Consider the following 114,359-nt stretch of genomic DNA (forward strand, 5'->3'; position numbering starts at 1 on the left):
CGGACCTCATCGCGCCCAAGCTGGTCGGACTGGTCGCCTATCTCAAGCGCAGCGCCATGCTCTCCTGCCAGCGGATGCACGGCCTGTCGAACTTTCAGGGCCAGGTTCTCGCGCTCATCGGCTTGTACGCGCCGCTGCCAATGGCGCAGCTGATCAAGGCGATGGGGCGGGACAAGAGCCAGATCGGGCGGACGGTCTCGGCGCTGGAAGAGAACGGGCTGATCGAGCGATTCAGGCCGACCCGTCGCCGCGATATCGTCCTGCAACCGACCGAGGCCGGTGCCCTGGTGTACAAGGCGCTCCATCGCGAGGCCTCGGTACGGGATGCCAGCCTCTGGAGTGAGGCGAGCGCTGAGGATCGGGCATTCTATCAGGCCATTGTGAGCCGTCTCATGCTCCGCGCCCGGGCCTTGAGCGGTGAAGGTTCTGCGGCGGCGTGAACGCCGGTCTGCTATCCCAAAATCTCGAGCGAGGCCTGTTCCTGATCGAGATATAATCCGAACGGGTCGAGGCACGGGACGCCGAGCGCGGCCTCGAACTCATCCTGCGATGAGGCACCGGCGCGCGATCCAGGCTCTGCATCGGCGAGATTGGAGCGAAAGATGCCGGCGGCACTGACCGGCAGGAAGTCCTCATAGGTGATCGGGCTCGCTTCCAGCCATCCATCTGCAACCAGCTCGTCTGGGGCGCCGGATGGCAGCTGGCGTCCTGCAGGAAGCATAGCGGCCTTGGGCGTCGGCGTATAAGTGAAATAGGCCAGCCCCTGTTCGCGGATCGCATCCAGATCGTCGGGAAAGCGCTGGAAGATCTCCGTCAGGCGCGCTTCATAACCTTCGCCGCCCAGGCTGCGGGCCTGCTCGGCTTTTGCGAGGATTTCATCGTAAAGCGCGCGGCCATGTGGCGTCAGCGCAATCCCGCGCTGCTCGATCTCGCCGAAGCGCGCGGTGTGGACGCCGGCCACGCGCTCGTCGCCATCGCGGAACAGGATCGCCTCCTCCAGCGCCTGAAAACTCGTCTGGCGCAGCAGGATCGGGACAGACCGGCGTGGCGGGCCTTCGATCACGGCCTTGGCCTTGATGCCGCGCGCGATCATCTCGGCCTGAACCGCGTCGATATCGAGCGCGCGGGGCGTCAGGTGATTGATGTGCGGACCACGGAAGCACACAATATCGGCGATCAGCCGGTGTGCGCGACTGAACGCTTCATAGGTCGCATGATCCACCAGCGCTTCGCCATGCCAGCGGAAGGTTTCCAACGCCTCCAGCACGAAGGCTTCTGCCTCTTCGGTCCCCAGACCGCCCTCCCGCTCGAAGCGGTCGATCAGCGCCAGCGCGCCGTCGGTGACGATGCTGCGTCGGGCGAGCAGCGCCTGGGCCTGCTTGCGCAACGCAACATCCTCGATCAGCTCAAGCCGCAGCAGCGAGCAGAAGATACGGAAGGCGCAGCGGTTCAGCGATGCCGTGTCGATCGGCCGAAACGCTGTCGAATGCACCGGCAGGCCGGCTACGCCCAGATCATAATGGCCCACCGGCACCATGCCCATCACGGCGAACAATCGCCGCATGAGGTGCAGTTCTTCTGGCGTGCCGACCCGGATGGCGCCGTGGCGCTCGGCACTGAGCCGGTCGAGTTCGCCCTGCGCTGCGAGCCGTTCGTTCAGCGCGGGATTGTCCTGCAGCACGCGGGCATTGCTCGTGGCGACGATCTCCAGCAGCGTGCCGTAAAGCGGCACCTCGGCCCGGTACATCGCGGACATCGCCTCCGAAAAGGCGAGGCGAATGTCAGCAGGATCGACGAAGCGGGTCATGGCAGGGCTTGCTCCAATGCATGGCGCAAGGCCGTCCGCGCCGCCTGTGCCTGCGCCCAGAGGTCGGGCAGGCCGAGATCGGACGGGGCGAGGCGCTCGGGCCAGTGATTGCCGACAATGGTCTCCAGGCGGTCCAGTCCGCGCTCGTCGAGCAGATGGGCAGGGTGAACCGCCTGTTCCGCCTCACGTGAGAGCAGCACGCGCAGGCGCAGGCAGGCAGGGCCGCCGCCATTGTGCATGGATTCGCGCACATCGACGAAATGGGCGGTGTGGATCGGGCCGTTGGCGCCGACATTGCTGTCTAGCCAGGCTTTGACGGCCGGCGTTTCCCGGCACTCCATTGGGAGAATCAGCGTTCGCTGGCCATCCGGCAGCGTTACCAATTGGGAATTGAACAGATAGGAAGCGATGGCGGCTTCAAGCGAAACCTCGCTGGCCGGCACCTCCAGGATGATCAGGTCCGGGCAGCGCTGCGTCAGCGCGGCATAAAAGGCCGCCTTGTCCGCAAAAGCCTGCTCATGGGCGAAGAGGATGTTCTCGTGCGCGACGGCGACGACATCATTGTGGAACGCGCCTGCCGCGATGGCCTCGGCGGATTGCTGCACGGTCAGGCCGTCCTCAATGCCGTGGCGGCGGAAGACTGCGCGGCAGGCTTCGGCCGATTGGCGAGCCGGAAAGCGCCCGCCCGGTTCGCCATAGACCATGATCTCGACGCCGGGGCCGTTCACGGGGGAGGCCAGCCGCATGAAGTTCGCGGCACCTTCATCGCCGAAGCGAGCCGGGACCGGACCGTGCACAGCGAAATAGCGTTCGTCCGCGAAGATGTGCCGCAATTGCCGCAGCGTCTCGGGCCATTCATGGCTGCGGTGCGCCATGGTCGCGAGATTGGCGACGGTGAAGTGCGTGCGCCCGTCCGCCGTGTCCGGGGCAGGGGAGACGGTCGCCGCATTGGCGCACCACATCGCCGATGCGCTGGTGGCTTGAGCGAACAGCAGCGGTTCTTCCGTCCATGCGCGAGCATAGACCTGCGCATCCGACCCGTCGAAGCCGAATTGGCGCAGCCAGTCCGCGTTGGGTCGATCGTGCGGCAGGAAGAAGCCCTGTCCCAGCCCCAGCTCGTGCAGCGTGCGCATCTTGGCGATGCCTTGCAAGGCCGCCTTGCGGGGCTGGGAGACCTCGCCGGCATGGAGGGTGGCGGCCAGGTTGCCGAGGCTGAGGCCCGCATAATTGTGGGTCGGGCCGATCAGCCCATCGAAATTGACCTCGCGAAAGGCGGGCGCTGTGCTCATGCGCGCAGTCCGGTGGAAAGCGCGCCCTCCAGCGCCGGGGCCTCCATACCCGCGACCGGGAAGGCACAATAATCGGCGGCATAATAAGCGCTGGGGCGCAGGTTGCCGCTGTCGCCCACGCCGCCAAAGGGCATGGCGGAGCTTGCGCCGTTGGTGGGCCGGTTCCAGTTGACGACGCCGGCGCGCGTGGCTGCGCGAAACTGCTCGAACTGCGCCCGGCTCCCGCCCAGCATAGCGGCGGACAAACCAAAGCGTGTGGCATTGGCGCGTGCGATGGCGCGGTCGAAATGCGTCTCGCGCCAGAGCTGGACCACCGGGCCGAAAATCTCCTCGTCAGGGGCAGTCTCGATGCCGGTCATGTCGATCAGGGCCGGTGAGAGGAAGGGCAAACCGGGGTCTCTTCGGACCAGCGGACGGATTGGGCGCCCGCCGAGCGCATGCAGATCGGCAACGCACGCCTCCACCAGATCGGCGGCGCGATTATCCACCACCGGCCCCATGAAGGGCTGCGGATCGTCGAAGGGCGCGCCGACGATCAGCCTGTCCAGTGTTGTCGTGACCCGCTCGGTGAGCGCGTCGGCGATCTCGTCCTGCACGATCAGTCGGCGCGCGCAGGTGCAGCGTTGCCCGGCGGAAAGCCAGCCGGACTGGACGATAAGCGCAACGGCAGCGTCCATGTCCGCCTCAGCTATCTCCCAGGCGAGCAGCGGATTGTTGCCGCCCATTTCCAGCGCGAGAATACGCCCCGGCGTATCGGCGAATGCGCGGGCGAGGAGTTTGCCGGTGGTGGAACTGCCGGTAAACAGCAGGCCATCCGTGCCGGGATGCGCAGCCACTGCCTTGCCGGTTTCGCCACCGCCCTGCACGATCTGCAGCACGCCGTTGGGCAGGCCAGCTTCCCGCCAAAGCTGGCCCATCAGTTCCGCCGTGGCCGGCGCCAGTTCGCTGGGCTTGAAGACGACGGCATTGCCCGCCAGCAGCGCCGGAACGATGTGCCCGTTGGGCAGATGCGCCGGGAAATTATAAGGCCCGAGCACCGCCAGCACGCCATGGGGCCGGTGACGCAACGCCAGAGCGAACCCGTCTCCATCCCGCAGCGTCTCGCCCGCCCGCTCGGGCTGCGCAGCGATGGAAATCTCCACCTTGGCAGCGACGCTGGCCGCTTCGGTCCTGGTCTCCCAGAAAGGCTTTCCCGTCTCGCGCGAGATCACCCGCGCGACGTCATCGGCATGGGCCTTCACCCCGCTGGCATAGGCGCGCAGAATGGCGATGCGCTCTTCCAGCGCCGTGCGTTCCCAGCCGGGCTGGGCGGCGCGGGCCTGCGCGACGGCGGCATCGACGGCAGCGGCATCCGCGGCAACGCCCCGCCAGACGACGTCTCCCGTGCACGGGTCGGTGGAAATCAGGTCGGTCATGGCTTGTCCGCTCGTTTCGTCTCTGGTCTGTTCGGTCAGTCGGTCGTCAGATAACGGGCCGTTGCGCCCTCGTTCAGGCGGCCGAGCGCCATCGCATCCGCTGGTAGGGTCAGGCGCTCTGCTTCAGCATCGATCTGTCCGGCGGCGCGCCAGGCGCGAAAATCGAGCAAATCTCCGGCGGCCAGCAACATCGGGCGGGCCTGGGTCTGAGATGGAGGTGCATCGCTGAAGGCAGCCGCCTCGCGGCTTTCTTTCACCGCCCGCAAATCATCGACATCGGCCTGCATGGTTGGCCCGGCGTCGAACAGGTCGACATAGCCATCATAGCGGAAGCCCTCGGCCGCGAGCAGCTTCATGGCCGCAGCGCCGCTGGCGTGCGGCTTGCCGATGGCTGCCTGCGCCTCGGGTGGCAGCAGGGTGGTGTAAATCGGGTGCTTGGGCATCAGATCGGCGATGAACTGGTTGCCGTTGAGGGCGTGGAAGCGGTCGGCATCGGCGAACTCCAGGTCGAAGAAGCGCCGGGTCAGCCCTTCCCAAAATGGCGAGACGCCTTCGGGCTCCTGCCAGCCCCGCAATTCGGTGAGCACCTGCTGGCCGAAGCGAGCACGGTGCATCGCCATGAACAGATAGCGGCTGCGCGCGAGCAGCACACCAAGCCCGCTGCGTCGCAGTTCGGGCACCAGAAACAGGCCGCCGACCTCGCTCGCGCCGGCAAAGTCGTTGACCAGATTGAGCACATTCGTCGTGACGATCCGGTCCAGTTGGCGCGAGTGCTGCGAGAGGCGGGTGAGCTTATAGGAATAAAAGGGCTTCTTGGTGCCGACGCTGGAGAAGATGAGCGCCGTCCCGCCGATCCGCCCGGTGCCGGCTTCTTCCAGCGCGAACATGTAAAGCTCGTCATCGGGCTGGCTCAACTGCGCCTCAAAGCTGCGCTGGGATCGTTCGAGGCGTGCGAACAGGGCCTCGCGATCATGGGGCAGATTGGTGAAGCCCGGCCCGGTCTGGCCGGCCAGCGTGTAGATGGCGTCGATATCCGCGGTCGTTGCAGGGCGGACGAACCAGTTGTTGAAAGAGCCGTCAGTCATGGGCGACCCCTGCCATATCCGGCGCGGAATTGAGGGCGTGGTCGAGCCGTCCTTGTGCGATCCGCAGCATGGTGATGGCAGCCAGCGCGGCGCGTTCGCTCAGTGAACTCAGAATCATGAACTCCTCATCGGTATGGATGGCACCCCCGCGCACGCCCATCGTGTCCACCACCGCAACGTTCTGGGCGGCGATGTTGTTGCCATCGCAAACGCCGCCGCTGGACTGCCAGTCGATGGCAAGGCCGAGGTCCGCGCCGGTTTCCCGGACCAGCCCGAACAGCGCCTGATGCTTCGTGTCGAAGGGCTTGGGCGGTCGCGCAAAACTGCCCGAGAGTGCAATCGTCACCGCATGATCCGCGCTGACCTGCGCAATTATCCGGGTGATAGCCTGCTCGGCGGCCTGCTGGCCGACCAGGTCCACGGGCCGCATGTTCCAGCTCAGCAGCGCCCGATCGGGCACAACATTGTTGGCGCCGCCGCCGGACAGGCGCGCGACATTGACGGAAAGCCCCTCGATCTCATGCTTAAGTGCGTCCAGCCGCACCGCGAGATCGGCTGCGGCCACCACGGCATTGCGGCCATCCAGTGGATTGCGACCAGCATGGGCGGATCGGCCAGTCACAGCGACGGTGAAATTGCCGCTGCCCCGCCGGGCGCTCGCCAGCGTGCCATCCACCGTGACGGAAGGCTCGAAAGTCATGCCGGTCTGGCAGCGCCGCGCCGTCTCGCGCAGCAGCGCTGCAGACCCCAGCGAGGACACTTCCTCATCGGCATTGACCACCACATCCCAGCCGAAATCGGGAATGGCATTCGCTGCCTCCAGCGCAGCCAGCGCCTCGATCATTACGAGCAACCCGCCTTTCATATCGGCGGTGCCGGGGCCGTTGAGGCGGTCGTCATCGATCGGGCGGCAGGTCTGGAACGGGTGATCGGGCGGGAAGACCGTATCCATATGCCCGGTGAGGATCATGCGGCGGGCGCAGGCGACACGCTTGCGGGCGAGTAGATTGGCGCCATGGGCGAGTGCAACGGTGCGGCCTGCCTCATCCAGCGTTTCAGCGGGCTCTGGCGCAACGGTTGCGACCGTATCGGCAATCTCCGTCAGTCGAGCCGCGAGATGCTGGCGCATCTGCTCCAGCCCGGCGAGATTGCGGCTGCCTGAGTTGACCTGCGCCCAGTCGACGACTTGCGCCGCCATGTCCGCCTGTCGTCTCCTAAGATGCTCCACGATCCCGATTTCGGTCGGTGAGAGTCCTGTCATGGCCCGATGCTAGACCAACTGGCCGCCCGGGGCTAGGGGCGCACCGGATCGATGGTCAGAGGACGTCGCCGAACATCAGCCAAAGCATGACCAGCCAGGCGATCAGACCGCCCGTGCCGATGACGATATGCAGCCGTTCGCGCAGCCAGTGGAGAAGGCCGCCGGGATTCTCGTCGTCATCATGTTTCATGCCGCGAAAACCACAGCTCAGCGCCCCTCAGGCCGATCGACGCCGAAAGTCGCCCATTCGGTATCGCCGCCCGGCTCAGGCAAGGCATCCCGCACACCGTCCATTGGCTGCACGTCGGTATTGGTGCGCTGCCGGTGCAGATGCGCCTTGGCAATGAGGTTGGCGGACACCGGCGCCGTGATGAACAGGAACAGAGTGATGAGCAGTTCGTGGGCGGACCAGGTGCCGTCCCGGAACGGAAAGTAGACCATGGATGCGACGAGGCAGCTTCCGACGCCGAGGGTGGTTGCCTTGGTCGGGCCATGCAGCCGCGTCATCAGGCTGGGCAACCGGGCAAGGCCCCAGCTGCCGATCAGCGCGAAGGCGCCACCGAGGACGATGAGAGCGGCGATCAGGATTTCTGCGATCACTGCCATGGCCTACTCCACAATGTCGCCGCGCAGGAGGAACTTGCAGTAAGCCACCGTGCCGACGAAGCCGACCATTGCGAGGAGCAGCGCCGCCTCGAAATAGGTGGTGCTGGTTTCGTAGATGCCGAACAGCACGATCAGCGCGATGGCGTTGATGACCATGGTATCCAGCGCCAATATCCGGTCGCACCGCGTCGGGCCGCGCAGCAGCCGGTAGAGGTTGAGCAGCACGGCCAGTGCAATGGAGGCGAAAGCGAAGGTCAGCGCGAGCGCGATCATCGGAAAATCCTCTGCAGCCGGGCCTCATAGCGCGCCTTGATATGGGCAATCTCGTGCGCGACATCGCCCGTGTCGAGCGTGTGGACGAGCAGATAGCGCCCGTCCGCCGACACGTCGGCAGAGACGGTGCCGGGCGTGAGGCTGATGGTGCCGGCCAGCACGGTGATGGCTTCTGCCGAATGCAGGTCGAGCGGGATGGTCATCCAGCGGGAATTCAGATCACGGTTGCGCCGGAACAGGATGAGCTTGGCGACATGGAAGTTCGCCACGACAATATCGTAGAGCACGATCCCGAGATAATCGAGCATCGCCCAGCCGAAGCGCAGGCGCGGGCGATTGGGCCAGAATGGCGCGGTAAAGACCGGAATGACGGTCGCCAGGAGGAGGCCGAGGAGAAAGCCGCCGGCCGTCAGGCTGTTCTGGATCAGGATCCAGACGATGAGCAGCATCACCGTCAGACCGGGATGGGGGAAGAGCTTGGTCAGCATTGCCTCACCCTCCAGCTGCCGGGCCGAGAACGGCCTCGATCGTGTGCGTCGGCGCGAAAAGCTGCTGGGCCGTTGCGTCCATGTAGCGCGTGACCGGCCCCGCCGCGACGGTGAGCACGACCAGCGTTGCGAGCAAGGCGCAGGCGGGTAGCAATTCGACCAGACGGGCATCGGGCTTTGCTGTCGCGGCATCTTCCCGGGGATTGTCGGGGTGCGCGGCGCTCTTCCAGAAGATGGCGCTGCCGGCGCGGGCGAGGCCGAGAATGGCGAGGAGCGTGGTGCCGAGAATGACTGCCCAGATCCATGCCACCCAAGGGTCCGGCAATGTCGCCTGCAGGATCAGCAATTTGCCGATGAAGCCGGAGAGCGGCGGCAGGCCGGCAAGGGCCATCGCCGCCAGCAGGTAGAGCGCTGACAGCGGCTCGATGCCGGCAAAGCGCGGGGAGGGGATGATCGTGTCGCCGTAGCGACCGCGCCGCAGCCGGATGAGATCGACGACGAGGAAGAGCAAGGCCGCGGCCAATGTGGTGTGCGCCAGATAATAGAGTCCCGCCGTCAGCACCGTGCGGTCGAACGCCGCAATGGCGACCAGCAATGTGGCGGTGGAGCCGAGCAGGCCGAATGCGGCAAGATCGCGCAGGGAGCGCGCTGCCAGCAGGCCCGCAAAACCGATCACCATCGTCGCCAGTGCGGCCGGCATCATCCACACCTCCGGTGCCCATGCCGCCGCGCCGGCCTGATCGCCGAAGATCAGAGAGGATGTGCGGATGATCGCATAAGCGCCGACCTTGGTCATGATTGCGAACAAAGCCGCCACGGGCGCGGAGGTGCCGGCATAGGTGCGCGGCAGCCAGAGTTGCAGCGGCAGCAGCGCGGCCTTGAGCGCAAAGACCAGCGTCAGCAGATGCGCGCCGGCCCGCAGCAGGCCCTGATCGGCCGCCGGCAGGCCCGGGATACGCGCAGCCATGTCGGCCATGTTGAGCGTGCCAGTGATGCCGTAGAGCAGCCCGATGGCGAAGAGGAACAGCGTCGAGCCGATGAGGTTGACGATCACATATTGCACGCCGGCCTTCAGGCGCTCTGCGCCCTGGCCGTGGAGCATCAGGCCGTAGGAGGCGATCAGCAAGACCTCAAAAAAGACGAAGAGGTTGAACAGGTCGCCTGTCAGGAACGCGCCGTTGATGCCGAGCAACTGGAACTGGAACAGCGGGTGGAAATGCCAGCCCTTGCGGTCCAGCCCGGTCAGCACCGCGTGGCACAAGACGGGCAGGGCGAGCAGGGCGGTAATCAGCAGCATCATCGCCGAGAGCCGATCCAGCACCAGCACGATGCCGAAGGGCGCGGCCCAGTCACCCAGCGCGTAGACGGAGATCGTGCCGCTGCTGGCGACGCTCAGCAGATACACAGCGAGGGCCAGAAGGCCGGTCGCGCCGGCAATGGAAATAGCGGCGCCGATCCAGCGGTGGCGGCGCATGAAGATCAGCGTGGCTGCGGCCATGAGCGCGGGCAACAGCAGGGGCGCGGCGATCAGCGCGGTCATGGCACGATGTCCTCCGGCTCGTCATCCGGTTTGCCGTCGACCTGGTCGGTGCCCGTCTCGAGGAAGCTGCGCAGGGAAAGGACCACCACCAGCGCCGTCATGCCAAAGGCGATAACGATGGCGGTGAGGACCAGCGCCTGCGGCAGCGGGTCCGTATAATCCGTAATGCCTTTCTCATAGATCGGCGGGCGGTCCACGACCAGCCGCCCCATCGCGAATAGAAACACGTTGATGGCGTAGGACAGCATGGCGAGGCCGAGCACCACCGGAAAAGTGCGGCCGCGCAGGCACAGGTAGATGCCGGCCGCCGTGAGGATGCCGATGGCGCTGGCGACGAGCATTTCCATGCTGATCATGCCTTCGCCTCCCGGTTGCGCGCGGGGTCGACATCCATGGGCGCGTCGTCGCTATGATCTTCCTTGTCGGCGCGCTGGGCGATGTGGCTGAGTTCGGCCAGCGCGAGCATGACCGCGCCGATCACGGTCATCGCCACGCCGATGTCGAACAGCATGGCGGTCGCCAGCTCGAAGGTGCCGATGACGGGCAGGGTGACATAGCCAAAGGCACTGGTGAACAACGGCGCGCCGAAGACGAGCGAGCCAATGCCCGTGAGCGCGGCGATGATCACGCCAAGGCCGATCATCAGATGCTCGTCGAACTTGCGGCGCTGTTCGGCCCATTCGAAGCCCGACGCCATATATTGCATCAGCACGGCAATGGAGATGATCAGCCCAGCGATGAAACCGCCGCCCGGCAGATTATGCCCGCGCAGGAAGATGTAGATGCCGACCATCATCGCAAGCGGCAGCAGGAGGCGCGTGGCGACGACGAACATCATCGGGTGCCGTTCGGGCGAGCGAATGAGGTCCGGGAGCCAGGCCCGCAACCGCGCGCCGGCCGCGCCGCGCGTCGCCGGTTGTAGCAGGGCAAAGATGGTGAGCGCCGCAATGCCCAGCACGATGATCTCGCCGAAGGTATCGAAAGCGCGGAAATCCACCAGCGTCACGTTCACGACATTGGTACCGCCCCCGCCCGAATAGCTGTTCTCCCAGTGGAAGGTCGAGATGGGCTGGTTCGGCTCGCGGGTGAGCACGGCCCACGCCCCGAGCCCGGCCACGGTGCCGCCCACCAGGCCGAGCAAGCCGTCACGCAGGCGCAGTCCATTGCTGGAGAGGCGGGCAGGCTTCTTGGGCAACAGGTTGAGCGCCAGCAGCAGCAGCAGGATCGTGACCGTCTCGACCGAAATCTGCGTCAGGGCCAGATCGGGCGCGGAGAGATAGACGAAGCCGAGCGAGACGATGAGCCCGATCACGCTGATGAAGACGAGCGTCAGGTACCGCTCGCGCTGCGAGACCACCACCGCCAGCGTGGCGCCGACAAGCAGCAGCCAGCCGATGATAGCGAGCGGCGAGGCTGGCAGCGTCGCGCGCGGACCGGTGCCGCTGCCGCCGCCGACCAGCACGCCCTCGATCGCCAGCGCAATGGCAAGCACGAAGATCAGCGCGAGCTGCCGCTGCAGTGAACCGTTATGAACGGCATGGGTGAAGCCGCGGGCGGCATCCACCAGCGTCGCGATCCCGCTGTCGAACAGGCGCTTGGCTTCCGGCAAGGGGAGCGCTTGCCAGATGCGCTGGGCGAGGCCGAACCTCCAGAGCATCAGCGCGCCGACCGCCACGGCAAACAGGCTCATCAGCAGCGCGGTGTTCACACCATGCCAGAGGGCGGGCGCGAATGTCCCGGCGGTGCCTGCGGTGACGGTATCGGCCACCGGTTGCACAAGCCATGTCGTCAGCGTCGCGGGGAACAGGCCGACAAGGATGACCAGAAGGACAAGCAGCCCAGAGGGCGCCCAAACGCCGAAGGGCGGATCGTGCGGCGCATGGGGATAGTCATCGCGCTGGCGGCCCAGATAGACCTGGAAAGCGTAGCGCAGCGCATAAGCGACCGAGAGCGTCGCGGCGACCACCGCGATGGCTGGCACCAGCCAGCCCATCCCCAGCCAGGCGGTATGCGCCGCCTCGTCGAGCATCATTTCCTTGGATAGGAAGCCGTTGAAGGGAGGCAGGCCGGCCATCGATCCCGCCGCGATCATGCCCAGCGTCGCGGTGATCGGCATCAGCGTGGCGAGGCCGCCCAGCCGGCGGATATCCCGCGTGCCAGCCTCATGGTCGACAATGCCGGCATTCATGAACAGCGCCGCCTTGAAGATGGCGTGGTTCAGGATGTGGAAGACGCCGACCATCGCCGCCGTGCCGGTGCCAAAGCCGAAGAGCATGGTCAGCAGCCCGAGATGGCTGACGGTCGAATAAGCGAGGATGGCCTTGAGGTCGGTCTTGAACAGCGCGATGGCGGCGCCGATCAGCATGGTGACGAGGCCGGTCGTCGCGACGAGATAGAACCACAGATCCGTACCCGCCAGCGCCGGCCATAGGCGCGCGATCAGGAAAATGCCGGCCTTCACCATCGTCGCGGAATGGAGATAGGCGCTGACCGGCGTGGGCGCGGCCATGGCGTGCGGCAGCCAGAAGTGGAAGGGGAATTGCGCCGACTTGGTGAAGCAGCCGAGCAGGATCAGCACCAGCGCGGCCGGATAGAGCGGCGAGGCCTGAATCAGGTCGCTGCTGGCCATTATGGTGCGAATATCGGTGGAGCCGGTAATGCTGCCCAGCAGCAACAGCCCGGCGATGAGCGCCAGCCCACCGCCGCCCGTCACCACCAGCGCCATGCGGGCGCCCTGCCGGGCCTCGGCTCTATCGCGCCAGAAGCCAATCAGCAGGAAGGAGGAAAGGCTAGTCATCTCCCAGAAGACGAGCAGCAGCAGCACATTGTCGGAGAGGGCGATCCCCAGCATGGCGCCCTGAAACAGCAGCAGAAAGGCCAGAAAGCGCCCCATGGGGTCTTCTGCGGCCAGATAGAAACGGGCGTAGATGATGATGAGCAGGCCGATGCCCAGGATCAGCCCCGCGAACATCGCGCCCAACGGATCGAGGAAGAACCCCAAGGACAGGCCGAGGGCCGGCACCCAGTCGATCTGCATCGCAGGGGTCTGCCCGGCGAGAGCGGCCGGCATGAGCGCGATGAGGATCGCGAGCGCCGCGCCGGTCGTGCCGGCAGCAATCCACGCCTGAAGGTTTCGGCTGGTGCCGCTGAGTATCGCCAACAGCAACGCGCCAACAAATGGCAGCAAGGCGAGTATCAGCAACAAAAATCCGCAGCTCCCGTGATGCGTAGACAGGTGATGGACGATCGGATGGCGATCAGGATCTGGCGATCCTCAAAAGGTCTGCTCACCTTATCCAGACAATGCGGCATGAGGACAACCCGAAAGCGCCGAATTTTCGGCCTTCGCTGCCGATTTATAGCTGTCGGGGCGCGGCGCTGACCGTCGGTCGGAGCATCTTCAGTCAGGCGCCGTAGCCATTAAAAAGGCGCCAGCCCGTGCGAGAGCTGGCGCCTGTGATGAGGGTCCGTGATGAGGATATGTGTGGCTTAGCGCTCGACGCACATGGCGATGCCCATGCCGCCACCGATGCAGAGCGTCGCCAGACCCTTCTTCCCGTCGCGGCGGGCGAGTTCGTAGAGCAGCGTGGTGAGCACCCGCGCGCCCGAGGCGCCGATGGGGTGGCCAAGCGCGATCGCGCCGCCGTTCACGTTCACGATGTCCGGGTTCCAGCCCAGTTCCTTGCCGACCGAGAGCGCCTGCGCCGCAAAGGCTTCGTTCGCCTCGATCAGATCGAGGTCGGCGAGCGACCAGCCGGCCTTGTCCAGCGCGATGCGGCTGGCCGGGGCCGGGCCGATGCCCATGATCGAGGGATCGACACCGCAGGTCGCCCAGCTGGCGATGCGCGCCAGCACCGGCGCGCCGCGACGGGCGGCCTCTTCGGCGGTCATCAGCACCAGCGCCGCGGCACCATCGTTCACGCCGCTGGCATTGCCGGCGGTGACCGTGCCGTCCTTCTTGAACGCAGCGCGCAGTCCCGCCATCGCCTCGACGGTGGCGCCGGCGCGGATATACTCGTCGGCATCGACGATGGTGTCACCCTTGCGGCCCTTGACCGTGACAGGCGCGATCTCATCGACAAAGCGCCCGGCCGCGCGGGCGGCTTCCGCCTTGTTCTGGCTCCCCGCCGCGAAGGCGTCCTGCTCTTCGCGGGTGATGCCGTACTTTTCGGCAAGATTCTCCGCCGTGATGCCCATGTGGTAGCCGTTGAAGGCATCGGTCAGGCCATCGTTCACCATGGTGTCGATCAGCGTGATCGACCCCATCTTGGTGCCCGCGCGCATCATCTGGGCGTGGGGCGAGAGCGACATATTCTCCTGTCCGCCGGCCACCATGATGCTGGCATCGCCGCAGCGGATCGCCTGCGCGGCGAGCGCGACGGCGCGCAGGCCCGAGCCGCAGACCTGATTGATGGTGATCGCTGTGCGGTCGATCGGGATGCCGGCGTTCACCGCTGCCTGCCGTGCCGGGTTCTGGCCCTGCGCCGTGGTGAGCACCTGGCCGAAGATCAGCTCGTTCACCTCATCGGGGGAAACGCCGGCCTGCTCTAGTGCCGCGACGATGGCAACGCGACCGAGTTCATGGGCGGGGGTGTTGGCGAAGCTGCCCAGAAAGCTGCCGACCGGCGTGCGCTTGGCGGCGGTGATGACGATATCGGTCATGGATTGGCAAGTCCCTCGATTGCGGCGCCAGGGGCGCAGGTTGCTCTCTCGTGCCGGGCCTCTAGCATCAGCCGCTACAGCGCGAAAGCCAGTCGCTCAATCCTCTCCACAGTTGCGCTTTCGCCCGGCTGCCGATCATCATGCCGACATGGCCGAGCGCAAGGTCGATCCGCTCCGCCGCAGGCGGCACGGCAGCGGCGGGCACGATCCGGTCCGTGGTCGAGGCGATGGCGAGCGTCGGACAATCGAGCGCTCGCGGGTCCGCGACGGTGCCATGGATGGACCATTGGCCGCTCGCTGTCATATTGGCGCCATAGCAGCGCTCGGCAAGGTCTCGCCCGCTCGCCAACGTCAGCGGCGCGCCCTCATTGGCCCAATCTTCCAGCGCGATGAAGGCATGGAAGACTGGGCTGTCGGCCTCCATCCCGGCGAAGGCGGCATATTTACGAATGGTGCGATCCGGGTCGAGCGACCAGAAGCCGGTCTGGAAGACTTCCATCGGAACAAGGCCCAGCGCCTCGCAACCGGGCTTGGCCTTGGCCCAGATTTCGGCAAGCTGGGACTGAAAGGGCGCGTCATAGGCCGAGAAGTCCCAGGGCGCCGCGATGGTCGCGACGCCGGCGATCGGCTTGCCCAGCGCCTGCAGTCGCGCCGCCGCGCCGATGGCAAGCGTCCCGCCCAGGCAATAGCCGACGAGCAGGGGCGGGCGATCCAGTTGCTGCAACAGGGGTAGCAGCAGGCGCTCGACATGATCGGCCAGATCGACGTCGCGCTCGCCTTCATCCGGCGTCCCCCAGTCCAGCAGCAGGGCATTATGGCCCTGCTGTCCAAGATAGCGCAGCAACGAGCGTTGTTCGGAGAGGTCGAGGACGTGGGGCGGGTTGATCAGCGACGGGATGAGGATGACCGGCGCCCGGTCTCCGCCGGCGCCCCTCATGCTGCGTTGTGCGTTGCCGTTTCGCGTGAGCAAAGCCGCACGGCCATTTTGCGCAGCAATTTCCGGCAGGTCACTCGGCGCAGGTCGCGATGCTGTCTGAAAACGGCGCAATCCTGCCAATGCCTTGCGCCGTAATTGGGCATCTTGTGCCGTAACCTGCCACAATATGGAAAGAAACAGCGGCAGCGGACGCGGCCCATGTTGCGGTGCAGAAAGAAACGATGCTATGTTGCGCCCAACGGAGGGTGGAGCATCATCTATGGCACGATCGAAATCAGGTGGCGAATCAGGGACCATTGTCATCAAGAAGTACGCCAATCGGCGTCTCTATGACACGGAAACCTCCAGCTATATCACACTTGAATTGCTCTCGCAGATGACGCGCGAGGGGCGCGATTTCGTGGTGGTCGATGCCAAGTCCGGCGAGGATATCACGCACAATGTCCTCACCCAGATCATCATGGAAGAAGAGCAGCGCGGCGAGAACATGCTGCCGGTCAGCTTCCTTCGCCAGCTCATTTCGCTCTACGGCGACTCGATGCAGTCCATGGTGCCGCAATATCTTGAGGCGAGCATGGAAGCGTTCCGCAAGAACCAGCAGCAATTCCAGGAAGCCATGCAGGGCGCATTCGCCGGCGGACCCTTTGCCGAGATCGCCAAGCGCAACATGGAAATGCTGAACGCCGCAGCAAACGCCTTCAAGCCCGCTGCACCTGCCGCACCCGCGAAGGCTGGCGACTCTGCCGATGAAGTGTCCGAGCTGAAAGCGCAGCTTGCCGCGCTCAACGCCAAGATCGACAAGCTGGGCGGCTGAGCCGCGCAAGAGTGACGCGCGCGTCTGGGCTCCGGCCTTATATGATAAAGGGGCGGGCCTCCAGCTGGAGGCCCGCCCCTTTAGTAACGTGATTGCGCGGTCAGGCGAACTGGACGCCTGTGGTCCGACGGCGCATTCCGGCGCCGATCATCGCAAAGCCGACGATCAGCATGGCCCATGTCGCAGGCTCCGGAACGGCAGCTGGCAATTCGAAATTATAGGTCGTGCTGCCGCTGGTCGTGCTCAACGTGACATTGTCGGCGAAGGCATGATAGCCGGTGCCGACCCCGCTGCCGGCACCGACACTGATGCCCGCAACGAACGACCCCTGCGCCAGCTCCGATGCCCAGTCCGCAATGGACTTGCCGGCAAGCTCGCTTCCTCCGGAAATGTAGAATTTGTCGGTCGCCGACGTACTGTACCACTCACCCTTCACGGTGTTGCCATAGGTATCGTTATAGGCGCCTTCCCAGATCAGCTCCTTGCGGGCGCCAGCGCCGTTGTTCGCGCCCGCGTCCCAGATGTGGAGGCGGAGCGCTGGCGTGTAGTCCGCGCTGTAGTTGCTCAGCGAGTCGACCGCGATGCTCCAGTCGAAGGTGAGGGCCGTGACGTCCGCGAGGGATGCAATGGACGTCGTTGCTGCGTCGGGATAGATTTCGCCCGTGGCAAATCGCAGCCGATCACCGATCAGTTCCAGCGAGCCGTTGCCCGAACGGGGCGCCGTATCGGTAATTGCAGCCGTCGCGCCCAACCTGGCTTCGCCCGGCAAATTCTGCCAATTCATGTCGGTCGGATAGACGTCCACAACAGCGGCAACAGCCGGTGTGGCACTTGCGAACCAAATTGCCGCCGACAGTGTAAGTGCTTTGAAATGCATTGATGTTCTCCCCACTTGAACCATGGGGATTAGTTACTGAATGGATGTTTTGGTCAACAAAAGATTAACCATCTATAATCATCTGCCAGCGCAATTGTCCCGAAATGACACAGGCCGCTATTGTCCCACCGCCCGAGCGATTAGCGCCGCGCAATTGGCATCCGGTGCGGTTTCTGCGCGACCACCGATCGCTCGACCGACTGCCTTCAGGATATTGCCGACCGAGCGCGTGTTTTCCGGCACCACCAGATTGGGATTGCGCAAGGTGCCGCGCAGATGGGCATTGCCGGGAAGCTGCAGCGCATGTTCGTTCTTGGCGAGGCCCTTGAGGGTCAGCTCGAGACGTTCGGCGGGGAAGCTGACTGTGCCGGTGCCACGTGACTGGCTGACCGGCGTGTCGACGACCAAGGTGCGCACCACGCCGCGTCCGCCCCGCATATCGAGCTGGACCACGCCGCAGCGCAGCGCTTCCCGCCTATCCTCATCCGCAAACAGGCCCTTGCCGATGTCGAAGCCGAGCAGGCCGGCCAACCGCGCCGGCATCGATCCGCCGCGGGTGACCGCGCCTACGGTTCCGTTCGATTGCCCGACCGCCTCGCGGATTGTGTCGCCCACGCCGGTCAGCCGCGCGCGCGCATCCACGCGGCCCTGCACGTCGCCCTCGCTGTTGCCGTCCCCGCCCGCCAGCGCCGCGATGCTGCTGTTGCGCATGTCGAGCGCCAGCGTGACCGTCGGCTTGGGCTGGCCCTCCCGCTGATTGACTACGGCCCGCCCGGTCATCACGCCTTGCGTCAGGCCGATGCGCAGCGGATCGACGGTGAGGATGCGGTTATCAAGATTCAGCACCGCGCTGGCATTGGTGAGGGAGGAGGGGCGCCGCCCGCCCAAAATCCGGTCGACGCGCACCGATATGCGCCCGTCCGTCTTGTCGATCTTGCGGATATTGATCCGCGTGTTGGGCACCAGCCGCTGCCCCTGTGCCCGCTCCAGCGCGACCGCCTGCGCATTGCCCTTGTCGTCGGCCAGATCCTCGAAATCGAGATGGCTGAAGCGCGCCTCGCCATCCAGCTTGGTGCGGCCGTCCACCTTGCGGACCGTGAGCGCGCCCGTGAACCGGCTACGGCCGACGGTGCCGCCCAGATCGGCCACGCTCCACACGCCATCGCGCCGTTGGACATTGGCAGCGATATCGACCGGCTGCGTGCCGAACAGCCCGGCCTCGATGATCCGGTCCACCAGCTTGAGCGTGCTGGCGCGAGCGGAGACCTTGAACGTCATGTCGTCCGTGCGCATCGGGCCCGCCATCGTGCCGCGCGCGTGCATGGTGAGGGCGTCACCCATGATGCGCGCATCAAAGGGCCAGCTTTGCCCAGCGCGCATCGGCGCGCCGGTGAGCCGCAATGTGACCGGTTCCCCTTCGACGGTGCCGGTCCCGGTGCCGCGCAAGCCCTGCTGCGGATCGACCGACAGGCTGACCTTGAACTGCCGCTTCTGAAAGGCATCGCGATAATCGATCACGGCGTCATCGACACGGACCAAAGGCGTTTCCGAGCTGCCCTGGTCGTCCTTGTTGGAGTTGCTGCCGAGCGCGTCCCAGCTCTTGCGGCGATTCTCGTCGCGCACCAGCGTCAGCCGCACGCCACGGGCGGAGAGCAACTGCGGCCCGCCGCGCCCGAGCAGCAGTCCGATCACGGGGAGACGCAACCGCAACGCCTCGATCCGCGCCAGATCGCCTTCGCCGGCCCAGGCCGGCTGGGGCACACGGATATCCCGCACCTGAATCGCGGGGCTGAACGAAAATGCGCTTTCCCGCGTCATCGATCCGATGGTGGCTTTGGTGCCGATCTGGTCGGACAGGCGCCGCTCGGCGGCATCCTTGAACCAGGAAGCGGGGAAGGTTGCAGCCAGTACCAACAGGGCCAGAAGCAGAACCAGCAGCGCGGCCGCGATCATCGCGATGATCCGGGTGCGGCGGGGCGTAGTGCGAATCATCGACGAGAAGTGGGCCATTGGAGACGGGACGAGTGAGGTCAGGGAAAGTTCCCGTTCGTCTCCCAGCGTCAGCGCGCGAACGTCTTGGTATTTTTCCGCGCGGCCACTAAAGACCGCTGCAATCCCCAATCCAGATCCCGGAAGCCAGACATTGTCCAACATCAAGCACGCGTTGCCCGTCACCCGAGCCAAGGATTTCGCTGCCTGGTATCAGGCCGTGATCAGCGAGGCCGATCTGGCCGAGGAAAGCGGCGTGCGCGGGTGCATGGTCATCCGTCCGTGGGGCTATGGCATCTGGGAGCGCATCCAGAAGCTGATGGATGCGCGCATCAAGGCAGCTGGGGTGGAGAACTGCTATTTCCCGCTGTTCATCCCGCTCTCCTTCTTCGCCGAGGAAGCGGACCATGTCGAAGGCTTCGCCAAGGAAATGGCGGTGGTCACCCATCATCGCCTCAAGAATATCGACGGGAAGCTGCAGACCGATCCGGATAGCAAGCTGGAGGAGCCCCTAGTCGTGCGCCCCACGTCCGAGACGGTGATCGGTAAGGCGATGGCGCGTTGGGTGCAGAGCTGGCGCGATCTGCCGCTGCTCACCAACCAGTGGGCCAATGTCGTGCGCTGGGAGATGCGCACCCGCATGTTCCTGCGCACCAGCGAGTTCCTCTGGCAGGAAGGGCATACCGCCCATGCCGACGAAGCCGATGCACGGACCGAGACGATGCGTGCGCTCGAAATGTACCGTGACTTTGCGGAAACCGAGCTGGCTATGCCGGTGGTCGCAGGCGAAAAGCCGGAGAATGAGCGCTTCCCCGGCGCGGTCGCGACCTATTCCATTGAGGCGATGATGCAGGATGGCAAGGCGCTGCAGGCCGGCACCTCGCATTATCTGGGCACGGGCTTCGCCAAGGCGGCGGGCATCCAGTACCAGAATCAGGATGGCCAGCAGGCCCTGTGCCACACGACAAGCTGGGGCGTTTCGACCCGCATGATCGGCGGCGTCATCATGGTCCATGGCGATGACGACGGGCTGCGCTGCCCGCCGATGATCGCCCCGCATCAGGTGGTGATCGTGCCGATGCTGCGCGATACGGACGAGGATGCGGCGGTCATCGATTATTGCGACGCGCTGGCCAGGGAACTGGGCGCAGTCGACGTGTTCCGCGAGCCGCTCCGGGTGCTGTTCGACAAGAAGCCGATCAAGGCCGCCCCCAAGCGCTGGGGCTGGGTGAAGAAGGGCGCGCCGATCATCGTCGAGGTCGGCGGGCGCGATGTCGCGGGCGGCAATGTTTCGGTCGTGCGGCGGGACCGGCTCTATAATGAGGCGGGCAAGCTGGCGAGCGAGGTCATGGCGCGGGATGCTTTCGTGACTGCGGTCGGGGACATGCTGCGCGGGGTTCAGGACACGCTGCACAGCGAGGCGCGCGCGCGGCTGGATGCGAACATCCGCCGCGACGTGAGCGAACTGACCGCGCTGGCCGGCGCGTTCGGCGGCGACAAGCCCGGCTGGGTCGAAGTCGAATGGAGCAAGCCCACGGGACCCGCGCTGGACAAGGTGGTCGCTTGGCTGAAGGGCGAGAAGCTGACGCTGCGCAACGTGCCGATGGATGCGACGCCGGCGAGCGGGACGTGCATCTTCACCGGCGAGAAGGCTGTGCAGCGGGTTCTGGTCGGCCGCGCTTATTGAGGCGTAGGGGCGGTGGCACTTGAGCGCCCCTAAGTTCCCCCGTTCGTGTCGAGCGAAGTCGAGACACGGCCAGCACTGTCCTCGCGTGTCTCGACTTCAGCCTTTGGCTGAAGTTTATCCTGAGCGCCCGCCCTGCGGGCAGTCGAAGGGCTCGACACGAACGGTTCTGTGGATTTCCTGAGCCTACTTCTCCAACAGCCGCGGCATCAATTCCACGAAGTTGCACGGCCGAAAGCGGCTATCGAGCTGGTGGACCAGAATCTGATCCCACCCATCCTTCACCGCGCCGGTCGAGCCGGGCAGGGCGAAGATATAAGTCCCTCGCGCCACGCAGGCGCAGGCGCGGGATTGGATGGTCGAGGTGCCGATCGACTGGAAGCTGAGCCAGCGGAATAGCTCGCCAAAGCCCGGAATGGCCTTGTCCTGCACCTTTTCGAGCGCTTCAGGTGTCACGTCCCGCCCCGTCACCCCGGTGCCGCCTGTGGTGAGGATGACATCGATCTGCGGGTCGTCGATCCAGCGGTGCAGATGGCCAAGGATGGTCTCGACCGAATCCTTGCTGATCTCGCGGGCCTTCAGCACATGGCCGGCAGCGGTCACCCGCTCGGCCATTGTATCGCCGGATCGGTCGTCCGCCAGCGTCCGCGTGTCGGAGATTGTGAGCAGGGCGATCTGAACCGGGATGAAGACGCGGCTCTCGTCAATAGGCACCGGCAGCGGTCCCATGCGGGGTGACACGGACGGCGACGTCCTTGCTGCCATCCGGGAAACGGACCCACAGGCCCTGCGCCATGGCCGAGAGTGCCGGGGAGCGGCCGCCTTGCTCGTCCATCTGGTAGATCCAGTAATTGCGCAGCACGGCGTTCAGATAGGCGCGGGTCTCGTAATAAGGCACGGATTCGATGAAGAGCAGCGGATCGCCCTCATCGCGGATCTGCACGTTCCAGCGCTCGATGGGGGTTGGGCCGGCATTATAGGCCGCGACGACCTTGGGCAGCAGTCCGCCCGTGGCCGGCATCTGGCTGAGCTTGCGCAGATAGGCCTGGCCGAGCGCGAGGCTGACGGCCGGATCGTAAAGCTGATCGGGCGTAACGGCCATGCCGCTGGAGCGGGCAAGCTGCGCACCGGTGCCCGGGAGCACCTGCATCAGGCCGCGTGCATCGGCCGGGCTGCGTGCATCGGTCTGGAAGCGGGATTCCTGCAGGGCATGGGCGAAGACCAGCGCGCGCTCGACTTGCCAGCCATTGCTCGGCGACCATTCCGGGCGGGGATAGCGCGCATAGGCCGCCGACTTGCGCCCGCTTGGCGAGCGTTGCGCCAGCCAGAGCTGGGTGGTCGGCAGCGAAAGGTCGCTGGCGAGATGCACGAGGGCGCTATAGCGCGTGTCGTCGCTCAGCGCCGCTTCGTGGCGCAGCACCGCATCGGCCTGCGCGCTCCGGCCCAGCGTGGCGAGGATCACGGCGTTGCGGACATTGCCGCTGCCCGCGAGCAGTGACCAATCCTGCGACGACACATTCTCCCGCTTGAGCGCGGTGCTGAAGCCGAGGCCGAGCGTTTCGCGGGCCAGCAGGCCGTAGAAGCTCTCTTCATCGCGCGCCGCGCTGCGCAGCAGGGCATTGACTCGCTCGGGCTTCCGGTCGGCCATCATGGCGCGCGCGGCCCAGAAATAGCTGCGGCTGCGCAGGTCCGCATCGGACGTGCTCATCGCGGCATGATAGAAAGAGTCGGCGGCGGCGGCCCATTGCTTCTCGCGCCAGGCGGCGAGGCCCATCACCCAGTAAGACGGTGCCACGAACTCGCCGGTGCCGCCATCGACGGCCAGCGCGCCCATGCGGCGGGCATTGGCGGTATCGCCGCAGATGAAATAGGACCAGGCGAGGCGCTGACGCAATTCGGTGCGGCCATCCATGCCGAGCCCGGCCTCGGCGGAGGCGAGCAGGGCCTCGCCCTGATTGGGTTGATCGTCCTTGATATACTGGAGCAGCGTGCCGCGCAGCTGATCGGCTGCGGCATCGCCCTTCACGGAGCGGAGCATCTGCCGCTGGGGAGAGGTGCCGGTCCACATGAGCTGGCGCGTGGCCGGCCGGTCCGGCAGCGTCTGCGCGCCCCGCTTGCGGGCCAGCGAGGCGATGCGGTCGTTCTGCGGAAGGTTGGGCGTCTTGTGCAGCAGGTCGAGCAGGTCGAACAGCTCGACGCGGGGGCTATCCTTGGCGAGATACAACTCGGCTAGCAGATGCGGGCGCATGCTGTCCGCCTCGGAGAGGCCGAGAATGGCACTGCGCGCCTCTTCCCAGCGCTTGCCCTCCAGCATGGCGAGAATGGCGCCATATCGGCCTTGCTCATCCTGGCTCGGCGTCGGGATCGCCGAAGCCGCCGCCGCCGGCTGGGCTACCGCCAGCGGGCCAGCGAGCGCGCACAGCGACAGGGCAATGAGCAGCGACCGGCGCACACGGGATCGGGAAGGGGACCTGTTCATTGCGTCAACAATCCATGGAGCATACGCACGCTTTGCCAGCTTCTGGCCTTGGCAAGCGGCCGGTTCATCAGCAGATCAGGCCCCGCGAGGGCGACCGTATCCACGCTGCCATGCGGCAGGTCAATCTTTTCGAGCCCCACCAGGCCGGGTCGCCAGCGCTCGCCGAGCATGGCGCGGCCAATCCGGTCACCCAGCAGGATGATCGCGCCCGGCTGGGCCAGATTGAGATAGCGGCTCATCCGCGCAGCGAACTGGGGGAGCAAGGCGGCATCGAGATGACCGCCCGGCGGACGGCGCAGAGCCAGCGGCAGGCACGGCGCCTGTGTGGGCTCAAGGCCGAGCGTGCCGAGCATCGCGGCGATAAACCGCTGCTGTTGCGGCTCGAGAAGCTGGGCCAGATCGGTTGCACCGGCGGCCGGCATCTCGACGAGGAGAACGAGGCGCGGCGCGTGCAGGGCGGGGAGGGCGATCCGCTCGCCATGCCAATCGGCTTCTGGCTGGCCGGCATCCTGCGCAATCCACTCGAGGAAGCCCGGCAAATCTGCCGGCATCGTCTTGGGCGCCTTATCCGGCATACGGGCGTGCACGGGGGCAGGCTGCGGTGCCGGCGCGGGGGCTTCAGCAGGCGCATCAATGGTCGGCCGGGCGGCAACGTCCGCTGCGCCACTGGCTGTGTTGGAAGAGCGTCGCCAGAATGGAACGGGCTCGCCATCCCGCCAGCGCCGGGGCGCCTCGTCGGTGGCGCAGTCCAGCCCCGCTTCCCGCCACCAATGCGCATAGGCATAGGCCGCCTGCTCCGGCGTCATCATGTCCTGCTCACCCATGGGTTTACAGAGACAGAGGTTGACGGCGCGGTCAACTCTGCCGCATCGCTGGCGACTGTAAAGCGTGAAAATATTGCGGCGACCGGACGGAACTCCAGAGCGTCCGCCGCATAGGGAGGTAGACATGTCCGAACGGGAATCCATGCCCTATGACGTGGTGATCGTAGGCGGAGGCCCTGCAGGATTGAGCGCGGCGATCCGCCTCAAGCAGCGCGCCCAGGCGGCGGGCAGCGAGATCAGCGTCTGCGTGCTGGAAAAAGGCTCGGAGATCGGCGCGCATATTCTCTCCGGCGCGGTGATCGATCCCCGGGCGCTCGATGAGCTGCTGCCGGAGTGGCGGACCAGCGACTGCCCGCTGGCGCAGGTGCCGGTCACCGAGAACCATCACTGGATGCTGAGCCGCTCGGGCAAATTCGCGGTGCCGCATCTGCTGACGCCGGGGTTCATGCACAATAAGGGCACATATACCGGCTCGCTGGGCTCGCTGTGTCGCTGGCTTGCCGAGCAGGCGGAGGGGCTGGGCGTAGAAATCTTCCCCGGCTTCCCCGCCGCCGAGATCCTGTACGATGAGAATGGCGCCGTGAAAGGAGTCGCGACCGGCGACATGGGCGTCGCCCGCGATGGCAGTTGCAAGCCGGATTATCAGCCCGGGCTCGAACTTCACGCTCGCTACACATTGTTTGCCGAGGGCGCGCGCGGCCACCTCACCAAGCAGCTCAAGGCCCGCTACGATCTAGAAGCGGACGGCGATCCACAGACCTATGGCCTGGGTTGCAAGGAATTGTGGGATATCGATCCGGCCAAGCATGTGCCTGGCCGGGTGATCCACACGCAGGGCTGGCCGCTGACCGATGCCTATGGTGGCGGCTTCCTGTATCATCAGGCGAATGGTCAGGTGGCGCTCGGCTTCGTGGTGGGGCTGGGCTACAAGAACCCATATCTGAGCCCGTTCGAGGAATTTCAGCGCTGGAAGCAGCATCCGGACATCCGCGCGGTTCTGGAAGGCGGCAAGCGCGTCTCCTATGGCGCCCGCGTCATCAATGAGGGCGGCTGGCAATCCATCCCCAAGCTGGTGATGCCCGGCGCGGCGCTCATCGGCTGCTCGGCCGGCTTTGTGAACGTCCCGCGCATCAAGGGCACGCATACAGCGATGAAATCCGCGATGCTGGCGGCCGACGCCGTGGCGGATGCGGTCGCGGCGGACCGCTCGGGCGATGTGCTGGAGGCCTACCCAGCCGCGCTGGACGAAAGCTGGATCGCAAAGGAGCTGAAGCTGGTGCGCAATGCCGGCCCGGCGCTGGCCAGGTTCGGTAATGTCGTGGGTACGCTGTTTGCCGGCATCGATATGTGGATGCGCTCGCTCGGCATCGGGCTGCCGTTTACGCTGCGCAACAAGGCCGATCATACCAAGCTGTGGCGCAAGGATGCCGTTCACAAGATCGATTATCCCAAGCCGGACGGGGTATTCAGTTTCGATCGGCTCTCGTCCGTCTTCCTCTCGGGCACCAATCATGAGGAGGACCAGCCGGTCCATCTGCAGCTCAAGGACCCCGACGTGCCGATCCGCTACAATCTGCCACTCTATGACGAGCCGGCCCGGCTCTACTGCCCTGCGGGCGTCTATGAGGTGGTAGAGGATGGCGCCGGAAATCCGCGCTTCCAGATCAACGCGCAGAACTGCGTCCACTGCAAGACCTGCGACATCAAGGACCCGACCCAGAATATCAACTGGGTGGCGCCCGAGGGCGGCGGCGGGCCGACTTATCCGAACATGTAGCTGCGCATCCACCCTCGTTGACGCACAGAAAAACGGGGCCGATCAAGGCCCCGTTTGTTCATCGATCATCTGGCGCGATCAGAGAGATCGGCGACCGGTGATGAGCTGGAATACGAACACCACGCCCGCGATGAGCAGAAGGATGTGGATGAGGCCGCCACCGACGTGAAGGACGAACCCAAGCAGCCACAGAACGATCAGAATACCGATGATGGTCCAGAGCATATAAGTCCCTTTCAAATTCTTTTCCCGACAATGGGAAGACGGTCGCTGCGGCGAAAAGTTCCCGTGTAGGTGTGTGCAGTCCGGCTGACGTCGGCTCAGACTGCAACCCTATCCCTGCTGACGGGTTGGTTTGGTAGACCCGCAGAGGAGGCCTGGATGAGCTACGCGCGCTTCGCGGCCATGATCGCCACATCGACGGTCGTGATGTTCGGACTGATGTACCTGAACACCTACGCCCTCGATCATGTCACGTACAGCCAGACCCGCACCTTGATGGCGCTGCTGATGGGCGCCGTGATGGCCATCATCATGCTGGTTTTCATGTGGGGGATGTACGCGCGCAAGGGCGTGAAGATCGGGATTATCGCCGGTGCAACTCTCGTCTTCGGCCTCTCGCTCTGGCTGGTGCGCAGTCAGGCCACGGTCAACGATGTCAGCTATATGAAGGCGATGATCCCGCACCATTCCATCGCGATCATGACCAGCGAGCGCGCCCATATTCGCGACCCGCAGGTGCGTGCGCTGGCCGACGGCATCATCGAAGCGCAGGTGCGAGAAATTGCCGAAATGAAGGCGCTGATCGCCAAGCTGGAGGCGCAGCCGGTGCCGCAGGATGCGCCTGATCTTCCCGACTATCGCGAGGCAGGGAAGGCCGCGCCGTCAGATTGACGCATGATGGCTGGGCGACCGAGCTTGCAGAGGGACAAGACAAGCGGCCGCGGCCCCGCTATGGAGCCGCCCGTGCTCACAGAAACCGCCCACGCCAAGCTCAACCTCGCTCTTCATGTCCGCGCGCGCCGCGCCGAGGGCTATCATGAGCTGGAGAGCCTGTTCGCTTTTTGCGCGGATGGCGACGGCCTGAGCGGCACGCTCCGCGAGGACGGCGAGATCGCGTTGCGCATCGAGGGGCCGTTCGCTGATGGCTTGCCGACCGATGAGCGCAATTTGGTGATGCGCGCGGCGCATGCCTTGCAAGCCGTGACTGGCGGCCATCTGGGCGCCGATCTGCTGCTCGAGAAGCACCTGCCGGTTGCTTCCGGCATCGGAGGCGGCTCGGCCGATGCCGCCGCTGCGCTTCGGCTGCTGGTGCGGCTATGGGACGTGCGGCCGATGGAGATCGATTTCCCGGCCATCGCCTCGGCGCTGGGCGCCGATGTGCCTGCATGCCTGGGCTCGGCCACCGTATTCGGGTCGGGCGTGGGTGACCGGCTGGAAATCATCGATCTCGATCTGGCGGAGACGCCCGTGTTGTTGGTCAATCCGCTGATCGCCTGCCCCACCGGACCTGTGTTCGGCGGATGGGACGGCATCGACCGGGGCGCGCTGGACCCGCTGGCATGGGCGCGGGGCCGCAACGATCTGGCGGCGAGCGCTATGGCTCTGGTGCCGGAAATCGAGGAGGTGCTGGCGGTGCTGCGCGCGCAGCTTCCCCAAGTTGCCCGCATGTCCGGCTCCGGTGCGACCTGCTTTGCCGTTTTCGCGAGCGAGGCCGAGCGGGATGCAGCCGCCGACCGCATCATCGCCGACCATCCCGACTGGTGGGTGATGACCAGCCTGCTGCGCTGAACACGTGGTCTTTTGGCTGGGCCCAAACTGCGCTAGGCCTTGGGCATGACTGATGCGTTTCAAATCCTGGGCGATCCGTCCGCACCGATTCTGATCATCGCCGATCATGCCTCCAACCATGTGCCGGAGGATATCGATCTCGGTCTGCCCGCTGCCGTGCTGGAGGAGCATGTCGCGATCGATATCGGCGTCGCGCAGGTCGCGCGGCTGCTGGTGGATCAGGGCGGGTGCTGCGCGATCCTGGGCGGCGTCTCGCGCCTCGTGATCGATTATAATCGCGAGGCGGATTCGGCCGGGCTGGTCCCGGTGCATAGCGATGGCCACCATATCGAGGGCAACAGCACCGCCGAAGTCGCCGACCGTCTCGCGCGCTTTTACGATCCCTATCATGCCGAGGTTGCCGCGCTGGCCGGGCAGGGGCATCGGCCGTTCCTGCTCTCGCTGCACAGCTTCACGCCGCAATTGCGGAGCCGGCCCGAAGAAGCGCGCCCATGGGACATCGGCGTGCTCTACAATCAGGACGATCGCGGCGCGCGCATTGCCATCCCCCTGCTGGCCGCCGCGGGGCTGGTGGTCGGCGATCAGGAGCCCTATTCAGGCAAGCTGCTCAATGCGACGATGAACCGCCATGCCGAGGCCCATGGGCGGCCCTATCTTGGCATCGAGATGCGGCAGGATCTGGTGAGCGACGGCGCCGGTCAGGCGCGGCTGGCGGGCATCATCGGGCCGGTGCTGCGCGCCTGCCGTGCGGCCTTTTCCTGAGAGCGGCTCGCAACAGGCGTGTTTTGCGCCCTCCATGCTTGCAAGCCGCCCCGCAACGGGCCTAGAGCGCTGCCCGCAGGAAGGTGAATGAAATGACCCACAGCTTCGACAAATCCAAACTCCCCAGCCGCTACGTCTCCGTTGGCGTCGAGAGCGCCCCCCACCGCAGCTATTATTATGCGATGGGCTGGAAGGAAGAGGATATTGCCAAGCCGTTCGTAGGTCTCGCCTCCGCTGGCAATGACAGCGCGCCGTGCAACACTACGCTCGATACGCAGGCCAATTGGGCGCGCGAGGGCGTAATGGCGGCAGGCGGCACGCCGTTCCGCTTCAACACCATCACGGTGACCGATGGCATCGCCATGGGCCATCAGGGCATGAAGAGCAGCCTCGTCAGCCGCGAGGTCATCGCGGACTCCGTCGAGCTGTCCGTGCGCGGCCACTGCTATGACGCGCTAGTCACCTTCGCCGGTTGCGACAAGTCGCTCCCCGGCATGATGATGGCGATGCTGCGCCTCAATGTGCCCAGCATCTTCGTCTATGGCGGCTCCATCCTCCCCGGCCAGTATAAGGATCGCGAGGACCTGACCGTCATCGACGTGTTCGAGGCTGTTGGGCGGTTCGCTGCCGGCAATTGCCCGCTCTCGGAAGTGACGGCCATCGAGAAGGCGGCCTGCCCGGGTCACGGCGCATGCGGCGGCCAATATACCGCCAACACCATGGCCTGCGTCGGCGAGGCCATCGGCCTGTCGCTGCCGAACAGCAACATGGTGCCGGCGCCCTATAAGAGCCGTCAGGAAATCGCTGTCGCGGCGGGCAAGCAGATCATGGAGCTGCTCAAGATCAACCTGCGCCCGCGGGACATCTGCACGCGCGAAGCCTTTGAGAATGCCGCCCGCATCGTCGCGGCGACCGGCGGTTCCACCAACGGCGCGCTGCACCTTCCGGCCATGGCCAATGAATGCGGCATCGACTTCTCGCTGTTTGACGTGGCCGAAATCTTCAAGACCACGCCGTACATGGCCGACCTCAAGCCCGGCGGCAAATATGTCGCCAAGGACATGCATGCCGCCGGCGGCATCTACATGCTCATGAAGTCGCTGGCCCAGACCGGCCTGCTGCACCTCGATTGCATGACGGTGACCGGCAAGACGCTGGGCGAGAATATCGACGAAGTGACGTGGAACCCCGACCAGAAGGTCATCTACGACGCCAAGACGCCGATCACGCCGACCGGCGGTGTCGTCGGCCTCAAGGGCAGCCTTGCGCCGGATGGGGCGATCGTGAAGGTCGCGGGCATGAAGCGCCTGCAGTTCACCGGCATCGCCAAGGTGTTCGAGCGCGAGGAAGAGGCCTTCGCCGCCGTGGAGGCGCAGCAGATCGTGGACGGCGATGTCGTCGTGATCCGCTACGAAGGCCCCAAGGGCGGCCCCGGCATGCGCGAGATGCTCTCGACCACCGCTGCGCTTTATGGGCAGGGTCTGGGCGAGAAGGTCGCGCTCATCACGGACGGGCGCTTCTCGGGCGGCACGCGCGGCTTCTGCATCGGCCATGTCGGCCCGGAAGCAGCGGACGGCGGCCCCATCGCGCTGGTCGAGAATGGCGATACCATCAGCATCGATGCCGAGGCCGGCACGATTGATCTGGTGGTCGACGAAGCCGTGCTGGCCGAGCGCCGGGCGAAGTGGCAACCGCGCCAGAATAATTATCAGGCGGGTGCCCTGTGGCGCTATGCGCAGAATGTCGGGCCGGCCTGGCAGGGCGCGGTGACGCATCCCGGCGCCAAAGCGGAGAAGCATGTCTTCGCTGATATCTGATCCCATGGCCCTTCTCCTCGGGAGAGGGGCCTGGGCTGATGCATCCCCGCGTCAGCTGCGGCGCCACCGGCGCTTATTTGCTCAACGCCGTGCTCCTGCGAAGGCAGGAGCCCAGGGCGCATGCAACTGTCCTGACCGTCCTAGGCTCCTGCCTTCGCAGGAGCACAGAGGGGGTGTTGAAGGGGGCGTGCTCGCCCCAACGGTCCGCCAATGACCGCCATGCCCATCCTTACCGTCGCCCAGATGCGCGACGCCGAGCAGGCGCTGTTCGATGCCGGCACCGATCCCTACGCCCTGATGTGCACGGCCGGCGAGGGCGTCGCAGAGGCGATCTTCCGCGCTGGCGCGATGCGCGATGTGCTGGTGCTCTGCGGCCCCGGCAACAATGGCGGGGACGGCTTCGTCATCGCCCGTGCCCTGCGCGATCTGGGCGTGCCCGTCCGCGTGGCGGCGTTGGGCGAGAGCGGAACGGACAGCAGCCGCAAGGCGCGCGCCGACTGGGGCGGCCCGGTCGAGGATATCATGCTTGCCGAACCGGCGACGCAGTTGGTGGATGCGCTGTTCGGCATCGGCCTCACGCGCGGCCTGTCGCCGGAGCTGGCGGCGCGGCTCGGCGCCTTGGTGGAGGCCGCGCAACTGAGCTACGCCATCGACGTCCCGAGCGGCGTGGAGAGCGATGCCGCGCTCGCGCTCTCCCCAGTGCCGGTCTTCACCCATTGCCTCTCGCTGGGCGCCTGGAAGCCCGCCCAGGTGCTGATGCCGGCGCTCGGCTTCGCGCAGCAGCACTGGCTGGTCGATATCGGCATCGACGTGCCGGCGGATGCTGCGTGGGTTCTTCAACCGCCATCGATCCGTCCCCCGGGCCGCGATGCCCACAAATATCTGCGCGGTCTGGTCTGCGTCGTGGCCGGCGAGATGCCGGGCGCGGCCGCGCTGGCGGCGGAGGCGGCGGCGCACAGCGGGGCCGGCTATGTGCGGCTGATTGCGCAGGCCGCGCCGGCCAGCTCTCACAGTCACGCCATTGTGTGCAGCGAGCATTTCGAGGTGGATCGGGCCAAGGCGCTGCTCGTCGGGCCCGGCCTTGGGCGCGATGATGCCGCATGGCGCACGCTCCTCACGGCCTTGAGGGCAGGGGTGCCCACCGTCGCCGATGCGGATGCTTTATGGCTCATGGGCACGCGCGGTCCCGCGGAAGGGCCACCGCCTGCCATCGTCACCCCGCATGAAGGCGAGTTCCGCCAGCTTTTCGGCGAACGATCGGGCAACAAGATCGATCGCACTCGCGCGGCGGCGGCCGATATCGGTGCCGTCGTGGTCCACAAGGGGGCTGACAGCGTGATCGCCGCGCCCGATGGCCGCTGCGTTGTCGCGCCTCCCGCCTCGTCATGGCTCTCCACCGCTGGCACGGGCGATGTGCTCGCCGGCTTGTGCGCGGGCCGTCTGGCGGTTACGGGCGATGCCTTCACCGCTGCCTGTGAGGCCGTCTGGCTGCATGGCGAGGCTGGCCGCCGTGCCGGCGCGGCCTTCATTGCCGACGATCTTGTCGGTTGCCTTCCTGCTGCCCTTGCGAGTGCCTCATGACCAGCCCCGATCCCGATCTTATCGTCCGCATTGCCGCGCGAGGCGATGGCGTGACGGCGGATGGCCGCCATGTCGCGCTCAGCGCGCCGGGCGACCGTCTGCGCACCGATGGCAGCATCGAGGCCGGACCGCATCACGTCACGCCGCCATGCCGCCATTTCCCGCAATGCGGGGGCTGCCAGCTCCAGCACCTGTCGGATGAGGCCTTCACCGACTATGTGCGCGATCGTGTCGCCGGAGCGCTGGCCGGGCAGGGGCTGAGCGCGCAGGAGGTCGCCGCGCCTTATGTCTCGCCGCCGCACAGCCGTCGTCGGGCCAGCCTGCGGGCGCTGCGGCTCGGCAAGCGCATCCAGTTCGGCTTCTCGGAGCAGGGCAGTCACAAGCTCATCGATCTGCGCGAATGCCCGGTGTTGGACCCGCGCCTTTTCGCGCTGGTCGCCCCGCTGCGTGCGCTCTTTGCGACGATGCTGCCGGATCGGCAGCCCGGCGAGGCGGATTTGACGCTGGTCGATCAGGGCGTGGATGTCGTCCTTTCAGGCCTGCGGGCCGATGGCCTCGCGCATACCGAGGCGCTGCTTGAGTTCGCCCGGGAGAACCAGCTCGCCCGGCTCATCCTGATCGATGACGATGCCCCGATGACCATCTGGGAGCCGGAGCCGGCGACGGTGCGCTTCGGCAAGGTCCTCACGGGCTACCCGCCACGCGCTTTCCTGCAGGCGACGCAGGACGGGGAGGCGGCTCTGGTCGCCGAGGTGCGTCAGGCATTGGGCGGCGCGGCGATGGTGGCCGATCTGTTCGCGGGGCTCGGCACCTTCGCCCTGTCCGTTGCCAATGATGTGCCGGGGCGCAAGGTCTATGCGGCGGAGGCCGCCCGCGATCTGGTGATGGCCCTGCGCGCCGGTGGCAATCGCCTGCCCGGCCGCATCTTCCCGGAGCATCGCGACCTGTTCCGCCGTCCGCTTACGCCAGCGGAACTCAACCGCTTCGAAGCCGTCGTGCTCGATCCGCCCCGCGCCGGCGCGCGCGAGCAGGTGGCGCAGATCGCGGCCTCACAGGTGCCGCTGATCGTCTATGTCTCCTGCAATCCGGCCAGCTTCGCGCGGGATGCGGTGATGTTGGCCGAGGCAGGCTACCGCATCGAGCGGGTGAAACCCGTCGGCCAGTTCCGCTGGTCCACCCATGTCGAGCTGGTCGCCACCTTCAGGCGCTGAGCCGTAGCGCGGCGAGCAGGCCGTTGACGGCCAGAACCGCCAGCAGGATCGACGAGAGGAAGAACAGGCTGGCACGCACCGGAATGGTGTTCACCTTCGCTTGCCATACGCTGTGGACGATGCGGATGCCCACATAGGCCCAGGCGAGGACGATGTTGGCCGTCGTGCCCTGGCCGAGTAGCGCCAGGCCGATCGCCGTCGCGTAAAAGATCGTCGGCTGTTCCATCAGATGCGCATAATTGTGCGCCGGCCAGTTGATCTCGCGCGGCAGCATCCGGTCGAGATCCTGCCCGCGTCCGCCTCGTGCCTGCTCCGGCGAGATTTTGAGCTTGCTCAGCGCCGGTAGCCGCAGCGCGACCGTCCAGATGAGCATCACGATAGACCAGAGCACCAGCGCAAACACCGGCACCAGCAGATTGACGGACATGAAAAAGCCTCCCCGAAGCGTATCCGGGGAGGCTGTCTCATTCTTTTATACTTGGCAATCCGCTTTAGCGGCGCAGTTGCACCACGTTGGACTGCTGCGGGGCCGGCTCTTCCTCGCGGTAGAGGCTGGCCATCGGCTCGTCGGCGACCTGTGCGACGCTCTCCGCGCCGAAGCCGTTGAAGTCGGTGCGCATGGCATTGCCATAAGCGCCGAGCATCCCGATCTCGATATAGTCGCCCGCCCGCACGTCCGCAGGGAGCATGAACGGGCCGGCCATATGGTCCATGTCGTCGCAGGTCGGGCCATAGAAGCTGAAAGCTTCCTGATCCGCCTCATTGGCCTCCGCGCGCAGCAACTGCACGGGAAAGCGCCAGCCGAGATGTGCTGCATCGAACAGTGCGCCATAGGCGCCGTCGTTGATGAACAGCTCATTACCGCGGCGCTTTTCCACGCGCACGAGCAGCGAGCTATATTCCGCGCACAGCGCCCGGCCCGGCTCGCACCACAGTTCGGCCGAATAGGAAATCGGCAGGCTCTCGAAGGCGCGGTGAATGGCCGAGAAATAATGGCCGAGCGGCGGCGGCTCCATGCCGGGATAGGTGGAGGGGAAACCGCCACCCACATCCACAATGTCCACCGTCACCGATGCATCGACAATCGCGGCGCGCACGCGCTCGATCGCCTGCACATAAGCGTGGGGCGACATCGCCTGGCTGCCGACGTGGAAGCAGATGCCGAGGGCATCGGCCGCCTGACGGGTGGCCTGCAGCAGCTCGCGCGCATCGGCGAGATCGCAGCCGAATTTGGAGGCGAGGCTCAGCTTGCTGTGCTCGGAGGAGACGCGCAGGCGCACGCACAGCTCCAGGTCCGGCGCGCCACGGGTGGCCCGCACGATCTTCTCCAGCTCCTCGAGCGAATCCAGCGAGAAGGTCCGCACGCCATGCTTGAAATAGGCCTCGCGAATGGCTTCCTCGGCTTTCACCGGATGCATGAAGCAGAGCTTGGCCTGCGGCAGCGTCCGCGCGACCAGCCGAACCTCGGCAATGGACGCGACATCGAAATGCGTGATTCCAGCTGCCCACAGCGTTTCCAGCAACGCGGGCGAGGGATTGGCCTTGACGGCATAGAGCGAGCGCCCCGGGAACTTCGTCGAGAAGTATCGAGCGGCGCGGGCAGCTGCCTGCGGGCGAATAAGCGTTACCGGTGCTGCCGGTTTGAGGGAAAGTGCTACCCCCAGCGCGCTATGATGCTTGTACAACTCAAGGGACCTCCATGGATTACAGGCACTAAAGAGCTGCCTTGCGGTGGAAGTCCCATGGGGCAGCAGGGGTGCGCATATATGACCTGCGGCCCCCCCTGTAAAGATCGGGGGTCAAAATTGAGTCACGCGCTGCGGCGCTGGAAAGTGCCAGAAAGTCTGGCTTTTTCGTAATGGCGCCGGTGCGATGGCGCAATTTCGGTGCAGGATCGGACGTGTCGCAAACCCGCCGGATCGGGTGGCGCGGTTGCGGCGAGTCGAATCCGCGCGTGAATGCGCTTCAATCAGCGGCGCCGTCGCGCATCGCGATGTCGCTCAGGAACCGGTCCACGCGCCGCGAGAGGATGCTCGATGAGTCGCTCAGATCATAAGCGGTCCGCGCCAGATCCTGCGCGCCCTCGGCGGCGGATCGCGCATTGCCGGAGATGCGCACGATATGCGCCTCGATGTCCTTGCTGGCAGAGGCCGCCTGTTCGGTGCCGGCGGCAAGGTGGAGGGAGAGGGCGCGCTGGGCGCTCACCGTCGCGGTCACGCTGTCGGCGATCTGCTTGACGCTGGCGATCACGCGCTCAAGCCCCGCCTGCGCGCCGGTGACGGCCTCAACGGTGCCGCGGACGGTCAGGGCGTGGGTGTGTATGTTCTGTGCAGCCGCACCGGTCTGCTGGGCGAGGGCGCGCACTTCGTTGGCGACGACGGCAAAGCCGCGCCCGGCTTCTCCGGCCCGCGCCGCTTCGATCGAGGCGTTGAGCGAGAGGAGCTTGACCGACCGGGCCAGCGTTTCGATCGTGGCGGTGATCGTTTCGATGGATTGCGTGGCCTGATCGAGCGCCTGCGCTTGCGCCGCGCTGGCATCGACGCGGGAAACAGCTTCGACGGCGACAGCACGCGCCTGCTCCGTTTCCTCGTCGAGCCGCCCGAGCGATTGCACCAATGCGGCGCTGGAGCGCGCCACCTCGTCCATCATCGCGCCGGTCTGGCCGGCGGCGGTGAGCACGTGCAAGGCGTGGTCGGTATTGTCCTGGCTGCGGGTGGCGGTGCCGGTGGCCGTATCCTGCAGCAGCGAAGCCATATCGCCAAGCGCCGTAGAGAGGCTCTGGATGTCCTGCTCGAAGGCCGTACTCACCGCGCGCAGTCGTGCCAGTTCGGCGTCGCGGGCGCGGCGCTGCCGCACCTCCTGGGCGTTGATCGCCCCGAGAATGGCGGCATTGGGGACGAAGCCGGCATAGCGGCCCCCGCGCGTCACGATGATCGCTTCCTTGCCGCCATCGCGGGGGTGGACAGCAAGCAGGCCGGCGAGGCCTCGATCCATCTCGATCACCGGGCAGCGCTGCATCCGCTCGCCAAAGGCGATGGTCACGCCGGCGTTGCTCAGCAAGGCATAGCCATAGGGGTTGAAGAGGATATTGCGAACATCCTCCTCATAGATGGCGCCAATGGGGCGATCTGCCTCATCGACCAGCGGGAGAAGCCGCAAGCCCATGTGCTGGCGAAACAGCGCGACAATCTCCATGGGCGAGGCGCCCTGCCGCGCCTTGATCTGCTCGCTGCCCGGCATCCGCAGCCGGGCGACAGCGTCCTCGTCATCCTGTCCGTCGATCTGGAAAGAGGCGGCATGCATCATGCCACGCCTCTAGAGGTCGGACGGTAAAGTTTTGGTTATCCAGCTCAGACGAGGCGAGGAAATTCAAGGGCTTATTGTGACAGTTTTATGTCGTTTCCATGTCAGCTCAGCCGGCCTTTGAAGTCCTCATAGCCGAACTGGCGGATTTCCTGCAGTTCGTCCGTCTCGCTGTCCCACAGCCAGATGGAGGGCAGCGGCACGCCGTTGAAGGTGTTGGTCTTCACCATCGAATAATGCGCCTGGTCGAGGAAGGCGATGCGACGGCCCGGCTCGGCGGGGACGGGCAGGGCATAGTCGCCGATGATATCGCCTGCGAGGCAGGAGGGACCGCCGAGCCGCACCAGATCGCCGCCGGGTTGCTCGCCGAGCATTGCCGGGCGATAGGGCGCCTCGATCACGTCCGGCATGTGGCAGGTCGCGGAAATATCCACGATGGCAACAGGCATGCCATTGTCGATCACATCGAGAATTTCGCCCACGAGGATGCCCGCATCCAGCGCCACGGCCTCGCCGGGCTCCAGATACACGTCGAGCCCGGTCTCACGGCGGACCTGCTGGAGGAAGGCGACCAGCTCATCGCGCTGATAGTCGGCGCGGGTGATATGATGGCCGCCGCCGAAGTTCAGCCATTTGAGCTGAGGAAAGAAGCGCTTGAGGCTCGGCTCCACCGAGGCCCATGTCCGGCCCAACGGCACGAAATCCTGCTCGCACAGCGTATGGAAATGAATGCCGTCCACGCCCTCAAGATGCTCAGGGAGTAGCTGGTCGATGGGGAAGCCGAGCCGGCTGTTGGGCTGGCAGGGATCATATTTCGCCACCTCGCCCTCGGCATGGAGCGGATTGATCCGCAAGCCCACGTCGAAGCTCATCCCCTGTGCGCGCTGCGCATCGAGAATGGGCCGGAAGCGCGCGTGCTGGCCGGGCGAGTTGAAGATGATATGGTCGGAAAGCACACAGATCTCGGGCAGGTCTGCTGCCTTGTACCCGGCGCAATAGGTCGCGACTTCGCCCTTCTCATCCAGCCCGGTATATTCTTCGCGGCCCAGTCGGGCCTCGTAGAGTCCGGAGGCGCAGACCCCGTCTAGATAGGCCGAGACAGTCGGCCCGAGCGACCACATCGAGAAGGCTTTGAGCGCGGCGAGCATCTTGATGCCGCCCCGGTCCCGTACGTCCTTGAGGATCGTCAGGTTGCGTCGGATGGCGGCCGCATCGACCACGAAAGCAGGCGAGGGCACGCGATTGAGATCGAAGCGCGCAAAGGCGCCGGGGTCGCCGGCTCGGGTTTCCATGGGGTCTGCTCCGCTCAAATCATGTCACGGCGCGGCTGCGAGCGCCGCGCCTTCATCGATGCACCGATCAGTCGATGCACATAGACCGAACGACCTTGCCGCCGTCGAGTTCGGCAAAGCATCCGAATAATTTGTTGTCGGCCTGGCAGCGCCCGGGCGCCTTCTGCTCGTCGAGCGGCAGGGCGCCGTTCTTGCCCGGCTGGGCCAGACAGCGGCCCTGACAGTCCTTTTTCGAAGCGCAGCTCTTGCCCGCATCCGCATAGGGCACCACGCACATGACTGTCTGCGCACGCCCCCGTGCCTGCAGCGAGCCGCCCTGGCGGGCGCAACTGTTCAGCTCGGAGGAGGGCACGCCATCGACCAGGCCGATCCGCGGCGCGCAGCCGCCCAGAGCGAGCGCCAGGGCGGCGCTCGCCAGCCCGATGCGGATGCGCAGGGCGCCCATCAGAAGGGCAGCGGTCCGTCGAGTTCCTTCACCTGCCACGGCAGGCCATGCTTGTTCAGCATGTCCATGAACGGATCGGGATCGAGTTGCTCGATGTTGAACACGCCCGCGCCGGACCAGTTGCCGCGCAGCATCAGCGCCGCGCCGATCATCGCCGGCACGCCGGTGGTGTAGCTCACCGCCTGATTGCCGGTCTCGGCATAAGCGTCCTCATGGTCGCAGATATTGTAGACGTAGAGCGTCTTGTCCTTGCCATCCTTGCCAAGGCCGGTGGCAATATCGCCGATGTTGGTCTTGCCCTTGGTCGTCGGGCCAAGGCTGGCTGGCTCGGGCAGCACGGCCTTGAGGAACTGCAGCGGGATGATCTCAACGCCATTGTAGATCACCGGGTCAATCCGCGTCATGCCGACATTCTGCAGCACTTCGAGATGCTTGAGATAGGCATCGCCAAAGGTCATCCAGAAGCGGATGCGCTTGATCTCGGGCAGGTGCTTGGCGAGGCTCTCCAGCTCCTCATGGTACATGAGGTACATGTTCTTGGGGCCGACCTGCTCGAAGTCGAAGCTCTGCTTGTAGGAGAGGGCAGGCGTGGTCACCCACGCACCATTCTCCCAGTGCCGCGCGGGCGCAGTTACTTCGCGGATGTTGATCTCCGGATTGAAGTTGGTGGCGAAGTGCTGGCCATGGTCGCCGCCATTGCAGTCCAGAATGTCGAGCGTGTCGATCCGCTCGAAATGATGCTTCTTGAGCCAGCTCGCGAAGACGCTGGTGACGCCCGGGTCGAAGCCGGAGCCGAGCAGCGCCATGAGGCCGGCATCCTTGAACCGGTCCTGATAGGCCCACTGCCAGCTATATTCGAAATGCGCCTCGTCGCGCGGCTCGTAGTTCGCCGTGTCCATATAATTCACGCCGGCCGCGAGGCAGGCATCCATGATCGCGAGGTCCTGATAAGGCAGGGCAAGGTTCACGACCAGCTTGGGGCCGATCTGCTTGATGAGCGCGGTCGTTGCGGCCACGTCGTCGGCGTCCAGCGCATAGGTGCTGATGGCAACGCCCGTGCGCTCTTTCACGGAGGCGGCAATGGCATCGCATTTGGAGACCGTGCGGCTCGCGAGGTGAATGTCGCTGAAGATGTCCACATTCATCGCCATCTTGTGGACCGCGACCGATCCGACGCCACCTGCGCCGATGACCAGCACCTTGCTCATCTGTTAGTCTCCATGAAGTCGAATCGACAAGCGCCTGCATATAGGGGGGCTCTGTGACAGAACAAGAATTGCTCGATCCGCTTCGTGCGCCGAGCCGCGAGGGCGTGTTGCGCGCGGCGGACAAGATTGCGGCGCTGCTGCCGCCCACGCCGCTTTTGCCTCTGGAGGTCCAGGGGCGGACGATCTGGTGCAAGGCGGACATGCTCCAGCCCATCGGCGCCTTCAAGATCCGGGGTGCATGGCATCGGCTGAGCGATCTGACGGCGGAGCAGCGTGCGCGCGGGGTGGTCGGCGTTTCCAGCGGCAATCACGCGCAGGGCGTGGCTTGGGCCGCCCGGCGGCTCGGCATCGCCGCGACCATCGTGATGCCGAGCAATGCGCCCCGCGCCAAGCTGGCGGCGACCCGGGCGCTGGGCGCCAAGGTCCATCTCTATGATCGCGCGAGCGAGGATCGCGACAGCATCGCCGCCGATCTGGTCGCGAAGACCGGCGCGACCCTCGTTCATGCCTATGGCGATCCGTGGATCATCGAGGGGCAGGGCACGCTCGGGATTGAGGGGGCAGCGCAAATGCAGGCGCAGCTTGGGCGCGGACCGGATCGCATCGTTGCCTGTTGCGGGGGCGGGGGTCTCTCTGCCGGTCTCGCGCTGGCCTGTCCGGATGCGCAGCTCTATCTGGCCGAGCCGGAAGGCTATGACGATCTGCTTCGCTCGCTCGCCGCCGGCAGCATCCAGTCGGTGGACGATCTTTCCTTCCCCACCGATTGCGACGCGCTCCAGACGCCACGCACCTTCCCGATCAATTTCGCGGTATTGCAGGGCCGGGCCAGCGGTGGCGCCGCCGTGACGCCGATGGAGGTCGCGCGGGCCATGCGGCTGGTTTTCGAGAAGCTCCATCTGGTGGTCGAGCCCGGCGGGGCTGCGGCGCTGGCTGCCGTGCTGGCGGGCAAGGTGCCGGTGACCGATGCGACGCTCGTTACCCTCTCGGGCGGCAATGTCGACCGGGAGACGTTCACCCGCCTGCTGGAACTCGCCGACCGGGCGGGCTGAGGCTCACAGCAGCGAATCCACCAGCCGGGCGATGTTCTCGGCGAGCCGCCGGGTGCGCGAGCGGGTGCGCCATGCTGCCGGCGTCAGCGTCGTGGAGGCAGCCAGATAGCCGTCATGAATGGCCAGCACCTGCGCAATCGAGGTGGCGTCATAGATCAGCAGGCTCGCCTCCTGATTGAGCTGGAACGAGCGCAGGTCGACATTGCTCGATCCCACCACGGCTAGCCGGTCATCGATGCTGAGCGTCTTGGCGTGGAGCAGTTCGTTGGGGAACAGGTGGATCGAGACGCCGGCGTCCAGCAGCTCCTGATAGAAGGAGCTTTGCGACAGGCGGACGAGCGGCTGATCCGCCACGCGCGAGAGAATGAGGTCGACCTTGACTCCGCGCGCCACCGCAGCGCCCATGGCCCCGAGCACGTCCTCGCCCGGCACGAAATAAGGGCTGACCATGACGACGTGCTGGCGCGCCTGATGCAATTGCCAGACCAACAGCGTCTCGAACCCGGCCAGCGGATAATCCGCCCCGCTCGGAAGCAATTGCAGGCAGGCGGTCCCGGCAGTGTCCTTCGGGGCAGGGGAGGCGCCGGGCGGATCGCCGGACTCCAGCGACCAGTCGGCACGCACCAGAGCCGCCATGCTGGCGACCACCGGCCCCGTCACCCGCGCGACCAGTTCGCGATTGACCACGCCGGGCCGGAAATCGCGCGCGACGATGTTCTGGGAGCCGGCATAGCCGATCCTGTCGTCGATCACGAAGAGCTTGCGATGATTGCGCATGTCGCGCCGGGTTCGCGCCCGGATCAGGCGCAACGGCAGCGTTTCGCAGACGCGCACCCCCTTGGCGCGCAACAGCGCCTGCGTCCCGCGCCGCCATGGGCGCGAACCCACCGGATCGAACAGCACCCGCACGTCCAGGCCACGCTGCACGGCCCGGCCAAGCGCAGCGGCCACGCGCTGGCCCACGGCATCGTCGGCGAAGATGTAGACGAGCAGGTGGACGGACTGCTCGGCGGCATCGATATCCGCGACGAGCCGGTCCACCACTGCGTCATAGGCATCGATCAGCGTGATGGCATTGCCGTCGGTGGCGGGCATATGCCCCAAAGTGCGCGCGAGCGCCGCGATGGGCTCCACATCGCCAAGCGCGGGACGATGCCGCTGCTGCGCCTGCGCGGTCGCAGCAAAGAAGGGCTGCAAGGCGTCGAACCGCTCGCGCCGCCACGCCGGGAAGCGCGGACTGCCGATGGCGAGAAACAAGAGCAGGCCGGGGACCGGCAGGAAGAAGATCAGCAGCAACCATGCTCGGGCCGCCGCAGGTGTCCGCCGCAAGGGCACGACCGCGAGCGCGCCGAGGCGGATGAGCCATTCCAGCGCGTACCAGATCTGATCGAGATGGGGTGATGACCCTGCCATGCCCGATCCTAGCGTGACCGCTCCGCCAGAGCCAAGACCATTGCACGCAGCCTCGTCACCAATCTGCCATCGCGCGGTCACGGGCCTGACATGCATGGCGCCTAGCGGGGCGTCAGGTGGACCAACAGGGGAGCCGTTCATGCCGCATGTCATCGATCGCGCCGTCATCAACCATGAGGCGACCACGCGCGAGGGCCTTCTCGAACGCGCCTTCGCCTTCGCATTCCGCGGCCTGGTCTATGCCCAGATCTGGGAAGACCCGGTGGTGGACATGGCGGCGCTGGCGATCACGCCGGAGAGCCATGTCGTGACCATCGCCAGCGGCGGCTGCAATGTGCTCTCCTACCTGACCGCCGAACCTGCGCGCATCACGGCGGTTGATCTCAACACGGCGCACATCGCGCTCAATCGGCTGAAGCAGGTCGCGGCGCTGCACCTGCCGGACTACGCCGCCTTCCGCCGCTTCTTTGCCGAGGCCGACAGCGCGGAGAATCTCCGGGCCTATAAGGCCCATATCCGCCCGCATCTGGACGAGACCGCGCGCCGCTATTGGGAAGGGCGCGATCTGGTGGGGCGCCGCCGCATCGGCATGTTCCGCTCCGGCGCATACAAGCGCGGGCTGCTCGGCGGCTTCATCGGCGCGGCGCATCTGGTGGCGCGGCTGTACCGGATCGATCCGCGCGAACTGCTGGCGGCGCGTGACATGGACGAGCAGCGCCGCATCTTCGAGGCGCGGCTGGCGCCGATCTTCGAGCGCAAATTCATCCGCTGGCTGACCGATCAGCCCGCCTCGCTCTTCGGCCTCGGCATTCCTCCGGCGCAATATGATGCGCTTGCCGGCGATGAGAAAATGGCCGCCGTGCTGCGCAAGCGGCTTGAGCGGCTCGCCTGCGACTATGATCTCAAGGCCAACTATTTCGCCTGGCAGGCCTTCGGGCGCGGCTATGGCCGCCATGCGGATGCGCCGCTGCCGCCCTATCTCCAGCAGAATCATTATGAGGCGGTGAGGGCGCGCGCGGACCGGGTCGATGTCCGCCATGCCAATATGACCGACTGGCTCTCGCAGCAGCCGGATGCCAGCGTGGATCGCTATGTCCTGCTGGATGCGCAGGACTGGATGAGCGACGCGCAACTGATGGCGCTCTGGTACGAGATCACCCGCACGGCCCGCCCCGGCGCTCGCGTGCTCTTCCGCACGGCGGCCGAGCCGAGCCTGCTGCCGGGGCGCGTGCCCTATCCCCTTCTGGAGCGCTGGCATTATCATGGCGAGGACTCGCTCCACTTCACCCGCGCCGACCGCTCGTCCATTTATGGCGGCGTGCATCTCTACAGTTTGAAGGGTTAAGCAGTGTCGCACATGGACCGCATCGGCGCGGCGAGCGACCGCCATGCGCGCGCGATGGACGCGCAATATGCGCTGCAGCGGCATGTCTACGACATCACCCGCAAATATTATCTGCTGGGGCGGGATCGGCTGATCCGCAATCTGACTGTGCCGGCTGGCGGATCGGTGCTGGAGATCGGCGTCGGCACCGGGCGCAATCTCGCGCTGGTCGCTCGGCATTATCCGCAGGCGCGGCTCTTCGGGCTCGATATCTCGGCAGAGATGCTCAAATCGGCGCAGCGCAATATTGCGCATGCGGGGGCGCACTCGCGCACGCTGCTGGAGCGCGCCGATGCCGCCCGGTTCGACCCGCAGGCCTTGTTCGGCGAGCCGGGTTTTGACCGGGTCTATATCAGCTACAGCCTCTCGATGATCCCGCAATGGGAAGCCGCGCTGGCGCAGGCGCTCTCGGTCGTCGAACCGGGCGGGTCGCTCCATATCGTCGACTTCGGCCAGCAGGAGCGCTTGCCCGGCTGGTTCCGCGCGGCCTTGCAGGGCTGGCTCGGGCGCTTTCACGTCACGCCGCGCGAGCCGCTCTTTGCCGTGGCCCACGGTCTTACCGCGACCTATGGCGCGGACCTGTCCTGCCGTGCCCTGTATCGCGGCTACGCCTGGAGCGTGACGATCCGGCGGTAAGCGCCGTCGATTTCGGCTGCGTCCGGGCCGTGCCTGCCTTATGCTGGCGGCCATGGATTTTCATGACCTGATGCTGCGCTATTTCGGCAAGACCGAACTGGAAGAGTTGCCTCCCGAGGCGATGGGCGCCGGAATCGAGCGGATGCGCGTCGATTTCGGGCTGGAGAAGGATCCGGGCCGGCGCTTCGGCCTGTGGGCGCTGATGCACATGCTCGGTGGCGCGCCGGACCTGGACGTCGCGTTCAAGGACCCCGCCGAGCGCGAAGCCGCCCGTAATTTCATGGATATGGCCGCACGGCTTACCGACGCCGACGAAACGGGCTGATGAATTAGCCGAAGCAGCGGAGGGCGGTCAGAAACGCATCCCCATAAGCCTCCAGCTTGCGCTCGCCGACACCGCTGACCAGCGCCATGTCCCGCAGCGACTTCGGGCGGATCGCGGCCATGTCGCGCAAGGTGCTGTCATGGAAGATGACATAAGGCGGCACCCCGGCCTCCTGCGCCAGCGTGCGGCGGCACTCGCGTAGCGCATCGAAAACCGGGTCGTTGACGGGGTTCTGCCCCTTGTCGCGGCCACGGCGCCGCTCTTTCTTCGGCTGAATGACTAGCTCCACGCGCTCCTCGCCCTTGAGATAACCGCGCGCCGCCGGACCGAGCGCAAGCCCGCCATGGTCGGTGGTGGTCAGCGCATCATGCACCTGCAGGGCGCGGGCGACCGGCTTGATGAGCCCGGCCTCCTCGCCCTCGATAATGCCGAAGACCGACAGGCGATCATGCCCGCGCTGGGAAATCCGGTCATTACCCCGCCCGGTCAGCACGGCTTCGAGGTGACCGAGGCCAAAGCTCTGGCCGGTGCGGTGGACGGCCGAGAGCAGCTTCTGCGCCGTCAGCGTCGCATCGATGCTGGCGGGGGGCGAGAGGCAATTGTCGCAATTGCCGCAGGTGGGTGGCGGGCTCTCGCCGAAATGGCGCAGCAGCACCGCACGGCGGCACCGCGCGGTCTCCACCAGCGCGCCTAGGGCGGCAATGCGCGCGCGCTCGCCGGCCTGACGCTCTGGCTCCACCTCGCTAATCCGCTGGCGCGCCCGCATGAAATCCTCCGCGCCCCACAGCAGCGTCGCCGTCGCGGGATCGCCATCGCGGCCGGCACGTCCGCTCTCCTGATAGTAACTCTCGATGGACTTGGGCAGGCCGGCATGGACGACGAAGCGCACATCCGGTTTGTCGATGCCCATGCCGAAGGCGACGGTGGCGACCATCACCATCTCCTCGCTGGCGAGGAACGCGGCCTGATTGGCGGCGCGCAGCTCAGCAGGCAGCCCCGCATGATAGGCCAGCACCGGCCGCCCCTTGGCACCGAGCGCCTCGGCAAGCTGCTCGGTCGCGGCGCGGGTTGGTGCATAGATGATGCCGGGGCCGGGATTGGCCGCCAGAATATCGGTGAGCTGACGACGCAGGCCATCGCGCGGCTGCACGAGGTAACGGATATTGGGCCGGTCGAAGCCGGAGATGATTAGCCCGTCGGCCGGAATGCCGAGCTGGGTGAGAATATCCGCGCGGGTATGGGCGTCGGCGGTTGCGGTAAGCGCCAGACGGGGGACATCGGGAAAGGCGTCGAGCAGCGGACGCAGCAGGCGGTAATCGGGACGAAAATCATGGCCCCATTCCGAGACGCAATGCGCCTCATCGATCGCGAAGAGGCTGAGGCGAGACCGCTCCAGCAGCGCGCGGAAACCGTCTCCCGAGGCGCGCTCTGGCGCTACGTAGAGCAGGTCCAGCTCGCCGGCGACCAGCCTGTCCTGCGTCTCGCGCCAGTCAGCGTCCACCGACGTCAGACTCGCCGCGCGGATGCCGAGCGCTCGCGCCGCGCGCAACTGGTCGTGCATCAGCGCGATCAGCGGCGAGACCACGACGCAACAGCCCGGCAGGGCAAGCGCGGGCAATTGATAGCAGAGCGATTTTCCGGCGCCGGTCGGCATGATCGCCAGCGTCGGGCGGCCAGCCAGTACCCGGTCCACCACCTGCGCCTGCACGCCGCGAAAGGCCTCGAAGCCAAAGACGCTTCGGAGCAGGGCGGCGGGATCGGCAAGCATCGGGCGGCTATAGGGTGGGGAGGGGTGAGGGGGAAGGGCAGAATGGCCCTGCCGACCGTTCATCATCTGTCAGTGCGGCAGAACAGGGGGTTCCTGCCAACGAAAAGCCACAAAACGGCCGCATCTCATTCGCTTATGTTTCCTCTGCGCCCTCGCGGCTCAGCGCATATTCCATATGGCTCTCGGACTCGTGAACGCCAATCGCCCAGCCATTGGATTGCGCCAAGGCGGGCACATCGATTTTCGCCACCGGATCGTCGGCCAGCAGCAATACGGAATCATGGTCGCGCATCGCGCGCGCGGCGCGCAGGACGGGCCACGGGCATTTCAGCCCGCGGGCGTCGATGCGCGCCGGATCACTTCTTTTTGTCAAATGGGTTCCGTGCGCTACGCAGGTTTAGCCGGATTGGCACGCCCGAAAAGTCGAGCGCCTTGCGGATACCATTCACGAGATAGCGGCTGTAACTCTCCGGCACCTCATCAAGACGCGACCCGAACACCACGAACGTCGGCGGCCGGCTGCGCGCCTGGGTGATGTAGCGCATCTTGATCCGCTTGCCGCCCGGTGCCGGCGGCGGATTGGCTTCCAGCGCCTCATCGAACCAGCGGTTGAGCAGGCTCGTTGGCACGCGCTGCGACCAGCGGCGGCGGGTATCGAATGCCGCTTGCAGCAGATCGTCAATGCCCTTGCCGGTGGCGCCGGATACAGTGAGCAGCGGCACGCCGCGCACCTGCGCAAGCCCGTCTTCCAGCGCCTTGCGGACGCCCTGATACAGCGACGAGCCATTCTCGGCCACGTCCCACTTGTTGAGCGCGATCACGAGCGCACGACCCTCGCTCAGCACCTTGTCGGCAATGCGCAGATCCTGCGCCTCAAGCCCAAGGGTTGCATCGAGCATCAGCACCACGACTTCCGCAAAATCCACGGCATGAAGCGCATCCGCAACGGAGAGCTTCTCCAGCTTCTCCTGCACCTTGGCGCGCTTGCGCATGCCGGCGGTGTCGATCAGCCGCACGGCGCGCGCCACACCGTCGGGGGCGTGCCACGTCCAGTCGACGGCAATGCTGTCGCGCGTGATGCCGGCTTCCGGCCCGGTAATCAGCCGCTCTTCGCCCAATATGCGGTTGATGAGCGTGGACTTGCCTGCATTGGGCCGCCCCACGATGGCGAGCTTGAGCGGCGCGCTGTCGTCCAGCTCGTCCTCGTCTCCCACATCATCCTCGTCGCCCTTGACGGGTAGGTCTGGCTCGTCCGCCTCGACATGCGGGCGGATCGCCTGGAACAGGTCGGCAAGACCTTGCCCATGCTCCGCGGAGAAAGCCACAGGCTCATCAAAGCCGAGCGAAAAGGCTTCCATGATGCCGGGGTCGGCAGCGCGGCCTTCGGCCTTGTTGGCGAGCAGCACCACCGGCGTATTCCCGGCGCGCAGCCAGCGGGCGATATGCTCGTCGAGCGGCGTGATGCCCGCGCGCGCATCGATCATGAACAAGGCGACCGAGGCACCCTGAACCGCCATTTCGGTCTGCGCGCGCATCCGGCCCGGCAGGGTCTGCGCGTCGTCTTCCTCGAAACCGGCGGTATCCACGATGCGGAACTTGAGGCCGAGCAGTTCGGCATCGCCCTCGCGCCGGTCGCGCGTGACGCCGGGCTGGTCATCGACAAGCGCAAGCTTCTTGCCCACCAGCCGGTTGAACAACGTGGACTTGCCCACATTTGGGCGGCCGACGATGGCGACGACCGGAAGGCTTCCGGGCGGCGTGTCGCGGTCTGGGCGTTGTCTTTTTGCCATCAGCGGAACGCGAGGATGCGTCCCTCGTCCGTCAGCACGTAAAGCATGTTGTCCGCGACGATGGGCGGCAGGGTGAGACCCTGCTTGAGGTCGCGCTCCTGCAGCACCTTGCCGCTCGTCGGATCGACGAACGCCATCGCGCCTTCGGTGGAGACGAGGATGAGCTTGCCGCCCGCGAGGATCGGGCCGCGCCAACGGATCGGGCCGGTCTTCTTCTTCGGCTTGCGCCAAGCCGGCAAATCGCTGATCCACCGGATCTTGCCGGTGGCGCGGGTGATGGCGAGCAGCTGGGACTTGTCGGTCACCACGAACACCCAGTCGCTCACCACCAGCGGGGTGGCGATGCCGCCGATGTTCAGCTCCCACAGGCGTTGCCCGCTCACCAGTTCATAGGCGGCCATGCGGCCGCCTTCGCCGATGGCGAACACCTGGCCCCGGTCGACCACTGGATCGGCGTCGATGTCCGTCAGCATGGCGACTGAGGTGGAGATGCTGGTGCGGCTGAGTGCATCGCCCCACAAGGCGCGGCCATTCTCGTAGCGATAGGCCGTCAGTTCGCCCGAGCTATAGCCGGCGATGACCGAACCCTGCGCCGCCGCCGGAGCGCCGACGCCGAACACGCCCGTGGCTTCCAGCGTGCCGCTGTCCGTCCACACGACCGCGCCGTCTGCTTGCGAGAGCGCGAAGAGCTGGTTGTCCTGGCTCATCACATAGGCATTGCCGTTGGAGAGCGTGGGCGCACCGCGGAGCGGGCCGCCTGGCTGCACTTTCCAGATCTCGGCGCCGTCTGCAACATTCAGCGCCGCAACGGACCCGGCGCCGGACGTGGCGAACAAACGGTCGCCCTCGACACTGACGCCGCCACCGAACTGCACCTGCGAAGGCTGGTTGGGCGAGCGAATGCTCTTCGACCAGAGCCGCGCGCCGGTCTTGGCGTCGAAGGCGGAGACGGTCGCATCGGTGTCGATCACGAACAGCTTGCCGCCTGCGACGACCGGCGCTGCGGCCAGCCGGCTGCGCGAGCCGCCGCCGGTCACCGACGCCGACCAAACCTGCTGGATATTGTCGCCGAGCGCGACATGGCCGATGGCCTTGGCGGCATTGCCACCGGATTGCGCCCAAGCCGGGTTCACGACCGGCGGCGGCAGCGTCACCACCTGCGATGCCACGGCGTCGTCCACGGCCAGCACATTGTTGCTGCCCAGAATGGAGGTGCGGTCGCCATGCACGGGGGTCTTGGGGCCGCTCTTCCCGCCGCATCCGGTCAGGAGCAGAAGGGCCGCAGGAATGCCGATCCAGGCGGCGCGATATGATGTGGGATTACGCATCCTCGTGGGTTTCTCTTTCAATGGAATCAGGAGGCAGGCGTGTCAGCGGTCGGCCCGGCTTGCTTGGGCGTCGTCGCCGATCCAAGCATGCTGGCCATTTGTCCGGCGCGCAGCTTGATGGATTCAGGCACCAGCGGATCGTTAGCCATCTCGTTGAAGATCTTGCCGGCCTGATCGCGCTGGCCAGCTTTGAGGTGAGCGATGGCAGTGAGTTCGCCGGCGCTGCCGAACCAGCTATTGCCCGGCATCGCCAGGGGCTTGAGCGCGGCGATCACGTCCTGCGGCTTCATGCTGTCGAAGGCGAGGGCGGTGCGGCGCATCAGCGCGGCGTCCTTGGTCGCGGCGGGCGCCTGCGCGTCGGCCAGAATGGCGTCATAGGCGGCAAGCGCGGTCTTGGCGTCATTGCGTCCGCCTGCCAGTGCGGCCCTGAGCATTTCCGCCTGCGCCCGATAGCCCGGGCCACCTTCGGCCATGATCTGCTTGTACACCCCATCGTCCAGCGTGGCCCGCTGGGCTGCGCTCATCAGCCGGGCGAACTGCTCGCCATTGGCCTCGGCCTTCTGGGTCTGGTGGTGCTGCCAGTAGAGCCAGCCGCCAAAAGCAGCGAGGCCGAGCACGACGACAGCGATGACCAGACGGCCGTAATTCTTCCAGAAGGACAGCAAATCGTCCTGCCGCACGGCATCGTCGATCTCGCGGAGCAGGGCCTCGTTCTGATGTGGCGTCAGGGCCAAGTCTCTATCTCCAGTCGGCTGAAAAAGCGCAGGGGCGCATGAAGGGATTTTGTGGCCGCGGACCTTAGCGGCGGATGAACTCCGCGCAAATCACTTTTTGGCGCCATAAAGCTGGGCCTCGCCGGGGAAGCTGCGCGCGCGCACCTCCTGCGCATATTGGGCCGCCGCATCGCTGATCGTCCCGGCAAGATCGGCATAGCGCTTCACGAAGCGCGGCGTGCGCTCGAACATGCCGAGGAGGTCTTCGGTCACCAGCACCTGCCCGTCGCAGGCTGCCGAGGCGCCGATGCCGATGGTGGGGCAGGGCACGTCTCCCGTGATCTCGATGGCGAGGTCTTCGATGACGCCCTCGATCACCATCGCAAAGCAGCCGGCAGCGCCGACGGCGCGGGCATCGTTGCGGATTTTGGCGGCTTCGGCAGCATCGCGGCCGCGCGGTCCATAGCCGCCGAGCGCGTTCACCGCCTGCGGCGTGAGCCCGACATGGGCGCAGACCGGGATGCCGCGCTCGGAAAGGAAGGCGATGGTCGGCGCCATGGCCTCGCCGCCTTCCAGCTTCACGCCGGCAGCGCCGGTTTCCTTCATCAGCCGCGCGGCACTTGCGAAGGCCTGCTCAGGGGAGGCCTCATAGCTCCCGAACGGCATGTCGATGATGACGGCGCTGTGATAGCTGCCGCGCACGACCGCAGCGCCATGGGCGGCCATCATCTCGAGCGTGACGGGCACGGAGGACGGCAGGCCGTAGATCACTTGACCCAGCGAGTCGCCCACCAGCAGCAGATCGCAATGGGGGTCGAGCAATTGCGCCTGCCGCGCCGTGTAGGCGGTCAGCATCACGATTGGCGAGTCGGTCACCCCATCGACTTTGCGCGCGCGGATGGCGGGAATGGTCAGCCGACGCATCGGCGCCGGCGTGGGGTTCGCCCGGCTGGTCGCTGTATCGAGGGTGTAAGTGGCGGACATGGGCGAGCTTTAGCGCAACCGCGGGGGTTCGCCTAGGCTGCGCGGGCGCGTGGGATAAATATGCTCCCCTCCTCTTCAGAGGAGGGGCCGGGGGTGGTGGCGATGCGCAGCATCGCAACCTTATTGATTGGCCGCGAGGTTGTCGCACCACCCCAACCCCTCCTCTGAAGAGGAGGGGCTTAGGTTATATGATTGCCACCCACGGCGACGGTCGAACCTCTACTCCTTGTCCACAGCACCTTGGGCCGCATCGCCCACATCCTGCGCTGCATCGCCGACTTGCTGCGCCGCCGTGGACACGGCGTCGTTCTTGTTATCCTGGCTCTGCAGCAGGAAGTAACCGCCCACCGCGAGGATCAGCAGTGCCACGATCGCAATGATCGCGGTTGCGCTGCCGCCGCTCGAGCGCTCGACGATTACCGTTTTCGGTTCTTCGGCCATGTCATCCTCCACCTGATTGATGGCGGAGAAACGATCATCGCGCGGCGCGGTTCCGGTCAAATGAAGGCGCTGAGGCGTCCCCGCAGCTTGTCAAGCGCAGATTTCTTGATTTGGCACACCCGGGCCGCACCGATGTCGAGCGTCAGTCCGATTTCCTCAAGGTTCATTTCCTCGACGAAGTAGAGCTGCAGAACCATCGCCTCGCGCTCGGGCAGTTCCTTGATACAGGCGGAAACCGCGCGCTTGAGGGATTCCCGCTCCAGCACTTCCTCGGCGCCCTCGGTTGCATCGGCGAACCACATCGACTGGTCCGAATAGACCTCGTCCATGCTCTGGTGTTGGGCCATGTCCGTCCCATCGGCAAGCTCACGCCAGCCGGCAGCATCAAGACCGAGATGCGCGGCGACTTCGCTATCCGCGGGCGGCCGCCCGAAGCGTTGCTCCAGCGCGCGACGGGCATCCTGAATGGTCTTGCGGCGTGCCATCGCCGAGCGACATAGGGTCGCATGGCGGCGCAGATGGTCGATCATCGCGCCGCGCACGCGCATCTGCGCATAGGTCGCAAAGCCGAAGCCGCGATCCTCGAAGCTGTTGGCCGCCTCGACCAGCGCGACCATGCCGATCTGCAGCAGATCCTCGATCTCGATGGCGCTGGAGACGCGGCCATGGACATGCCAGGCGATCTTGCGCACCAGCGGCATATATTGCTGCGCCAGCTGATCCGGTGAGACACCGGGCCGGCGACCATAAGTCAGGGCTGCAACCTCAAGCTGTGCGCTGTGCATGGGTCTCATCTACGCTGAAAGGTTTAACCGGGAATTTCCGAGCAGGGCGGAGGCGTGTGCGGATTATGCTGCGCAATATTGTCATGCCGCCTGCAGCCGCTCGACCTGGTGGATGCGTGTCTCGTTGCCAACCACCGCGACGACTTCCACCGCCTTGCCGTCCGGGATTTCCAGGAAGGAGAGCACCGGAACGTCGGGTAGATGCGGGCGGAACAGGCGGGAGAGGGCGCGACGCGCCACCGGTGAGGTCACGATCGCAAAGTTGCGAGCCTGTGCCATGAGCGGACGGGCCGCCTCGCTAACCTGTTCGATCAGGCGCTGGGCCAGCGCCGGCTCGATGGGGTGATGCGCATCGGCGCCGACGCGCATAGCCTGGGCAAGCAGGCCCTCCAGTTCCCCATCCAGCGTGAGCACCGGCAGCGGCGCATTCACCGGCACGATGCTCTGGATGATTAGCGAGCCGATCCGCTGGCGCACCGCCTCGATGAGCGCGTCGGTGGACATGTCGGGCCGCGCGACGATCACCATGGCCTCGGCAATCCGGCGGAAATCCTTGAGCGGAATGCCCTCGACCAGCAGCCCGCGGCACAGCGCGGCGATCTGGGCGAGGCTCAGCGGATTGGGTGTCAGGCCATCGACAAGTTGCGGCGTCACTTCGCGCAGCGTGTCGAGCAGCTTCTTGGCCTCGTCCATGCCGAACAGCTCAGCGGCGTTCTGCAGGATGAGATGATTGATATGCGTCGCGATCACCGTCGAGGGGTCGACGACGGTATAGCCGGAGACGACCGCTTCGCTGCGCCGCTCCATAGGAATCCACACCGCGTCGAGCCCGAACGTCGGGTCCTGCGCGGCGCGACCCTCGATCCGCTGGGTGATGTCGCCGCTGTCGAGCGCCAGCAGGCTATCGGGGAAAATCTCGTCCTCACCAACCACCACACCGGCGATGGTGATGCGATACTGGTTCGGGCCGAGCGCGAGATTGTCCTTCACCCGGATCATCGGCACCACAAAGCCCAGTTCGCGCGAGAGCTGGCGGCGAATGCCGGTGATCCGGCCGATCAGCGGCGCCTCCTTGCGCTCGTCGACCAGGGAGATCAGGCCATAGCCGATCTCCAGGCCGAGCGCGGCGCCGTCGGAGACGTCGCTCCACTCGATGTGTGCAGGATTTTCAACCACCGCCGGTTCCGCCGGCGCCTCGCTGCGGGCCTTGGCGGCCTTGCGCAGTTTCCACGCGATGAACCAGGCGAGGCCGGCAGCAGGCAGGATGATGAGGTGCGGCATGCCCGGCACGATGCCGAGCACGGTGAGAATGCCGGCGACCGGAACCCAGGCGCGGCTGTGGCCGAACTGGCTGGAAATCTGGCCGGAGAGGTCATGCTCGGACGTGACACGGGTGACGATCGCGGCTGCGGCGATGGAGAGCAGCAGCGCCGGCACCTGCGCCACGAGCGCATCGCCGATGGCCAGCAGGATGTAGGTCTGCGCGGCTTGCCCGATGGAGAGATCATGGCTGACCAGACCCAGGGTAATGCCGCCGAGGATATTGATGACGAGGATCAGCACGCCGGCGACGGCGTCGCCCTTCACGAACTTGGAAGCACCGTCCATGGAGCCATAGAAGTCGGCTTCTGTCGCGACCTCCTGCCGGCGGACCTTGGCTTGCTCGGCGGTCAGCAGGCCGGCGTTGAGATCGGCATCAATGGCCATCTGCTTGCCGGGCAAGGCGTCGAGAGTGAAGCGGGCGGAGACTTCCGACACGCGGCCCGCGCCCTTGGTGATCACCACCAGGTTGATGATCATCAGGATCGCGAACACGAAGATACCGACGACATAATCGCCGCCGATCATGAAATTGCCGAACGCCTCGATCACATGGCCGGCCGCGTCCGATCCATTATGGCCGTTGACCAGCACAATGCGCGTCGAGGCGACGTTGAGCGCGAGGCGCAGCAGCGTGGCGAGCAGCAGCACGGTCGGAAAGCTGGAGAAATCGAGCGGTTTGGCGGCGTTCAGCGCGATCATCAGCACCGCAAGGCTGATCATGATGTTGCCGACGAAGCCGATATCCAGCAGCAGCACCGGCACCGGCACCACCATGAACATGACGAGCAGCAGGATGGCGAAGGGGAGGGCTGCCCCGCGCGCCGAGTTCTTCCAGATGCTGCCGTTGATGTCGTTGCGCGTCATGGCTGGCGATTACCTTCCGAGGGTGGCGAGCATGAGGTAGGCAAGCCGCGCGGTTTCGGCGCGCGGTGCGAATTCGGGATAGGGCTGCTTTTCGCTCAGTGTCTGGTTCATCGTCAGCCGCTCCTGCGCAATGCGGACATAGTCGGCGGGCATCACGGTCTGCGTGCCGTCCATCGCCATATCGCTCGCCGCACTGCCGGCGGCCTGGCCGCCCGCCGCCAGCTTCTGCGCGAAGCTCGCGCGGATGTCCGTCAGGCTACGGGCATTGCCCTGCCGGTCGAAGAACACCGAGGCATTGGCCCGCGCGGCGGCGGGAAACAGAGCGGCGCCGGAGGCATCGGGTGCCTGCGCCATGGTCGTGAGGAATTTCGCGGCGCCGCCTGCCCCCAGAAAATGGGCGAGGTAGAGATCGACCGCTTCGGCCGGCCGGCCGATCCGCTCTTCAAGATAGGCGCGATTGTCGGTGGCCAGCTCGGCCGCCATGATCGATGCCGTCTCGGGATGATTGCGCAGGTCGAGGATCTGCTGTCGCAGCGTCGGGTCCGAAACCACGTACCGCCCGCTCGCCGTGCGCTCAATGGCGTTGGACGCCCAGTCCATGCCATATTTCGCGCCATGGTCGTTGACGATGGAGAGCCAGCTCTGGTCGATGAACTGGTAGAGGCCTGCCGCACTGGAGGTGCGCGCGCGCGCCGTCGGGTTCAGCGCGCTTTCCACATGCGCCTGGCTCATCAGATAATTGAAATCCACACCGGTGCGACTGCTGGCCTTGGCAATGGCCTGCGTCACCCTGGCGGCATTGCTGCCCTGGGCCGAGTTGGTGGTCAGTCCATTCACGGACATGGCGACTAATGATCTCCCGTTGGTACCGAGGATCAAAAAGCAAGATGCGTGCCAGAATTGGTTAACGGCGGATCGGGGCTTTTGGGACGATCAGACGCGCGGCGACACGCCCACAGGGCGCAGCGGGCTTAGCGTGAAAGTCGGGATATCCGGGTCGAGCCGAAGCTCAGCCGGCGCGCTGGTACAGCGGCTGGGGCACGTCCAGATCGCGATCGGCGATCGCGCCGTGCATCTGCGTGGTCATATCGCCGAGCAGACAGGCGAGCATCCGCGAAGAATCCAGCTCCTCGATCAGGTCGCTAAACCGCGCCTTGATCGCTGGATCGCGCTCCCAGGTCTCGATGGATTTGATCGCATCGAGCGATATGCGGAACAGGTCCATTGCCGTTTCGATGGCCTGCGGGTCGGCGCTTTGCATGGCGACCCGGAGCGAACCAGTCGCGGCCGCGAAATTCTCGATGATGGACAGGTTCATTTGGGGCACGTTCAGGCGCGCAGATGAGGAAGATCGAGGTCGATCATGCGATCGGCGATCTTGTCGGCATCGACCGGATATTGGCCCGAAGCAATGGCCTGCTTGACGCGGTTGATCCGGTCCATGTCCACCGGGGCGCCCTGCGCGGCCATGCGCGCGGCGGGGGTGGCTGCCGTTTCCGCCGCTTTCGCGGGCGCGGGCTCGGCGCTGACTGGCGCAGCGGAGCGGGCTTGTGCAGCTTCGCGCAGCTTGGCTGCCTCTACTGCCGCGCTCGTCGCCTGGCCAACAGACTTGATCATTCCAACGTCCTTTCTGTCCAATCCGTACTATAAACGGATCAGTTCAGGAAAGTTTAAATGCCGGGAACACGAACAACACCCGTCCGCTCGACACGGGCCATGACAGGTGTTGCGCGCGGTTCTTCGCGCACGCGGATCAGCGCGCCGGGCGCGCCGTCCTCATCCGCGATCATCATGCGGGAAATGCTGAAGCTCTCATTGCCCGCGACCAGCTGAACCGGGTCGCCCTTCTTGACGACCGCCGCGCTGTTTGTGGCCTCGGAAAAGCGGCCGTTTTGCTGCGGATTGCCGGCCTGCCGGGTAACCAGCAACGGCACGCGGATGCGCCAGCCGAGGCTGGGGCAGGCGACCGTCGCGGCGTTCATCTGCGGGGTTTCGACCGTCGGCGTCTGCGGGCAGGGTGCCAGTTTCAGGCGGCGATCGATGGGCGCCAGTGGGCCGCCCGGCTGGCCGAGATTGGCGCCCAGGCTGGCTGCTACCAGGCTATCCAGCCGGTCCAGATTCTCGAAACTCTGCGCCTTTGCCGGCGCGTGGATGCTGGTAAGCGCGATCGCGCCGAGCAGCAGGGCTGCGATGAGGGCAGCGCGCTTGGGGAAGGTCAGGCGTTCAATCGTCACGTCACTTGCTCCGATGCATGGTCGGAACAAACACAGCAAGGTCCGTGCCAGACGCATGTTACCGGTCGGTTTCGGCCAGTTCGGTGATCCTGATCGTCTGCTTGCCGGGTGCGCTGCCATCAGCGCGTTCGGCGAGGCCTGCGATCCGCAGGCGCTTTTCCGGCACTCCGGCGGCGACCAGTGTTCGGGCGACGGCGCCGAGGCGCGCTGCCGCCAGATCCCAGGCGTCGAAGCGATGATCGCCGGAGTCGAGGCCAATCGACTGAATTCGCACGATCTTGTTCTCGTGCATGATGGGTTCTGCCGCTTTCAGCAGAGCGGCGCGACCGGCGGGGTTGAGCAGAGCCTCGCCCGGCTCGAACAGTTCTTGCGCGACGAGATCGGCTTGGCGCGGCGCCTCGAACGCGCCGAAATAGCTGCCAATCCCGGCCAGGGCCGTCTCACGCGTGGTCTGGTTGGACTGCAGCAGCGCGAAGAAGGCGAGCAGCAGCAGGCACAGGTCCGCGAAGCTCAGCGCCCAGCGCGCGCGGTTTTGGCGCGGCTGCGCAGACATCAGGCGACCTCGCGAATGCTGGCACGCTGGAACGGATTGGCTTCCCGGCGGGCGATGGCGATCATCCGATCGGCCATGGCCTGCTGCCAGCCAATCTCCCGCTCGGAGAGTGCGGACAGGCGGTTGGCGATGGGCCCGGCGATGGCGTTGGCGAGGATCAGGCCGTGCAATGTGGTCATCAACGCCAGCGCCATGAACGGGCCGATCGCTGCGGGGTCGCTCATCTGCGCAAACATGCCGATCAGGCCGACGATCGTGCCTGCCATGCCGACGGCCGGCGCGGCATCGGCCAGCGCATTCCAGAAGGCGATGACCCGCCCGTGACGGGCACCGCGATCATGGATCGCCTGATGGACCCAGAGCGCGAAATGCTCGGCGTCCGCGGCATTGGCGAGGGTGGTGAGGGTCTGGTTGACGAAGGGGTGAGTGCTTTCCAGCCGGTCGGCGCGGGCTAGGCCCTTGAGCTGCGCGACGGCCTCGACCTTGAACAGCAGCGCGCGGGCATTGTCGCGTTCATCATCCGGGCGCGCGGTCAGCAGCGGGCGCAGAGAGGAGAGCGCGCGAAAAGCCGTGCCGAAGCCGACCTGCGCCAGTGCGATCATGATCGCGCCGCCCAGCACCATCAGCAGGGGCAGCGGCGCGAAGACGTGGCCGAGAATATCCAACCCCAGAACATCCGACATGGTCCCGCTCATCCCCCGATGCCGCCGGGCGCACGTGCGCACCGGCAAAACTCTGCCGCTAACCGGCAAAACATTGCCACCCTTGCCGCCCGCCTGCGCAAAAGGCGCGGAAATCCTCATGTCCGCGCGGCCTCAGCCGGCGGCAATTTGGTTTGGCACGGCATTTGCAATCCATACCCGTGGGCATGGGTCGTGCCGGAACCGGACCAGTTTCAACCGGTCAGAACGGATGCGGCCCACGGACTTTTAGGGAAGGCACGAAAAAATGTCGTTCGACGACGCATTGTTCGGCATCCATGGCAAGGCACTGGCGCTGCGCTCGCAGCGGCTGGAGCTGCTTGCCTCCAATATCGCGAACGCCTCGACCCCCGGGTACAAGGCGCGCGACATCGATTTCGAGAAGGCCCTCGCCATCGCCACCAGCCAGCAGGGCTCGGTGACCGGCGCGTTGGAAACGGCGATGGGCTATCGCGTGCCACTGCAGGCGAGCAGCGATGGCAACACCGTCGAGATGTCGACCGAGCAGACGCTCTTTGCGGAGAATGCGGTGAAGTACCGCACCACGCTCTCCTTCCTCGAGGGCCGTCTCAACACCATCACGCGCGCGCTGCGGGGAGAATGAGCATGGATAAGCCCATGAACGTTTTCGACATCGCCGGGCGCGCCATGTCCGCGCAGCTCGTGCGCCTCAACGCCACCGCGTCCAACCTCGCCAATGCCGGCTCGGTCACGGGCAGCGAGGACAAGGCCTATCGCGCGATCCGCCCGGTCTTCTCCACCGTGGTCGAGAAGCCCGGCGTCGCCACGGTCAAGGTCGATAACGTCGTGACCTCCGACACGCCCGCCACCAAGCGGCACGAGCCCGGCCATCCGCTAGCCGATGCCAATGGCGATGTGTGGGAAGCCGGCGTCGATACCAGCGCCGAGCTCGTCGAAATGGTCGAGAGCGCGCGCATGTACCAGAACAATGTGCAGGTCCTCCAGACCGCCAAATCCCTCATCCTCGAAACAATCAGGCTCGGCAAATGACAGTAGTGACGACGACCAGCAGTCCCTGGGCGGTGGATGCAAGCACATCCTTCACCAACCAGAACCTTGCCGAAACCACGGCAAAGTCGAACGCATCGATCGACATGAACGGCTTCCTGACACTGCTGACCAAGCAGATGCAGTATCAGGATCCGTTCCAGCCGATGGACAACAATCAGATGGTTGCCCAGATGGCGCAGATGTCGTCGCTTGCCTCGCAGGCGGAATCGACCTCGCTGCTGACCCAGATCGCCAATTCCGTGTCTGGCTCGCGCCTGTCGGATGCCGCCGGGTGGATCGGCAAGTCGATGCTGGTCGAGAGCAACATCGCCACGCCCGACCGCACCGGCGCTTATGCCGGCGAGATCGCGCTGGGCGCCGACGCCTCGAACGTATCGATCGATCTGGTCGATGCCAGCGGCAAGGTCGTCCAGAGCTTCGATCTCGGCGCCCAATCCAAGGGCAATGTGCCGTTCTTCTGGGACGGCCGGGACGATGCCGGCAATGTGATTGGCGGGCAGGCGCTGCAGGTCAAGGTGCGCGGCGCGACGCCGGCCGGCATCGCGACCTGGGCCAGCATCGCCGCCGTCCAGTCCCCCGCGAGCGGCGGAAACGCCCAGCTCATGACCGCCCTCGGCAATTTCTCGCCCGAAGACGCGCTGCGTCTCGGCTGATCCCTGAACTTCACAAGGAGCATCCACCATGTCCTTCTACATTTCGCTTTCCGGCCTCAAGGGCGCCCAGACCGACCTCGGGGTCGTCGCCAACAATGTCGCCAACGTGTCCTCGCTCGCCTTCAAGAAGAGCAAGGCAACCTTCGGCGACATTTATGCGAGTGGCGGCGTCGGCGCGGGCGGCAATGGCGTCCGTCTCGTCGATGTGAAGCAGCAGTTCACGCAGGGCACGCTGGAGACGACCGACAAGACGCTGGATCTGGCCGTCACCGGCGAAGGCTTCTTCACCGTCAAGAGCGCCTCGCCTGACCAGACGATCAGCTACACCCGCGCCGGTGCCTTCACGATGGACAAGAACCGCTTCATCGTCGATTCCACCGGTGCCCGCCTGCAGGTGCTGCCGACCAACGCGACCGGCGATGGCACGCCGACCAGCACGGCGGCCGGCGATCTCTCCGATCTGGAAATCCCCAGCGCCCATCCGGACGATGCCAGCATTCCGCTCACCGCCATCGCGATCTCGGCCACGGGCGTCGTCAGCGCGACCTTCGGCGATGGCTCGGTGCGTAACCTCGGCGTCGTGGCCATGGCCTCATTTCCCGCGCAGGAAGAGCTGCGGCAGATGGGGGATTCGCACTGGATTTCCTCGGGCGACAGCGGCGAGGCGAGCTACAGCGCCGGCAATAGCGGCATGGTCGGCGCTGTCCGCTCGGGCACGCTGGAGCGCTCGAACGTGGACATCACCGAGGAGCTGGTGGCGCTGATCTCCGCGCAGCGCAACTTCCAGGCGAACTCCAAGGCGATCGAGACCGCCACCGCCATGACCCAGACCATCATCAACATGCGGACCTGATCGCGAAGATCGACCGGACCCGGAGCTGAACCATGGATCGTCTCACCACCATTGCCCGCACCGCGATGCGCGGCACGATGGCTCGCCAGGCGGCGGTCGCGAACAATCTCGCGAACGTCAACACCAGCGGCTTTCGCGCCGAGATCGCCAACGCCTCGACCCGCTGGGTCGGCGGCGGCGCGTTCCAGAGCCGCGCGGAGCAGGTGGGGCAGGTCATCGCGGCGGACATGAAGGCCGGCACGGCGGTGCAGACCGGCAATACGCTCGACATCGCGGTGGATGGCGAGGCCCTCATCGCGGTGCAGGCCAATGACGGGTCGGAAGCCTATACAAGGCGCGGCGACCTGCGCCTGAACGAGAGCGGCCTGCTGACCACGGGCGATGGCTATCCGGTGCTTGGGGAGGGCGGCCCGATCACCCTGCCGCCCGCCGATAGCGTCAACATTGCCAAGGATGGCAGCATCTGGATCGTCCCGCAGGGCGGCCAGATCGATCAGCCGCAGCAGGTCGATGTCATCAAGCTGGTGAACGCCAAGGGATCGACGATCGCCAAGTCCACCGACACGCTGTTCCGCGAAGTGAATGGCGGCGCCTTGCCGCAAGACCCGATGGCGACCGTGACCAGCGGCGCTCTCGAAGGCTCGAACGTGAATGCCACCACGGCGCTTGTCCAGATGATCGAGGCGAGCCGCGCGTGGGAAAACCAGATCAAGATGATCGACACCGCCAAGGAGATCGACTCCGGCGGCGCGAGCCTCATGCGGCTCGACTGACGGACAGATAGGGGACCAGACCAATGACCAGCAGCGCACTTCATGTCGCCCGCACCGGCCTTGACGCACAGGACGTCAAGATGCGCGTCATCGCCAACAACCTGGCGAACGTGAACACGGTCGGCTTCAAGCGCGACCGCGCCAATTTCGAGACGCTGGCCTATCAGCAGGTGATTGCGGCGGGCACGCAGGCGGACAGTCAGAACCGGCTCGCCATCGGCCTCAACCTCGGCACCGGCGTGCAACTCACCGGCACCGAGCGTATCGATACGCAGGGCACGATGAACACCACCGGCAACACCTATGATCTCGCGATCGAGGGGGCCGGCTTCTTCCAACTCCAGCAGCCCGACGGCACGATCGCCTATACCCGGGCTGGCAATTTCAAGACCAATGCGGAAGGCCTGCTGGTCTCGCCGGATGGTCTGCCGCTGGTGCCGCAGATCCAGCTTCCCGAGGGCGTGAGTGCCGTCACCATCGGCAATGACGGGACCGTCTCGGCGACCGTCGCCGGTCAAAAGGAGCCGGTCGAGCTTGGCGCGATCGAAACCGCGCGGTTCGTCAATCCCGCTGGCCTGCAGGCTGTCGGTGGCAACCTGCTGCTGGAGACGGCGGCATCCGGCGCGCCGCAGGTAGGCGCTGCAGGCCTCGAAGGCCGCGGCACCATCCGCCAAGGCGCGCTCGAACAATCGAACGTCAACACCGTCGAGGAGTTGGTCACGATGATTGAGACCCAGCGCGCCTATGAGATCGCCTCCAAGATGATCAAGGCGACCGACGAGATGCTCCAGTACGTCAACCAGCAGCTTTGAGCATGATCATGCAGTATCGCCGCGTCTCCATCCTGATCCTTGCCCTCACGGCGACCAGCCTCGCTGCACCGGCCTCTGCCGGTCTGTTCGGCAAGAAGCAGGAGCCGCTCGAAAACCCGGCCTATCAGGTCACCTATCCGGGCGATGCGGGCAGCGCCGCGCCGGTGCGGCCCAATGGCGGCATCTTTCAGGCCTCGGCCGGCTATTCCGCGCTGACCAACGGCGCGCGGGCAGCAAGCGTGGGCGATGTCATCACCATCCTCCTCGTCGAGCGGACGCAGGCGAGCAAGAGCACCAGCGCCAACACCAACCGCGCCGGGAGCATCGGCCTCACGCCACCCAGCACGGGGCCGTTCAGCAAGCTGTTCAGCGGTAGCGACATTGCCTCGGGCGGCACGCAAGGCTTCACCGGCAAGGGCGACGCCGCGCAGTCGAACGCGCTCTCCGGCGAAATCACCGTCACCATCGCGCGGGTCTATCCCAATGGCACGATGCTGGTGCGCGGGCAGAAGGCGCTGACACTCAATCGCGGCGACGAATATGTCCAGATCTCCGGCCTCGTCCGGCAGGCGGACATCGGGCCCGACAACCGCATTCTCTCGACGCGCGTCGCCGATGCGCGGATCACCTACACCGGCAAGGGAGAAATCGCCCGCGCCAGCCGTCAGGGCTGGCTGCAGCGCTTCTTCTCCATGATCAGCCCGTTCTGATGGAGCTTTCAGCCATGATCAGGCCTTATCCCTCCTTGCTCCGTCGGCTGGTCGTCTCCCTCGCCCTGCTGGCGTTCGGGCTCTGCCTCATGATCGCCACCTCGGCCCATGCCCAGCGCATCAAGGACATCGGCACCTTCGAGGGGCTGCGGTCCAACCAGCTTGTCGGCTATGGCGTTGTGGTCGGCCTCGCCGGCACGGGCGATGACAGCCTCGATTATGCGACACAGGGCGTGAAGGGCGTGATCTCGCGCTTCGGCCTCACTTTGCCGCCGGGCGTCAACCCCTCGCTCAAGAATGCCGCAGCCGTGCTGGTGACGGCGGAATTGCCGGCCTTCGCCAAGCCCGGCCAGCGGCTGGACGTGACCGTCTCCGCGCTCGGCAAGGCCAAGTCGCTGCGCGGCGGCACGCTGGTGCTGACCCCAATGCGCGGCGCCGATGGCGAGATCTATGCGATGGCGCAGGGCAATATGGCCGTCGGCGGCTTCGGCGTCTCCGGTGCCGATGGCTCGCAGCTTTCCGTCAACGTGCCTTCAGCCGGCCGCATCCCCTCGGGGGCCTCTGTCGAGCGCGCCGTGGCCACCGGGTTCGAGACTAGCCCGACGATCAATTTCAACCTCGCGGAGGCGGACGTGACGACCGCGCTGCGGGTGGCCGACGCGATCAACCTCGCGTTCGGCGACCAGCGCGCCCGTGCCGTGGATGGCGTCTCCATCGCCATCGATGCCCCGCCGGGTGCCGAGAGCCGCGTCATGATGATGGGCCTCATCGAGAATATCCAGGTCAAGCCCGCCGATCCGCCGGCCAAGGTGATCGTCAACGCGCGCAGCGGCACGGTGGTCATCAACGGCAATGTGCAGATCACCCCGGCCGCGGTGAGCCATGGCAAGCTGACCGTGACCGTGACGGAAGCGCCGCGCATCGTGCAGCCTGCGCCGCTCTCGCGCGGGGTGACGGCGGTGGAGGAATCCAGCCAGCTTTCCGCCCATGAGGAAAAGAATCCGATGTTCCTGTTTAAAGGTGGCGCGTCTCTGGCCGATATAGTCAAGGCGGTGAATGCCGTGGGTGCCTCCCCCTCGGACCTTCTCGAGATCCTGAGCGCGCTCAAGCAGGCCGGCGCCATGCGGGCGGAGCTGGAGGTGATATGACACAGGTCTCAGGGATCGGCTCCGGTCAGGCGGCCTTAGCCGCCGCCACGCAGGGCGCGCAGGCGCAAGCCCCGACGTCGCCAAAGGCCAACGACGATCACGCCGCATTGCAGAAGGCCGCCAAGGCATTCGAGGCCGTGTTCACCCGCCAGCTCCTCTCCTCCATGCGCCAAGCGAGTCTGGGCGAAGAGATTGGCGGCGGCAGCGGGCTCGACCAGTTCCGCGAGATGCAGGACGCGCATATGGCTGAGGGGCTCGCCACCAAGGGCGGCCTTGGCATTGCCGAACTGATCCTCCAGCAGCTTGACCATAAACCGTGAGCAGCGATCTTCTCCAGATCGGCGCTTCCGGCACGCGCGCCTATCAGGCTGCGATGGGAGCGATTGCCGACAATATCGCCAACGCGGAGACGCCCGGCTACAGCCGCCGGACGATTGCGCTCAGCGAGTCCGCCGCCGGCAATTCGCCGATGCTGCTCTACAAATCGAGCGCCTCCTTCTACGGCGTGCAGATCGGCGGCGTGGTGCGCGCATCCGACCAATATCTGGAAGCGGCAGCGCGTCAGACGACCAATGCGCTGGGCAGCGTCAATCAGCGCGCCCGCTGGATGTCGGACATCCAGACCGCCCTCAACGATGGCGAACTGGGCGTTGGCCAGCGCTTCACCGGCATGTTCGCGGCGGTGGAGCGGCTCGCCTCCAACCCCACAGACACGACGCTACAGGCGGATGTGCTGTTCTCGTTCGAGCAGATCAATGCTGCATTTCAGCAGAGCCACAATGATCTGGTCTCGATCCGCAGTTCGATCGGCAACACGGCCACCAACGAGGTGGATTCGCTCAATGACGCGTTGCGCCAGCTCGGCAATGCCAATGAAGGCCTGCGCCGCGTGCCCGAGGGGACGGCCAGCCATGCGAGCCTGCTGGATTCGCGCGATCAGGCCCTGAGCGAGATTGCCGAGAGGCTGAACGTGACGGTGACCTTCGGCGCCAATGGCGTCGCGAACATCAGTTACGGCAGCGAGACGCTCGTCGAGAACAATCAGGTGAAGACCCTGACGGTCAGTCAGGCCGCCGATGGCATTTTGAGCTTCGGGCTGGCGGACGGCACGGCGATTGCTACCCCGACAGGCGGCGCGCTAGGCGGCATCGCCACCAGTGCCGGCATTGTGCGGGATAGGATCGACGCGCTGGACGACCTCGCGAGCCGCTATGTGAGCGAAATGAATGATTGGCACACCAGCGGTTATTCATCGCCCGGTGTCGCGGGTCAGACACTGCTGAGCATGGGGGCGGATGCCAGCTCGCTCTCGGTGCTGGTCAGCTCGCCGGCTCTGGTCGCGCGGTTCTCCGCCGATGGCACCGCAAACGGCAATCTGTTGGCCATGACCGCCCTGCGCGGCAGCGGGTCCATCGAGGATGAATGGACCGGCATCATTGCGACCCATGGCAGCATCGCCAACAGCACGACCAAAGAGCAGACCGCGGCCGAGAGCCGCAACACCATGGCGCAGCAGGCACGCGCCGATGTGGCCGGCATCAATCTCGACCGGGAAGCGGCCGAATTGATCCGGCTGCAGCAGGCCTACCAGGCATCGTCCCGCGTGATCCAGGTCGCGCGGGAAATGTTCCAGACACTGATTTCCGCATTCTGACGCAATAAGGGCGATCCATCATGGTTTTCATCACCACGCAGTCCATCACGGCTGAGATTACCCGCCAGCAGCGGCTCGCTGCGGATATTGCGGGCGAGCAGACCAAGATTTCGACGACCAAGAAGATCAACCAGCCCTCGGACAATCCGCATGACTGGGTGCAGATCTCGCAGGTCGGGCGGCGCCAGTCGATCAACGCGGCGTGGAAGGGCAATCTGACCTTCGCCGAATCCCGCGCGACGCAGGCCAGCACCAATCTCAATGAGGTCAACAATCTTATGACGCGCGTGACCGAGTTGATCGTCACGTCCACCTCGACCGCCGACGGATCGACCGGGCGCGAGGCGGTGGCCAAGGAACTGGAAGGCATTCGCGCCACGATCAACGATCTCCTCAATCAGACCGATTATCAGGGCACGCCGGTCTTCGATCATCCCAGCGCCGTGCTGATTCCTCTGGGCGCAGGGCTGAACGTGGAAGCCGTGCCGACCCGCGCGAGCATCATGGAGAATGCGGTGGGCAGCCGGTCGATCGATCAGGTGATCTCCGACATCATCAATGTGGTGCGCACCGGCACGGAGGCAGACCGCTCCGCTGCCCTGCAGGATGCCCGCACCGCGCTCGATCATGTCATTGTCGCCCAGTCCGTGCAGGGCGTTCGCTCGCAGCGGCTGGAAGACATTGGCGGCCGGCTCACCAATTCCGATCTGGCGCTGACTGAGCGCCGCTCTGCTCTGGAAGATACGGACATCACCGAGACCAGCGTGAAGCTGCAAAGCAAATTGTTGACGCTGGAAGCCGCGCAACTGGCCTTCGCGCGGATCAATCAAAAGTCGCTATTCGATCTTTTCTGATCCTGTTCGAAGAGAGGCAAATCTGGCGGTCCGCAGGCTTTTGGCTGCGGGCCGTTTTCTTGTTCGCGCCGGCAGAAATTTCGAAAAATCGTAATCGTCATCTTTCGCTAACCCTGTCGCTAAACCCTGTTTCAGCAGAGCCGTTCTAGGAAGGGATGAAGGGACCAAAAGCAGCTGTGCGCGGTCCCGTTTTATGAACATGCGGGGATCAGAATGTTCGCTGGTATCGGTCTTGTCGTTCTGCTGGTCATGGTCTTCGGGGGCTTCATGCTCACCGGCGGCGCCATTGGTCCGGTGCTTCATGCGCTTCCGCACGAAATGCTCATCATCGGCGGCGCCGCGGCAGGCGCGCTGATCATCGGCAATAGCGGCGCGGACTTGAAGGCGCTGGCCGGCGGCGTGATGACCGTGTTCAAGGGCCCCAAGTTCAAGAAGCAGGACTATCTCGACTGCATCTTCCTCGTCAGCAAGCTGATGAAGACGCTACGGGTCGAAGGCCCCGTCGCGCTCGAACCGCATATCGAAGACCCCAAATCCTCTGCGATTTTCGCCGAGTATCCCCGGCTGATGGCGGACAGCGCGCTCATCCACCTCATCTGCGATACGCTGCGGCTGGTGGTCGTCTCATCCGGCACGCTCGATCCGCACGCGGTCGAGGACGTGATGGATAATGCGCTCAAGACCCACCACCATGAGGCGGTTCGTCCTGCCGATAACCTTCAGGGCCTGGCGGACGCACTCCCGGCGCTCGGCATCGTCGCAGCCGTGCTCGGCGTGGTCAAGACCATGGGCTCGATCGACAAGCCGCCGGAAATTCTGGGCGGCATGATCGGCTCGGCGCTCGTCGGTACCTTCCTCGGCGTGTTGCTGGCCTATGGTATGGTCGGGCCGTTCGCCAGTCGCGCCAAGCAGGTGATCGAGGCGGATGGCGCCATGTATCATGTCGTCAAGCAGATCATCATCGCCTCGCTCCACGGCCACCCGCAGCCGCTCGTCATCGAGGCCGCGCGCTCCAACCTCATCCATGCGAACCAGCCGGCCTTTGCCGAAGTGTTCGACGGCATGCGCGGGCGCTGAGGCTAAGCCATGGCATCGGCCGCAAAGAAACCGGTGAACGAGCCTGAACCCAGGCCGATCATCGTCAAGAAGATCATCGATGGCGGCCATGGCGGCCATCATGGCGGCGCCTGGAAGGTGGCCTATGCCGACTTCGTGACGGCGATGATGGCCTTCTTCCTGCTCATGTGGCTGCTCGGCGCGACAACCGAAAAGCAGCGCAAGGGGCTGGCCGACTATTTCACGCCTACACTCGTCCAGATGAAGATGGATAGCGCCGGCTCCAGCGGGATGTTCGGCGGCGACAGCCTCGTCAGCAAGGAAAATTATCCGACGACGGGCGGGCAGGGCAATCTTGCCATCACCATCCCGCGCGACGCCACGGGCACCAAGGATGTCGGCGGCGAGGATCTCAAGAACCAGGATCGCCAGAAGTTCGAGAAGCTCAAGCAGGAGCTGGAGCAGAAGCTCGAGCGCACCGAAGCGCTCCGCAAGCTCCGCAAGCATGTGCGCTTTACCGAGACGCTGGAGGGCCTGCGCATCGATCTGGTGGATGAAGCCGATTTCGCGATGTTCGCCATCGGCACGGACAGGCTTGTGCCGGAAGCCCGCGCATTGCTCTCGCAGGTTGCCGAGGCGGTGTCCGAAGTGCCGAACGATGTGATCGTGCGCGGTCACACCGATGCGCTGCCTTATGCCGCCGGGCGCAACATGAATAACTGGCTGCTCTCGTCATCCCGCGCCGAAGCCACTCGCGCCGTGCTCGCACAGGGCGGCATCGGAGCGGATCGCTTCGCGCGCATCGAAGGCGTGGCGGATCGCGAGCCCTTCGTCGCTGACAACCGCTACGATCCGCGCAACCGGCGCATGTCGGTGATCCTGGCGTGGAGCAAGGACTCTCCCGCCGGGGGGGCGGTCGCTAATGCCGCAGACGCGCAGCCCGCGGCGCCGGCTCCCAAAAGCCCCGAGCAGGCCAAGATCGACCGCCGCATCCTCGTGCGCGACCAGCGCGTCGCTATGGCGGAATCCGAAGTGCGCAAGCTGGACCTCGGCCGAACCGCGCTGCCCCAAGGCGCGACGGTGATCAATGCGGACTCGATTCCCAAGCGCAGTTCCAACACGCCCCCAGGCAAGACCGATCTTACAGCCCGCACGACGGGGCTGATGGACCAGCACTGATGCGGTGAGGGTGCGCTTCACGCCACACGGTTCCGCCCGGTTTGCGATCATGGGTAGAGTGGGACGCGACCGATCGGCAGATCGGTCAAACAAAAAGGGCGCCGGGGACGGCGCTCTTTCAAACAGCTATCCGAAGCGCGGGGAAATCGCTGTGCAGCTTCCCCGGCGGGATCAGGCGAACTGCACTTTGGCACTCTTACGGCGCATCGCTGCCCCTGCCAAACCAAGGCCTGCAATCATCATCGCCCAGGTCGTGGGTTCAGGCACGGGTGCCTGGCTCACGCCTTCCACGCGGAACTGACGCGTGCTCGTCACGCCGGGATTGAACGTGAAAGCAAGGCTGGTGATGCCCGTGCCGCTCAGCGTTAACTGGTTGTTGCCATTGCCAATCGTACAGATGTTGCACGCGGGGCTCGAGAACAGCGCCGAGCCATTGACCAGCAGGTTGAACGTCCCGGTGTCGCCGGCGAAATTGAACGTCACATTGTCCCAGCCCTTGGCGAAGAGGACGCTCAAATCTTCAAGCAGCGGATCGCCATTGATGGTGGCTTCTCCGTTGCCGGTGATGCTCATCGAGCCCGTGCTCGTGCTGAACGTGACACCCGATCCGTCCTGATTGACATAACCGTTCAAGGTCGAGCCAGACTGCGAACCGGACGAATGAACGCCGGTCTGCGCGCCAAACGTACCGGTGGTGAGCGTGAACCCGCTGACCACGACGGCTGCATTGGCAGGCAGAGCCGCAAATGAGGTTCCGCATGCCAGCAGCGCCACTGTCAAAAACTTACCCATGGAAGTGCCCTCTGCATCTCGCAAATCGACAATACCCCAAGCCGATCTGCCTCCCACGACTCAAATGTCGCTGATGCAAACATACCGCTCCTCAGAGGCTGTTTCCATTTTGTTAACTTTGGCTTCCCCGTTGCATCCTGTTCTGGGACATGTTCCCAGCAGGCAGGAATCGGCGTCGATGGCAGGGGCGTCCGGCCATCGCTGACCACCATTTGTCGGTCACCAGTGTGTCCGAGGTCGACGCATAAACAAACGAGAGCGGGTCTTCACGCCAGCGGAAAGCTCAGCTCCGCGACCAGCCCGCCCTCAGGCCGATTGCGCAGTTCCAGTCGGCCCGATTCCGCCGAGGCCACGGCTCGGACGATGGCGAGGCCGAGGCCGGTGCCGCCGGTGTCGCGGCTGCGGGAGGCTTCCATGCGGGTGAAGGGCTGCAGCATGTCCTCAATGCGGTCCTCCGGGATGCCGGGGCCTTCATCGGCCACGCAGAGCGTGGCGCGCCGGTCTTCGATCCGCAGCGAGACGTGCGCGCGTGCGCCATATTTGACGGCGTTCTCGATCAGGTTGGTGAGCGCTCGCCGCACGGCGCGGGGATGGACGTTGACGATGGCGCGCGGCATCTCGCTGCGCTCCACCGGCACGCCCATATCCTCGAAATCGTCGATGGTCGCATCGGCCAGCGCGGCCAGGTCCATGCGCTGCGGTGGTTCGCGGTCCCGGCCGACGCGCGCCAGCGAGAGGATGTCGTCGAGCATCTTCTGCATGTCTTCGATGGTCGCGACCATGCGCTCGCGATCCGCCCCCTCGGCGACCGATTCCACGCGCACCCGCAGCGCCGTGAGGGGTGTGCGCAGATCATGGCCGATGGCGCCGAGCATATGGTCCTTCTCCTCCAGCATGGAGCGGATGCGGTCCTGCATGGCGTTGAAGGACGCTGCGAGGCGCCGCAAATCCTCCGGTCCGGTTTCGATGACCGGGGAGGCGCCCTCCGGCGTGCCAACCCGGGCGGTGGCCTGGGTGAGCGCGTGAAGCGGGCGAGCAAGGCGTCGGGTGAACCAGACGAGCGGCATCAGCACGATGCCATAGAGGAACAGCGACTGCATCACGATCTGACGCAGGATCGGCTGGGCGACCGGCGCTGCGCGTGTGTAGACGGTGATCCAGCGGTCGGGCCGGAGTTGCACGCTCAATTGCACCTGCAGCCGTGGTGCGCGCCGGTTGGGCGGCTGGAGCAGATCGCGCGCGCGCTCGCGCCCATCCGCGCCGGGCCGGGCTTCCGCAATGGCGACCCGGACCGCGAGCGGCACCAGCCCGGCCGAGCGGAACAGCTCGTTGGCACGTACGGCTACGCGCGGCGAGTCGGCGCCCTCACGGCGGGGTGGCGCGTCGGTGACGACGATGCCGCGGGCCGCCCGCGCGCGATGCCAAGGGGAGGGTGCGTCTCGCTGATCGAGCGCCTCAAGGATGCGGATGACGCCCGGGGCGGCGGCAATCGTCACCCACTGATTGCGCTGCATCATGTAGTAGAAGCTGAACCCGATGAGCTGCACGGCAAACAAGGAGGCGGCGACGACGAGGATCGTCTGCCCCGCCAGCGTTCTCGGCCGCAGCCAGCCGGTGAAGGTGCGCAGGCTGAGGGTCATTCGCGCGCCACATCGGCGGCGAACATGTAGCCGCCGCCCCACACGGTCTTGATGAGTGTCGGCGAGCGGGCGTCATCTTCCAGCTTGCGGCGCAGGCGGCTGATCTGGTTGTCGATCGAGCGGTCGAAAGCATGCGCTTCCCGGCCCTGCGTCAAGTCGAGCAACTGATCGCGGCTGAGCACTTGGCGCGGATGCGTGACGAAGGCATGGAGCAGCCGGTAATCGGCCGTGCTGAGCGGGATGGCGACCTCGTCCGGGCCGGTCAGCGTCCAGTCGTCGGCGCTGAGCGTCCAGCCCTCGAAGCGATAGAGGGATGCGCTTGCCTGCGGTTCGCGGGCGGTGCCGTTGCCGGCGCGGCGCAGGATTGTCTTGATCCGCGCCACAAGCTCACGCGGCGAGAAGGGCTTGAGCACATAATCGTCCGCGCCCATTTCCAGCCCGACGATGCGGTCGGTTTCCTCGGTGCGGGCGGTGAGCAGAATGACCGGCATCTCGCCCTGTTCGCGGATCGAGCGGCACAGGCTCAGCCCGTCTTCGCCCGGCATCATGATATCCAGCACCACCAGTTCGATGGCGCTGCCGGCGAGGATCTTGCGCGCGTCGGCCGCATTCCCGGCATCGGAGACGCGAAAGCCGGCCCGCTGGAGATATTGCCCCAGCGGCTCGCGAATGGCCGCTTCATCGTCGACGAGGAGGAGATGGGGCCGTGCGGACATCAAAGCGCTTTCGCAAAATCGGTGGGATGCAATTCTCTGCCCTGCTTGGGTCTTGAGGTCCATCCCTCAGCCGCCTGAAAGGGGCAGGCGACCGAGGGAAAGTGGGATGGCCGATCCGGCGGCATAGGGAGTTGTCTCCGCCGGATCGGCCAAGGGGCTCAGCGCACCGGGGGCATTGGCGCGGGCCGTTGGTCGGTATTGCGGCGCTCCATCATGGCTTTCCGGCCGGCCTGCCGTTCCTCGGGCGAAATCTTGCCGTCACGGTTGGTGTCCATTCGGTCAAAGCCGGCCAGGCCTGCCTGGATGAAGGTGGCGCGGGGGATCGGCTTGTCACGATAGGCAGCAAGCTCGCGTCCCATCATCATCATGCCGCCGCCCATGCCGGGGCCGCCATGGCCGCGCCGTTTGCCTTCGTGGCCGCGTCGCTGATGGCTGCCGGCCATCGCGCCGGCTTCCGCAAATTCGGCTTTCGAGATTGAGCCGTCCTTATTGGCATCGAGGCGGGCGAACATCGCATCGCGCATTTTGTCGCGATTCTGCGCCTGATGAGCCTTGCGCTCATCAACCGAGAGCACGCCGTCCCGATTGGTGTCGGCGGCATCGAACATGGTCGCGAGGCGCTTTTCAAGAGACGCGCGATCCATCGGGGGCCGGGCTTCGCCGCGTTGCGGCGGCTGCGGTGCCGATTGAGCGATTGCCATGGTCCCGATGGACAGCAGGCCGACGCTGGAGAGCGCGATTGCGGTGAGACGTTTCATAGACTTGAATTCCTGGTCTGCCGGCGCCGGGGGGTAGCGCCATGACCATGATATAGCGGGGACTTGTCGCGAGACTTTGTCGCGGGAAGACGCAAATGTCACAAAATGTCGCCAGTTCGCGGCCGACCTTGCGGATCAGGCAGCGACCACCCGATTGCGACCGCCGCGCTTGGCTTGGTAGAGCGCGATGTCCGCCTCATGGATGAAATCCTCGGCGCTTTGCCCCTGCCGGTAGCGCACGACGCCGCAACTGATCGCAGCCCGCAGGCTGTTACCCGAGGGCAGGGCAATGGGCTCGCTGCTGACCGCGGAGACGATCCGACCGCAGATTTCCTGCACACGATCCCAATTCGAGGTGGCGAGGAGCACCACGAACTCGTCGCCGCCCATGCGCCCGACCGCATCGCTCGCCCGGACCTGGCTCGAGATGCGACATGCGATTTCCCGCAGCACGGTATCGCCCATCTGGTGGCCGCTATTGTCGTTGATCAGCTTGAACCGGTCGATGTCGATCACGGCTAGGCTGAGGGTGCCCGGTGTCGCCTTCACCAGCGCCTGCTCCAGCCGCTGATGGAAGCCGGCGCGGTTGAGCAGACCGGTCAGGCTGTCCGTCGTGGCGGTGCGGGAGAGCCACAGTTCCTGCTTCTTGCGCTGGGTGATGTCCTGCACCGTCGCGATTGTCCCGATGCACCGACCGCGCTCGTCGAAATGCGCGCGGAATGCGGCCTCCATCCAGGCGTCACGCAGCTTGAGGGTACGGAACTCGGCAATCTGGCTGGTGCTTACATCCTCAAGCGCCGCGCTATGCGCGCGGGTCAGGTCATATTGGCCTTCCTCCGAAATGTCGGAGAGCTCTGCGCCGACGAGCGCGTCGAACGGGCGGTCGAACAGCAGTTCGCGCGTGCCCACGACCCGCGTGCAGACGCCTTTAAGGTTGAACGCCAGCAGCAGCACCGGAGACGCGGAGGCGAGCAGGTTCAGCGACTGTTCGTTCTGGCGCATTCGCTCGATCGTCGCCTGGCGGCTGGCGAGCATAGCCGAGATCGGCACCTGCACCACGATGAGCAGGGCGATGAACATCTGGATGCCGTAGAGGTGATGGGCCGCATGATGGCTGTGCATCACGGGCGGCCCATAGCCACCCATCATCGCTCCGCCGCCGATGACGGTGACGATGGCGAGGGCGATCTTCGTCGCCATCCACCCACTGCGCAGCAGAACGAGCAGCATGGGCGGAACGACGAGCAGCAGATGCGATGATTCCTTCGAGAAGAAGGCGATGCCAGCCGCGCCGGCGGTGAGGGCGAGCAGCGCAGCGGCTTCCAGCCTGCGTCGCCGGGTCTGGCTGGCGAGGCTGCGCTTCATCTCGCCGTTGAACATGGCGAGGAAGACCGGGGTGAAGATCAACAAGCCCAGAGCATCCGCCAGAAACCAGCGCGCATAGGCTTCGCTGAGCGGATGCGCATTGTTGGCCCAGGCGCCGAGGCCGCCGAGAAAAGCGCCGCAAGCCGGGCCGACCAGCCCGGCCCAGATCAGCACATGAGGGAGAGCCTCGGGGTCCGAAAAGGCGTGGGCGCCATTCCTGTGCAGCTTGAGCCCGGCCACCGCGACGGCGATTTCCAGCCCATTGGCGAACCCGTAGACCAAGGCCGTCTGGAGATTATTGCCAGCCGGCAGGCCAGACAGCACATTGGCGACCATGCCCGCAATGATGAGGGCAGGGGCCTGCCGCGCGGGCCGGGCGAGCACGAGCGCCAGCAGGAGAGCGTTGGCGATCCAGACGGGCGCGACCATGCCATTCGTGGTCTTGAGCGATATGGTCGCGTAGGAAATCACGAAATAGCCCAGGCCCGCCAGCACCGGCAGGCCGGCATGGCGGATGAAGGCGTAAAGGATTTGGCGCTGGCTTTGCCCCATGGCCCATCATGGCCCGGCGCAGGTTGTTACCTGGTTAACGCAGCGGGAACAATCTGGCGGCGTTACCCTCGGGCGCCTCAGGCGCCGGCGGCATTCGCTTCGTCGGCGCGCATCTGCTCGTGATGCCGGATCACTTCATCGATGATGAAGCGCAGGAACTTCTCGGTGAAATCCGGGTCGAGATTGGCGTCGACAGCCAAAGTGCGCAGGCGGGCGATCTGCCGTGCCTCGCGATCCGGGTCAGCGGGGGGCAGGGCGGACTGGGCCTTGTGCTCACCGACCGCCTTGGTGATCTTGAAGCGCTCTGCCAGCATGAAGACCAGCGCCGCGTCGATATTGTCGATGCTTTCGCGGTAGCGCCTGAGCGTTTCGTCCATTCCGGGTCGTCTCCCTGAGCCTCTGGGGCATTGTTCCTGTGGCCTGATCTCGCTGGGGCGGACCAGGCTGATGAGGGGCCGGGCAGCGCCCGCAACGGCGCATCACTTGCCGCTCCGGGCGCACAAGGCAAGCCAATTTGCTTGCCAAAGCGCGGTCATCTGGTCAGAGCACCGCGCATGAGCGCCACAGTCCACCACCTGCCCCGCCAGGGCGCGCCATCCCTCCAGCCGATGCTGAGCCTCGTTGCGGAGGATATGAACCGCGTCAACGAAGTCATCCTCGCCCGAATGCAGTCGCGCATTCCGCTGATCCCGGAACTGGCCGGGCACCTCATCGCCGGCGGTGGCAAGCGGCTGCGGCCCATGCTCACGCTCGCCTGCGCGCGGCTTCTGGATTATGCCGGCACCCGGCACCACAAGCTGGCGGCGACGGTGGAGTTTATCCACACCGCCACGCTGCTGCACGATGATGTGGTGGACGGCAGCGCCATGCGCCGCGGCAAGCAGACCGCCAACATGATCTGGGGCAACAATGCCTCGGTTCTGGTCGGCGATTTCCTGTTCAGCCGGTCCTTCGAGCTGATGGTCGAGGATGGCAGCCTCAAGGTTCTCAAGATCCTTTCCAACGCATCTGCGGTGATCGCCGAGGGGGAGGTCAATCAGCTGACCGCCCAGCGTCGTGTGGAGACCGACGAGGACCAGTATCTCGACATCATCGGTGCCAAGACCGCAGCCCTGTTCGCAGCGGCCTGCCGGATCGCCGCCGTGGTTGCGGAGCGCCCGGAGGCGGAGGAACTCGCGCTGGATGCCTATGGTCGCAATCTCGGCATTGCCTTCCAGCTCGTCGACGATGCGATCGACTATGTCTCGGACGGCGCGACGATGGGCAAGGATACCGGCGATGACTTCCGCGATGGCAAGATCACGCTGCCGGTGATCCTCGCTTATGCGCGCGGCGGCGAGGCGGATCGCAAATTCTGGAAAGAGGCGATGTCCGGCCTCCATGGCGACAATGCCGATCTCGCCCATGCCCAGCATTTGCTGCGCGAAACCGGCGCGATCGACGACACCATGGCGCGGGCGCGCCATTATGGCCAGCGCGCCATCGACGCCATCGGCATGTACGGCAAGGGTGCCGCCAAGTCTGCGCTGGTCGAAGCCGTCGAATTCGCCATCGCGCGGGCTTACTGATCCGGCTTTTCAGCGGGCGCCAGCGCCTCCCACGTTGCACGGCACCCATAGCGAGATGACGCGCCGCGCTGCCCGCTGGGGTGGGGCGCCTCGCCTAGCCGGTCTCGAATCGGGGCTTGTCGGTGCGGCAGGCGGCCACTTCCCCTATTCTCGCCAGTCCCGTCCCGTCCATTTTCGGGACACGGGGTATATCGGCCACGACCCAAATAATTTTGCGCTGCACGGGAACGATGCTGCGTTGCGATGAAGCGACCGCGCTGTCCGCCATAGCGTGGTAAATCTGCGGTTAACGGTTTGGAACTTTGGGAACCCGCCCAATTGATTGGTCAGATTAAGTATCTGAAATACAGCAATAAAATATGAGGATTTCGTTGATAATCCGTTAACCGACCAGTATTTCTCTGCTCGAGCGGTCGCCTCATTATCTACTCGGAATGTTCGCCTTTCAGGCGGTGTGGGAGAAGCATGATGAGCCAGCTCAAAAACCGAACAAACAAAGGAGCTATCCATGAGGAAACTGGTATCTTTGGCCGCGCTGGCCACTGCAGCAGCATTTGCGCCGGGTGCGGCCAACGCGGCCACCTGCGTTGCCATGAACTGCACGTTCACGCCTGGCGATGACGAGTTCACCACGTCTGGCGACACCATTCCCCCCATCACCGAAGCCGTTTCGGCCACCATTGGCCGCACCGACATCGGTTCGGGCATCTTCACCGACATTTACCGCTTCATCGTCGACGTTGATGGCGTCGGCAGCGGCGGCATCATCACGACGCTGTCGGGCCTGTCGACCAACATCGACCTACTGACGGTCACGATCAACGGCAAGGACGTCCCGATCTTCGGTCAGGGCACCGATGTTGAATCGGCTGGCATTTCGGGCTTCCCGATCATGGCCGGCATGCTGAACGAGTTGGTGATCAGCGGCACGTCCGCCGGTCTGGGCTCTTACGGCGGCAACCTCACCTTCACGCCGTCGCCCGTGAGCGCACCGGTTCCCGAGCCGGCCACCTGGGCTCTGATGCTGCTCGGTTTCGGCAGCCTTGGTTACACGATGCGCCGCGCACGTCGCACGAGCGCACGGGTCCAGTTCGCCTGATGATCCTGGCGGTCTCCCACGGGACGGCCTAGATAAAGAATGGGGATCAACGGGTGCAGCCGTTGATCCCCATTTTCATGCGATGACAGCGAATGATCCCATTCAGGCGGCGCTGCGCCAGAATGTGCCGCTCATGCCATTGCGGCTGCGCGGCTCTGCGCAACCCGCATCCCTGTCCCACAAGCGCGCTACGCGCCGTGCGACGTCCTGCTCCTCATCGCGCGAGAAGAAATAGGGGTAGAGCGAGCGGCCGATCTTGTCGGCGCGGCCGGCAAAGCGATTGATCTGGTCGGCGACATCGCAGACCTTGAGGCGCATGAGCTGTACCGGTGTATCCTTGGGCCACCAGGAGACGGACTCATCCATCTTCGGCGGGCCAAGCCGGTCGAAACCGAGCATGGCCTCATAATAGCGCACATGGCGTGGATGCACCTCGATCACCAGATCCGTGCAATCGAAGCGCTGCATCCCGTAAATGAAGATGACATGAAAAAGCCCCGCGAGGACGGAGGGGGACTTGGTCATCGGGTCGACCGCGAACTTGGTGAGTTCGCACAGGCGGGCACCGGGCGCCTCGCGCAACGCATCCAGTTCCGTGCGAAATGTTTGATCAGTCGAAAGGCCGGCTGGTGAGTCCACCGTCAGAGTGAGCGTGGCGATTACGGCATCTTCCAGCGCTGCGGTAAAGACGGCCTGATGATCGCCATTGTCGGGGAGCAGATGCGCCATGCCATAGCCGCGCCACCCGTACATGCGGTTCAGGAGATCATGCGCCTGCTGGCGCAGATCCGGGCGATCGGCCAGCCGGACATCGATGGTGCGCAGCCTCTGGCCGCAGGCAGACGGGATACGGCGCACGGACAGCAACCCGCCGTGCGGTTCCGCCAAAGAGGCGGACATAACATGATCATGCACTTGGACGACCCCCAAAAGGCCCAACCGGGCCAGACGAGCTTTCTATTTTTACGAAGCCTTGCGCCTCAGCGAGGCCATGGATGGGTTCGATCGGTTAACAGAGCAATACCTCTTCGCGGCAAAGAGGCGGAGCGTTCGGGCGTTGCGGCAAAAGGTAGGTAGTTCCATGACTTAAGTGAACAAGTGCACGGAACTCTAGCCGCGCGGGTGTAGTCGCAGGAGCGCATTGCTCCGATGACGGTGGCTAAGCATTAACCATGTTCGCCATCCTCGGATGACGCTGCGGCGGTCAGGATTTGCTCTTATCCCTTACGCCGCCAGCTTGGCTTTGGCGGCGTCGGCGCATAAACGGATGATGTGACCGCTACGCTCCCCATCCATGAGGTTCTGCCCGACCTGCTCGCCGCCTTGCGAGCAGGATCGAACGCCGTGCTCGTGGCACCGCCGGGGGCGGGCAAGACGACGAGCGTTGCGCCCGCTTTGCTGGGCGAGCCGTGGGTGGCGGGCGGGCAGATATGGCTGCTCTCGCCGCGCCGGCTTGCCGCGCGCGCCGCTGCCGAGCGCATGGCGGATCTGGCTGGCGAGAAGCCCGGCGACACCATCGGCTATGCCACCCGCCTTGAGAGCCGCCAATCCGTCCGCACCCGCATCCTCGTCGTGACCGAAGGGATTTTCCGGCGCCGCATTCAGGCCGATCCGGAGTTGACCGGCGTCGCCGCCGTGCTGTTCGACGAGGTCCATGAACGCAGCCTGGAAGGCGATTTCGGGCTGGCCCTCGCGCTCGATGCGCAATCCGGCCTGCGCGAGGATTTGCGCCTGCTCGCCATGTCCGCCACGCTGGATGGTGCGCGCTTTGCCACGCTCATGGCCGTGGAGGGCAAGCCGGCACCCGTGATCGAGAGCGCGGGCCGGTCTTTCCCCATCGATCTGCGGCATATCGGCCGCGCGGCAGAGCAGCGCATCGAGGATGACATGGCGGCGGCGATCCGTTGCGCGCTGGCCGAAGAGCCGCAGGGCGATGTTCTGGCCTTCCTCCCCGGTGTCGGCGAGATCGAGCGCACGGCCGAGCGGCTGATGGGGCTGTCCGAGAGCATCGCCCTCCATCGCCTGCATGGCTCGCTCGAGCCGGGAGCCCAGCGCGCGGCCCTGCGGCCGGCGGCGGCAGGCACGCGCAAGCTGATATTGGCGACCAGCATCGCCGAGACCAGCCTCACCATCGACGGCGTACGCATCGTGGTCGATTCAGGGCTCGCCCGTCGGCCCCGGCACGATCTTGCCGCCGGCGTCACGCGCCTGGTGACGGAGCGCGCCAGTCAAGCCGCCGTAACCCAGCGAGCCGGCCGCGCGGGTCGTCAGGCGCCGGGCGTTGCCTACCGCTTATGGGAAGCAGCGGCGACCGCCGGTCTGCCGCCGTTCGATCCGCCCGAAATTCTGGAAAGCGACCTGACCGGCCTGCTCCTCGATTGCGCGGTGTGGGGCGTGACCGACCCGACCACGCTGCGCTGGCTCGATCCGCCACCGGCGGCTGCTTTGGCCGAAGCCGGACGCCGGCTCGAGGCGCTCGGAGCGCTGGATGGGGAGGGGCGGGCGACGCCGCATGGCCGCGCGGTCGCCGATCTGCCGCTGGAGCCGCGCCTCGCGCATATGCTCATTGCCTCGGCTGAGGCGGGGGAGGGCGGTGCGGCGGCTGACGTGGCGGTGCTGCTCACCGAGCGCGGGCTGGGCGGGCCATCGGCGGACCTTGCCCGGCGTCATGCGTTCTGGCAGCGCGAGCGGGGGCAGCGGGCCGAAGCGGCGCGCGGCCTCGGGCGGCGCTGGTTGGGGTTAGTCGCGTCCGGCTCGTCGCGAGGCATCATCGACGATGCCACGCTTGCCCGTTGCCTGATGCGAGCCTTCCCGGACCGCATCGCCCGGCGCCGGGATGCCAGCGGCGAACATTGGATCAGCGCGGGCGGGCGCGGCTTCCGGCTCGATCCCGCCGATCCGCTGGCGCGCGCAGACTGGCTGGCAGTGGGCGATATTCAGGGCAGCGCCGCCGGCGCGCGCATCCTCTCCGCATTAGCCGTGCAGGAGGAGGATGTGATGGTCGCTGCCGGGCATCGCGTCGTGGATCGTCGCACGGTGCGCTGGCGGAAGGATCTGGCCGGCGTTGAGGCATTGCGCGAGCGGCATCTGGGCGCCATCCGCCTCACCAGCGGGCCGGACGATGCGCCCGAAAGGTCCGCGATCATTGCCGCACTCGCGCAGGCGCTGCGCAGCGAGGGACTGGGGCTGCTGCCATGGGGCAAGGCGGCGCAGGCGTTGCGGACCCGGGCTGCCTTTGCGGGCGTGGGCGATGAGATCGGCGATGCGGCGCTGCTTGCCGATGCCGAGGAGTGGCTGGAGATGCTGCTCCCGGCCAATGCCCGGCGCTTTTCCGCGATCGACGGTGGCGCGCTGCATGGCCTGCTAACCCAGCGCCTGGGATGGGATGCCACGCAGCGCATCGAGGCGCTGGCGCCGGCCGAGTTCCGTAGCCCGGCCGGCAGCACCCACGCCATCGACTATGAGGCGCCGGCTGGCCCGACCGTCGAATTGCGGGTGCAGGCGCTCTTTGGCCTATCGGAGCATCCGGTCATCGGGCGCGAGCGCATCCCGCTCGTCTTGTCCCTGACATCGCCGGCGGGTCGCCCCATCCAGACGACGCGGGATCTGCCGGCCTTCTGGAAAGGCAGCTGGGCGGATGTCGCCAAGGAGATGCGCGGACGCTACCCGCGGCATCCATGGCCGGATGATCCCGCCGCGGCCAGCGCGACGCTGCGGACCAAGAAGGCTGATGCCCATCGGTGATCCTGTTCCGGATGACCTTCCGTTCGTGTCGAGCGAAGTCGAGACACGGCAGAGCGGTGCGCGGGTGTCTCGACTTCGCTCGACACGAACGGGTCGCCTCATTCCCCCAATCATCTTGACAGGGCCCCCCGCTTTGCGCGACGGCAAAAGCGCTCGCATGTTGGGCATATGCACGATGGGGAAAGCACCGATGTCCGCCCGGATCTACCAGATACCCAAGAACGCCATGCAGTCCGGTCGGGCGCGCACCGGCACCTGGATGCTGGAGTTCGCCCCGGCAGAGGCCAAGAAGCCCGATCCGCTGATGGGCTGGGCCGGCTCTGGCGACACGCAGGAGCAGGTCAAGCTGAGCTTCCCCGACGAGGACGCCGCCCGTGCTTATGCCGAGCGCTATGGCATCGCCTATCACGTCGTGAGAACGCCACCCAAGACGTTGAAGATTCAGGCTTACGCCGACAATTTCCGCTAAGGTCTCGGGCCGTCCCGACCGAGGGGACGGCTAGCGCACTTCAATCGTGAGATGCGCGAGCGTGCAGCGTCCGGCCATGCGGCCGCGAATCGTGTCGCTGCGGACCTCCGGTTGCGCGATGACGCTGACGATCGCGGCATGGGCCTGCGGACCAACGCGCCAGACGTGAAGATCGGCCACGCGCGCATCGCCTTGCTCCTCGACCACCGCCCGCACCTTGCCGGCCAGCGCCTCGTCGCTGCGGTCGAGCAGCATGGTCGAAGTGTCGCGCATCAGGCTCCAGGCCCAGCGGGCGATGACCAGCGCGCCGACGATGCCCATCAGCGGGTCCATCCATACCCAATCGAGATAGCGCCCGGCCAGCAGGGCGCCGATGGCGAGGACAGAGGTCAGCGCGTCCGCCAGCACGTGGAAATAGGCTGAGCGCAGATTATTGTCATGGCCGTGGCTATGCCCATGCTCATGGCCATCATGGTCATGCGCGCCATGGTCATCGGCGGCGTGATGATGATGCGCGTGATCATGTCCATGGCCATGATCATGCCCATGCGCACCGCCCATCAGCACCAGCGCGCTGGCGATGTTCACAAGCAGGCCGATCACCGCCACGAAGGTGGCCTCGCCGAAGGCGACTCTCGTCGGTTCGAACAGGCGCACCGCCGATTCGCTGGCAATCGCCAGCGCGACGAGACCCAGCGCCATGGCAGAGGCGAAGCCTGCGAGATCGCCGACCTTGCCGGTCCCGAAGCTGTAGGCGGGGTCATGCGCATGTTTGCGCGCATAGCCGTAAGCGAATGCAGCGATGGAGAGGGCGCCGGCATGGGTCGCCATGTGGAAGCCGTCGGCGAGTAGCGCCATCGACCCGGTCCAATAGCCAGCGATGATCTCGCCGACCATCGTCACGACGGTCAGCAGGATGACCCAATAAGTGCGTCGGGCATTCTGGTCGTGCGAGGCGCCGAGGAAGTCGTGGCTCGGCGTCAGGCCCTCAATATCGAGTGTCCGCATCACGAGTTCCTACTTCGCGTAGCGGCGGATGACCGCCAGCAGTTCGTCCGCCCCTATCTGGCGTTCGGCATCGCTCAGCCCCGGTCGGGCGACATGCGCCTCCAGATGCTCGGCAATGATTTCATCGAGCAGCCCGTTCACCGCTCCCCGCACGGCCGCCACCAGATGCAGGATATCGGTACAGCTTTTGTCCGATTCGAGCGCGCGCTCGATGGCGTTGACCTGCCCCCCGATCCGCCGGACACGGGCGAGCAGCTGCGGATTGATTTCGAGGAGATGTGACATAGGGATACCCCCTATCCCTATTTGAGGCATCAATCAATTGGCGCGAGGATGTCTGGACTTCGGCGGCAGACAGGAAACGTCGACGGTTATGCGAAGACCTCGATCCCTCCTTCTCCGTCATTCCCGCGCACGCGGGAATCCAGACTACCCCTTCGCGGTGACGCGAGGTTCAAGCTAGATTCCCGCGTGCGCGGGAATGACGGAAAGGAATGCGGGGACGTCGGGACCGCCAGCGCTCCCGCGCTAGAACTGGTCCGCAATCTCGAGCATTTTTGTCAGCCGCTTGGGTGCCACGGCCCGCCAGCTCTTTTCCAGCCAGCCGCGCACATGCTCCCAGTCCACGCCGGGCCGGTCGAGGCGGATCGCGATCCAGCCGCTCGCGCCATAATAAGCCGGGCGGTAGTAGATGTCCGGATCGGCCTCGATCAGCGCGGCCATCTCGTCGGCGCCGGAGGTCTTGACCAGCAGCGCGACCGCGTCCTCGCCATGGTGGCGCACAGAAACATACGCGAAGAACTTGCCCGAGGCCTCGCTGCCCACACGCCAGCCTGCCGCGCCATGCGACTCGCGGGCGTGCGTTTCCGGCAAGGCGAGGGCCAGTTGGCCGACGCGGTCGATGAGCCAGTCCGGGTCCATCTCGCGCTCCACATAGCTGGCGAGCATTCGGGGATAGAGCTGATATTCGGCATAGAGCACGCGCTGGGCGAGCGTGTCGGCCGTATCTTCGGGCAGGATCGCGACCGGGATTTGCCCCAATACCGGGCCGTCATCCAGCGTCGGTGTGACGAGGTGGACGGTACAGCCGCCATGGCTGTCGCCCGCGTCGATGGCCCGCTGATGCGTGTCGAGCCCCTTGAACTTGGGCAGCAGGGAGGGATGGGTGTTGAGCATCCGCCCCGCCCATTGGCCCACGAAGTCGGCGGTGAGGATGCGCATATAGCCGCACAGCGCGACATAATCGGCGCCGGATGCCCGCAGCGCGTCGAGCATGATCGCCTCATGCGCCTCGCGGCCCATGCCCTTGTGGCTGTGGGCAAAGGTCGCCACGCCCTCGGCCGCCGCGACGGTCAGTCCGCGCGCCTCAGGTTTGTTTGAGGCGACGAGCACGATCTCATAGGGGCAGTCCGGCAGGCGCGAGGCATAGAGGAGCGACGTCATCGTCGTCCCCGTGCCGGAGAGCATCACCGCGACTTTGGCCTTGGACACGTCAGTTCCCCCAATCCGTTCGGGCTTATTACCCCAGATGGACCGCGTTCCAGTCTGCCATGGCGCACCACGTCTCTTGCGATCCGCGCACGGTGCAGCCCTTCTCGCCAGCGCGAATCTCGCCGATGCGGTGGACGGTCTCGCCCGCCTCACGCAACGCCGCACTCACCGCGTCCACATCGGCGGGCGCCACGACCACGGCCATGCCGATGCCGCAATTGAACGTGCGCGCCATTTCGCCCGGCTCGATATTGCCCTGCGCCTGAAGGAAAGCCATCAGCCGCGGCTGCGCCCAAAGATCCGCATCGATATGCGCGTGCAGGCCGGCGGGCAGAATCCGCGGGATGTTCTCCAGCAGGCCGCCGCCGGTGATGTGCGCCATCGCATGGACGAGGCCCTGGCGGACCAGCGGCAGCAGCGGCTTCACATAGATCCGGGTCGGCGCCATCAGCGCGTCGATGAGCAGCACTTCCTGATCGAACAGAGCAGGGCGGTCCAGCTTCCAGCCCTTGTCCGCCGCTAGGCGCCGCACCAGCGAATAGCCGTTGGAGTGGACGCCCGAGGAGGCGAGGCCCAGAATTACGTCGCCCTCGGCCACCTTGTCGGCGGTCAGCACTTCGTTGCGCTCGACCGCACCGACGCAGAAACCGGCGAGATCATAATCGCCATCTGCATACATGCCGGGCATTTCCGCCGTCTCGCCGCCGATCAGCGCGCAGCCGGCCTGCTTGCAGCCCTCTGCGATGCCCGCGATCACCCGCTCGGCCACGCCATTGTCGAGGCGGCCGGTCGCGAAATAATCGAGGAAGAAGAGCGGCTCGGCGCCCTGCACGATGAGGTCGTTGGCGCACATGGCCACCAGATCGATCCCCACCGTATCGTGCTTGCCGCTGTCGATAGCGAGCTTGAGCTTGGTGCCGACGCCGTCATTCGCCGCAACGAGCAGCGGATCGGTAAAGCCCGCCGCCTTCAGGTCGAAGAAGCCGCCGAATCCGCCCAGATCGGCATCGGCCCCCGGTCGCCGCGTCGCGCGGGCGAGCGGAGCAATGGCGCGAACGAGCGCATTTCCGGCAGCGATATCGACGCCGGCCTGCGCATAGGTGTAGCCCTTGGGCTGGTTGTGCTTGGAGTCCATGCGTGGCCCTTACCAAATCGGGCTTGGTTTTCCAGAACAATGCCGCCAAAAGGGCGCCGTGACGCTCTCTCTGCCATCCTTGCGCCCCATTCACTTCGTGTTCGCGCTGGTTCTGGCGGCCTTTGCGGCTGTGCTGGTCGCGCAGATCGAGGGTGAGCGGGGCATTGCGCCGCTGGCCTCGCAGGGCGATTTCGAGGTGAAGGATATTCGCGTCGATGTCGCCGGGCCCAATGCCGATGCGGCGCGGGCGACCGGTTGGCGGCTGGCGCAGCGCCTCGCCTGGCAATCGCTGTGGAAGCGCACGCATGGCGGCAACGGTCCTGCGCTTGGGGACAGCGTGCTGGATGGGCTGGTGTCCGGTATCGAGGTGCAGCAGGAGCAGATCGGTCCCAATCGCTATATCGCTACGCTCTCGGTGATGTTCGATCGTGCCCGGGCCGGGCAGGCGCTTGGCGTTTCCGGGCAGATTCGCCGCTCCCCGCCGCTGCTGGTGATCCCGGTTCTCTGGGATTCGGGCACGCCGATGACGTTCGAGCGGGTGACGCCCTGGCAGAAGGCGTGGGCCGAATTCCGCATTTCCGACAGCCCGATCGATTATGTGCGCACCGCTGGCGATGGCCCGGATTCGCTGCTGCTCAATCCCGGTCAGACTGGCCGGCGCGGGCGCAACTGGTGGCGTATCCTCCTCGATCTTTATGGTGCGGCGGATGTGATCATGCCTATCGCGCGGATCGAGCGCAGCTTTCCCGGTGGGCCGATCACCGGCCATTTCAGCGCACGCTATGGGCCGGACAATAATTTCATCGGGGATTTCACCCTGCGCGCCGCCACGCCCGCCGACTTGCCCAAGATGATGAGCGATGCCGTCGCCCGCATCGACCAGCTTTACGCCGGCGCGCTGGCGGATGGCACCTTGCGGCTCGACCCCTCGCTGATCATCGAGGAGCCGGTCAACGCGGTCGAGATCGAGAATGCGGTTGGGCTGGAGGCGATCCTCGGTGTCCTGCCGGCCGATACGCCCGGTGCCGCCTCGTTCAGCGTTCAGATCGAGACGCCTACCACGGCCTCGGTCGGGGAAGCGCAGGCGATGCTGCGGGGTATTCCGGGGGTCAGCGCGGCCTCGACCTCAAGCCTGGCACTCGGCGGCACGTCTGTCATGCAGGTCGGCTTCAGCGGCACGATCGAGCAATTGCGCGCGCAGCTTGAAGGACGGGGATATTCGGTCGCCGTATCTGGCAATACGCTGCGGATCGCCCGTCGGGCCGCAAGTCCACCAGCCGGCGGAGGCGGTGGCGGGCAATGAGCCAGTTGCCGCTGCCCATCGGCTGGTCGCGGCATGGCGGAGCGGAAAGTCTGCTGGTCCACGCTGCCAATGCCGACGCGCTCGCGCTGATACGCGATTGGCAGCGCTGGCCCTCGCCCTGCACATTGCTCGTCGGCCCATCCCGGTCCGGCCGTTCGCTCATTGCCGAGGTGTTTCTGCGCGAAAGCGGTGGCGTGCTGGTCGATGATGCCGATTGCGCCAATGAAACCCACCTGTTCCACCTCTGGAACGAGGCGCGCGATTCGGGCCGGCCGCTGCTGATGGTCGCCACCGAGGCGCCGCCGACATGGACGATTGCGCTGCCCGATCTGCGCACGCGCCTCGCCACCGCCGCCGTAGCGCGTATCCTCCCGCCGGATGAAGCGGTTACCGCAGCGCTGATCGCCCATGGACTGGAGCGGGCAGGCTCGGCCTTCGCCCCGGACCTCCCGGATTTTCTCGCCCGCCGCACCGCGCGCTGTTATGCCGCGATCGACGGCGTCGTGGCCGAGCTGAACGCGCTGTCGCTGGCGCGGGGGCAGAAACTCTCGGTTGCGTTGGCGCGGCAAGCGCTCCGTAACAATGCGCTGCTAGACGGAGCGGATGAGACCGCACCGCATGAGGGAACCCACTGACCGTGTCTGAAGCCGATCCCACTTCTTCGATCACGGGCGCGGGCGCCGCAGACGGAGCGCGCTACTTCAATCGAGAGTTGTCTTGGCTCAATTTCAACCAGCGCGTGCTGGAGGAAGCCTGCAATCCGGCGCATCCGCTGCTGGAGCGGCTGCGCTTTCTCTCCATCTCCGGCAGCAACCTCGATGAGTTTTTCATGGTCCGGGTGGCCGGTCTCAAGGGCCAGCAGCTCCAAGGCGTCGAAATGCGCTCGGTCGACGGGTTGACCCCGGCCCAGCAGTTGGAGGCGATCGGCGACCGGGCCGAGGCGCTCATGTCTGCCCAGCAGGTCGTCTGGCATGATCTTCATGCGGCGCTCCGCAGCGCGCATATCAGCGTCATCGGCCCAGAACCGGTGGATGCCCGCGCGGACAGCTGGATGCGCCAGCATTTCCTCGAGCAGATCTTCCCGATCCTCACGCCTCAGGCGCTCGATCCTGCCCACCCGTTCCCGTTCATTCCCAATAAGGGCCTCAGCCTGTTCTTCGACCTGCTGCGCGAATCGGACAAGGAGGTGGTGCAGGAGCTGGTGATTCTGCCGGCCACGCTGCCGCGCTTCATCCGCGTACCGGGCAAGAACGCGCGCTACATCGCCATCGAGGCGCTGGTGCGGCGCTATTCGGCCTTGCTCTTCCCCGGCTTCATCGTGCGGGATAGCGGCCTGTTCCGCATCCTGCGCGATAGCGACATCGAGATCGAGGAAGAGGCCGAGGATCTCGTCCGCTATTATCGAAGCGCCATCAAGCAGCGCCGGCGCGGCCGGATCATCCGCGTGGAAATCGAGAGCGGCGTGGCCGAACCGGTCGAAACCAAGCTGCAGACGATGATGCAGGGCCATGAGGCCATGGTCGTGGATATCGATGGCTTCATGGGTATCGCCGATCTGGCCGAGGTGGTCGAGGAAGACCGGCCGGATCTCAAATTCCCGGCCTACGCCCCGCGCTTCCCCGAGCGCATCCGCGAATATGGCGGCGATTGTTTCGCCGCGATTCGCGCCAAGGACATCGTCGTCCACCACCCCTATGAGAGCTTCGATGTCGTCATCGCCTTCCTCAAGCAGGCGGCGGACGATCCCGATGTGGTGGCGATCAAGCAGACCCTCTACCGCGCTGGCAAGCAGAGCGCGATCATCCGCGCGCTGATCGACGCGGCCGAGGCGGGCAAGTCCGTCACGGCGGTGGTCGAGCTGAAGGCGCGGTTCGATGAGGAGCAGAACCTGCTCTGGGCCGCGCAACTGGAGCGCGCCGGTGTGCAGGTCGTCTACGGTTTCATCGACTGGAAGACCCACGCCAAGATTTCCATGGTCGTGCGGCGCGAGGGCAACGGCTTTCGCACCTACTGCCATTTCGGTACCGGCAATTACCACCCGATCACCGCGCGGATTTATACGGACCTATCCTTTTTCACCGCCGATCCCCGGGCCGGGCGCGATGCCGCGGCCGTGTTCAATTACATCACCGGCTATGTCGAGCCGCAGCATATGGAGATGATCACGCTCTCGCCGCTGCACATGCGCGACAAGCTCGCGGCGCTGATCGAAGCGGAAATTGAGCATGCCCGCGCTGGCCGCCCCGCGACCATCTGGGCGAAGATGAACAGCCTGGTGGACCCCGCGATCATCGAGCAGCTTTATGCCGCCAGCAATGCGGGCGTGAAGGTGGAACTGATCGTGCGCGGCATCTGTTGCCTGCGGCCCGGCGTGCCCGGCATGTCGGAGAATATCTCGGTCAAATCGGTGATCGGGCGCTTCCTCGAACACAGCCGCATCTGGGCCTTTGGCAATGGCAAGTCCCTGCCCAACAATGGCGCCAGGCTGTTCATCAGCTCGGCGGACTGGATGCCGCGCAATTTCGACCGGCGGGTTGAGTATATGCTGCCGATCGAGAACCCGACCGTCCATGATCAGGTGCTCGATCAAGTGCTGGTCGCCAATCTGCTTGATGATGAGCAGAGCTGGGCGCTGGGCAGCGATGGCAGCTACACACGCCTCAAACCGGGGAAGAAGCCGTTCAACCTGCATCATTATTTCATGACCAATCCGTCCCTCTCCGGTCGCGGTGCCTCGCGGCGCTCCGCCCGCGCGGTGCCAAAGCTCTCGCTCTCCGAGCGTGGCTGAGGGGAGGGGTTCGGCCATGACCCTGCTGGATCGCACGACGCGCCGCTCGATGAAGGCGACGCTCAACGGGCCGCATTTCCGCCGCACGGCGATTATCGACATCGGCTCCAACAGCGTCCGCCTCGTCGTTTATGATGGGCCTCGGCGCATTCCTTTCGTGCTGTTCAACGAGAAGGTGCTGGCGGGCCTGGGCGCTGAGATCGGCACGTCCGGGCGGATCGGCGCGGCGGCGATGGAGCGCGGGCTGGTGGCGCTGGAGCGCTTTGCCCGGCTGTGCGTGGAGATGGAGGTGGACCAGATCACCTGCGTTGCCACCGCTGCCGTGCGCGATGCGTCCAACCGCGACACCTTCATCGACCGCGCGGCGGAGATTGGCCTGGAAGTCCGCGTGCTGAGCGGTCAGGAGGAGGGGCTGGCCTCTGCGCACGGGCTGCTCTCCGGCATGCCGCGTGCGGATGGGATCATGGGCGATCTGGGCGGCGGCAGCCTCGAACTGGTGCGCGTGCGGCCTGATGGCGTCGAGATGCCCGTGTCGCTACCGCTCGGCATTTTTCGGATTGGCGACGTCCGCGCGCGGGGACGCAAGGGGCTGGTCCAGCATCTCGATGGGCTGCTCAAGGCGCAGGGCCTTGGCGACATCGAGCAGGGCCTGCCCTTCTATCTGATCGGCGGCAGCTGGCGCGCGCTGGCGCGGCTGGACATGCACCTCACCAATTATTCGCTGCCGATCCTGCATCATTACGAAATGACGCCGGATCGCCCGGCCGAGCTGCTCAAATGGCTGGAAAGCGCGCAGAAGGCGGACCTCAAGGCGGTCGGCGTCTCCAGCGCGCGTTTTCCCACGCTGCCGGATGCCGCGCATCTGCTGTGCGCGGTGGTGGAACGGCTGCGCTCTGCCCATCTCACCGTCTCAGCCTTCGGGCTGCGTGAAGGGCTGCTATACGAGAGTTTGCCGCGCGATATGGCGAATCAGGACCCGCTTCTGGTCGCCGCCCGCATCGAGGGTGAGGCGCAGGGGCGCTTTGTCGGCCATGGCGACACGATCAGTGGCTGGATCGCGCCGTTGTTCCACGATGATCCGCCGGAATGGGCGCGCATCCGCTTTGCGGCCTGTCTGCTGGCGGATGTCGGCTGGCGTGCCAATCCGGAGTTTCGCGCCGAACGCGGCATGGAATTCGCCCTGCAGGGTAATTGGGTCGGCGTGGATGCCGCCGAGCGCGCCGCGCTGGGGCAGGCGCTTCATGCGAATTTCGGTGGCGGCACCAACATTCCCGCGCTGCTCGCGGGCCTTGCCCCCGAGCCGCTGCTGCGCCGCGCGATCCAGTGGGGCCTTGCCATCCGCCTGTGCCAGCGCCTGTCCGGCGGCGCGGAAGGCCCGCTGGACGGCTCCTCGCTCGACGTGCGCGACGGCACGGTCATCCTGCGCCTCGACCCGGAACATGCGGCACTCGCCGGCGAATCCATCGACCGCCGCCTGCGCCAGCTCGGCCAGGCCATGGGCATGGGCTATCTGCTCGATGCGTGACGTGGGCGGTTTGGGGTGGGGAGTGGACGTCTTCCAAGCCCTCTCCCCTTGAGGGAGAGGGATGCGCAGACTTGGCAGCTTGCTGCCTAGCCGAAGCTGGGAGAGGGGTGTCGATCCGGAGGATCAAGCGGATCAGGATCCGCACCCCTCATCCAACTGCGCCTAGCCGCCTCACGGCGACAAGGCTCCGTATCCTTCTCCCTCAAGGGGAGAAGAAGGGCTCGCATGACGTCGCGTCCGGACAGTCCGCCATCAGCACGGCTCTACAATGTCGCGCCCGCGAATTTCCCACTCGGCCCAGCCCCCCGTCACCCGCAGTTCACCCGCTCGATCATCATCGCGTCATCGTAACTGATGCTCAGCCGGTCCTCGCGATAGTCCATCGTCATGGCCGAGCGGGGCGGGCCCCAGCGTAGGGTGCGGGCGCCGGATTTGGCGAGGAGGTCGGCGCCCAGCGTCGCGGTTGCGCGCTGGCCGATGGCGCTTTGCAGCCCGTCCGCCGAACAGGCGCCGTTGCCGGCCATCGGCGGTTCGCCGATGCTGTTCGTGGCGGTGGCGCAGGCTGTCAGCGGGGCAAGAGCGAGAAGGGGAGCGATCATGCGCATGGTGCCGGGCCTTTCCTCAAAAGGCCAGCCTAGCATGCGGGCGTCCACCGGTCATCCGGCAGGCGATCAGTCGTTGGGCTCAGCCAGCTTTTCCGTGCGGGTCATCAGCAGCTTGCCGTCGCGCACGGCGAAGGCCATCCGGCCTTCCACCAGATCCAGCGCGTCGCGGCCGAATTGCTCGAACCGCCAGCCTTCCAGAATCGGCAGGTTGGTCCGCACGCCGGCCGCCAGCATCTCCAGATCGTCGGCGCGGGCGAGCAGTCGCGAGGCGACGTTGATTTCGCGCGAGCGGATCTTGAGCAGCAGCTTGAGCAGATCGGCGACCAGCGCGCCTTCCTTGCCGAGGCCGGGGCGACCCGGGTCGCGCTCGGGCATTTCGTCGCGGGGCAGGGGTGCGGCATTGTCCAGCGCAGCCATCAGCCGCGCGCCGATGTCATTGCCCTTCCAGCTTGCCGAAAGCCCACGCACCTTGCCCAGATCCTCCTGCTTGCGCGGCGGATGGGAGGCGATGTCGGCCAGCGTCTCGTCCTTGACGATGCGCCCGCGCGGCAGGTTCTTGTCCTTGGCCTCGGTCTCGCGCCATGCGGCGAGCGCCTTCAGGCGCCCGAGAACATCGGCCTTGCGGCTGGAAATGCGCACGCGCTTCCACGCCTCGGCGGGATTGACCTCATAATTACCGGGATCGGCGAGCCGCTCCATTTCCTGATTGAGCCACACGCCGCGCCCCGTCTTGCGCAGTTCCTCCAGCATCATGGGGAAGATTGCGGCGAGATGGGTAACGTCGCCGATCGCATAATCGATCTGCCGTTTGTCCAGCGGACGGCGCGCCCAGTCGGTGAACCGCGCGCCCTTGTCGAGATGGATGCCCAGCCAGCTGTCGACCAGATTGCTGTAGCCGATCTGCTCGCCCTGGCTCAGCGCCATGCTGGCGATCTGCGTGTCGAACAGCGGGTGCGGCGTCTTGCCGGTCAGGTTGAAGACGATCTCGATATCCTGCCCGCCGGCGTGGAAGACCTTGAGCACGTCCTCATTGTTCACCAGCAGGTCGAGCAACGGCCCCATGTCCAGCCCGGGCGCCTTGGGGTCGATCGCCGCGGCTTCCTTCCCATCGGAAATCTGGAAAAGGCACAGTTCCGGCCAATAGGTGTTCTCGCGCATGAACTCGGTATCCACGGCGACAAAGTCGGCCTTGGACAACCGCTCGCACAGCGCGGCGAGGGAAGAGCTGTCAGTGATCAATGGATGGATTTGCATATGGCAGGTGATCTTATTATTGGCCGGTCCTCGGATTGGGGGCCGGCGGCACGCTTGAGCGTATCACCATATCCCCCACAAGTCGTCTTTGTCATCCAATTGGCGCCCTCGCAATGAGGCGCGTGAAAATAAAAGGCCGTTAGACCATGCACGCCTATCGCACGCACACCTGCGGGGAGCTCCGCGCCGCCAATGCCGGCGAGACTGTTCGGCTGTCCGGCTGGGTCCATCGCAAGCGCGATCATGGCGATCTGGTGTTCATCGACCTGCGCGACCATTATGGCATGGTGCAGATCGTCACCGAGGTCAGCGGCCCGGTGTTCGATGTGATCGAGAGCCTGAAGGCAGAGAGCGTCGTTACCATCACCGGCACGGTCGTGGGGCGTGCCAAGGAAGCCGTGAACCCGAACTTGCCGACCGGCGAGGTCGAAGTGCGTGCGGCTGAGGCCGTCGTGCTTTCCGCCGCGCAGGAGCTTCCGCTCCCGGTCGCGGGTGAGCAGGAATATCCCGAGGATATCCGCCTGCGCTACCGCTTCCTCGACCTGCGCCGCGAGACGCTGCACGCCAACATCGTCAAGCGCACCAAGATCATCTCGGACATGCGCCGCCGGATGGAAGGCGCGGGCTTTACCGAATATTCGACGCCCATCCTCACGGCGTCCTCGCCGGAAGGCGCGCGGGACTTCCTCGTGCCCAGCCGGATCCATGCCGGCAAGTTCTACGCGCTGCCGCAGGCGCCGCAGCAGTATAAGCAGTTGCTGATGGTCGCGGGCTTCGATCGCTATTTCCAGATTGCGCCCTGCTTCCGCGATGAAGATCCTCGCGCCGACCGCCTGCCGGGCGAGTTCTACCAGCTCGATCTGGAAATGAGCTTCGTCACGCAGGAAGATGTGTGGAACACCATGGAGCCGGTGATCGCGCAGGTCTTCGAGACCTTTGCCGATGGCAAGCCGGTGACGCCGGCCGGCAGGTTCCCGCGCATTCCTTATGCCGAAGCCATGCTGAAATATGGCAGCGACAAGCCGGATCTGCGTAACCCGATCATCATCACCGATGTGACCGATCATTTCGTCGGCTCCGGCTTTGGCATCTTTGCGAGCATCGTCGAGAGCGGCGGCGTCATCCGCGCCATTCCGGCGCCCGGCGCCGGCGCGGGCAGCCGCAAGTTCTTCGATGAGATGAACAACTGGTCGCGCTCGGAAGGCTTTTCGGGCCTTGGCTATATCAACATCAAGGATGGCGAGCCGGGCGGCCCCATCGCCAAGAATCACGGGCCTGAGGCGACCGCCAAGCTGATCGAAGCGCTCGGCCTTGGTCCCAATGACGGCGTGTTCTTCGCTGCCGGCAAGGAGGCGCAAGCCGCCAAGCTCGCCGGTCTTGCCCGCATCCGCGTCGGCGAGCAGCTTGACCTGATCGACAAGGACCGCTTCGACCTGTGCTGGATCGTGGACTTCCCCTTCTACGAATATGACGAGGACTCCAAGAGCCTGGACTTCGCGCACAACCCCTTCTCCATGCCGCAGGGCGGGATGGAGGCGCTGGACGGGCCCGATCCGCTGTCGATCAAGGCCTTCCAGTACGACATGGTCTGCAACGGCTTCGAGATCGCGTCCGGCTCGATCCGCAACCAGTCGCCCGAGCTGATGGTCAAGGCCTTCGAGAAGGTTGGCCTGAGCAAGCAGGATGTGGAAGATCGCTTCGGCGGCCTCTACCGCGCTTTCCAATATGGCGCGCCGCCGCACGGTGGCATGGCCGCGGGCGTGGACCGCATCGTGATGCTGCTCTGCGGCGCGGTGAACCTGCGCGAGATCACGCTGTTCCCGATGAACCAGCGCGCCGAGGATCTGCTGATGGGCGCGCCCTCCAACGCGGAGCTCAAGCAGCTGCGCGAGTTGCACATCCGCGTCGTCGAGCCGCAAAAGAGCTGAGCGCCAAAGAGCTGAACTCTCGACAATGGCTGGCCGCACGATAGGGTGCGGCCATGACCATCAAGCTCTCCGATTATGAGAAGGGCGCCGATTTCGACGGCGACTTCGACAAGGCGCTGCTCAAGCTCCAGAAGCGGCTGGAGAAGATCCAGGTCGCCCACATCATCCACAAGCGCCGCAGCGTGGTGATGCTGGAAGGATGGGATGCCGCCGGGAAGGGCGGCATCATCAAGCGAATGACGTCGCTGCTCGATCCGCGCTATTTCCGGGTCTGGCCCATCGGCGCGCCGACAGCGGAGGAGCTGGGGCGCCACTTCCTCTGGCGCTTCTGGACGAAACTGCCGGAGGACAGGCACATCGCGATCTTCGACCGGAGCTGGTATGGGCGCGTGCTGGTCGAGCGGGTGGAGGGCTTCTGCACGAAAGCCGAGTGGAAGCGCGGCTATGACGAGATCAATGCGTTCGAGGCCCAGCAGATCGACAGCGGCACCGCGATCGTGAAGCTGTTCGTCCACATCACGCAGAAGGAGCAGGACAAGCAGCTTGCCCAGCGGCTGGACGATCCCTTCAAGCGCTGGAAGACGGGCACGGAGGATTATCGCAATCGCGACAAGCGGGCCGATTATCTCGATGCCATCAAGGACATGTTCGCCAGGACCGACACCAAGCAGGCGCCCTGGCAGGTGATCGATGGCAATGATCGCAAGGCTACGCGGATCGCGGCGCTTACCTGCATCGCCGACCGGCTGGAAAAGCATGTCTCGATGGAGATGCCCGACGCCAACCCCGCCGTCGTGAAACTGGCGCACGAGGCGTTCGGCTATCAGCCCGAGGACTGAGGCGGCTCAGTCCTGATCCATGAGGCTGCGATACATGACGAGCGCGTCGACATAGCCGTGGACCGGGTGGTGAAACGCGCCGGAAAGCGCCCCGACCACGCTAAATCCCATATGCTGCCATAGGCGCACGGCGCGGACGTTCGTGGAAATCACCAGATTAAACTGCATCGCGCGAAAGCCCAGCGCGCGAGCCGTTTGCAGCGAGTGGCGGCACAGCGCCTGCGCAATGCCTTGCCCGCGCTGATCGGGCCGGACGATATATCCGGCATTGGCGACATGGGCGGCCGGGCCGGTCGAATTTGCGCGCAAGGTGTAGCTGCCGACGATGCCGGTTTCGGATGTCGCGACGAACACCTGCTTGTCCGGCGCGGTCCAGTAGGCGTGGGCACCCGCCTCATCCAGATCGCGGGCGAGGGGAAAGGTCGCGCCCTCGCGGATGACCGGCTCGAATACGGTCCAGATGTCCGGCCAGTCGGCGGCCGAGGCGGGGCGGATGTCCATCATGGCGAGGCGCTCAGTCCTGCGCGGCCGGGGCGTAGCGCATCGTGCTGTCGCGCCAACGGAGAACCAGCTTGTCGTCCTCGCGAGTCACCAGCGTATCGCGGAAAGCGGCAACGCCCATGTCATTGGGGGTCAGGATGATGTGGACGCGAAGATGCTCCTGCGCGGGCAGCGGGATCACCTCGGATTTGGTGCCGAAAAATACTTCGGAGACCTGAATCGAGCGCGGACGGCGTTTGCCTAAATCGCCGGTCCAGCCGTCGCTCTGGGTATAGTCGGCGATGGTGTCGCCATCCTCGAGGGTGAGCTCAAAATCGACGGCGGGAACGCCCACTCCATTGGGCCAGGTGACCAGCAGGGTGAACGGCTCGTTCCCGTCGCTGGCTACATCGGCGAGCGAGAACGCTGCCGGCTTGGGGGTCGGCTCGGTGGTGAGGCGCAAGGTGCCGTCATCCCTGCATTCCCAGCGCCCCGCTGCCGATTCGTCCACAGCGCCGGCGGTGAACATGTAGCGGAAGCGACCATCCGGGCCGATTTCCAGTGCCGAGGCTGCATCCGGCCCGGCATCGGCCATGAAGAGCCCCGTCGGGCAATCTGAAGCCCATGCCCCCGACGCCGTGCCGGCCAGCAGCCCAATCCCCAGCAAGGCCGTCCGCGCGATCATTGCGGATAGCTGATGGCGAGGATTTCCCATTCCTTGCTGCCGCCCGGCAGGTCGACGCGGCGCAGGTCGCCCACGGCAGCTCCTCTCAGGGCGCGCGCCAGCGGCGTATCCCAGCCGATCCGAGCGGCGCCGGCATCCGCCTCGTCATTGCCGACGATGGTAACACTGCGCTGATTGTCCTCCTCATCGGCGAGCGTGACCGTCGCGCCGAAGAAGATGCGGCTCTTGTCCGGCTGCTGCGCAGGTTCCACGATCTTGGCGAGCTTCATCCGCTGCGCCAGCCATTTCAGGCGGCGGTCGATCTCCCGCATCCGCTTGCGGCCATAGAGATAGTCGCCATTCTCGCTGCGATCGCCATTGCCGGCAGCCCAGCTGACGATCTCCACGATCTTGGGCCGTTCTTCCCCGAGAAGCTGGTCATATTCGGCGCGCAGCGCGGCAAAACCGCCCGGCGTGATGTAGTTCGGCCGAGGAAGCGCGCTCATTTGCCCCGGCGTTTCGGCCGCTTGCTGGCGTACATCAGGGCCGCGGCGAGCGCTGCCGATCCGATGCCGACGCCGGCCCAGAAGGCCTTGGTCCCGCGCTTCTCGTCGGTCTCGGCGTCGGCAGGGCCGGAAATGGACGTCGATGCGGGCGCGGAACTCGTCTCTCTTTCAGTCATGATCTCTATTCTGTTCTGGGTCGAAAGGTCGGGCTAGCTGGAAACGGCGGTCCTCAGCCGGGTAGCGACTTGCCCAAGAACCGGCTGAGCGGCGCCAGGTCGGCGGTGCTCTGCACGGGGCTCAGCATGTCATAGATCACCGCATTCTCCAGCACGCGCTGCACATAATTGCGCGTTTCGAAAATGGGAATGTCCTCGATCCACTGGACCATGTCCACGCCGGGCAGACGCGGGTCGCCATTGGATTGCAGCCAGCGGTTCACCCGGCCCATGCCGCCATTATAGGCGGCGATGGCGAGCGGGTAGCTGCCGTTGTAATAGCGCAGCAGCTGCTGGAAATAGGCACTGCCAAGCTGCACGTTATAGTTGGGATCGTAGAGCGAGCTCTGGTTGAAGCTCATGCCGATCTTGCCCGCGACTTCGCGCGCGGTGGAGGGGAGCAGCTGCATCAGTCCATGCGCATTGGCGTGGGACACGATGGCCCGGTCGAACTGGCTTTCCTGCCGAGTGATCGCGTGGATCATCGTCCAGTTGGAGCGATCGCTCAGCGGCACGTTCATGCGGGGGAAGCTGTAGTCGGGCGCGGCGCTCAAGCCGTTGCGGCCGGCGCTGCGTGCGGCCATGACGCCCAAATCCGGGCGGCCCAGGACTTGCGCCAGTTCGCCGGCAAGCGCCAGCTCCGTGTCCGTCTGCGCATTGTCGGCAATGGCGCGGATGAACAGCGATTGGTCGCGGGTCTGCCCGTTGCGCCCGAGCAGGCTGGCAGCGCGCACCACCGGCCGCGCCATAAAGGCGGCGCGCTCGCCGGCGCTGGGGCGCACGGCACTGGCCAGCGCATCGGGATTGACTCGGCGCTTGAGGCGCTCGAGCGCGAGCTGACCATAATATTGATCGGGATAGCTGCCGGCCTTCTCGAAATGCGCGGTCGCCTGCGACTGGCGACCAGCAGCCAGTGCGGCGCGCCCGGCCCAATAATGGCCCTTGGAGCTGGTCTGGCCGGATTTGGCACCATTGGCATAGCGGTCGAACATCGCCTCGGCATCGGCAGGGCGGTTCAGCTTGTTGAGCGCGATCATGCCGGCCAGCCATGTCAGGCTGGTATAATCATCGCGCACGCCCAGTGACTGCGCGCTGATGTCGGTCCCGCGGGGGAAGGCATCGTCGACTTTGGAGGCAATGGCAAAGGCGGTGCTGAACTGATTGTCATTGTTCGCCGCGCGGGCCTGCGCCAGCAGCACCTCATACCATTTTTCCGGGTCGGTCGGGCGTTGCATCAGCGCCGTGCGGTTGCCGAGCAGGCTGCGGGCCGCAGCAAGGTCGCCATTGTCGGTCAGCCAGCGCGCCTTGTCGGCCAGATAGCCGGCGTCCAGCATCCCGACCGGATCGGCCGGACCCATGAGGGCCGCAGCATTGGGCGATTTGCGCTGGAAGGCGATCCGCGCGGCGACAACCGCCTGGCGGGTCACCGGCACCGAGGCGAGCAGCCGTTCGGCGATCTCCGGGCGGCGTTGCCACAAAGCTGAATCCGCGCGCCGCAAATGATCTTCCGGCGTGAGGGCGGATGCGAACTGCATCCGCAGCCGGTCCTCCCATTTGGCGTCCATGGCGCCGGAAGCCCAGGCGTCCCGCGCCATTTTCTGCGCCTCGCTCTGCTTGCCCATCCGCGCCAGTGTCAGCGCATGAATGGCCTTGGCCTGAGCGGAACGTGCCGGATATTTCGCGAAGAAGGCGAGAATGACCGACGGCTCGTTGATGTCCGCATCCACCCGCCGCTCGGCATAGGAGCGCAGCTTGGATTCCTCGGGCCAGCCGGGATTGGCGAGCAGGAAGTTGGCGTAGACCGAGAAATCGTGGCTGTCGCTGGAGGCAATGCGGCGCCAGTTTTCAATCGCATCGCGGGTGCGCGCTTCGTCATTGGCGCCAGCGGCGAGGCGCTCCTGAACGGCCTGCCAGGTGACGGTCGGCGTGCTTTGCGAGGACGAAGCGGTCGTCGCTGCCGAGGCCATGGCCGCAACAAGAACGACAGCAGATAAGCGAAGGTCTTTTCCCATGGGAAGCATTATGGCAGAGCCTCGATGATCGAACGGTGAACGGGCGCGTGCATTTGCCCCACTATGCCTGTCCGAGCGCGCGCTTTGAAGGAGTTTTTTCATATGTTTTCCGGCTCGATTCCGGCACTGATCACCCCGTTCCGTAATGACAGGCTGGATGAGGACGCATTCCGCAGCTTCGTGGACTGGCAAATCGAGGAGGGATCGAGCGCCCTCGTGCCGTGCGGAACGACCGGTGAAAGCGCCACGATGACCATCGAGGAGCATAATCGCGTCGTACGGATCTGCGTCGAGCAGGCGGCTGGGCGGGTGCCGGTGATTGCCGGCGCTGGCTCCAACGACACCCGGATCGCGCTGGAGCATATGTTCGCGGCGCAGGCCGCCGGCGCCGATGCCGCGCTGGTCGTCGCGCCCTATTACAACAAGCCGAGCCAAGAAGGGCTGTACCAGCATTTCGCCTATCTGGCCTCGCGCTGCGATCTGCCCATCGTGCTCTACAATATTCCGGGCCGCTCCATCGTGGATATCGGCGTGCCGGTGCTGCACCGGCTGGTCGAGGAATTTCCGAGCATCGTGGGCCTCAAGGATGCGACCGGGAATATCGGCCGCGTGACCGCCCAGCGCCTCGCCTGCGGGGCGGACTGGTGCCAGCTTTCCGGCAATGACGAGACGGCGCTGGCGTTCAACGCCATGGGCGGCCGGGGCTGCATTTCGGTGACGGCCAATGTCGCGCCGCGCCTGTGCGCCGATTTCCAGAATGCCTGCCTTGAGGATCGCTGGAAGGATGCGCTGGCGTTGCAGGACCGGCTCTATCCGCTTCACGATGCGCTCTTCACCGATTCTTCACCGGGCCCGATCAAATATGCGCTCTCGCGGGTGCGACCGGAGATGCCGTGCGAGCTGCGGCTGCCGATAACATGGCCATCAGGTGCCTCGCGTGCGACGGTAGACCGCGCTCTTGAGATCGCGGGGCTGGTTTAGGCCGGTCACATCGCCTAAATCTGGCGCTCATTACAGAAAGATTCCGATGGCTCGCCCGCGCCCTGCGACATTCAACAAGGTCAAGACCGTGGCCGAGAACCGGCGCGCCCGTTTCGATTACGCGATTGAGGACGTTTACGAAGCGGGCATCATGCTGCGCGGGACCGAGGTCAAATCGCTGCGCTTTGGCGATGGCTCAATCACCGAGAGCTATGCCGAGGTGAAGGACGACGAGATCTGGCTGATCAACAGCAACATCCCCGAGTTCAGCCACGGCAACCGCTTCAACCATGAGCCCAAGCGCCCCCGCAAGCTGCTGCTGCGCGAGCGGGAGATCGCCAAGCTGCACGGCGCCGTCGCCCGGCAGGGCATGACGCTGGTGCCGTTGAGCGTCTATTTCAACGAGCGCGGCAAGGCCAAGGTCGAGCTGGCGCTGGCCAAGGGGAAGAACGTCCGCGACAAGCGCGAGACCGAGAAAGAGCGGGACTGGAAGCGCGAACAGGGCCGCATCATGCGGGAGCGGGGCTGATGCCCAAGCGCCGGCTGATCAAGGCCTTTCGCGCGTCCATGCCCAGCCGGGAGAGCCTGGCGGAAAACCGGTTCGTCAAGCCGGTGGCGCATCGCGTGCTGGCCCCCGAGCTGTGGCGCTTCACCCGCAGGTCTGTGCCGCGCGGCGTGGCGTTGGGCTTGCTTGTCGGCATCTTCCTGCTGATCCCCGGGCTGCAGATTGCGGGTGCGGCGCTGCTGGCGCTGCCGTTCCGGGCGAATGTGCCGCTGGCCGCTGCGATGACCTTCCTGTCCAATCCCGCGACGACGCCTTTCATCCTCGCTGCATCCTATTATGTCGGCGCGACCATGTTGGGGCGCTCCGGCGATGTCAGTCAGGTGATGGCGCTCATTCATCACGAGGCTGGGCTGGCGGAATGGACGGCCTGGCTGCTGTCATCGACAGCACCGGTGCTGCTGTTCGGCCTGTTCGTCGTGTCGGTCGTCTCGGCCGCAATCGGCTATTTCGTCTCCTCCTGGCTGTGGAAGAGCCGCATCGGGCGGAAGTGGCGCGGGCGTCAGGCGGGCCGCTCCGAAAGCACTGAGACCGGAGGCGACGGGATTTTGCCGCTGGGAGGGCAGATTTCGTGAGCGATGGGGGAGCGAATGCGCGCAATGGCGATTTGCTCAATCTGACGGCAAATCAACCGCGCTTCCCCATGCTGTTGCTGGTCGCTCTGGTCGCGCTGCTGGCGGGCGCGCCGCTGTTATGGCTGTTTGGCGATCCTGCCGTGGGCGCCGTGTTCGGGGCGTCCGTGCTCGCGGTGTCCGCGCTGCTCTGGGTGACGCAGCGCAGCCTCGCACCGGTCGTGCCGGCTCTGCCTGCCGACCCGGACTGGACGCTGATCCGCGCGGCGGCCAATGCCGCAGGTTGCGCCATCGCCCTGACCGACCGGACGGGTCGCATGGTGTGCGCCAATGATCATTATGGCGACTGGTTCGGTGGCTATCCCGCGCCCGCCGAGATCGACATTTCCCCGAGCGATCTGAACCGCGTGGCGCAAGCCGGGCAGGCGGCCTGGCGCGAGGGCGAAATCACCCTGCGCGGCATCTTGCGCGGCAGTCTCCATCTCGATCTGCAGGTGACGCGCACCGGGCGGGCGGATGACTATCTGCTCTGGCGGTTCGAGAGTGTCCAGCAGGCCAGCATTGTCGATGATTTCGGCCGCGTCGTGGCTGGCGAGGCGGGCGAGCGCCTGTCCGATTCCGGCGTGATGTGCGTGATGATTGGCGGGGAAGGGCGCATCCGTGCGGCCAATCCCGCCTTCATCCTGCGCGCGACCGGGCGTGCGGACAGCATCATCGAAGGTCGCGACTTCGCCGGCTATATGCGCGTCGACGCCGAGGGCCGCATCTTCTTCGCGCAGGAAGAAAAGCAGGCGGTGCCGATCCGCATGATCCAGGTGCCGCTGCGCCCGGATGACCCCTCCGGCCAGATCGTGCTGGTCATGGTGGATGAGAGCGTCTCGGCGGTGGAGGGCATTTCCAGCCTCGCTTATGTCGAAGCCCTGCTCTCGCTGCTGCCCTTCGGCCTTGGCATGGCCGACCGGGAAGGGCGGCTGCTGTTCTTCAATAAGGCCTTTGGTCGCGCTGCGGGCATCCCGCCGGGCGAGAAGCCGAGCTATCCGGGCGATATCGTGGTGGTGGAGGATCGCGCCGCCGTTGCCGACACTATCCGGCGCTTTGCCAATGGCCCGCAAATGTCCGGCGACATGCAGGTCGGCCTGCTCGGCGCGCCGGACGAGCCCGTGTCTCTGAGCCTCGCCGGGGTGAGGGGGCTGGGCGAGGCCGCGGTGCTGCTGAGCCTCAAGGACAATAGCGAGGAATCGCGCCTCAAACGTCAGGTCGCCCAGCAGACCAAGATGCAGGCGGTCGGGCAGCTTGCCGGTGGCGTCGCGCATGATTTCAACAATATTCTGACCGCGATCATCGGCCATTGCGATCTCATGCTGATGCGCCACACGCCGGGCGACAGCGACTATGACGACATCCAGCAGGTCAAGGCCAATTCCAACCGCGCGGCCTCGCTGACGCGCCAGCTTCTCGCCTTCTCGCGCCAGCAGACCTTGCGTCCGCAGGTGCTGCAATTGCCCGATGTCGTGTCCGAGGTCTCCAGCCTGCTCAAGCGGCTGCTCGGCGAGAATATCCGGCTGGAGGTCTTCCACGGCCGCAATCTCGGCCATGTCCGCGCCGACCCCGGCCAGCTCGAGCAGGTCATCGTCAATCTGGTGGTGAACGCGCGCGACGCGATGCCGGAGGGCGGCACGGTGACCGTCCGCACCTTTCCGGTCCCCGCGGCCGATGTGCGCGAGATGAAGAACGAGATCATGCCCATCGGCGACTATACGGGCCTCAGCATCTCGGACACCGGCACCGGCATCCCGCCCGAGGTGCTGGGAAAGATATTCGAACCCTTCTTCACCACGAAGTCGGTCGGCAAGGGCACCGGGCTCGGGCTCTCGACCGTCTACGGCATCGTCAAGCAGTCCAACGGGTTCATCTTCTCCGACTCGACCGTGGGGCAGGGCACAACGTTCAACATCTATCTGCCGGTGCACGCGGTCGCTTCGGAAGGCATGTCTTCCCCCGTGGCCCCGCGCAAGGCGGCGGTCAGCGAGACGTGGGGCACCGGCACCATCCTGCTGGTCGAGGATGAGGACATGGTGCGCAACGTCGCCGAGCGTGCGCTCGCCCGGCAGGGTTACACCGTCGTCACCGCGTCCGATGGCGAGCAGGGACTGGCGCGGCTTGCCGAAGCCGAGCGGATCGATCTGCTGATTTCCGACGTGGTGATGCCGGGGATGGATGGCCCGACCATGGTCCGCCATGTCCGGGAGAGCCATCCTGACATCCCGGTGCTGTTCATGTCCGGCTATGCCGAGGAGCAGCTTCGCAAGTCCATCGACATCGAGAATGTGGCCTTCCTGCCCAAGCCTTTCTCGGTCTCCCAACTTGCCGAGGCCGCGCGCGATGTGCTGGCGAGCGCCCGCCAGGGTGATCCGCAGGATGATGCGACCGCCCGCGCATAACGTGGCCTTAGCCGTCCTTCGGCTAACGATATCGTAACCACGCCACTGCTAGTCCCGCTCCGTGGGCGCCGGGCAGACGCCCGGTATCTTTCAGGGGTGGTGGTATTCATGAGTCGCGTTGAAACGATCCTGCGGGCGCGCAGCACGCGCATTGCGCTGGCGGTAGCCTTGCTGAGCACGGGTGCCATCGGCTTTGCGCCTTATGTGTTCAACGATGTGTCGACGCAGGCGGCAGTCAACGCGCCGATCATCCGCCTGACCGCCGCGGCGGACGGGACAGTGGCGGCGCTGCCCGCCGATGGCCAGTATTTCATGAAGCCGACGCCCGTGCATCTGCTCGATCTCTCGCAGGACACCGGCGAGGTCGCGGAACTCAAGGCCCGGGCCGAAATTGCCCTCGCGCAGATCGATCTCGCCAAGCGCCAGCTCGGGGAGCTGACCGCGCAGGAGGTCCGGCTGGGGCGCCGTGCCACGGTGTTCTCCAACGCCACGACGGCGCGCCTCTCCGAGGATCAATCTGCCGCTGGCGCTGCCTTGTCCGGTTGCCAGGCCGAGCGGACGGAGCTTCGCGCAAGCCTAGCCCGAGCGCGCCAGCTCTCCGAGCAGGGCTTCATGTCTGCCTCCGGCGTGGAGAAGGCCAGCGCCTTGCTTGCCGCTAAGGACAGCGAGTGCAGCGGCCTTGGGGCCAAGATCCAGTCCATCGGCATTGCCCGCAACGCCGCGCGCGCCGGGGTGTTCCTGGGCGACAGCTATAATGATGCGCCTTATGCCGTGCAGCAGGCCGACCGGGTGGTGCTCCAGCGCCAGACCATCGAAAAGATGCTCACCGACGCCAATGCCGAGTATACCCAGACGCAGCTCCGGTTGAAGGATGCGCAGGCCCGCGCCAATTATGTGGCCCCGGCTGGCACGCTGGTCTGGGCGACGACCGCCAGTTCCGGCACCTCCATTCGTGCGGGTGAGCCGGTGGTCGATCTGGTCGATTGCCGCCGTCGCTTCGTGCAGGTGGCGTTGCCCGAGCGCAAGGCCGAGGTGATTCACGCCGGATCGCCCGCCAACATCCGCATGATCGGCGCGAGCGAGTGGATGAAGGGCCGGGTCATCGCGATCACCGGCGCTGCCGGTCGCCGACAGGAAGGCCTGCTCGCCGCCTCGACCTATTCCCTGCCGGAAGCGCGCGAGATCATCGTCGATGTTGCGCTGCCCGAGCAGGTGCCGGCTAAGGCCGATGCCGCGCGCAAATGCGATGTGGGGCGTCTGGCCGAGGTGCGGTTCAGCCGCAGCCTCTAAGCCCTATGACCGACGTCGCTTTCACGGCGCCCTGGGCCTCGCTGGCGCTGGTGCTGGGCGCCTTCGTCATATTTGGCGGGCTATGGCCGTCGCGCGTTGGCATCGTGGCGACGATTGCCGCGGCTATCGTCAATTATCTGCACTGGCGGATTTTCTATACGATCCCCTGGGGCGGCAGCTTCAGCGATCTCTGGTGGCCGGTCTCCTGCCTGATCGTGGAGGTGCTGGCGCTGTTCGATGCCGGCATTCTTCTGGCGATTCTCTCGCGCCCGACGGACCGCTCGGCTGAAGCCGATGCGGGGGAAGCCCGCCTGCGGGCTTTATGGGCGGAGAACGCTGATCTTCTGCCCCCCGTGGACGTCTTCATCGCGACCTATAATGAACCGCGCGAGGTGCTAGAGAAGACGATTCTCGGCTGCCTCGCGATGGATTGGCCGGAGGCGCGCGTCTGGGTGCTGGATGACGGGCGGCGTCCCTGGGTGCAGGATATGTGCCTCGCCAAGGGCGCCGGGTACATCACCCGGCCTGACAACAAGGGCGCCAAGGCTGGCAATATCAACCATGGCCTCACCCAGACGAATGCGCCGTTCGTCGCCGTGTTCGATGCCGACTTCGTGCCTCAGCGCGATTTCCTCGTCCGTACCATGGGCTTTTTCGAGAATGAGAAGATCGGAATCGTCCAGATTCCGCACAGCTTCTACAATCACGATCCCATGCAGACCAATCTTGGCCTGCAGCAGGCTATGCCGGATGATCAACGCTTCTTCTTCGAGGCGATCATGCCGGGCCGCGATGGCTGGGATGCCTCCTTCTGCTGCGGCTCCAACTCGGTGACGCGCCGGGCGATCTTCGACGAGATCGGCGGCGGCCTGCCCGAGGGCTCGATCACCGAGGATATGCTGCTGACCCTCGCCAGCCTGCGCAAGGGGTACATCACGCGCTATCTCAACGAGCCGCTGGCTTATGGCCTCGCGCCGGAGAGCACCGCTGCCTTCTTCGTCCAGCGCCAGCGCTGGGCGCAGGGCGCGATCCAGATTCTCTATCTCAACCATGGCCCGCTGGGGGGCACGCTGAAGCTCCGCTATCGGCTGCTGTTCCTTCCCTCCGCGTGGGTGACGCAGGGCCTGCAATCGGTCTTCACAATCCTCGCGCCGATTCTGTTCGCGCTGTTCAATCTGGCGCCGATGGTCGGAGTCGATTTGCCGGGCATTATCTTCTTCCTTCTGCCGATGATCGTCGCGCTGCTCGGTGGCATCAGCATGCTGGCCCCGGGCCGCTATTATCCGCTCGCGGCGCAGATCCTGTCCGTTTTCCAGACCTTCCGCATCCTGCCTGCCGCGCTCAAGACGCTGATCGCGCCGAAGGGGCTGACCTTCAAGGTGACGCCCAAGGGCTCCGGCTCCAAGGGCGGCAAGCGCGGGCCGGGCGATTATGTGCTGTTCGCGTCGCTCACCCTCATGGCGGCGAGTCTGGCCAGCCTCGCCATCAACATGCTGCCCGATTATCGCATCGTCACGCAGGATGGGCTGCTGCCGGTCGTGGCCTTCTGGCTGGCGTTCAACATGGTGATGCTGCTGCTGGTGGCGATGATGTGCCTCGAAAAGCCGCGTGTGCGCGGCGAGGAGCGCTTCGACCTGCGCCAGACGGTGACGCTGATCGGCGACAACGGGCAGATGCTCAGCGCCTCAAGGGGGGATATCTCCATCTCGGGCATCGGCCTGCATCTCGATGCGCCGAGCGGTTTCGCGGTGGGTGAAAGGGTGCAGATCGTGCTGCCCGACGTCGGCATATTGCGCGGCGAGGTGCGCTATTCTGCCCGCCGGATCGGTATCCTGTTCGACTTTCATTCCGAGGAAATTCGCGACCGGCTGATCGTCTCGCTGTTCACCAACGGAATGAACGTGAATGCGCAACGCCCCTCTGCGCTGGCCGTGGCCGGCGCAATTGTCCGTCGGCTCTGGTCGGCAGACCTCAGCATCCGAGCCCAGGCCGCATCCGCGCCGGAAGCTCCGGAGGTGCCGGTCGAGAAGCTCAGCGCCGCAACGCGCTGCATCGCGCCCGGCAAGCGGACGGATTTGCGCGGTCCGGTACTGCTGACGGCGGAGGAGGGGGCTTCCCTCGCCGCTGCCAAGGTTGCGGTCGTGCCGGTCCCGGCGGAAGGTCCGCGCCGGGTCGCCTGACCTGCGTTCTGAAATTTCGTTCCCCTCTTGTTCCGTAAGAACAAATAGGATACATGGCTCTTGTGACTTTCGGTTCACGAGGATTTGACTTCCATGGGGAGCAGGCACATGACGGCGAGCTTGAAGCTTATCGACGGCGAGAAGAACGTGGGAACCATGGAACGGCAGAAAGCACTCGAAGCAGCACTGGCGCAGATCGATCGCGCCTTCGGCAAGGGCTCGGCGATGAAGCTGGGCTCCAAGGAGGCGATGCAGGTCGAGGCGATTTCCACCGGCAGCCTGGGCCTTGATATCGCGCTTGGCGTCGGCGGCCTGCCGCGCGGTCGCGTGATCGAGGTCTATGGCCCGGAAAGCTCGGGCAAGACCACGCTGGCGCTCCATGTGATCGCCGAGGCGCAGAAGACGGGCGGCACGGCGGCCTTTATCGACGCCGAGCATGCGCTCGATCCGGTCTATGCCCGCAAGCTGGGCGTGAACATCGATGAATTGATCGTCTCGCAGCCGGATACCGGCGAGCAGGCCCTGGAGATCACCGATACGCTGGTGCGCTCCAACGCCATAGACGTGTTGGTCGTCGATTCGGTCGCGGCGCTGGTGCCCCGCGCCGAGATCGAGGGTGAGATGGGCGATAGCCATGTCGGCCTGCAGGCGCGGCTCATGTCCCAATCGCTGCGCAAGCTGACCGGCTCGATCAGCCGCTCGCGCTGCATGGTGATCTTCATCAACCAGCTGCGCATGAAGATCGGCGTGATGTACGGCAATCCGGAGACGACCACGGGCGGCAATGCCCTGAAGTTCTACGCCTCTGTCCGTCTCGACATTCGCCGGACCGGCCAGATCAAGGATCGTGACGATATCGTCGGCAACGCCACGCGCGTGAAGGTGGTCAAGAACAAGGTCGCGCCGCCGTTCAAGCAGGTCGAGTTCGACATCATGTATGGCGAAGGCATTTCCAAGGTCGGCGAGATTCTGGACCTGGGCGTCAAGGCCGGTGTGGTCGAGAAGTCGGGCGCGTGGTTCTCCTATGATTCCGTGCGGATCGGGCAGGGGCGTGAGAACGCCAAGAACTTCCTGCGCGAAAATCCCGAAATGATGGACAAGCTCGAGCGCACCATCCGCGCGCGCACCGAGGCTGTGGCCGAGGGCATGATGACCGGGCCGGACAGTGACGAGGCAAGCGAGGATTGATCTTTCGGGCGGCCTGATCGTGCACAAGCACGGTCAGGTCGTCGTCTGGCAGTGGCGTCGCATGAGTAGCGCGCTGCGCAGCCCAAGCGATCATGAAGCTGCGCTTGCGACTGGTCATCGGATTTTGGTCGCGATTTTCCGTTCACTCACCGCTTGTCGGCGGCTGCGGCTTCCCCTAATCGCTCGTCCATGACGTCGACCAACGATATCCGCCGCGCGTTCCTCGATTATTTCGGGGCCAATGGTCATGAGATCGTGCCTTCCGCGCCGCTCGTGCCCAATAACGATCCCACGCTCATGTTCGTGAACGCCGGCATGGTGCCGTTCAAGAATGTGTTCACTGGGCTTGAGAGCCGCCCCTACAAGACGGCGACCTCCTCGCAGAAGTGCGTGCGTGCGGGCGGCAAGCACAACGATCTCGATAATGTCGGCTATACCGCGCGGCACCTCACCTTCTTCGAGATGCTCGGCAATTTCTCGTTTGGCGATTATTTCAAGGAACGCGCCATCGAGCTGGCGTGGACGTTCGTCACGCGCGAACTCGGCCTGCCCAAGGATCGGCTGCTGGTCACGGTCTATCACACCGATGACGAGGCATTTGGCTACTGGAAAAAAATCGGCCTGCCGGACGAGCGCATCATCCGCATCGCGACCAAAGACAATTTTTGGTCGATGGGCGATGATGGCCCATGCGGCCCCTGTTCTGAAATCTTCTACGATCATGGTCCGGACGTGCCCGGTGGGCCTCCGGGTTCGCCCGATGAAGATGGCGATCGGTTCGTCGAGATCTGGAATCTCGTCTTCATGCAGTTCGAGCAGCTGGGCGGCGAAATCGTCGGCGATTTGCCGCGTCCGTCCATCGACACCGGCATGGGCCTCGAACGCGCGGCTACGGTCATTCAGGGCGTGCATAGCGTCTTCGATACCGACCAGTTCCGGGCTCTGATCGATCTGTCCGCCACGCTGACCAAAACGTCGGCAAAAGGCGAGCAGGCCGCCAGCCACCGCGTCATCGCTGACCATCTGCGTTCGGCGGGCTTCCTGATTGCCGATGGCGTGCTGCCGGCCAATGAGGGGCGCGGCTATGTGCTGCGGCGGATCATGCGCCGCGCCATGCGTCATGCGCATCTGCTGGGTGCCGCCGAGCCGTTGATGCACCGGCTCGTTGGCGGTCTCAGCGCGGAAATGGGCGCGGCCTTCCCGGAATTGATCCGCGCCCAGCCGCTGATTGAGGAAACGCTGCTGCGCGAGGAAACCCGATTTCGGCAGACGCTCGACAAGGGTCTCAAGCTGCTGGACGAAGCCGTGGCCGGTCTGCCGACGGGCGCGACGCTGCCCGGCGACACCGCGTTCAAGCTCTACGACACCTACGGCTTCCCTTACGATCTGACCGAAGACGCGCTGCGTGCCCAGGGTCTCACCGTCGACCGCTCCGGCTTCGACGCGGCCATGGCAGCCCAGAAGGCCGCCGCGCGCGCCGCCTGGAAAGGCTCCGGCCAGAAGGCATCGGAAGACGTCTGGTTCGATATTGCCGAGAGCGAGGGATCGACTGAGTTCACCGGCTATCTGAGCGAAGCCGGTGAGGGTCGCGTGGTCGCGCTGGTCAAGGATGGTGCTCGCGTCGAGCAGGCGCAGGCCGGCGAGAGCGTGACCATCGTCACCAATCAGACGCCCTTTTATGGGGAGAGCGGCGGCCAGGCAGGCGATACCGGTCGGATCAGCAAGTCAGATGGGCTGTCGGCGACTGTCTCGGACACCGCCAAGCCCCTGGGCCGTCTTCACGCCCATCAGGCGAGCATCGAGGCCGGGCGAATCGCCATTGGTGATATCGTCCACATGGAGGTCGATGCCGCCCGCCGTGCGCGCGTACGCGCCAATCACAGCGCCACGCACCTGTTGCACGCCGCGCTCCGCAAGACGCTCGGCCCGCATGTGACCCAGAAGGGCAGCCTCGTCGCGGAAGACCGGCTGCGCTTCGACTTCTCGCATCCCGAGGCGCTCACCCCGGCGCAGATCGCGCGGGTCGAGGCCGATGTGAACGCGCAGATTCGCGGCAATGCCGAGGTCAGCACGCGCCTCATGTCGCCGGACGATGCGATTGCCGCCGGCGCCATGGCGCTGTTCGGCGAGAAATATGGTGACGAAGTGCGCGTGCTCTCCATGGGCACGGGCGACGAGGGCACCTATTCGGTTGAGCTGTGCGGTGGCACCCATGTGCGTGCGCTGGGCGACATCGCGCTCTTCAAGATCGTGGGCGAAAGCGCGGTTGCCAGCGGCGTGCGCCGGATCGAGGCGCTGACCGGGGAGGCGGCGCGCTTGTGGCTCACGCAGCGCGACGAGCAATTGCGCGCCATCGCCACGACCTTGCGGACGACGCCCGAGGATGCGACGGCCCGCGTGGCCGCGCTGGCCGAGCAGAGCCGCAAGCTGGAGCGCGAGCTGGCCGAAGCCAAGAAGGCGCTCGCACTGGCCAGCGCATCGGGCGGCGGCGCTTCGGCTGAGGCTGCGCCCGAGATCGTCAATGGCTACAAGGTTCTCGCCCAGCAATTCGATGGGCTCGACCCCAAGGGGCTGCGCGGCCTGGTGGATGACGCCAAGGGCCGGCTTGCCAGCGGCATCGCCGTCGTCATCGCGGTGAATGACGGGCGCGCGAGCATCGCGGCCGGCGTGACCGACGATCTGACCGGCACGTTCAGCGCTGTCGATCTGGTCCGGCTCGGCGTGGCTGCGCTGGGCGGGCAGGGTGGCGGCGGTCGCCCGGATATGGCGCAGGGTGGCGGTCCGGACGGTTCGGCTGCACCGGCGGCGATCGAGGCGATCAAGGCGCGCATCGCGCAGGGCTAACGAGGCGCTGAACGGGGGAGGGCAGACCTCTCGGTCCGGCCGGCTCCTGTGTGGGAGACGATCCATGACGCCGAAGTCGCTCATTACCTATCCCATCCACCTCGCGCGGGGCGGTAAGGCCGTGACACAGCCGGCTATGACCTCCGATCCGGCATGGTATGCCGCCTATGACGCACGCCATGGCGGAGATGGCGCAGACGGCCGCCTGGTCAGCGCCTATCGTTTCAGCAGCAATTGGTCGATGTGGGAGCGGCATCCGCTCGGCGAAGAAATCGTCTATTGCATCGCCGGCTCCGTGACGCTGCGGCAGCGCGCGGACGATGGCACGGAAACCCATGTTGCGCTCTCCGCCGGCGCCTATGCGATCAACCCCGCCAATGTCTGGCACACGGCGGATGCTGCCGGAGAGGTGGAACTGCTGTTCATCACCCCGGGCAGCGGAACCGAGCACGAGCCGCGCTAGCGGCGGCCTGCGTTCAGGCGGGGCCGTTCGCTTCCCCCAGTCGCCGACTCCGCAGCCGCGGCGCGACGTCGAGTTCCGCCGCCGCCTTGATCTCATTCTGCAAGTCTTCGCGCTTCTGGTGCACGGACGCGATCACGGGTCCCATGGGCAGGCCGAGGTCCACCAGCGCGGTCTCGGCGAGATGCAGTGAGCTTTCCAGCGTCTCCGGCACCGCGTCGCTTGCGCCGGCCCGATAGAGTTGCGCGGCGTGGGTGGTGTCCCGTGCTCGCACGATGATCGGCAGATCGTCCAGCCAGCCCCGCACGCGATTGGTGACGCGCATCGCCAGCACCGGGTCGTCCATGGTGATAATGAGCGCCTGCGCGCGCCCGAGTCTCAGTCGATCGAGCGTGTCGGGGCGTGACACATCGCCGAATTGGACGGTGTAGCCCTCCGCCCGGGCCTGCGCGACGATATCGATGTCGTTCTCCACTGCCACATAGGGCACCTCATGCACGCGCAAGAGATCCGCGACAGTGCGGCCGACGCGGCCGAAGCCGAGGATGATGGCGGCGCGCGCATTGTCGTCAGTGTCGGTGCTATCCGGCTCCAGCGCATCCCGTTCGACCCGCCGGGCCATGCGATGCCCGAATTTGGCGAGGATGGGGGTGAGGGTGAGGCCGATGGCGGTGGCCATTTGCCAGAACGCCGCCGTCCCGGGGCTGATGAGATTGGCCGTCACGGCGCTCGCCAGCACGATGAGCGTCGTTTCCGAGGGGCTGCCCATCAGGATGCCGGTTTCCAGCGCCACCCCGCGCCGCGCGCCCGCAAGCCGCAGTAGCAGGCTGGTCACTGCCACCTTGGCGAGAACCACGCCGGTGATCGCGAGCAGCAACCCATCCCATTGCGCGACCAGGGCGACCGGATCGATCGCCATGCCCACGGTGATCAGGAAGACGCCCAGTGCCAGGCCCTTGAACGGCTCGGTCATGCCCTCGACCTGGCCGTGATAGTCGGTTTCCGCGATCAGAATGCCCGCGACCAGCGCGCCGACGATGGGCGAGAGACCGGCAGCGGTGGTGAGCAGGCTGGAGACCATTACCACAAGCAGGCTTGCCGCCAGAAAGACTTCGGGTCGCTTGGCCCGCGCCGCCTGTGCGAAGAGGCGGGGGAGCATGAAGCGCCCGCCGATCAGCAAGGCGAGGACGGCGAGACCCCCGGTCAGCAGGACGGTAGCAAGATTTTCCCAGCCATCGTCTGCGACATTGGGCGCCATGGCACCAAGCGCGAAGACGATCGGCACAAGCGCCAGATCCTCGAAGAGCAACATGCCGAACGCGGATTTGCCAACCGCCGAGTGCGTGCCGGCAATCGGCATGACGAGCGCCGTCGAGGAGAGGGAGAGGGCGAGGCCCAGGCCGATGGCGGCATACAGGCTGCTGCCAAGGAGGAGCATCCCGCCGCCGATCAGCGTGGCGCTGCCGAGCAGTTCCGCCGCACCGATGCCGAAGACGAATTTGCGCATCGACCACAGGCGTTTGAACGAAAGCTCCAGGCCGATGGAGAAGAGCAGCATGACGATGCCGAGCTCGGCAAAGGCAGTGATCGCCGATTCCCGCGAAATCGTCACATGGGAGAGCGCCGGATAGGCGCTGACGAACCGGCCGAGACCAAAGGGGCCGACCAGCAAGCCGACGAGGATGAAGCCGATGATCGGGCTGATGCGGAAGCGTGCGAAGGCAGGGATCACGAGGCCCGCCGCGCCGAGAATGACCAGCGCCTCGTTGAAGGTCTGGCTGCCGAACGTGCCGTGGATCATCGGATCAGTCCGCTCGGGCGAGTGGGCGGGAGGCCAGGGTGCGGGCGTACCGCAAGGAGGGAGGAGGGCGCTTCGAGCGTGGTTGACCCCATCGAAGCGCCCCCTTCAGGTCTTTAGGACCAGTTGCTCATTTCAGCTTCGAGGTTCCGGCGGATCGCCTCGAAGAACTGCTCGGTGGTCATCCAGGCCTGGTTCGGCCCGATGAGGATCGCGAGGTCCTTGGTCATCTCGCCATTTTCCACCGTCTGCACGCAGACGCGCTCCAGCGTCTCGGCAAAGCGGACGACGTCCGGCGTCTCGTCGAACTTGCCGCGGAACTTGAGGCCACCGGTCCACGCGAAGATCGAGGCGATCGGGTTGGTGGAGGTCGCCTTGCCCTGCTGGTGCTGGCGATAGTGACGGGTCACGGTGCCGTGCGCGGCTTCGGCCTCGACCGTCTTGCCGTCGGGCGACATCAGGACGGAGGTCATCAGGCCGAGCGAGCCGAAGCCCTGCGCCACGGTGTCCGACTGAACGTCGCCGTCATAATTCTTGCACGCCCACACGAACTTGCCGCTCCACTTGAGTGCGGCCGCGACCATGTCGTCGATCAGGCGGTGCTGATATTCGATGCCAGCAGCCGCGTACTTGTCCTTGAATTCACGGTCGAAAACGTCCTGGAACAGATCCTTGAAACGGCCGTCATAGGCCTTGATGATCGTGTTCTTGGTGGAGAGGTACAGCGGCCACTTGCGGTCGAGCGCATAGTTCATGGATGCGCGGGCGAAATCGATGATCGACTGGTCGAGATTGTACATCGACATGGCGACGCCCGAGCCAGGGAACTGGAAGACTTCGCGGTCGATCACTTGGCCATCGTCGCCTTCGAACACCAGACGCAGCTTGCCGGGGCCGGGCACGAGGAAGTCGGTGGCGCGATACTGATCGCCAAAGGCATGACGGCCGATCACGATCGGGTCGGTCCAGCCCGGCACCAGGCGGGGCACATTCTTGATGACGATCGGCTCGCGGAACACGACGCCGCCCAGAATGTTGCGGATCGTGCCGTTCGGCGACTTCCACATCTGCTTGAGGTTGAACTCCTCGACGCGCGCCTCATCAGGGGTGATCGTGGCGCACTTCACGCCGACGCCGTGCTTCTTGATCGCCTCGGCGGAATCGATGGTGATCTGGTCGTTGGTGCGGTCACGCTCTTCGACGCTCAGATCATAATAGTGAAGGTCGACGTCGACATAAGGCTTGATGAGCCGCTCGCGGATCCATTCCCAGATGATCCGGGTCATCTCATCGCCGTCGATCTCGACGATCGGATTTTTCACCTTGATCTTGCTCATGCGTGCCATGTTCCCTGT

108 protein-coding genes (1 of these 108 cut by a window edge) are annotated in these 114,359 nt (G+C 65.5%); 46 read left to right on the forward strand and 62 right to left on the reverse strand.

The features are described 5' to 3' along the window. Positions 1-440, forward strand: the 3' end of a protein-coding gene (locus tag M2331_RS05575; protein ID WP_181559350.1) for a MarR family transcriptional regulator. The gene continues 556 nt to the left of window position 1, outside the view; 440 of the gene's 996 nt are visible here — the last part of the coding sequence; its start codon lies beyond the left edge, outside the window; it ends in the stop codon at positions 438-440. 11 nt (positions 441-451) lie between these two features. On the opposite strand, the gene M2331_RS05580 is transcribed toward M2331_RS05575, so the two are convergent. The 14 genes from M2331_RS05580 to M2331_RS05645 form a co-directional block, all read right to left on the reverse strand. Continuing rightward, on the reverse strand, positions 452-1,807 hold the full coding sequence (locus M2331_RS05580) for a VOC family protein (protein WP_181559351.1): 1,356 nt from the start codon (positions 1,805-1,807) through the stop codon (positions 452-454). Further along, positions 1,804-3,096 (reverse strand): N-succinylarginine dihydrolase, encoded by a 1,293-nt coding sequence (locus M2331_RS05585; RefSeq protein ID WP_181559352.1) that lies wholly within the window; start codon positions 3,094-3,096, stop codon positions 1,804-1,806. The genes M2331_RS05580 and M2331_RS05585 overlap by 4 nt, the downstream gene beginning before the upstream one ends. Continuing rightward, positions 3,093-4,511: a succinylglutamate-semialdehyde dehydrogenase gene (gene astD, locus M2331_RS05590; protein WP_181559353.1), complete on the reverse strand. Its 1,419-nt coding sequence runs from the start codon at positions 4,509-4,511 to the stop codon at positions 3,093-3,095. The genes M2331_RS05585 and astD overlap by 4 nt, the downstream gene beginning before the upstream one ends. Positions 4,512-4,546: 35 nt before the next feature. Continuing rightward, positions 4,547-5,596, reverse strand: coding sequence for an arginine N-succinyltransferase (locus M2331_RS05595; RefSeq protein WP_181559354.1), 1,050 nt, complete (start codon positions 5,594-5,596; stop codon positions 4,547-4,549). Then, a complete protein-coding gene (locus tag M2331_RS05600; RefSeq protein WP_181559355.1) occupies positions 5,589-6,857 on the reverse strand; it encodes a hydrolase in 1,269 nt (422 codons plus the stop codon). Before M2331_RS05600 ends, M2331_RS05595 begins: the two co-directional genes overlap by 8 nt. Positions 6,858-6,912: 55 nt before the next feature. Further along, on the reverse strand, positions 6,913-7,047 hold the full coding sequence (locus M2331_RS05605) for a hypothetical protein (protein ID WP_264592305.1): 135 nt from the start codon (positions 7,045-7,047) through the stop codon (positions 6,913-6,915). 17 nt (positions 7,048-7,064) lie between these two features. Then, on the reverse strand, positions 7,065-7,463 hold the full coding sequence (locus M2331_RS05610) for a Na+/H+ antiporter subunit G (RefSeq protein ID WP_181559356.1): 399 nt from the start codon (positions 7,461-7,463) through the stop codon (positions 7,065-7,067). A gap of 3 nt (positions 7,464-7,466) precedes the next feature. Further along, positions 7,467-7,736 (reverse strand): K+/H+ antiporter subunit F, encoded by a 270-nt coding sequence (locus M2331_RS05615; protein ID WP_181559357.1) that lies wholly within the window; start codon positions 7,734-7,736, stop codon positions 7,467-7,469. Further along, entirely contained in the window at positions 7,733-8,224 is a 492-nt protein-coding gene (locus M2331_RS05620) for a Na+/H+ antiporter subunit E (protein ID WP_181559358.1), read from the reverse strand. Before M2331_RS05620 ends, M2331_RS05615 begins: the two co-directional genes overlap by 4 nt. Before the next feature lie 4 nt (positions 8,225-8,228). Continuing rightward, positions 8,229-9,764, reverse strand: coding sequence for a monovalent cation/H+ antiporter subunit D (locus M2331_RS05625; protein WP_181559359.1), 1,536 nt, complete (start codon positions 9,762-9,764; stop codon positions 8,229-8,231). Beyond that, entirely contained in the window at positions 9,761-10,111 is a 351-nt protein-coding gene (locus M2331_RS05630) for a Na+/H+ antiporter subunit C (protein ID WP_181561385.1), read from the reverse strand. The genes M2331_RS05625 and M2331_RS05630 overlap by 4 nt, the downstream gene beginning before the upstream one ends. Before the next feature lie 5 nt (positions 10,112-10,116). Beyond that, positions 10,117-12,969: a monovalent cation/H+ antiporter subunit A gene (locus M2331_RS05635; RefSeq protein ID WP_181559360.1), complete on the reverse strand. Its 2,853-nt coding sequence runs from the start codon at positions 12,967-12,969 to the stop codon at positions 10,117-10,119. Between the two features lie 284 nt (positions 12,970-13,253). Further along, positions 13,254-14,426, reverse strand: a complete 1,173-nt coding sequence (locus tag M2331_RS05640; protein ID WP_181559361.1) for an acetyl-CoA C-acetyltransferase — start codon at positions 14,424-14,426, stop codon at positions 13,254-13,256. Between the two features lie 67 nt (positions 14,427-14,493). Beyond that, complete coding sequence (locus tag M2331_RS05645; protein ID WP_319800981.1) at positions 14,494-15,363, reverse strand: alpha/beta fold hydrolase; 870 nt, start codon at positions 15,361-15,363, stop codon at positions 14,494-14,496. Positions 15,364-15,622: 259 nt separating this feature from the next. On the opposite strand from M2331_RS05645, the gene phaR reads away from it, so the two are divergent. Next, the gene (gene phaR, locus M2331_RS05650; RefSeq protein WP_181559362.1) at positions 15,623-16,177 is read left to right on the forward strand and encodes a polyhydroxyalkanoate synthesis repressor PhaR; all 555 of its coding nucleotides are present in this window, start codon (positions 15,623-15,625) and stop codon (positions 16,175-16,177) included. Positions 16,178-16,277: 100 nt separating this feature from the next. On the opposite strand, the gene M2331_RS05655 is transcribed toward phaR, so the two are convergent. Together M2331_RS05655 and M2331_RS05660 are read right to left on the reverse strand one after the other, a co-directional pair. Then, a complete protein-coding gene (locus M2331_RS05655; protein WP_181561387.1) occupies positions 16,278-16,961 on the reverse strand; it encodes a PEPxxWA-CTERM sorting domain-containing protein in 684 nt (227 codons plus the stop codon). Positions 16,962-17,171: 210 nt separating this feature from the next. Further along, positions 17,172-19,046, reverse strand: coding sequence for an AsmA family protein (locus M2331_RS05660; RefSeq protein ID WP_181559363.1), 1,875 nt, complete (start codon positions 19,044-19,046; stop codon positions 17,172-17,174). 160 nt (positions 19,047-19,206) lie between these two features. Between M2331_RS05660 and M2331_RS05665 the strand changes: the two genes are divergently transcribed. Beyond that, the gene (locus M2331_RS05665; RefSeq protein WP_181561388.1) at positions 19,207-20,730 is read left to right on the forward strand and encodes an aminoacyl--tRNA ligase-related protein; all 1,524 of its coding nucleotides are present in this window, start codon (positions 19,207-19,209) and stop codon (positions 20,728-20,730) included. A gap of 183 nt (positions 20,731-20,913) precedes the next feature. Here M2331_RS05665 and moaB read toward each other — a convergent pair whose 3' ends face one another. From moaB to M2331_RS05680, 3 genes are read right to left on the reverse strand one after another with little or no spacing between them, the layout of a single operon-like run. Continuing rightward, complete coding sequence (moaB, locus tag M2331_RS05670; RefSeq protein ID WP_181559364.1) at positions 20,914-21,441, reverse strand: molybdenum cofactor biosynthesis protein B; 528 nt, start codon at positions 21,439-21,441, stop codon at positions 20,914-20,916. After that, a complete protein-coding gene (locus tag M2331_RS05675) occupies positions 21,431-23,206 on the reverse strand; it encodes a lytic transglycosylase domain-containing protein (protein WP_181559365.1) in 1,776 nt (591 codons plus the stop codon). Before M2331_RS05675 ends, moaB begins: the two co-directional genes overlap by 11 nt. Then, a complete protein-coding gene (locus M2331_RS05680) occupies positions 23,203-24,030 on the reverse strand; it encodes a hypothetical protein (protein ID WP_184117303.1) in 828 nt (275 codons plus the stop codon). Before M2331_RS05680 ends, M2331_RS05675 begins: the two co-directional genes overlap by 4 nt. Before the next feature lie 124 nt (positions 24,031-24,154). Between M2331_RS05680 and M2331_RS05685 the strand changes: the two genes are divergently transcribed. Then, positions 24,155-25,807 carry an electron transfer flavoprotein-ubiquinone oxidoreductase gene (locus M2331_RS05685; protein WP_181559367.1) on the forward strand — a complete coding sequence of 551 codons (1,653 nt, stop codon included), beginning with the start codon at positions 24,155-24,157 and terminating at the stop codon, positions 25,805-25,807. Positions 25,808-25,885: 78 nt separating this feature from the next. Here M2331_RS05685 and M2331_RS05690 read toward each other — a convergent pair whose 3' ends face one another. After that, positions 25,886-26,032, reverse strand: a complete 147-nt coding sequence (locus tag M2331_RS05690) for a lmo0937 family membrane protein (protein WP_181559368.1) — start codon at positions 26,030-26,032, stop codon at positions 25,886-25,888. A 156-nt stretch (positions 26,033-26,188) separates the two neighbouring features. On the opposite strand from M2331_RS05690, the gene M2331_RS05695 reads away from it, so the two are divergent. From M2331_RS05695 to M2331_RS05720, 6 genes are all read left to right on the forward strand, one after another. Beyond that, positions 26,189-26,701 (forward strand): DUF305 domain-containing protein, encoded by a 513-nt coding sequence (locus M2331_RS05695; protein WP_181559369.1) that lies wholly within the window; start codon positions 26,189-26,191, stop codon positions 26,699-26,701. A 60-nt stretch (positions 26,702-26,761) separates the two neighbouring features. Then, a complete protein-coding gene (locus tag M2331_RS05700; protein WP_181559370.1) occupies positions 26,762-27,598 on the forward strand; it encodes a 4-(cytidine 5'-diphospho)-2-C-methyl-D-erythritol kinase in 837 nt (278 codons plus the stop codon). Positions 27,599-27,643: 45 nt separating this feature from the next. Then, positions 27,644-28,360 (forward strand): N-formylglutamate amidohydrolase, encoded by a 717-nt coding sequence (locus M2331_RS05705; protein WP_181559371.1) that lies wholly within the window; start codon positions 27,644-27,646, stop codon positions 28,358-28,360. Between the two features lie 92 nt (positions 28,361-28,452). Beyond that, positions 28,453-30,177, forward strand: coding sequence for a dihydroxy-acid dehydratase (gene ilvD / locus M2331_RS05710; RefSeq protein WP_181559372.1), 1,725 nt, complete (start codon positions 28,453-28,455; stop codon positions 30,175-30,177). A gap of 210 nt (positions 30,178-30,387) precedes the next feature. Continuing rightward, a complete protein-coding gene (locus tag M2331_RS05715) occupies positions 30,388-31,758 on the forward strand; it encodes an NAD(P)H-hydrate dehydratase (RefSeq protein WP_181559373.1) in 1,371 nt (456 codons plus the stop codon). Beyond that, the gene (locus tag M2331_RS05720; RefSeq protein ID WP_181559374.1) at positions 31,755-32,969 is read left to right on the forward strand and encodes a class I SAM-dependent RNA methyltransferase; all 1,215 of its coding nucleotides are present in this window, start codon (positions 31,755-31,757) and stop codon (positions 32,967-32,969) included. The genes M2331_RS05715 and M2331_RS05720 overlap by 4 nt, the downstream gene beginning before the upstream one ends. On the opposite strand, the gene M2331_RS05725 is transcribed toward M2331_RS05720, so the two are convergent. The 6 genes from M2331_RS05725 to M2331_RS05750 all read right to left on the reverse strand — a co-directional run bounded on the left by M2331_RS05725 (position 32,959) and on the right by M2331_RS05750 (position 39,217). Beyond that, complete coding sequence (locus tag M2331_RS05725) at positions 32,959-33,396, reverse strand: MAPEG family protein (RefSeq protein WP_181559375.1); 438 nt, start codon at positions 33,394-33,396, stop codon at positions 32,959-32,961. The genes M2331_RS05720 and M2331_RS05725 overlap by 11 nt on opposite strands. Before the next feature lie 64 nt (positions 33,397-33,460). Then, positions 33,461-34,654: a type III PLP-dependent enzyme gene (locus M2331_RS05730; RefSeq protein ID WP_181559376.1), complete on the reverse strand. Its 1,194-nt coding sequence runs from the start codon at positions 34,652-34,654 to the stop codon at positions 33,461-33,463. Positions 34,655-34,934: 280 nt separating this feature from the next. After that, positions 34,935-36,275: a methyl-accepting chemotaxis protein gene (locus tag M2331_RS05735; RefSeq protein WP_181559377.1), complete on the reverse strand. Its 1,341-nt coding sequence runs from the start codon at positions 36,273-36,275 to the stop codon at positions 34,935-34,937. A 101-nt stretch (positions 36,276-36,376) separates the two neighbouring features. Further along, positions 36,377-37,564 (reverse strand): carboxynorspermidine decarboxylase, encoded by a 1,188-nt coding sequence (locus M2331_RS05740; RefSeq protein WP_181559378.1) that lies wholly within the window; start codon positions 37,562-37,564, stop codon positions 36,377-36,379. A 67-nt stretch (positions 37,565-37,631) separates the two neighbouring features. Then, positions 37,632-38,009, reverse strand: coding sequence for a hypothetical protein (locus tag M2331_RS05745; protein ID WP_220128523.1), 378 nt, complete (start codon positions 38,007-38,009; stop codon positions 37,632-37,634). Next, positions 38,009-39,217, reverse strand: a complete 1,209-nt coding sequence (locus tag M2331_RS05750) for a saccharopine dehydrogenase family protein (protein WP_181559379.1) — start codon at positions 39,215-39,217, stop codon at positions 38,009-38,011. The genes M2331_RS05745 and M2331_RS05750 overlap by 1 nt, the downstream gene beginning before the upstream one ends. 53 nt (positions 39,218-39,270) lie before the next feature. Between M2331_RS05750 and M2331_RS05755 the strand changes: the two genes are divergently transcribed. Then, positions 39,271-40,266, forward strand: a complete 996-nt coding sequence (locus tag M2331_RS05755) for a threonine/serine dehydratase (RefSeq protein WP_264592306.1) — start codon at positions 39,271-39,273, stop codon at positions 40,264-40,266. 3 nt (positions 40,267-40,269) lie between these two features. On the opposite strand, the gene cls is transcribed toward M2331_RS05755, so the two are convergent. Beyond that, entirely contained in the window at positions 40,270-41,679 is a 1,410-nt protein-coding gene (cls, locus tag M2331_RS05760) for a cardiolipin synthase (RefSeq protein WP_181559380.1), read from the reverse strand. Between the two features lie 139 nt (positions 41,680-41,818). On the opposite strand from cls, the gene M2331_RS05765 reads away from it, so the two are divergent. From M2331_RS05765 to M2331_RS05775, 3 genes are read left to right on the forward strand one after another with little or no spacing between them, the layout of a single operon-like run. Continuing rightward, positions 41,819-43,024 (forward strand): DUF3419 family protein, encoded by a 1,206-nt coding sequence (locus M2331_RS05765; RefSeq protein WP_181559381.1) that lies wholly within the window; start codon positions 41,819-41,821, stop codon positions 43,022-43,024. A 12-nt stretch (positions 43,025-43,036) separates the two neighbouring features. Beyond that, a complete protein-coding gene (locus tag M2331_RS05770) occupies positions 43,037-43,699 on the forward strand; it encodes a class I SAM-dependent methyltransferase (protein ID WP_181559382.1) in 663 nt (220 codons plus the stop codon). A gap of 52 nt (positions 43,700-43,751) precedes the next feature. Then, complete coding sequence (locus tag M2331_RS05775; RefSeq protein ID WP_181561391.1) at positions 43,752-44,024, forward strand: hypothetical protein; 273 nt, start codon at positions 43,752-43,754, stop codon at positions 44,022-44,024. A gap of 4 nt (positions 44,025-44,028) precedes the next feature. Here M2331_RS05775 and recQ read toward each other — a convergent pair whose 3' ends face one another. The 15 genes from recQ to M2331_RS05850 all read right to left on the reverse strand — a co-directional run bounded on the left by recQ (position 44,029) and on the right by M2331_RS05850 (position 57,490). Next, positions 44,029-45,792, reverse strand: a complete 1,764-nt coding sequence (recQ, locus tag M2331_RS05780; protein WP_181559383.1) for a DNA helicase RecQ — start codon at positions 45,790-45,792, stop codon at positions 44,029-44,031. A 133-nt stretch (positions 45,793-45,925) separates the two neighbouring features. Continuing rightward, on the reverse strand, positions 45,926-46,165 hold the full coding sequence (locus M2331_RS05785) for a sulfurtransferase TusA family protein (RefSeq protein ID WP_181559384.1): 240 nt from the start codon (positions 46,163-46,165) through the stop codon (positions 45,926-45,928). Then, positions 46,149-47,582, reverse strand: coding sequence for a ribosome biogenesis GTPase Der (gene der / locus M2331_RS05790; protein WP_181559385.1), 1,434 nt, complete (start codon positions 47,580-47,582; stop codon positions 46,149-46,151). Before der ends, M2331_RS05785 begins: the two co-directional genes overlap by 17 nt. After that, the gene (locus tag M2331_RS05795; RefSeq protein ID WP_181559386.1) at positions 47,582-48,910 is read right to left on the reverse strand and encodes a PQQ-binding-like beta-propeller repeat protein; all 1,329 of its coding nucleotides are present in this window, start codon (positions 48,908-48,910) and stop codon (positions 47,582-47,584) included. The genes der and M2331_RS05795 overlap by 1 nt, the downstream gene beginning before the upstream one ends. A gap of 26 nt (positions 48,911-48,936) precedes the next feature. Next, positions 48,937-49,644, reverse strand: a complete 708-nt coding sequence (locus tag M2331_RS05800; protein ID WP_181559387.1) for a tetratricopeptide repeat protein — start codon at positions 49,642-49,644, stop codon at positions 48,937-48,939. 90 nt (positions 49,645-49,734) lie between these two features. Then, the gene (gene panB, locus M2331_RS05805) at positions 49,735-50,607 is read right to left on the reverse strand and encodes a 3-methyl-2-oxobutanoate hydroxymethyltransferase (RefSeq protein ID WP_181559388.1); all 873 of its coding nucleotides are present in this window, start codon (positions 50,605-50,607) and stop codon (positions 49,735-49,737) included. A gap of 219 nt (positions 50,608-50,826) precedes the next feature. Continuing rightward, complete coding sequence (locus M2331_RS05810; protein ID WP_181559389.1) at positions 50,827-51,048, reverse strand: hypothetical protein; 222 nt, start codon at positions 51,046-51,048, stop codon at positions 50,827-50,829. Positions 51,049-51,104: 56 nt separating this feature from the next. Continuing rightward, on the reverse strand, positions 51,105-51,833 hold the full coding sequence (locus M2331_RS05815; protein WP_181559390.1) for a FliA/WhiG family RNA polymerase sigma factor: 729 nt from the start codon (positions 51,831-51,833) through the stop codon (positions 51,105-51,107). Between the two features lie 81 nt (positions 51,834-51,914). After that, positions 51,915-54,020 (reverse strand): flagellar biosynthesis protein FlhA, encoded by a 2,106-nt coding sequence (flhA, locus tag M2331_RS05820; protein WP_181559391.1) that lies wholly within the window; start codon positions 54,018-54,020, stop codon positions 51,915-51,917. A 9-nt stretch (positions 54,021-54,029) separates the two neighbouring features. Beyond that, positions 54,030-54,857 carry a transglycosylase SLT domain-containing protein gene (locus M2331_RS05825; protein WP_413716080.1) on the reverse strand — a complete coding sequence of 276 codons (828 nt, stop codon included), beginning with the start codon at positions 54,855-54,857 and terminating at the stop codon, positions 54,030-54,032. A 172-nt stretch (positions 54,858-55,029) separates the two neighbouring features. Further along, complete coding sequence (locus tag M2331_RS05830; RefSeq protein ID WP_181559394.1) at positions 55,030-55,338, reverse strand: hypothetical protein; 309 nt, start codon at positions 55,336-55,338, stop codon at positions 55,030-55,032. A gap of 11 nt (positions 55,339-55,349) precedes the next feature. Next, the gene (gene flgM / locus M2331_RS05835) at positions 55,350-55,637 is read right to left on the reverse strand and encodes a flagellar biosynthesis anti-sigma factor FlgM (protein WP_181559396.1); all 288 of its coding nucleotides are present in this window, start codon (positions 55,635-55,637) and stop codon (positions 55,350-55,352) included. A 53-nt stretch (positions 55,638-55,690) separates the two neighbouring features. Beyond that, positions 55,691-56,248: a flagella basal body P-ring formation protein FlgA gene (locus M2331_RS05840; RefSeq protein WP_264592436.1), complete on the reverse strand. Its 558-nt coding sequence runs from the start codon at positions 56,246-56,248 to the stop codon at positions 55,691-55,693. A gap of 64 nt (positions 56,249-56,312) precedes the next feature. Next, a complete protein-coding gene (locus M2331_RS05845) occupies positions 56,313-56,807 on the reverse strand; it encodes an OmpA family protein (RefSeq protein ID WP_181559398.1) in 495 nt (164 codons plus the stop codon). Beyond that, positions 56,807-57,490, reverse strand: a complete 684-nt coding sequence (locus M2331_RS05850; protein WP_264592307.1) for a motility protein A — start codon at positions 57,488-57,490, stop codon at positions 56,807-56,809. The genes M2331_RS05845 and M2331_RS05850 overlap by 1 nt, the downstream gene beginning before the upstream one ends. A 265-nt stretch (positions 57,491-57,755) precedes the next feature. Here M2331_RS05850 and flgB point away from each other — a divergent pair, with 265 nt between their 5' ends. The 13 genes from flgB to M2331_RS05915 all read left to right on the forward strand — a co-directional run bounded on the left by flgB (position 57,756) and on the right by M2331_RS05915 (position 68,232). After that, positions 57,756-58,112 (forward strand): flagellar basal body rod protein FlgB, encoded by a 357-nt coding sequence (gene flgB, locus M2331_RS05855; RefSeq protein WP_181559401.1) that lies wholly within the window; start codon positions 57,756-57,758, stop codon positions 58,110-58,112. A 14-nt stretch (positions 58,113-58,126) separates the two neighbouring features. Continuing rightward, positions 58,127-58,519: a flagellar basal body rod protein FlgC gene (gene flgC / locus M2331_RS05860; protein ID WP_264570078.1), complete on the forward strand. Its 393-nt coding sequence runs from the start codon at positions 58,127-58,129 to the stop codon at positions 58,517-58,519. Continuing rightward, a complete protein-coding gene (locus M2331_RS05865) occupies positions 58,516-59,193 on the forward strand; it encodes a flagellar hook assembly protein FlgD (RefSeq protein ID WP_181559403.1) in 678 nt (225 codons plus the stop codon). The genes flgC and M2331_RS05865 overlap by 4 nt, the downstream gene beginning before the upstream one ends. Before the next feature lie 28 nt (positions 59,194-59,221). Next, positions 59,222-60,046, forward strand: a complete 825-nt coding sequence (locus M2331_RS05870) for a flagellar hook-basal body complex protein (protein ID WP_181559404.1) — start codon at positions 59,222-59,224, stop codon at positions 60,044-60,046. 32 nt (positions 60,047-60,078) lie between these two features. Then, entirely contained in the window at positions 60,079-60,819 is a 741-nt protein-coding gene (gene flgF / locus M2331_RS05875; RefSeq protein ID WP_181559406.1) for a flagellar basal-body rod protein FlgF, read from the forward strand. Positions 60,820-60,842: 23 nt separating this feature from the next. Further along, positions 60,843-61,631, forward strand: a complete 789-nt coding sequence (gene flgG, locus M2331_RS05880) for a flagellar basal-body rod protein FlgG (protein WP_181559407.1) — start codon at positions 60,843-60,845, stop codon at positions 61,629-61,631. A 2-nt stretch (positions 61,632-61,633) separates the two neighbouring features. After that, on the forward strand, positions 61,634-62,341 hold the full coding sequence (locus tag M2331_RS05885) for a flagellar basal body L-ring protein FlgH (protein WP_264570081.1): 708 nt from the start codon (positions 61,634-61,636) through the stop codon (positions 62,339-62,341). A gap of 89 nt (positions 62,342-62,430) precedes the next feature. Continuing rightward, on the forward strand, positions 62,431-63,489 hold the full coding sequence (locus M2331_RS05890) for a flagellar basal body P-ring protein FlgI (RefSeq protein WP_264574865.1): 1,059 nt from the start codon (positions 62,431-62,433) through the stop codon (positions 63,487-63,489). Beyond that, a complete protein-coding gene (locus M2331_RS05895; RefSeq protein ID WP_181559410.1) occupies positions 63,486-63,809 on the forward strand; it encodes a rod-binding protein in 324 nt (107 codons plus the stop codon). The genes M2331_RS05890 and M2331_RS05895 overlap by 4 nt, the downstream gene beginning before the upstream one ends. Continuing rightward, positions 63,806-65,143, forward strand: a complete 1,338-nt coding sequence (gene flgK / locus M2331_RS05900) for a flagellar hook-associated protein FlgK (protein ID WP_181559411.1) — start codon at positions 63,806-63,808, stop codon at positions 65,141-65,143. Before M2331_RS05895 ends, flgK begins: the two co-directional genes overlap by 4 nt. Positions 65,144-65,163: 20 nt before the next feature. Next, positions 65,164-65,997 (forward strand): flagellin, encoded by an 834-nt coding sequence (locus M2331_RS05905; RefSeq protein WP_181559412.1) that lies wholly within the window; start codon positions 65,164-65,166, stop codon positions 65,995-65,997. 213 nt (positions 65,998-66,210) lie between these two features. Further along, complete coding sequence (motA, locus tag M2331_RS05910; RefSeq protein ID WP_181559413.1) at positions 66,211-67,074, forward strand: flagellar motor stator protein MotA; 864 nt, start codon at positions 66,211-66,213, stop codon at positions 67,072-67,074. A 9-nt stretch (positions 67,075-67,083) separates the two neighbouring features. Beyond that, positions 67,084-68,232, forward strand: a complete 1,149-nt coding sequence (locus M2331_RS05915) for a flagellar motor protein MotB (RefSeq protein ID WP_181559414.1) — start codon at positions 67,084-67,086, stop codon at positions 68,230-68,232. 171 nt (positions 68,233-68,403) lie between these two features. On the opposite strand, the gene M2331_RS05920 is transcribed toward M2331_RS05915, so the two are convergent. The 6 genes from M2331_RS05920 to M2331_RS05945 all read right to left on the reverse strand — a co-directional run bounded on the left by M2331_RS05920 (position 68,404) and on the right by M2331_RS05945 (position 74,432). Continuing rightward, the gene (locus tag M2331_RS05920; RefSeq protein ID WP_181559415.1) at positions 68,404-69,006 is read right to left on the reverse strand and encodes a PEPxxWA-CTERM sorting domain-containing protein; all 603 of its coding nucleotides are present in this window, start codon (positions 69,004-69,006) and stop codon (positions 68,404-68,406) included. 284 nt (positions 69,007-69,290) lie between these two features. Continuing rightward, positions 69,291-70,664, reverse strand: coding sequence for an ATP-binding protein (locus tag M2331_RS05925; RefSeq protein WP_181559416.1), 1,374 nt, complete (start codon positions 70,662-70,664; stop codon positions 69,291-69,293). Beyond that, positions 70,661-71,380 (reverse strand): response regulator, encoded by a 720-nt coding sequence (locus tag M2331_RS05930; protein ID WP_181559417.1) that lies wholly within the window; start codon positions 71,378-71,380, stop codon positions 70,661-70,663. Before M2331_RS05930 ends, M2331_RS05925 begins: the two co-directional genes overlap by 4 nt. A gap of 158 nt (positions 71,381-71,538) precedes the next feature. After that, complete coding sequence (locus tag M2331_RS05935) at positions 71,539-72,138, reverse strand: EF-hand domain-containing protein (protein WP_181559418.1); 600 nt, start codon at positions 72,136-72,138, stop codon at positions 71,539-71,541. A 135-nt stretch (positions 72,139-72,273) separates the two neighbouring features. Beyond that, positions 72,274-74,055 (reverse strand): diguanylate cyclase, encoded by a 1,782-nt coding sequence (locus M2331_RS05940; protein WP_181559419.1) that lies wholly within the window; start codon positions 74,053-74,055, stop codon positions 72,274-72,276. Between the two features lie 77 nt (positions 74,056-74,132). Then, complete coding sequence (locus M2331_RS05945; RefSeq protein WP_181559420.1) at positions 74,133-74,432, reverse strand: chorismate mutase; 300 nt, start codon at positions 74,430-74,432, stop codon at positions 74,133-74,135. 177 nt (positions 74,433-74,609) lie between these two features. On the opposite strand from M2331_RS05945, the gene M2331_RS05950 reads away from it, so the two are divergent. Both M2331_RS05950 and M2331_RS05955 read left to right on the forward strand, forming a co-directional pair. After that, entirely contained in the window at positions 74,610-75,623 is a 1,014-nt protein-coding gene (locus M2331_RS05950) for a polyprenyl synthetase family protein (RefSeq protein WP_181559421.1), read from the forward strand. A 508-nt stretch (positions 75,624-76,131) separates the two neighbouring features. Beyond that, complete coding sequence (locus M2331_RS05955) at positions 76,132-76,722, forward strand: FxDxF family PEP-CTERM protein (protein ID WP_181559422.1); 591 nt, start codon at positions 76,132-76,134, stop codon at positions 76,720-76,722. A gap of 102 nt (positions 76,723-76,824) precedes the next feature. On the opposite strand, the gene M2331_RS05960 is transcribed toward M2331_RS05955, so the two are convergent. After that, on the reverse strand, positions 76,825-77,622 hold the full coding sequence (locus tag M2331_RS05960) for an N-acyl amino acid synthase FeeM domain-containing protein (RefSeq protein WP_181559423.1): 798 nt from the start codon (positions 77,620-77,622) through the stop codon (positions 76,825-76,827). 372 nt (positions 77,623-77,994) lie between these two features. On the opposite strand from M2331_RS05960, the gene hrpB reads away from it, so the two are divergent. Continuing rightward, the gene (gene hrpB / locus M2331_RS05965) at positions 77,995-80,466 is read left to right on the forward strand and encodes an ATP-dependent helicase HrpB (RefSeq protein ID WP_181559424.1); all 2,472 of its coding nucleotides are present in this window, start codon (positions 77,995-77,997) and stop codon (positions 80,464-80,466) included. Positions 80,467-80,656: 190 nt separating this feature from the next. Then, entirely contained in the window at positions 80,657-80,935 is a 279-nt protein-coding gene (locus M2331_RS05970; RefSeq protein WP_181559425.1) for an ETC complex I subunit, read from the forward strand. 30 nt (positions 80,936-80,965) lie between these two features. Here the strand turns inward: M2331_RS05970 and dmeF are convergent, their stop codons facing one another. The 4 genes from dmeF to purM all read right to left on the reverse strand — a co-directional run bounded on the left by dmeF (position 80,966) and on the right by purM (position 84,569). Then, positions 80,966-81,943: a CDF family Co(II)/Ni(II) efflux transporter DmeF gene (gene dmeF, locus M2331_RS05975; RefSeq protein ID WP_181559426.1), complete on the reverse strand. Its 978-nt coding sequence runs from the start codon at positions 81,941-81,943 to the stop codon at positions 80,966-80,968. A gap of 9 nt (positions 81,944-81,952) precedes the next feature. Then, complete coding sequence (locus M2331_RS05980) at positions 81,953-82,228, reverse strand: metal/formaldehyde-sensitive transcriptional repressor (protein WP_181559427.1); 276 nt, start codon at positions 82,226-82,228, stop codon at positions 81,953-81,955. A gap of 243 nt (positions 82,229-82,471) precedes the next feature. Continuing rightward, complete coding sequence (gene purN, locus M2331_RS05985; protein WP_264592308.1) at positions 82,472-83,434, reverse strand: phosphoribosylglycinamide formyltransferase; 963 nt, start codon at positions 83,432-83,434, stop codon at positions 82,472-82,474. A 28-nt stretch (positions 83,435-83,462) separates the two neighbouring features. Beyond that, positions 83,463-84,569 (reverse strand): phosphoribosylformylglycinamidine cyclo-ligase, encoded by a 1,107-nt coding sequence (gene purM / locus M2331_RS05990; RefSeq protein ID WP_181559428.1) that lies wholly within the window; start codon positions 84,567-84,569, stop codon positions 83,463-83,465. A gap of 58 nt (positions 84,570-84,627) precedes the next feature. Between purM and M2331_RS05995 the strand changes: the two genes are divergently transcribed. Genes M2331_RS05995 through M2331_RS06010 form a run of 4 tightly spaced genes read left to right on the forward strand, consistent with a single transcriptional unit; the run spans position 84,628 to position 90,185 of the window. Beyond that, entirely contained in the window at positions 84,628-85,872 is a 1,245-nt protein-coding gene (locus M2331_RS05995) for a heavy-metal-associated domain-containing protein (protein ID WP_264592309.1), read from the forward strand. After that, positions 85,869-86,507, forward strand: coding sequence for a DnaA ATPase domain-containing protein (locus M2331_RS06000; RefSeq protein ID WP_181559430.1), 639 nt, complete (start codon positions 85,869-85,871; stop codon positions 86,505-86,507). Before M2331_RS05995 ends, M2331_RS06000 begins: the two co-directional genes overlap by 4 nt. 2 nt (positions 86,508-86,509) lie before the next feature. Further along, positions 86,510-88,660, forward strand: coding sequence for an RNA degradosome polyphosphate kinase (locus M2331_RS06005; protein WP_181559431.1), 2,151 nt, complete (start codon positions 86,510-86,512; stop codon positions 88,658-88,660). Positions 88,661-88,676: 16 nt separating this feature from the next. Beyond that, complete coding sequence (locus M2331_RS06010; protein WP_181559432.1) at positions 88,677-90,185, forward strand: Ppx/GppA family phosphatase; 1,509 nt, start codon at positions 88,677-88,679, stop codon at positions 90,183-90,185. A 308-nt stretch (positions 90,186-90,493) separates the two neighbouring features. Here the strand turns inward: M2331_RS06010 and M2331_RS06015 are convergent, their stop codons facing one another. Both M2331_RS06015 and rnd read right to left on the reverse strand, forming a co-directional pair. Then, the gene (locus tag M2331_RS06015; protein WP_413716067.1) at positions 90,494-90,784 is read right to left on the reverse strand and encodes an I78 family peptidase inhibitor; all 291 of its coding nucleotides are present in this window, start codon (positions 90,782-90,784) and stop codon (positions 90,494-90,496) included. Between the two features lie 72 nt (positions 90,785-90,856). Then, complete coding sequence (rnd, locus tag M2331_RS06020) at positions 90,857-92,044, reverse strand: ribonuclease D (RefSeq protein WP_181559434.1); 1,188 nt, start codon at positions 92,042-92,044, stop codon at positions 90,857-90,859. Between the two features lie 146 nt (positions 92,045-92,190). Here rnd and aspS point away from each other — a divergent pair, with 146 nt between their 5' ends. Both aspS and M2331_RS06030 read left to right on the forward strand, forming a co-directional pair. Further along, complete coding sequence (gene aspS, locus M2331_RS06025; RefSeq protein ID WP_181559435.1) at positions 92,191-93,972, forward strand: aspartate--tRNA ligase; 1,782 nt, start codon at positions 92,191-92,193, stop codon at positions 93,970-93,972. Between the two features lie 53 nt (positions 93,973-94,025). Further along, entirely contained in the window at positions 94,026-94,811 is a 786-nt protein-coding gene (locus M2331_RS06030) for a polyphosphate kinase 2 family protein (protein ID WP_181559436.1), read from the forward strand. Positions 94,812-94,817: 6 nt separating this feature from the next. On the opposite strand, the gene M2331_RS06035 is transcribed toward M2331_RS06030, so the two are convergent. From M2331_RS06035 to M2331_RS06055, 5 genes are read right to left on the reverse strand one after another with little or no spacing between them, the layout of a single operon-like run. After that, a complete protein-coding gene (locus tag M2331_RS06035) occupies positions 94,818-95,315 on the reverse strand; it encodes an N-acetyltransferase (RefSeq protein ID WP_319800982.1) in 498 nt (165 codons plus the stop codon). Positions 95,316-95,325: 10 nt separating this feature from the next. Next, a complete protein-coding gene (locus M2331_RS06040; protein WP_181559437.1) occupies positions 95,326-95,976 on the reverse strand; it encodes a hypothetical protein in 651 nt (216 codons plus the stop codon). Continuing rightward, positions 95,973-96,461, reverse strand: a complete 489-nt coding sequence (gene greB, locus M2331_RS06045; protein WP_181559438.1) for a transcription elongation factor GreB — start codon at positions 96,459-96,461, stop codon at positions 95,973-95,975. The genes M2331_RS06040 and greB overlap by 4 nt, the downstream gene beginning before the upstream one ends. Continuing rightward, entirely contained in the window at positions 96,458-96,637 is a 180-nt protein-coding gene (locus tag M2331_RS06050) for a hypothetical protein (protein ID WP_181559439.1), read from the reverse strand. Before M2331_RS06050 ends, greB begins: the two co-directional genes overlap by 4 nt. 53 nt (positions 96,638-96,690) lie before the next feature. Next, the gene (locus tag M2331_RS06055) at positions 96,691-98,643 is read right to left on the reverse strand and encodes a lytic transglycosylase domain-containing protein (protein WP_264592310.1); all 1,953 of its coding nucleotides are present in this window, start codon (positions 98,641-98,643) and stop codon (positions 96,691-96,693) included. Positions 98,644-98,790: 147 nt separating this feature from the next. Between M2331_RS06055 and dapA the strand changes: the two genes are divergently transcribed. From dapA to M2331_RS06100, 9 genes are all read left to right on the forward strand, one after another. Next, positions 98,791-99,669: a 4-hydroxy-tetrahydrodipicolinate synthase gene (gene dapA / locus M2331_RS06060; protein WP_181559441.1), complete on the forward strand. Its 879-nt coding sequence runs from the start codon at positions 98,791-98,793 to the stop codon at positions 99,667-99,669. A 46-nt stretch (positions 99,670-99,715) separates the two neighbouring features. Continuing rightward, positions 99,716-100,198: an SsrA-binding protein SmpB gene (gene smpB / locus M2331_RS06065; RefSeq protein ID WP_181559442.1), complete on the forward strand. Its 483-nt coding sequence runs from the start codon at positions 99,716-99,718 to the stop codon at positions 100,196-100,198. Further along, positions 100,198-100,806: a DUF2062 domain-containing protein gene (locus tag M2331_RS06070; protein ID WP_181559443.1), complete on the forward strand. Its 609-nt coding sequence runs from the start codon at positions 100,198-100,200 to the stop codon at positions 100,804-100,806. Before smpB ends, M2331_RS06070 begins: the two co-directional genes overlap by 1 nt. Before the next feature lie 68 nt (positions 100,807-100,874). Beyond that, positions 100,875-103,244 (forward strand): response regulator, encoded by a 2,370-nt coding sequence (locus M2331_RS06075; RefSeq protein ID WP_181561395.1) that lies wholly within the window; start codon positions 100,875-100,877, stop codon positions 103,242-103,244. A gap of 108 nt (positions 103,245-103,352) precedes the next feature. Then, a complete protein-coding gene (locus M2331_RS06080) occupies positions 103,353-104,534 on the forward strand; it encodes an HlyD family efflux transporter periplasmic adaptor subunit (protein WP_181559444.1) in 1,182 nt (393 codons plus the stop codon). A gap of 5 nt (positions 104,535-104,539) precedes the next feature. Further along, on the forward strand, positions 104,540-106,714 hold the full coding sequence (locus M2331_RS06085) for a glycosyltransferase (RefSeq protein WP_181559445.1): 2,175 nt from the start codon (positions 104,540-104,542) through the stop codon (positions 106,712-106,714). A gap of 108 nt (positions 106,715-106,822) precedes the next feature. After that, complete coding sequence (gene recA, locus M2331_RS06090) at positions 106,823-107,902, forward strand: recombinase RecA (protein ID WP_181559446.1); 1,080 nt, start codon at positions 106,823-106,825, stop codon at positions 107,900-107,902. Positions 107,903-108,091: 189 nt separating this feature from the next. Continuing rightward, positions 108,092-110,746, forward strand: coding sequence for an alanine--tRNA ligase (gene alaS, locus M2331_RS06095; protein ID WP_181559447.1), 2,655 nt, complete (start codon positions 108,092-108,094; stop codon positions 110,744-110,746). 64 nt (positions 110,747-110,810) lie between these two features. Then, complete coding sequence (locus M2331_RS06100) at positions 110,811-111,209, forward strand: cupin domain-containing protein (protein ID WP_181559448.1); 399 nt, start codon at positions 110,811-110,813, stop codon at positions 111,207-111,209. A 13-nt stretch (positions 111,210-111,222) separates the two neighbouring features. Here the strand turns inward: M2331_RS06100 and M2331_RS06105 are convergent, their stop codons facing one another. Together M2331_RS06105 and M2331_RS06110 are read right to left on the reverse strand one after the other, a co-directional pair. Then, a complete protein-coding gene (locus M2331_RS06105) occupies positions 111,223-113,007 on the reverse strand; it encodes a cation:proton antiporter (RefSeq protein ID WP_181559449.1) in 1,785 nt (594 codons plus the stop codon). A gap of 113 nt (positions 113,008-113,120) precedes the next feature. Next, positions 113,121-114,341, reverse strand: a complete 1,221-nt coding sequence (locus M2331_RS06110) for an NADP-dependent isocitrate dehydrogenase (RefSeq protein WP_181559450.1) — start codon at positions 114,339-114,341, stop codon at positions 113,121-113,123. Positions 114,342-114,359 lie beyond the last annotated feature (18 nt).

Origin of the sequence: Sphingobium sp. B10D7B (assembly GCF_025961955.1) — a bacterium.
Classification (GTDB): Bacteria; Pseudomonadota; Alphaproteobacteria; order Sphingomonadales; family Sphingomonadaceae; genus Sphingobium.

Coding starts and splice junctions, on each gene's coding strand:
- M2331_RS05580 (WP_181559351.1), bottom strand. CDS start 1,807: ATGACCCGCTTCGTCGATCCTGCTGACATTCGCCTCGCCTTTTCGGAG.
- M2331_RS05585 (WP_181559352.1), bottom strand. CDS start 3,096: ATGAGCACAGCGCCCGCCTTTCGCGAGGTCAATTTCGATGGGCTGATC.
- astD (WP_181559353.1), bottom strand. CDS start 4,511: ATGACCGACCTGATTTCCACCGACCCGTGCACGGGAGACGTCGTCTGG.
- M2331_RS05595 (WP_181559354.1), bottom strand. CDS start 5,596: ATGACTGACGGCTCTTTCAACAACTGGTTCGTCCGCCCTGCAACGACC.
- M2331_RS05600 (WP_181559355.1), bottom strand. CDS start 6,857: ATGACAGGACTCTCACCGACCGAAATCGGGATCGTGGAGCATCTTAGG.
- M2331_RS05605 (WP_264592305.1), bottom strand. CDS start 7,047: ATGAAACATGATGACGACGAGAATCCCGGCGGCCTTCTCCACTGGCTG.
- M2331_RS05610 (WP_181559356.1), bottom strand. CDS start 7,463: ATGGCAGTGATCGCAGAAATCCTGATCGCCGCTCTCATCGTCCTCGGT.
- M2331_RS05615 (WP_181559357.1), bottom strand. CDS start 7,736: ATGATCGCGCTCGCGCTGACCTTCGCTTTCGCCTCCATTGCACTGGCC.
- M2331_RS05620 (WP_181559358.1), bottom strand. CDS start 8,224: ATGCTGACCAAGCTCTTCCCCCATCCCGGTCTGACGGTGATGCTGCTC.
- M2331_RS05625 (WP_181559359.1), bottom strand. CDS start 9,764: ATGACCGCGCTGATCGCCGCGCCCCTGCTGTTGCCCGCGCTCATGGCC.
- M2331_RS05630 (WP_181561385.1), bottom strand. CDS start 10,111: ATGGAAATGCTCGTCGCCAGCGCCATCGGCATCCTCACGGCGGCCGGC.
- M2331_RS05640 (WP_181559361.1), bottom strand. CDS start 14,426: ATGACCGATATCGTCATCACCGCCGCCAAGCGCACGCCGGTCGGCAGC.
- M2331_RS05645 (WP_319800981.1), bottom strand. CDS start 15,363: ATGAGGGGCGCCGGCGGAGACCGGGCGCCGGTCATCCTCATCCCGTCG.
- phaR (WP_181559362.1), top strand. CDS start 15,623: ATGGCACGATCGAAATCAGGTGGCGAATCAGGGACCATTGTCATCAAG.
- M2331_RS05655 (WP_181561387.1), bottom strand. CDS start 16,961: ATGAATTGGCAGAATTTGCCGGGCGAAGCCAGGTTGGGCGCGACGGCT.
- M2331_RS05660 (WP_181559363.1), bottom strand. CDS start 19,046: ATGATTCGCACTACGCCCCGCCGCACCCGGATCATCGCGATGATCGCG.
- M2331_RS05675 (WP_181559365.1), bottom strand. CDS start 23,206: ATGAACAGGTCCCCTTCCCGATCCCGTGTGCGCCGGTCGCTGCTCATT.
- M2331_RS05680 (WP_184117303.1), bottom strand. CDS start 24,030: ATGGGTGAGCAGGACATGATGACGCCGGAGCAGGCGGCCTATGCCTAT.
- M2331_RS05685 (WP_181559367.1), top strand. CDS start 24,155: ATGTCCGAACGGGAATCCATGCCCTATGACGTGGTGATCGTAGGCGGA.
- M2331_RS05690 (WP_181559368.1), bottom strand. CDS start 26,032: ATGCTCTGGACCATCATCGGTATTCTGATCGTTCTGTGGCTGCTTGGG.
- M2331_RS05695 (WP_181559369.1), top strand. CDS start 26,189: ATGAGCTACGCGCGCTTCGCGGCCATGATCGCCACATCGACGGTCGTG.
- M2331_RS05700 (WP_181559370.1), top strand. CDS start 26,762: ATGGAGCCGCCCGTGCTCACAGAAACCGCCCACGCCAAGCTCAACCTC.
- M2331_RS05705 (WP_181559371.1), top strand. CDS start 27,644: ATGACTGATGCGTTTCAAATCCTGGGCGATCCGTCCGCACCGATTCTG.
- ilvD (WP_181559372.1), top strand. CDS start 28,453: ATGACCCACAGCTTCGACAAATCCAAACTCCCCAGCCGCTACGTCTCC.
- M2331_RS05715 (WP_181559373.1), top strand. CDS start 30,388: ATGACCGCCATGCCCATCCTTACCGTCGCCCAGATGCGCGACGCCGAG.
- M2331_RS05720 (WP_181559374.1), top strand. CDS start 31,755: ATGACCAGCCCCGATCCCGATCTTATCGTCCGCATTGCCGCGCGAGGC.
- M2331_RS05725 (WP_181559375.1), bottom strand. CDS start 33,396: ATGTCCGTCAATCTGCTGGTGCCGGTGTTTGCGCTGGTGCTCTGGTCT.
- M2331_RS05735 (WP_181559377.1), bottom strand. CDS start 36,275: ATGATGCATGCCGCCTCTTTCCAGATCGACGGACAGGATGACGAGGAC.
- M2331_RS05740 (WP_181559378.1), bottom strand. CDS start 37,564: ATGGAAACCCGAGCCGGCGACCCCGGCGCCTTTGCGCGCTTCGATCTC.
- M2331_RS05745 (WP_220128523.1), bottom strand. CDS start 38,009: ATGGGCGCCCTGCGCATCCGCATCGGGCTGGCGAGCGCCGCCCTGGCG.
- M2331_RS05750 (WP_181559379.1), bottom strand. CDS start 39,217: ATGAGCAAGGTGCTGGTCATCGGCGCAGGTGGCGTCGGATCGGTCGCG.
- cls (WP_181559380.1), bottom strand. CDS start 41,679: ATGGCAGGGTCATCACCCCATCTCGATCAGATCTGGTACGCGCTGGAA.
- M2331_RS05765 (WP_181559381.1), top strand. CDS start 41,819: ATGCCGCATGTCATCGATCGCGCCGTCATCAACCATGAGGCGACCACG.
- M2331_RS05770 (WP_181559382.1), top strand. CDS start 43,037: ATGGACCGCATCGGCGCGGCGAGCGACCGCCATGCGCGCGCGATGGAC.
- M2331_RS05775 (WP_181561391.1), top strand. CDS start 43,752: ATGGATTTTCATGACCTGATGCTGCGCTATTTCGGCAAGACCGAACTG.
- recQ (WP_181559383.1), bottom strand. CDS start 45,792: ATGCTTGCCGATCCCGCCGCCCTGCTCCGAAGCGTCTTTGGCTTCGAG.
- der (WP_181559385.1), bottom strand. CDS start 47,582: ATGGCAAAAAGACAACGCCCAGACCGCGACACGCCGCCCGGAAGCCTT.
- M2331_RS05795 (WP_181559386.1), bottom strand. CDS start 48,910: ATGCGTAATCCCACATCATATCGCGCCGCCTGGATCGGCATTCCTGCG.
- panB (WP_181559388.1), bottom strand. CDS start 50,607: ATGTCCGCCACTTACACCCTCGATACAGCGACCAGCCGGGCGAACCCC.
- M2331_RS05810 (WP_181559389.1), bottom strand. CDS start 51,048: ATGGCCGAAGAACCGAAAACGGTAATCGTCGAGCGCTCGAGCGGCGGC.
- M2331_RS05815 (WP_181559390.1), bottom strand. CDS start 51,833: ATGCACAGCGCACAGCTTGAGGTTGCAGCCCTGACTTATGGTCGCCGG.
- flhA (WP_181559391.1), bottom strand. CDS start 54,020: ATGACGCGCAACGACATCAACGGCAGCATCTGGAAGAACTCGGCGCGC.
- M2331_RS05830 (WP_181559394.1), bottom strand. CDS start 55,338: ATGAACCTGTCCATCATCGAGAATTTCGCGGCCGCGACTGGTTCGCTC.
- flgM (WP_181559396.1), bottom strand. CDS start 55,637: ATGATCAAGTCTGTTGGCCAGGCGACGAGCGCGGCAGTAGAGGCAGCC.
- M2331_RS05845 (WP_181559398.1), bottom strand. CDS start 56,807: ATGTCTGCGCAGCCGCGCCAAAACCGCGCGCGCTGGGCGCTGAGCTTC.
- M2331_RS05850 (WP_264592307.1), bottom strand. CDS start 57,490: ATGTCGGATGTTCTGGGGTTGGATATTCTCGGCCACGTCTTCGCGCCG.
- flgB (WP_181559401.1), top strand. CDS start 57,756: ATGTCGTTCGACGACGCATTGTTCGGCATCCATGGCAAGGCACTGGCG.
- flgC (WP_264570078.1), top strand. CDS start 58,127: ATGAACGTTTTCGACATCGCCGGGCGCGCCATGTCCGCGCAGCTCGTG.
- M2331_RS05865 (WP_181559403.1), top strand. CDS start 58,516: ATGACAGTAGTGACGACGACCAGCAGTCCCTGGGCGGTGGATGCAAGC.
- M2331_RS05870 (WP_181559404.1), top strand. CDS start 59,222: ATGTCCTTCTACATTTCGCTTTCCGGCCTCAAGGGCGCCCAGACCGAC.
- flgF (WP_181559406.1), top strand. CDS start 60,079: ATGGATCGTCTCACCACCATTGCCCGCACCGCGATGCGCGGCACGATG.
- flgG (WP_181559407.1), top strand. CDS start 60,843: ATGACCAGCAGCGCACTTCATGTCGCCCGCACCGGCCTTGACGCACAG.
- M2331_RS05885 (WP_264570081.1), top strand. CDS start 61,634: ATGATCATGCAGTATCGCCGCGTCTCCATCCTGATCCTTGCCCTCACG.
- M2331_RS05890 (WP_264574865.1), top strand. CDS start 62,431: ATGATCGCCACCTCGGCCCATGCCCAGCGCATCAAGGACATCGGCACC.
- M2331_RS05895 (WP_181559410.1), top strand. CDS start 63,486: ATGACACAGGTCTCAGGGATCGGCTCCGGTCAGGCGGCCTTAGCCGCC.
- M2331_RS05905 (WP_181559412.1), top strand. CDS start 65,164: ATGGTTTTCATCACCACGCAGTCCATCACGGCTGAGATTACCCGCCAG.
- motA (WP_181559413.1), top strand. CDS start 66,211: ATGTTCGCTGGTATCGGTCTTGTCGTTCTGCTGGTCATGGTCTTCGGG.
- M2331_RS05915 (WP_181559414.1), top strand. CDS start 67,084: ATGGCATCGGCCGCAAAGAAACCGGTGAACGAGCCTGAACCCAGGCCG.
- M2331_RS05925 (WP_181559416.1), bottom strand. CDS start 70,664: ATGACCCTCAGCCTGCGCACCTTCACCGGCTGGCTGCGGCCGAGAACG.
- M2331_RS05930 (WP_181559417.1), bottom strand. CDS start 71,380: ATGTCCGCACGGCCCCATCTCCTCCTCGTCGACGATGAAGCGGCCATT.
- M2331_RS05935 (WP_181559418.1), bottom strand. CDS start 72,138: ATGAAACGTCTCACCGCAATCGCGCTCTCCAGCGTCGGCCTGCTGTCC.
- M2331_RS05940 (WP_181559419.1), bottom strand. CDS start 74,055: ATGGGGCAAAGCCAGCGCCAAATCCTTTACGCCTTCATCCGCCATGCC.
- M2331_RS05945 (WP_181559420.1), bottom strand. CDS start 74,432: ATGGACGAAACGCTCAGGCGCTACCGCGAAAGCATCGACAATATCGAC.
- M2331_RS05950 (WP_181559421.1), top strand. CDS start 74,610: ATGAGCGCCACAGTCCACCACCTGCCCCGCCAGGGCGCGCCATCCCTC.
- M2331_RS05955 (WP_181559422.1), top strand. CDS start 76,132: ATGAGGAAACTGGTATCTTTGGCCGCGCTGGCCACTGCAGCAGCATTT.
- M2331_RS05960 (WP_181559423.1), bottom strand. CDS start 77,622: ATGTCCGCCTCTTTGGCGGAACCGCACGGCGGGTTGCTGTCCGTGCGC.
- M2331_RS05970 (WP_181559425.1), top strand. CDS start 80,657: ATGTCCGCCCGGATCTACCAGATACCCAAGAACGCCATGCAGTCCGGT.
- dmeF (WP_181559426.1), bottom strand. CDS start 81,943: ATGCGGACACTCGATATTGAGGGCCTGACGCCGAGCCACGACTTCCTC.
- M2331_RS05980 (WP_181559427.1), bottom strand. CDS start 82,228: ATGTCACATCTCCTCGAAATCAATCCGCAGCTGCTCGCCCGTGTCCGG.
- purM (WP_181559428.1), bottom strand. CDS start 84,569: ATGGACTCCAAGCACAACCAGCCCAAGGGCTACACCTATGCGCAGGCC.
- M2331_RS06000 (WP_181559430.1), top strand. CDS start 85,869: ATGAGCCAGTTGCCGCTGCCCATCGGCTGGTCGCGGCATGGCGGAGCG.
- M2331_RS06010 (WP_181559432.1), top strand. CDS start 88,677: ATGACCCTGCTGGATCGCACGACGCGCCGCTCGATGAAGGCGACGCTC.
- M2331_RS06015 (WP_413716067.1), bottom strand. CDS start 90,784: ATGATCGCTCCCCTTCTCGCTCTTGCCCCGCTGACAGCCTGCGCCACC.
- rnd (WP_181559434.1), bottom strand. CDS start 92,044: ATGCAAATCCATCCATTGATCACTGACAGCTCTTCCCTCGCCGCGCTG.
- aspS (WP_181559435.1), top strand. CDS start 92,191: ATGCACGCCTATCGCACGCACACCTGCGGGGAGCTCCGCGCCGCCAAT.
- M2331_RS06030 (WP_181559436.1), top strand. CDS start 94,026: ATGACCATCAAGCTCTCCGATTATGAGAAGGGCGCCGATTTCGACGGC.
- M2331_RS06035 (WP_319800982.1), bottom strand. CDS start 95,315: ATGATGGACATCCGCCCCGCCTCGGCCGCCGACTGGCCGGACATCTGG.
- M2331_RS06040 (WP_181559437.1), bottom strand. CDS start 95,976: ATGATCGCGCGGACGGCCTTGCTGGGGATTGGGCTGCTGGCCGGCACG.
- greB (WP_181559438.1), bottom strand. CDS start 96,461: ATGAGCGCGCTTCCTCGGCCGAACTACATCACGCCGGGCGGTTTTGCC.
- M2331_RS06050 (WP_181559439.1), bottom strand. CDS start 96,637: ATGACTGAAAGAGAGACGAGTTCCGCGCCCGCATCGACGTCCATTTCC.
- M2331_RS06055 (WP_264592310.1), bottom strand. CDS start 98,643: ATGGCCTCGGCAGCGACGACCGCTTCGTCCTCGCAAAGCACGCCGACC.
- dapA (WP_181559441.1), top strand. CDS start 98,791: ATGTTTTCCGGCTCGATTCCGGCACTGATCACCCCGTTCCGTAATGAC.
- smpB (WP_181559442.1), top strand. CDS start 99,716: ATGGCTCGCCCGCGCCCTGCGACATTCAACAAGGTCAAGACCGTGGCC.
- M2331_RS06070 (WP_181559443.1), top strand. CDS start 100,198: ATGCCCAAGCGCCGGCTGATCAAGGCCTTTCGCGCGTCCATGCCCAGC.
- M2331_RS06075 (WP_181561395.1), top strand. CDS start 100,875: ATGCTGTTGCTGGTCGCTCTGGTCGCGCTGCTGGCGGGCGCGCCGCTG.
- M2331_RS06080 (WP_181559444.1), top strand. CDS start 103,353: ATGAGTCGCGTTGAAACGATCCTGCGGGCGCGCAGCACGCGCATTGCG.
- M2331_RS06085 (WP_181559445.1), top strand. CDS start 104,540: ATGACCGACGTCGCTTTCACGGCGCCCTGGGCCTCGCTGGCGCTGGTG.
- recA (WP_181559446.1), top strand. CDS start 106,823: ATGACGGCGAGCTTGAAGCTTATCGACGGCGAGAAGAACGTGGGAACC.
- alaS (WP_181559447.1), top strand. CDS start 108,092: ATGACGTCGACCAACGATATCCGCCGCGCGTTCCTCGATTATTTCGGG.
- M2331_RS06100 (WP_181559448.1), top strand. CDS start 110,811: ATGACGCCGAAGTCGCTCATTACCTATCCCATCCACCTCGCGCGGGGC.
- M2331_RS06105 (WP_181559449.1), bottom strand. CDS start 113,007: ATGATCCACGGCACGTTCGGCAGCCAGACCTTCAACGAGGCGCTGGTC.
- M2331_RS06110 (WP_181559450.1), bottom strand. CDS start 114,341: ATGAGCAAGATCAAGGTGAAAAATCCGATCGTCGAGATCGACGGCGAT.